The following is a 112,131-nucleotide window of genomic DNA, read 5'->3' as shown; positions in this document are numbered from 1 at the left end:
CCGGACGACTCCATCGACTACGCCGTGATGGAAAAGAGCAAGAACGCCGCCGTGGTGCCGGTGAGCTGCGAGTGGAGCGACATCGGCTCGTGGTCCGCGCTGTGGCTGGCCGGCGCCAAGGACGACAACGGCAACCTGCTCGAAGGCGACACGCTGGCCATCGGCACGCGCAATTCGCTGCTGCGTTCGCACGACCGCCACCTGGTGGCGACGGTGGGCGTCGACGATCTCGTCGTCGTCACCACGCCCGACGCCACCCTCGTCGCGCACCGCAACGCGGCGCAGGACGTCAAGAAAGTGGTCGACCATCTCAAGGCCATGGGCCGCAGCGAGCACTCGCTGCACCGCGTGGTGCACCGCCCCTGGGGCAACTACGACTCGCTGGAAGCCGGCGACCGCTTCCAGGTGAAGCGCATCGTGGTGAAGCCCGGCGCGGCGCTCAGCCTGCAGAAGCACCACCACCGCGCGGAACACTGGATCGTGGTGTCCGGCACGGCCGAGGTGACCTGCGACGACAAGGTGTTCCTGCTGGCCGAGAACCAGAGCACCTATATTCCGCTGGGCAGCGTCCATCGCCTGCGCAATCCGGGCAAGGTGCCGCTGGAGATGATCGAGGTGCAGTCCGGCAGCTACCTCGGCGAAGACGACATCGTGCGCTTCGAAGACGTCTACGGCCGCTCGTAAGCGCACGGCGCAGGCTTGAACGCCGAACGGCGGTCCGCAGGCGGGCCGCCGTTTTTCGTATCCGCTTCCCGGGTTCTATCGAGCGTGTGCGTTCAAGCCGGATCGCTGGTCGCGTGGCGCCCGGTTTCGAGCCGGCCTGCCACGCGCACCGTCATGCCCGGCCGGTCCACCAGGAAGTCGTACCAGGGGCCGCTGTCCGCCAGTCCCCAGGCATACCGTAGCGTCTCGCCCGGGAGCAGCGCGTCTTCGGCCGACAGCTCGCGATAGGCAAGCGACTTCACGGTCAACCGGGCCTGCGTGCGCGATGCGTTGTGAGCCTCCATCACCGCCTCTTCGCGCACCAGGTCGAAACGCACCTGAAGATCGATATCGTGCGAAGCCGCCTCCGCCACCGTGCCCTTGAACGCGCGGAAGAAACCGTTCGGCCCGAACACTTCCAGGTCGAAACGGCCCTGGTCGTCGCGCTGCGGATGCCAGGCGGTGTCGGCCAGCTCCTTGCCGGCTTCGATGGTGTAGCGGCGCGGCAGCCGGTCCAGGTGCAGCTTGTCGTACACCTGCAGCACCACGCCTTGCTTGCCGTGGTTGGCGAACTTCAGCGTGACGGCTCCATCCGGCGCATGCGCGAACGCCACCGAGGGTTGATATGGCAGCGCACGGGAAGGACGCGTGCCGGGCTCCTGCCGGCGCTGCGCGGCGGGGCTGGGCGGCGCCACTTCCGGCAGCGTGCGGCCGCGGCGTTCGACGTCCTCGTAGGCCGCGGTAGGCGGCAGGCGCGGGAGCTCGAATTCGTCGGGCTGGGCGAAGTCGAAGGCCGAGGTCAGGTCGCCACAAACCGCGCGGTGCCACGGGCTGATCGCGTCCACGCGGATGCCGAAGCGCCGCTCCAGGAACATCGCCACCGAGGTGTGATCGAACACCTGCGAATTGACCCAGCCGCCGCGGCTCCACGGCGACACCACGTAGGTGGGCACACGCGGACCGAGGCCGATCACGCGCAGATCGCTGCGGTGGCGATCCTCGGCGTGCAGGTAGCGGCCCATGTCATCCTTGAAGTACATGCCGTCGACCGGAGCGGTCGAAGCGCCGGCCATCTTGCCGTCGGTGTCGATCGACGGAATCGCCGGCGGCGGCATATGGTCGAACAGGCCGTCGTTCTCGTCGAAGGTGACGAACAGCGCGGTGCGGCTCCAGCTCGCCGCATTCGCCGTCAGCGCCTGCAAAACGCGTTCGACGAAGTGGCCGCCGCGCATGGCGCTGGACGGTGCGCCGGGATGTTCGGACTCCATGCGCGACGGCAGGATCCAGCTCACCGAAGGCAGCGCACCGCGCATGACGTCGTCAGCCAGCGTATCGAGCGAGTGATGCGACATGCCCTTGCCGTACAGCGGCGAGGCGGGCGGTGCCGAGCGGAACCCCTGGAAGGCCAGGCCGCCGTGCATCAGGCCGTCCCAGTTGTCGTTCGGGTTCTGATAGATCTTCCAGGAAATACCGGCGGCCTCCAGCAGTTCCGGCAAGGTCACCCACGGCAGCGCGCTGCCCGGATAGATATAACCCGGCGAAGGCAGCGTGCCCGACACGCGGCTGCGCAGATTGGTGATCGCGGTATTGCTGTCGTCGGCAAAGCCGTTCTGCGCGCGCAGTGCCGGATCGCTGTTGGAGCCGGACCAGAACATGATGCGGTTCGGCGCCGTGCCGCCCATGACCGAGCAGTGATATGCATCGCACAGCGTGAACGCATCGGCCAGCGCGTACTGGAACGGCGCTTCGTCGCGCGTGTAGTAACCCATCGATGCCGGCGTCTTGAAATAGGGCCAGCGATCGAGCCTGCCCTGCCCCCATGCCGCCTGCGCATCCATGTATTCGTGCGGCATCGAGGGAATCAAGGCGGCATTCATCGCGTCGCCGTCCATATGGAACGGTTCGACGATGCCTTGCGGACCCTGCTGGCTCCACACCCGGTGTCCGCCCGCCACGGGAATCGGGAACCGATCGCGGAACCCGCGCACGCCGCGCAGCGTGCCGAAGTAATGATCGAAGGAGCGGTTCTCCTGCATCAGGATCACCACGTGCCCGACATCGGCAATGGTGCCGTTTCCACGATGGGCTTCGATGCCCAGCGCCCTGCGGATGACCAAGGGCATGCCGAGCATGGCCGATGCGCCGAGCGAGGCACCGGCCAGCTTCATAAAGTCGCGGCGTTTCATTAGTTCTGTCCGACGAGGTCCAACGGCTGGACATGTTCTGCTTAAGTCATGGAGCGACTAAGTCAGGAATATCTCAGCCAAATTTCAGACCAGGACGAACGGAAGCTGGATTTTGGAAATGCTTTTCGGCAATTCGCCGAGCATGTCAGCCCAGTGCAAGCTTCAATGCGAAAACGAATGCTTGCCGTAAGCCTCGGCATCATGCGGGACGATTTTTCAATTCCGTTTGAATTAAAAAAATCACCCGTAAAGAAATCATCGCCACGCCGACGAACCGCGCGACCACCGCGCTCAGAGCCGGTATTGCAGGCCCAGCGACCACAAGCGGCGAGGTTCCAGCTGCAGGCCATTGACGTGCTGGTACACGGGCAATTGCACAAAGGCGAACGCATCCAGGCGCCGCGTGATCCTGACCCCGATGCCGGGACTCAGATAAGCAAGCACCGCACCGCTGTTCGGACGATCCGCCTGCGCACCGCTTTCACGCTGCTCGCCATGCAGGTTCAGCTGGATCTGCGGCGTGAAGCGGCCGGCGTCGAGATAGCGCAGGCCAAGATTGAGATTGAGCGAATTGCCGGGACGAAAATGCTCGCGCGCATCGAGCGCGATCTGCGCCATCGCCTGGCCGAAATAACCGATCGAATCGGTGAGGTAGCCGAACTTGTACACGCCCAGCAGCGCGTCGGTGGTTCCGGTACCCAGCTGCAGACCACGATCCAGCAGTTCGCCGGCCTGAGGACCGGAAACGAAGTCCTGCTTGAAGCGCCCCGTCGGCAACTTCAAGCCGAACTGCAGGCCGATGCCGGCGTCGTCGCTGAAGCCCTGGTAGCGCGCCAGCACGCGCAGGTCGCCGATGCCGCGCGCGTCGGAGGTGGAGACGCCGGTGTCGCCCTCGGCAATGGTCTGGTGGTGGCGGTCCATATAGGGCAGCTGCAGCGACAGGCCCCAGTAGCGCGAGAAGCTGTAGTCCGCGCCCAGCAGCGTGTTCCGGTTGATCGTCTTGCGCTGCACTTCCTCGTCGGCGGGATAGGCGAACGAGCTCCGGCTCACGCTGTCCGCGCCGCTGCGCAGCTGGGATTGATTGAAGTAATCCTCGCGCAAGCTCAGATGCCAGCCGAGGCTGGTGGCATAACCCTGGCTGGACCAGTCGGAATTGAGCGAGCAGCCGCAGGTGGAACAGGCGGCGGCCAGGCCGGGCGCGGCCAGTGCGGCGGCGAGCGCGAAGGAGGAGCAGCAGCGGATGGATGGCATGGAAAGGTGCCTCGCAGGCAGGGAAACATGATAGGCCGCGGCGGCCTCGAACGCCGCCGCGGAACGGTCAGATGTCGAAATCGAGCTTCAGCCAGCCGGTGCGCCCCGGCTCGTTCACGCGCACGGTGTTCACGTAGCCGGCCAGGCCGGCATTCGCCGCATTGACGTGCTCGGCGTAGGTCTTGCCGAACAGGTTGTCGATGCCGGCGCTGAGGGTGAGTCCATGGCCCAGGCGGTAACCCGCGTTGAGCGAGAACACGCCGAAGCCGCCGCTGGCGCCGAGATCCTGGCCGACCAGGTTGCCCTCGCCCACGGCGATGCGCCGCTGTGCGGTGGCGAGCCGCCAGAGCGCGCCGGCGGACCAGCTGCCGTTGTCGTAGGTCAGGCCCAGGCGCGCTTCCAGCGGAGGCATCTGCGGCAACGGACGGTGCTCGGTGCGGTTGGCTCCCCACGCGTAGGCCAGCGTGGCGTCGGCTTTCCATTGCTTGCTCAGCGCATACACCATGCCGGCTTCCCCACCGGCGATGCGCGCCTGCACGTTCATCGCACTGCCGCCGGCCATGCCCTGGCCGTAGCGGAACAGGATGAAGTCATTCACCACGCCGGCGTAGGCGGAGACCCAGGCTTGCAGGCGCGCAGTGCGGTACTGCAGCCCCACATCGAGCTGGGTGGTTTTCTCCGGGCGCAGGCCTGAGAACGAAGCGAGCGTCTTGTCCGCATGCTGGCCGAACAGTTCCCAGTAATCGGGAAAGCGTTGCACATGGCCGACGCCCACGTAGACCGTGGCCGGCATGGCGGCAAGATCCTGTTCGTAGCGCACGAAGCCGGAGGGCAAGGTGGAAGTGCGGCGTGCATCTACCGTGGCGGCTGAATCCATGCCGCCCCCCATATCCATCGACATGCCCATGTCCTCGTGCGCCAGCGCGAGTACGTAGCCATGCGCGGACGCGCGATCCACCCGCACGCCGCCGATCACGCGCCGGTCTTTCGCCACGCTCCAGCGTGCCTCGGCGAAGGCGCCGACGCTGCGCAGACGCGCATCGCGCTCGCGCGGCAGATCGCGGTAGTCGCCCATGGGACTGCCCGGCGGTCCGCCGTTGCGCATGCTGTGGGTGTTGACGGAGCCGTCGACACCCGCGGTCAGTTGCCACGCATCCGGCCAGATCCAGGTGCCGGCGACGCGACCGCCCAGCGTGCGCCGGTCCACATCGCTGGCCATCGCCATCGGCATCATGCTGGCGGGGTCGGGCCGGCGCAGCGTGTAGTTGTCCATCACGTGGTCGGCGTAGTTGTAATAGACCTGGGCTTCGAGCTTGTCGAAGCTGTTGCTCAGGTGGCGGCGTTCCAGTTTCAACGCCGCGCTCTCGCGCAGGAATTGCGCGCCGTCCATGCCGCTGAAAGCGTAGGCGGCGTGGCCGTTGCCTTTGCCGGCGGTCAATTCCAGGCGCGTATCGTCGTCCGGTGTCCAGCCGATCGCCGTGTCCGCGTTCCAGCGATCGTAGGCCGAGTGCACGCGGCGGCCGTCGCCATCGCGGTAGTCCTGCGCATGGGTGTGATTGGCGCGCAGTTCCACGTAGCCCTCGGGCGTGCCCGCGCGCGCGTCGGCGAGCTGATCGTTGCGGCCCGCGGAACCGCCGAGCAGGCTGCCCTGGAAGCTGGCCTTCGGCGCGGCGTAGCGGGTGAATTCGCGTTCGAACAGCACGGTGCCGGCCGAATTGCCCGGCCCGTAAAGCACGGTCTGCGGGCCCTTGATCACCGTGACCTTGTCGAACAACTGCGGCGAGATATACGCCGTGGGCGGATCCATCCGCGACGGACAACCGCCGCCGATCTGACCGCCGTCGATCTGGATATTGAGGCGCGACCCCGCCATGCCGCGCAGCAGCGGATCGCCGTTGCTGCCGCCTTTGCGGATGCTGGAAAAGCCCGGGATGCTCTTGAGGACATCCGCGCCGTCGCTGGCGGGTACGGGTTGGCGTGGCGCCTTGGGGTCGGTGACGACGGTGAGCGGGTCGGTTTGCATCGGCGCGGTGACTACCACCGGCGGAAGCGTTTGCGGTGTGTCGGTGGCATGGGCCGCGCTGCAGGCGGCGAAAACCATCCAGGCATGGACGCGATAGTTGCGCGGATTCGATGCAGGCAGGACTGGACGCACGCGAGCGCGTCCGTGAGGAAGAACGGAATGCATGGCGGTTCCTTGGAAGACGGCAACGCAGCCGGCACGCTCCGCGTGCCGGCACGATCGAAAGCAATCAGGCGTTGAGGTCCGCCGGTGGTCCGCGGGGCGCGGCCGAGAGGAGCAGCGTTCGCGAGGTGCGTGGCGCCGATACGGACCACGACAAGCGGTACGGCGATGGCAGCGTGGCCGGCGGCAGCCAGGCGACGCTGCTCACGACCGGGCTATGGCCCAGCAGGTCGCAGTAGCCGCATTTGTCCAGCGACGACCGGTGCGGCGAAGCATCCCCGCCGTGGCCGGCGTGCTCGTCGCAGTGCATGGCGCCATCGGCCATCGCCATGACCGGCGCCGCCGCCCATACCTGGGAGATCGGCGGCGCGGCGACAAGCAGCCACATGGCGGCGAAAGCCAGCCATGCGATGGGCTTGTGGAGGCGCGGTCGGGTCACGTCGGGTGCCGGGTGATGATGGAGGCCGAGGGGGATCATCCCAGGTAGGGTGCGCAGGTGCACTGAGACAAAACGTCACCGTGTGTCCTGCAACTCTTCTCCCCGCCGGGGAGAAGATGCCGGCAGGCAGATGAGGGGTGGGTGCTCGCGATATAGCTTCTATGAAGCGAAGAAGAGCTTTTGGGCTTTCTCAACTCTGCACTCACCGCTCCGCCCGCCCCCTCACCCCAACCCTCTCCCCGGAGGGGAGAGGGGGTATGTCGAGGCGATCGGGTGTGGCATAGCGGCTCCTATCGAACTCTTCTCCCCGCCGGGGAGAAGATGCCGGCAGGCAGATGAGGGGCGGGTGCTCGCGATATAGCTTCTATGAAGCGAAGAAAAGCTTTTGGGCTTTCTCAACCCTCCACTCACCGCTCCGCCCGGCCCGTTACCCCAACCTTCTCCCCGGAGGGGAGAGGGGGATGTGAGGCCGTCGCATGCCCACATCAAAGACCAGGGACGATATGCCCCGAGGCCGCCCTGTCCAGCACGGCAATGAATTCCCTGTTCGAACTCGAACCGGTACTGATCAAGCTGGCCAGGTCACCAGCCAGCAGCCTGGCGTGATACCGCTGCTCGTCGCTCAGCCCACGCTCCAGGCTGGCCATGGCCGGCGTGGTGTTGAACTGGACCGGCCCCTTTCTCGAAGCCGCCACCCTCATCAAGGCATCCGCAATCACCGGGTTCTTCGCCACGGTCACACCCCGCTCGAACATCGAGGCAAGGCGCTCCAGCGCGGCAGCATGCCCCTGCCCCGCCGCATTGCGATACCAGCGAAACGCCAGGGTGTCATCCCGCGCCACACCCAAGCCCTGCTCATAGAGCGAACCCAGGGCGTTCTGCGCATCCGCGTTGCCCGACAACGCGGTCGTCGCCCACCAGCGCGCAGCGGTCTCGTAACTCTGCTCCACGCCTTCGCCCTTGGCATACAGCAGGCCAAGCTGATATTGCGCGGGCAGATGATGCTGCGCCGCCGCCTTCTCCCACCATCGGCGCGCCTGCTTCGCATCGGCCTCTACGATGCGACCGTCCTTGTACATGCCGCCCAGATGGAACTGCGCCTCGGCATGGCCATTCACCGCTGCCTGACGGATCAGCTCCAGCGCCTTCACCGGATTCTGCTCAACGCCCTGCCCTTCCTCGTACATCAGGCCCAGGTTGTACTGCGCCGGCGGATGTCCGCGCTCGGCCGCCTTCTGGAACCACTCGAAGGCTTCGCGATAGTCCTGCGCATCGGTCGCCTTGAGCCTGATCTTTTCGCCGAGTCGGTTCTGGACCGCGGGGTCGCCTTGTTCGGCCATCTGGCGCATGAAGGCGTCGTCGTACGCGATGCGCGCAAGCTGCGAGGGCTCCTGCGGTATCTGCACTTGAGGTGCCGTATAGGCAGGCTGCTGCTGATCGCGCGACGACGAAGAACCGCCGCTGAAAATATGCATGAGCGCGAAAAACACCGGCAGCAGGAACAGCCAGTTGAACGGCGAGCCGCTACCGGTACTGCGCTGCCGCGGCTTGTACTGCGCGGGCGAGGCCGGTGCCTGCTGCTTCTCCTCATAGGCCCGCAGCAGGGTCGCGTTCTCGCGCAGTCGCTCTTGCCACCACTGCAAAGCGGCCCCGCCGAAGCGCTCGGCAAGCTCTGGCCGGAACGCCGCATAGCGATCCAGCAAGCGGTTGGCATCGGCCACCTGCCAGGGCATGGCCTTCTCGCGGGGATCGCGCTGGCACAGGGCGTAAAGCTGCACCGCCTCGACGAACTGCTTGCGATCGGCACCGTCGCCGTTGTCCAGGAAACGCCGCAGCATCTGCTGGCGCTGCAGGCGATGCACCAGGTCGGGCCGCATCGCCGCGAGATGCCGGTTCGAGGTTTCCCAGGCAAACAGCTCGGAAGCCTCGTCCAGCATGTCCATATCGGACGGCGCGGCGAAGGCGCGCAACAGTACGGCCTGCTCGAACATCATCTTGGCGTCGAGCGAGGTCAGGCGCGCGTCCTGGGAGTAATTCGCCAGCAGCGTACCCATCGCTGCCGGGCCAGACGCGCGGGTGGCTTCCACGAACTCGGCGAAGACCTGCGAGGCCAGCTCGTGCGCGTCATCCGCCAGCGCGACGCGCACCGGCACCGGCACCGGACGCGCCGCCTGCGGCGACTCCTGCGGCTCCTCTTCCGGCGCGCCCAAGGCCTGCGGCACAACCGCCACCCGCTCCGCATGCCCGGCATGGCGCAGCGCCCACTCCTAAGCCTGGCGGATGCGCTGGAAGCGTTCGGCCTCCGTCTTCTGGTCGCATTGCTTCAGCGCCCGCGCATAAGCCTTGCGGATCGTCTTGGCGTCAGCCTGCGGGTCGATCCCCAGCGTTTCGAACACCCACTCCATGCGAGCTCCCGGATGAAACGGTGAAAATCAGGCATCCAGCAAAGGATGGTTTTCGAAGCGGTCGAGCCAGGCCTGGAACTGCTCGCGCGTGGTGGCGATCTCGCGCGGGTCCTGCCGTTCCAGCACCGCTTCGAACTGCGCCATGGCCTTGGAGATCACCAGGCGCGCCTCGCCCAGCGTCTCTTCGAACAGCCGGTTGGCGCGCGCCATGATGGCCGCGTTGCGCGCATCCTCGCGCGGATGCAGCTTCAGGCTGGACAGCGCGGCGAGGCGCTGCTGGATCTCCTCGCCCGACAGCACGCCTGCGTGCTCCTGGATCACGATGCTCTTCTTCGCCTCGGTGCCATGCGCGGTCGCTTCCACTTCGAGCAGTCCGTTCACGTCGTAGGTGAAACGCACCGACACACCGGCCGCGCCGGCGGGCATGCCGGGCTGCACGGCGATCTCGAATTTGCCCAGCGGGATATTGTCCTTGACCAGCCGCGCCTCGCCCTGGAACACCTCGATGGCGACCTTGGTCTGGCCGTCCCTTACCGTAAACACATCGCGGCTGCGGCTGGCCGGCACTACCGTGTTGCGCTCGATGATCGGCAGGTAGAAGCCGCTGACCATGCCGTTGTGGCCGGAGCCTTCCACGATATTGATGCCCAGCGTGTACGGGCACACGTCGGTCATCACCATCTCGTCCAGCGCGGCATCGTCCATTTCCAGGCCGGCCTGGACGGCCACGCCCAGCGCCACGACTTCGTCAGGATTCAAGGCGGTGGCCGGGAACCGGCCGAACATGCGCGTCACCAGCTTGCGCACCACCGGCATGCGCGTGGCGCCGCCGGCCAGCACGATCTCGTACAGGTCCGCGGCGCGGATGCGCGCGTCGCGCAGCGCGCGCTCCACCGGCAGGCGCAGCCGCTGCAGCAGCGGCTCGCACAGCGCCATGAAGCGGTCTTCGTCGATGCGGTAGGCGATCTCGGTGTCGCGCAGGCGGAAGGACAGCGCCGCCGAGTCGGCGGTCGACAGCGTGCGCTTGAGTTTTTCCGCGGCGTCGCGCAAGCGCTGCCGGTCGCCGGGTGAGAAGTCGTCCGGCTTGAACGAGGTATGGGCTGCGATCGAGGCCATGATGTCCTCGACCAGCACCTCCAGGAAATCCTCGCCGCCCAGGAAGTTGTCGCCCGCGCTGGCGCGGACTTCCATCACGCCGTCGAAGATCTCCAGGATCGACACGTCGAAGGTGCCGCCGCCCAGGTCGAACACCAGAAACTTGCGCTCGCTGCCGGCGTCGCGCACGCCATAGGCCAGGGCGGCCGCGGTGGGCTCGTTGACCAGCCGCTCCACGCGCAGGCCGGCCAGCTGGCCGGCGGCGCGCGTGGCCTTGCGCTGGGCGTCGCTGAAATACGCCGGCACGCTGATGATGGCCTCTTCCACCGGATGGCCCAGGAAGGCCTCCGCGTCGGCCTTGAGCGAACGCAGCACGAAGGAGGAGATCTCCTCCGGCCGGAACTTGCGCTTGCCCAGGCTGATCTCGCGCGCCGCGCCCATGTAGCGCTTGAAGTTGGCGACGGTAAGCTGCGGGTGCGTCTGCAGGCGGTCCTTGGCCGCCTGGCCCACCAGCAGTTCCCCGGTTTCCGACAGGCCGACGCATGACGGCGTCAGCATCGCCCCGAGCGCATTCGGGATCAGCACGGGCGCGCCGTCCTTCCATACCGCGACGAGACTGTTGGTCGTCCCTAAATCGATACCGACGATCAAGATACTTCTCCCTTGTCCTGAGCCGGCGGCACGGCGCGGTCCGACGGCTGTAACCATCGGATCGGCGGCGGCCAGGCTTTCCTGAGTCGTCTTCGAGGCTTACCGGAAAACGACATCCCCCGGCGGCATGATAGCCAAGGCCGGTGGCGGTTGGGCAGAAGGGTGACGCCAATCACGCCGGAGCGGCGCGGCCGCTTCCCGCCGCAGAACGCGCGCTTTACACCCAGGCCGCACCCCCGGGCGCCTGGCCCTAAATGACGGCGGCCGGCCCGGCATGACCATGACGACCCTCGGCCGCTCGTCGCAACGTGTCGCCTCTCCGTTCCCTGGACCATCGATATGCAACTGAAAGCATCCCTGTCCGTTCGAACCTTCGCTCCGCTGCTGCTGGCGCTGGCCGCCTGCGCCGGTATCCGGCCGAGCGCGGCGGCGACCGCCACCTTCGTGCATCCCGGCGTTATGCACACCGCCGACGATCTCGCCCGCATCAAGGCGCATCTGACGCAGGAACCGTGGGCGAGTGGTTACCTCAAATTGAAGAACGATGGCCTTTCGTCGCCGACCTACCATATCCGCGGCGGCCATTGCGCCAAGGTCGTGCGCGACACGCCGGCCCAATGCATGGGCGAGTTCAATGACGACGCCAATGCGGCCTATCAGCAGGCGCTGATGTGGACCTTGAGCGACGACCCGCGCTATGCGGCGAATGCGATCGGGATTCTCAATGCCTGGTCGGGCACGCTGAAGTCGATCGAAGGCCATGACGCACCGCTCGCCGCCGGCTTGAACGGCTTCAAGTTCGTGGCCGCGGCGGAATTGATCCGCTACAGCAAGGCCGGCTGGTCGGCGCAGGACATCGCGGCATCCGAGGCGATGTTCCGCAATGTGTTCTATCCGGTGATCAAGGATTTCGCCCCGTATGCGAACGGCAACTGGGACTCCAGCTGCATGAAGGCGATGATCGCGATGGGCGTGTATACCAACGACTGGGGCATGTTCAATCGCGCGCTGGATTACTACTACAACGGGCCTTCGGACGGCGCGCTGACGCATTACGTCATCAATACCTTCGGCGAGACGCAGGAGAGCGGGCGCGATCAGGCGCATACGCAGCTGGGCATCGGTAATCTCGCCGAGGTGGCGGAAGTGGCGTGGTCGCAGGGCTTCGATCTTTACTCGGCGTACGGCAATCGCCTGCTGGCCGGTTTCGAATATGTCGCGCAGTACAACCTGGGCCATGACGTGCCGTTCGATCCGATGGTCGATACCACCGGCAAGTATCCGCACAAGACCATTTCCAGCCAGAGCCGCGGGGATTTCCGTCCGGTGTACGAGATGGCCTACAACCACTACGCGCGCCGGAAGGATATTTCGGCGCCGTATACGCAGCAGGCGGCGGAGCATATTCGTCCGGAAGGGCGGACGCCGTATGCGGATAACAATGGTTTTGGCACCTTGTTGTTTACCGAGGATGCGATCCGCGTGCTTGCGCCGCGTGGGACGGGTAACGCGCCGAGTGGGTTTGCGGTGTGCGCGAAGGAAGGGGCGAGCTGCAAGGTGACGCAGGGGACGGGGCTGGTGGCTTATGGTGCGCGTGGGGTCTGGCATTATCGGGAAGTGGGGGTCGGGCAGTCCGTGGATTGCACGAATACGGCTTTTACGGATCCGCTGGTAGGTGTGTCCAAGACCTGTTCGGTGCAGCAGTAAGAGATCACGCATTACGACGTGGGGGATAAGCGGCACCCTTCCCCCTCCGTCATTCCGGCGCAGGCCGGAATCCAGTAACGGGACGCGCCATGGAGCGGCGTAGGTTGGGGTGAGCCATCGGCGAACCCCAACACTGCGTGGCGCTTCGATGTGCCGGTGTTGGGGTTCGCCTTTGGCTCACCCCAACCTACGCCTGCTCTTCTCCCTTCCGAGGAGAAGATGCCGCTCCTATGGGACTCCCTTCGGTCGCAACAGATGAGGGGTCGGGGCTCGCGGTGGAGTTCCACGAAGCGGCGTAGGTTGGGGTGAGCCACCGGCGAACCCCAACGCTGCGTGGCGCTTCGACGTGCCGGTGTTGGGGTTCGCCTTTGGCTCACCCCAACCTACGCAGGCGGCTGTGCCACCTCACTCTTTATCTGCAACCACTGCATCCGCAAATGCGCCTGTGTCGCGCAGCGCGTGCCCATTTCGATAAACGTTGCGATGCTTTCCAGCATCACCGGCAAGCGCTGCGCATTCACGCTGCCGTGTTCGTCAGCCAGTTCCGCCAGCCACCGGATTGCGTTATGCGCGAAATGCAGCCACTCCGTTGCATCGTTCAACAACGCATCCGGCCCCGCCTCCGGATCGGAAAAATATTCCACGTGGCGTGTGAGCCACGCTTCGCCATAGATATCCATAAGCAACTCCTTGCCATGCGCCGCCCTCGTTCCGAGAACGGCACGCCGCCGGACAGCACGGCGTGCCGCGACCATACGGACTCGAGGCTGACCGGCCACCTGGGACACAGGCGCCGGGCGGCTTGATTGAGGAAGTGGAATGCGGCTTCAGGTGCTTTCGCCGTTGCACGAGGCAACGCGCCGGGTTGCACGGCTAGGAATCATTACCTGCGAAAACTCTTAGGCCGCGGCTCTTCAACCGTGTCCGCGAAGACGGCGGACAGCCCGATTAGTCGGCGGATGTGTCGCCCGGGGGATCGGTGAGCGTACGAGTGACGTATGATCTGGCACAGCCATGATCAACTCCTTAGCCAGTTGGTGATGGTTAGCGGGTCAGGGGTGGTCGCACACCCTTGGCCCGCGCTCTCACGACATTGCTGCCATGGTTGCCCGCGACGCGACGAAAACACAGCGCGGGCAACATCGATCACGCTAGCAGACACGCATTCGGGTTGTCTTTAGGGCAAATCCGAATTTGCATCGCACCCACTATGCAAACGACGCGCATCACTCCTCAGATGAGTGACGCGTGACGAAAACATTAGCGCCTTCGCGCCCCGCTCATACTCATGAACGGCACTCGATCGGAACGCCGCCGATTCACACACGAATCATCCGCCGGCTCCTATTCCTAAGAACCACCGCAACCGCCGCAGTCCGCTTGGACGCGGCATCCATCGTGGAGTATCAGGATATGAACGAAGACCGGATCAAGGGCCAATGGAAACAGCTCCAGGGGAAGCTCAAGGCGCGCTGGGGCAAATTGACCGACGACGATCTGAAAGTGGCCGAGGGAAGCTCCGAATACCTCGCCGGCAAGCTGCAGGAGCGTTATGGCATCGCCAGGGACGAAGCGATGAAGCAGCTGAAAGAATTCGACGAGAGCGGAAGGTAATCCGCAACGCTCCGCATCCGGATCGGCCGTCGCCAACGGCAAGTACCATCATCCATAGGAGGGTACGCCATGCTGTACTACGCCATCGTCTTTCTAGTCATCGCACTGATCGCCGGCTTCCTGGGCTTCTTCGGCATCGCCGGCCTGGCCGCAACCATTGCGAAAGTCCTGTTCATCGTCTTCATCGTGCTGTTCATCATCTCGCTGATCGCGGGTCGCCGACGTCCACCGGTGTAACAGCCAGCCGCAGCATTGACGATAACGACGCCGGGGCCATTGGGCCCCGGCGTTTTAGTGCAAGTTGCCCTAGTCGGCGAGCCGTGAAGAACACCACTGATGGTTATATAAATCGGGCCGTTACCAGCGAGGGCCGCCGACCGGCTTCTGGTCTGGATGAATTCGACCGTATTGACCATGGCCTACGGGTGCAGAATGCGAGCCCGAACCACATCGCAAAGCAGGTACGCTTCGAAATCTCCCAAGCTGGTGATCTCAACTCCGAGACGATTTCCCATGACCACGAATTCGATGCCGAGTAGAGGGTTGCTCGCCGCATCAAGAGGCTCGCCGGTGATCCACAGGGGTTCGACGTTGACGAAGTCATACTCGACGTTAGCGACTTGCACGCAGAGACCCTCTCGAGTTCGAGAGAATGCTGTCAAAGGTTCGTAGATCAACGAAGGAACGCCACCGAATTCTTCGATGAGGCGCTTTGCTCCTTGCATGCTGGCATGTGGAGAAAACCGCAGGGCAACGCCAACCTTGCCAATTACCTCATCTCGATATTCGACGCCAATACGTAACTCGGCGGTCGATTTCGACCATGAGTGCACAAGCGCACGGAACACGCGGCCCTTGGTGTCTGAAATCCAAATATCGTCACCGGGCAAAAAAGGATCGAAGGTGGCGGAGTGTGTTAAAGAGCAATCGCCTCCTTTCTGTACCTGACAATTCCCAAAGGTAATGGGTGTCAATGCCGGCACCGTCCAGAACTGTTTGCGGAACTGTCTTACATCCAATGGTCAATCACCTTCTCAGGAAATTGCAGAATTCAGACTTTCTATGCCGCGCAACCGCCAGGCCGCTTCCGCCGTATCCTCGCCATCCCTTCGTGTTCCGGCGCTTCCATGAGTATTTCACAGTCACTGCGATTCTCGTGATTCAGGCCACCCCAGGGACCGAAGCGCCAGCCATCGCAGACATGACCTCACAAAAAAAGGCGCTTGCCAAGAAACAGCAAGCGCCTTCTGAACAGATCACATCTTTATTTCAATTCCACAACTGCAGCGCACCATGGCGCCGCACTTATTCCACCGTCACCGACTTCGCCAGATTCCGCGGCTGATCCACATCCGTACCCCGCAACACCGCCACGTGATACGCCAGCAACTGCATCGGCACCGTAAACACCGCCGGCGCAATAAAGTCACCGCCGCCGTCGATGCGCAGAATGCTGCCGCGCGCCGCGTTGCCATCCATGCTCGCCGCGCCATCCGCGAACACCAGCAGCTCGCCGCCGCGCGCGCGTACTTCCTGCAGGTTGGACTTGAGCTTGTCCAGCAGCGGGCCGTTCGGGGCTACCGCGATCACCGGCATGTCTTCGTCCACCAGCGCCAGCGGGCCGTGCTTGAGTTCACCGGCGGCGTAGGCTTCGGCGTGGATGTATGAGATTTCCTTGAGCTTCAAGGCGCCTTCCATCGCCACCGGATACTGAGCGCCGCGGCCGAGGAACAGGGCGTGCTGGCGGTGGATCAGGTGTTCGGCGAGGTCCACGATCTGCGGTTCCAGCTCCAGCGCCTTTTCGATGCGCTTGGGCAGGCTTTGCAGCTGGGCGGTGAGATCCGCATAGCGCCCGTCGTCCAGGCCGCGCTGGCGCGCCAGCTGCAGGGTGAGCAGGCCCAGCGCGGCGAGCTGCGTGGTGAAAGCCTTGGTGGAAGCCACGCCGATTTCCGGGCCGGCGCGCGTCATCAGCTTGAGGTCCGCTTCGCGCACCACCGAGGATTCCGGCACGTTGCAGATCGCCAGCGTGCCGAGATAGCCGCGGCGGCGCGATTCGCGCATGGCGGCCAGGGTGTCGGCGGTTTCGCCGGACTGCGAAATGGCCACGAACAGCGTGCCTTCCGGCACCACCGCTTCGCGGTAGCGGTATTCGCTGGCGACTTCCACGTTGACCGGCAGGCGCGCGTAGTCCTCGATCCAGTACTTGGCGACGAGGCCGGCGTGGTAGCTGGTGCCGCAGGCGATGATGTGCAGGCCCTTGGCCTTGCTCAGCAGCTCGTCGCCGTTGACGCCGAAGATGTTGGGCAGCACGCCGTGCGGGCCGATGCGCGCTTCGAGCGTGTCGGCCACGGCGCGCGGCTGCTCGAAGATTTCCTTCTGCATGTAGTGGCGGTATTCGCCGCGCTCGACGGCATCGGTGGACAGCTCGCTCTCGTGCACGGCGCGTTCCACCGGCTGGCCGTGCTGGCCGTAGATGCGTACCTGGTCGCGGGTGATTTCCACCACGTCGTGTTCTTCCAGGTAGATCATCCGGTTGGTGACCTGGATCAGCGCCTGCGCGTCGGAACCGAGGAAGTTCTCGCCGATGCCCACGCCGACCAGCAGCGGCGCGCCGCGGCGGGCGCCGATCACGCGGCCGGGTTCCTTGTCGCTGATCACGGCGATGGCGTAGGCGCCTTCCAGTTCGTGCACCACCGACGAGACCGCGTCGAGCAGCGACTTGCCGGACGCGAGGCGCTCGCTGATCAGCGCGGCCATCACTTCGGTGTCGGTCTCGGAGGTGAACGCGTGGCCGCGCGACTCGAGTTCGCTGCGCAGCGTGGCGTAGTTCTCGATGATGCCGTTATGCACCAGCGCCACGTGGCCGGCGACGTGCGGATGCGCGTTGACCTTGTTCGGCACGCCGTGGGTGGCCCAGCGCGTATGCGCGATGCCGGTGCCGCCGGGGAACGGGTCGGCCAGGTACTGCGCTTCCATCTCGCGCACCTTGCCCTTTTCGCGGACGCGACGGATTTCATCCTGCTGCAGCACGGCGAGGCCGGCCGAGTCGTAGCCGCGGTATTCCAGCGCCTTCAGGCCGGCGATCAGCAGGGGGGCGACGTCGCGCTGGGCAGTGGCGGCAACGATTCCACACATGGGCAGAGTCCTCTTGAGGAGAAAGGGGGACCGGAAGCGGACTTCCGCAGGGCCGGGACTTTGTCGGCCACCCATTTCAGCAAACTTTCGCGGCGCATCCGACCATGCACGCGCCATTTCGTGCACTCGCGCGGCCGGCTGTTCATCGAACAGCCGGCTTTGTGGCGAGCAGCATCCGCCAAGCCTGTGTTGGCGCCTAGTGCACCTTACGGCGTAGGTAATTCAGCAGGTCGATGCGGGTGATCAGGCCCATGAACTGCTCGCCATCCAGCACGATGGCCACGTGGCCGCGCTCGAACACCGGCAGCAGCGCGGTGATCGGCTCGTGGATGTCGAGGATCTGCAGGTTGCTGATCATCGCGGTGGAGACCGGATCGCGGAAGCGGCTTTCGTCGGCGTGCACGTGCATCAGCACGTCCGATTCGTCGAGGATGCCGACCAGCTTGTTGCCGTCCATCACCGGCAGCTGCGACACGTCGTACAGCTTCATGCGCGTGTAGGCCGTCATCAGCAGCTCGCCGGGGCCGACCACCACGGTGTCGCGCTGGGTGAACGGGCGCAGCAGCAGGTCGCGCAGGTCGCCGTGCTGTTCGCGGTCGATGAAGCCGTTGTCCAGCATCCAGTAGTCGTTGTACATCTTCGACAGGTACTTGTTGCCGGTGTCGCAGACCAGGGTCACCACGCGCTTCGGCGTCGTCTGCTCACGGCAGTATTTCAATGCCGCGGACAGCAGCGTGCCGGTGGACGAACCGCCGAGCACGCCTTCCTTCGCCAGCAGTTCGCGCGCGGCGAGGAAGCTTTCCTTGTCGCTGATCGCGTAGGCCTTCTTCACCCGGCTGAAGTCGCTGATGCTGGGCAGGAAATCCTCGCCGATGCCTTCGACCATCCAGCTGCCGGACTTGGTCGAGAGAATGCCTTCGTTGATGTACTGCGCGAGGATGGAACCGACCGGATCGGCCAGCACGATTTCCGTATCCGGCGACACTTCGGCGAAATAGCGCGACAGGCCGCTCATGGTGCCGGAAGAACCGCAGCCGACCACGATGGCGTCCACGCGGCCGTCCATCTGCTCGTAGATTTCCGGGCCGGTGGTGGCGATGTGCGCGGCGGGGTTGTCGGGATTGCCGAACTGGTTGATGAAGTAGGCGCCGGGCGTTTCGCGCGCGATGCGCTCGGCCATGTCCTGGTAGTACTCGGGGTGGCCCTTGGCCACGTCCGAACGGGTGAGCACCACTTCGGCGCCCATCGCCTTGAGGTTGAAGATCTTCTCGCGGCTCATCTTGTCGGGCACCACCAGCACCAGGCGATAACCCTTCTGCTGCGCCACCAGCGCAAGGCCAAGGCCGGTGTTGCCGGCGGTGCCTTCGACCAGGGTGGCGCCCGGCTTGATCTTGCCGGCGCGCTCGGCGCCTTCGATCATCGACAGGCCGATGCGGTCCTTGATGGAGCCACCGGGATTGGCGCTTTCGAGCTTGAGGAAGAGCTCACAGGGGCCGGCATCCAGTCGCTGCGCGCGCACCATCGGGGTGCGGCCGATCAGTTCGAGGACACTCTGGTGGACCGTCATGGAAGCTCCTGCGTTCGGTTCGCGGGCGGCCCGGTTCGGACTGCCTCAGGCCGGCGATGATAACCGAGCCGCCCTGCGTTCCCCTGACCGCGCGCGCAAACGAAGCGGCCCCGGCAGCCGTTCCCTCGCAAGGGTGGCTCCGGGGCCGCGTGTCTTGAGTTTGAAACCGCAGGCTAGTTGACGATGCGGTGCTTGTGCGCTCGTTCATCCCACATGCGCTGCAACCGTTCCTTGGCGTGGAGCTTTTCTTTCTTCATGCCCGTAAGGGTCATGTCGTCGATGGGAAGAACGCCGATCTCGGCGTCGTGCACCTTGCTGTCGAGCTCCTTGTGGTGCTGGTACAGCCGACGGAATTCGGCGTCGGCTTTCATCAAGGCTTCGACATCGTCACGCTGCTGGTTTTCGAACATGATCCGACCTCCTCGCGAAGAACCGCGGGCACGGGATCGGTGCGCCCGCTAACGGTGGCAAACCATGCGCATGCCGATGGCCCGCGCCGGCTTGCCGGTACGCAGGTGATCGGGTGATCGAGGGATAGGCGCATGATTCAGGTCAGTGACCCATGGTGCATGAGTGCCCCATGGGTATTCGACCCTACTCCCGCATCCGGGGGCATGCAAGCGCGTTTCGGCGAAGCGCATCACAGTGCGATTCGCACGGAGAAAGGCCGCCGCGGCAGGCTTTTTTTCGCGTTAAACGATGCTTTCAACGATGCTTTCGATGGAAACGAAAACGCCCGACGGAATGATCCGCCGGGCGCTTCGTTCGTGCATGACAACAGCGATATTTACTTGCCCGAATCGCCCTGCATCTGCGAGCGCATCGCCTTCGCCGCCTGGGTGGCCAGGTCGGCCTGGCGCTTGGCGGCGTTGGCCACCTTGGCCTGGGCCGCGGCGAGCTTCTTGGCCTGGTCGGCCTGGGCCTGGGCCTGCACGGCCTGGGCCTGGGCGGCGGCGCCTTCCTGCTGCAGGCGGGCGGCTTCTTCCTGGGCCATCTGGTACTGCATGCGCTGGCGGTCGAGTTCGCGGCGGGCGGCCTCGACCTCGCGGCGGGTGCCGTCGAGCTGGATCTGGTCGTGCTCGCGGTCGAGCTGGTTGACCTTGATCTGGGCTTCCTGCAGCTGGGCGGTGGCCTTGGCCAGGTCGACGCGGCGCTCGGCCACGTACAGCGCATGGGCGCGGTCGCGCGAGCGGGCCTGGGCCAGCCGGCCGATGGCGTCGCGGGCACGGGCCTGCTCGGCCTGGGCGTAGCCGCTCAAGGCGGGGTCGCGGGCGAGCTGGTCGAGGCTGCCGTTGAGGCGGGCCACGTCCATGTCGTCCTTGGCGTGGGCCGAACCCACGGCCGCGGCGGCGAGGACGAGCGCCGACAAGGTGATGCGCAGGGGCTTCATGGGTGGCCTCCCTGGTCGTTGGTCTGCGGTTGCGGCTGCGGCAGGGTCTGGAAGCCGCCGTCCTGCGGCAGCGGCTGCAGCACGGACGAGGACGGGGCCGGCATGTCCTGCGTCTGTTCCTGCGCCGGCAGGCCCTGCTGCTGTTCCTGGAACTGGCGCTGTTGCTGCTGGGCCGCCTGCTGGGCGGCTTCCTCCTGCGCGTTCAGGTTCTGCTCGATCTGCTCGCGCAGCTCGCGGTTGCCCTGGGTCTTGCGCTGGATCTGGGCGCGGGCGGCGCCCAGCCGTGCCTTGGCGCGGGCGAGTTCGGCGTCGGCCTGGGCTTCTTCGGCCAGGGCCGCGGCGTCCTCGTACTTGCGGCTGGCCATGGCGGCCTGGGCCTGCTGGAACTTGTTTTGCGCGAAATCCAGGTCGACCGGGGCGTAATCGGCCGCACCGGCGTCGCGGGCGTACTGCAATTGCATCTGCGCCTGGTTCATGGAGCCGTCGGGCGGCGGCACGCTGGCGCAGCCGCCGAGCGAGCCCAGCACCACGGCCAGGATCAGGCTGGAAAACACCGTGCGGACGCCATTCTGGCGGCTATCCGGCGCGGAAAAGATGTGGACCATCACTCATTCCTCTAAGAGTGTCGCAGCGTATTGTGGGCGGGCATAATCGTTGTTTGCAACGCGTGAGCGTCATTTCAGGGGACACGAGTGGACATTGGTTACTTCCTCAAGCTCATGGTGGACAAGGGCGCGTCGGACATGTTCCTGACGACCGGCGCCCCCGTGAACATCAAGGTGGAGGGCAAGCTGTACCCGCTGGGCAATACCGGACTCCCCGGCGGCATGGTGAAGAAAATCGCCTATTCGCTCATGGACGAGGGCCAGGTGCCCCAGTTCGAGCGCGACCTCGAGCTCAACATGGCGCTGGCGGTGAAGGAAGCCGGCCGTTTCCGCATCAACGTGTTCAAGCAGCGCGGCGAAGTGGGCATGGTGATCCGCGCGATCAAGAGCGAGATCCCGAGCATCGACCAGCTGCAGCTCCCGGGTATTTTCCGCGACCTGATCCTGGAACCGCGCGGCCTGATCCTGGTGGTCGGCGCCACGGGCTCGGGCAAGTCCACCACCCTGGCGGCGATGCTCGACCACCGCAACCAGAACACCTCCGGGCACATCCTCACCATCGAGGACCCGATCGAATACCTGCACCGCCACAAGAAGTCGATCGTGAACCAGCGCGAAGTCGGCCTGGACACGCACAGCTATCACGAGGCGCTGAAGAACGCGATGCGCGAGGCGCCGGACGTGATCATGATCGGCGAGATCCGCGACACCGACACCATGGAAGCGGCCATCTCGTTCTCCGAAACCGGCCACCTCTGCCTGGCCACCCTGCACTCCAACAACGCCGACCAGACGCTGGAGCGCATCCTCAACTTCTTCCCGGAATCGGCGCACAAGAACGTGCTGATGAACCTCGCCCTGAACCTGCGCGCGGTGATCAGCCAGCGCCTGGTGATCGGCAAGGACGGCCGCCGCCTGCCGGCCACCGAAGTGCTGCTCAACACCCCGTTCATCCGCGACATGATCCGCCGCGGCCAGATCCACGAGGTGAAGGAAGCGATGGACCGCAGCCTGCAGGAAGGCATGCAGACCTTCGACCAGTCGCTGTACCGCCTGTACAAGGAAGGCCGCATCGAGCTGGACGAGGCGCTGGCCAAGGCCGACTCGCGCGACGGCCTGGCGCTGAAGATCCGCCTGTCCGAAGGCGGCGGCTCCGAGAGCGCGGAGCTGGTGGGCAACGACCCCTACGGGCTCGGCTTCTAAGCCCTTCCGCGGAACACCGCCATCACCCCGGCACACGCCGGGGTGATGCGTTTCAGGGTTCGGATCAATCGACCGCCGGCGCGTCCGGCTGAGCTTCCGGCGCGGCACGCTGGAACGCCTCCAGCGCCTGGCAGGCCTCCACGATGCGCCGGATGGTCGGGAACGCCTCCATCGGCAGCTTCCAGCGCACCGCGTTGTAGTGCTGCGGCACCAGGCAAGCGTCGGCCAGGCCGGGCTGGTCGCCGTGGCAGAAGCGCCCGGTCGCAGGGCTGTCCGCCAGCATCGCTTCCAGCGCGCGGAAACCCTCGCCGATCCAATGCCGCGACCAGCTGCCGCGCATCGATTCCTCCACATGCATCTCGCTGCCCAGGTACTGCAGCACGCGCAGGTTGCCCAGCGGGTGCACGTCGCAGGCCAGCAATTGCGCCAGCGAGCGCACGCGGGCGCGGCCGGCGGCATCGGCGGGCAGCAGCGGCGGCGCGGGATGCGTTTCGTCGAGGTATTCCATGATCGCCATGGATTGGGTCAGCACCTGCGCGCCGTCCACCAGGCAGGGCACCAGTTCCTGCGGGTTGAGCGCGCGGTAGGCCTGCTGGTGCTGCTCGCCGCCGTCGCGCACCAGGTGCACGGGGCGGTTGTCGTAGGCCAGCCCCTTCAGGTTCAGCGCGATGCGCACGCGGTAGGCGGCGCTGGAGCGCCAATAGCCGTACAGCACCCGGTCCGAGCTCATGGATTGGCGTCCTTCCGCTGTCTCAAGGCGGGCCAGGATAACCGCACCGCGGTTTGCATCGTCACCGGACGGGCGGGACAATACGGGGTTCGCGCTCGCCAGGGCGCCCTCTTTCCCACCTTCCAACCAGGAGTTGCGCCGTGTCGTCCTTCCTCCGCATGAGCGATCTTGATCTGCGCAGCAAGCGCGTGCTGATCCGCGAAGACCTGAACGTGCCGATCGAGGACGGGCGGATCACCTCCACCCAGCGCCTGGACGCCTCCCTGCCCACCATCAAGGCCGCCCGCGACGCCGGCGCCCGCGTCATGGTGATGTCGCACCTGGGCCGCCCGAAGGAAGGCCAGTTCGACGCCGAGTCCTCGCTGGCGCCGGTGGCCAAGTGGCTGGGCGACAAGCTGGGCACGCCGGTGCGGCTGGTGTCCGACTACCTCGGCGGCGTCGACGTCGCCGACGGCGAGGTAGTGGTGCTGGAGAACTGCCGCATGAACGTCGGCGAAGGCAAGGACGACGAAGCCCTGTCGAAGAAGTACGCAGCGCTGTGCGACATCTTCGTGATGGACGCGTTCGGCACCGCGCACCGCGCACAGGCTTCCACCCATGGCGTGATCAAGTACGCCCCCGTCGCCGCCGCCGGCCCGCTGCTGTCGGCCGAGCTGGACGCGCTGGGCAAGGCGCTGGAGCACCCGGCGCAGCCGCTGCTGGCGATCGTGGCCGGCTCCAAGGTCTCCACCAAGCTCACCCTGCTGGAGAACCTGATCGGCAAGGTCGACCAGCTGATCGTCGGCGGCGGCATCGCCAACACCTTTATCGCCGCCGCCGGCTACGGCGTCGGCAACTCGCTGTACGAAGCGGACCTGCTCGACGCCGCCAAGAAGGTGATCGCCGACGCCAAGCGCCGCGGTGCCGAGGTGCCGATGCCGGTGGACGTGGTGGTGGCGCCGGAGTTCTCCGCGCATGCGCCGGCCACCGTCAAGCCGGTGGACCAGGTGAAGGACGGCGAGATGATCCTCGACATCGGCCCGCAGACCGCCAAGAACTACGCCGCGCTGATCGCCAAGGCCGGCACGGTGGTGTGGAACGGCCCGGTCGGCGTGTTCGAGTTCGACGCCTTCGGCAAGGGCACCGAAACGCTGGCGCGCGCGGTTGCCGCGTCCGACGCGTTCTCCATCGCCGGCGGCGGCGACACACTGGCCGCGGTCGAAAAGTACGACATCGAAAAAGATGTCTCGTACATCTCGACCGGCGGCGGCGCGTTCCTGGAGTTCCTGGAAGGCAAGGAACTGCCGGCCGTGGCCGCGCTCAAGGCGCGCGCAGCCAAGTGAGTTCGCCGCGCATGCTTTGCCTGTTCGACCTGGACGGCACCCTGATCGATTCGGAACTGGGCATCGTCAGCTGCGTGCGGCACGCCTTCGAGCAACTGGGCGTGCCGGCGCCGGCGGAACTGCGCCACTGGATCGGCCCGCCGCTGCGGCACAGCTTCGCGCCGCTGCTGGACCACGACCCGGCCCTGGTGGAAGCGGCGGTGGAGCATTACCACCAGCGCTTCCATGCCATCGGCTGGCGCGAGCACACGGTGTATCCGGGCATCGAGGCGATGATCCAGCGGCTGCGCGATGCCGGCCACGAGCTGGCCATCGTCACCAGCAAGCCGGAGCGGCATGCGGCGCCGATCGTGCAGGCGTTTCCGTTTGCCGACGCGTTCGTCCGCCTGTACGGCCCCGATCCGAACAGTGCGCACAGCGAGAAGGCCTCGATGATTGCCGCGGCGCTGGCGGATTTCGGTGCGGACCCCGAGCAGACCGTGATGATCGGCGACCGCCATTTCGATATCGACGGCGCGGTGGCCAACCGTGTGCGCGGCATCGGCGTGCTGTGGGGCTTCGGCAGCCAGGAAGAACTGGAACAGGCCGGCGCGCACGTACTGGTGAATGAGCCGTCGCAACTGGGCGACCTGCTGGCGGCGTGACGCTGCCGCGGCGGACATAAAAAAACGCCGCGGCATGCGGCGTTTTTTAATCGCTCACCGGGAAGGCCGCGGCCTTCCCGGTGCATCGATGGCTCAGCGGATCGTGCGCTTCACCGCGTCCACCACGTGCGACACGGTGAACCCGAAGTGCTCGAACAGCTGGCCCGCCGGCGCCGACGCGCCGAAGGTGGTCATGCCCACCACTTCGCCGTCCAGGCCCACGTACTTGCGCCAGAAGTCGGCGGTCGCCGCTTCCACCGCCACGCGCGCACGGCACCAGCCCGGCAGCACGCCTTCGCGGTATTCCAGCGGCTGCCCGTCGAACAGCTCGGTGCAGGGCATCGACACCACGCGCACCGCGATGTCCTGCTGCGCCAGCGTGCGCGCCGCTTCCATCGCCAGCTCCACTTCCGAGCCGGTGGCGATCAGGATCGCCTTGAACTTCGTGTCCTGCGGGTCGGACAGCACGTAGCCGCCGCGCGCGATCTCGGCCACCTGCTGCGCGCTGCGCTGCTGGTGCTTGAGGTTCTGGCGCGAGAACACCAGGCACGACGGCGCGCCCTTGCGCTCGATCGCCAGCTTCCACGACACCGCCGATTCCACCGCGTCGCAGGGACGCCACAGCTGGTTGTTCGGGATGTAGCGCAGGCTGGCCAGGTGCTCCACCGGCTGGTGGGTCGGGCCGTCTTCGCCCAGGCCGATCGAGTCGTGGGTGTAGACGTGGATGGCGTGCGCCGGGATCAGCGCGCTCATGCGCACGGCGTTGCGCGCGTAGTCGGAGAACACCAGGAAGGTGGCGTCGTAGGGAATGAAGCCGCCATGCAGGGCCAGGCCGTTGGCGATGGCGGTCATGCCGAACTCGCGCACGCCGTAGTACACGTAGTTGCCCTTGCCGTCGGCGCTGTTGCCGTTGCCGGCATCCAGGCTGCCCTTCCACTTGGTGAGGTTGGAGCCGGCCAGGTCCGCGGAGCCGCCGATCAGTTCCGGCAGCAGCGGGCCGAACGCATCGAGCGCCATCTGCGACGCCTTGCGGCTGGCCACTTCCGGACCTTCCGCCTGCAGCTTGGCGACATAGGCGGCGGACTTCTCCGCCCAGTCGGCCGGCAGCTCGCCGTCGAGGCGGCGCTTGAACTCGGCGGCCAGTTCCGGATGCGCGGCGGCGTAGGCGTCGAACGCGGCGTTCCACACCTTCTCGCGCTCAGCGCCGGCGGCCTTGTGGTCCCAGCCGGCGTAGATGTCGGCGGGGATCTCGAACGGCGCGTAGTGCCAGCCGAGCTGCTCGCGCGCGGCGGCGATTTCGTCCTTGCCCAGCGGCGCGCCGTGGCTTTCTTCCTTGCCCTGCTTGTGCGGGGCGCCGAAGCCGATGATGGTCTTGGCGCAGATCAGGGTGGGCTTGTCGGACTGCGCCACGGCCTGCTCGATCGCGCGCTTGATGTCGTCGGCGTTGTGGCCGTCGATGTGGCGGATCACGTTCCAGCCGTAGGCCTCGAAGCGCTTGGGCGTGTCGTCGGTGAACCAGCCGTGCACTTCGCCGTCGATGGAAATGCCGTTGTCGTCGTACACCGCCACCAGCTTGCCCAGGCCCCAGGTGCCGGCGAGCGAGGCCACTTCATGCGAGATGCCTTCCATCAGGCAGCCGTCGCCGAGGAAGACGAAGGTGCGGTGATCGACGATCTCGTGGCCCGGACGGTTGAAGTGCGCAGCCAGCACCTTCTCGGCCAGCGCGAAGCCCACCGCATTGGCCAGGCCCTGGCCCAGCGGGCCGGTGGTGGTTTCCACGCCCGGGGTTTCGCTGGCTTCCGGATGGCCGGCGGTCTTCGAATGCAGCTGGCGGAAGCGCTTGAGCTCGGCCATCGGCAGGTCGTAGCCGGTGAGGTGCAGCAGGGCGTACTGCAGCATCGAACCGTGGCCGTTGGACAGCACGAAGCGGTCGCGGTTGAACCACTTCGGGTTGGCCGGGTTATGGCGCAGGAAGTCGTTCCACAAGACCTCGGCCAGGTCGGCCATGCCCATGGGCATGCCCGGGTGGCCGGACTTGGCGGCCTCCACGGCGTCCATGGCGAGGGCGCGGACGGCGTTGGCGAGTTCGCGGCGGGTGGTCATCGGGGGGTCTCCGGAGGGAAGGCGGCGGCGAAAAACGGTGATTGTCGCCGATCCATGCAGGGCTGTCGCCCGCTTCACCCCGTTCCAACGGTCTTAACTCGGCCTTAATTTATGCGGTCGCAATACGGAAACCCTTCAGTCCCGGCCCGCTCTAATCCGGGGCATGGCTGGCAAGGCCATGTGCGGTCGCAGGCGTCCCCCTTCCCCCTGTCGGCGATCGCTCCCTAAGAAAGGAAGAAGAGGAGTATTCCCATGAAAAAGTCCCTACTTGCCCTCGCTTTCACCAGCGCCAGCATCATCGGCGTCCCTGTCCTGGCTCAGGACAGCACCAGCACCACCTCGGCCGCCCCGGCGGGCGGCAACTACCTGCCCAGCCAGCCGGTCGGCAGCGGCAACTGGTTCATCGGCGCCAACGTCGGCCGCACCAATGGCGGCGATAACGGCGGCTTCGGCAGCGGCAACGGCAGCGGCTTCAATTTCTTCAAGGGCGAAAAAGGCCGCCGCACCGGTTACGGCGTGCTCGGCGGCTACCGCTGGAAGGCCGGCCAGGACTTAGGCCTGGGCCTCGAGGCCGGCTACGCGGACCTCGGCAACTACCGGGTGAAGAACGTCTTCAATTCGCAGGACGTCAACCAGCGCAGCACCACCAACGCCCTGCGCGGCTGGCTGCTGGGCGTGAACGGCCGCATCAACCTGCTGCCGCAGTGGTACATCAGCGCCCACGGCGGCTATTTCCGCGCCAATGACAACGGCAACAACTACAACAACAGCATCGGCCAGGACCTGGGCCTGACCAGCGGCGGCCGTCCGGGCCGCGGCAGCTGGTACGGCGGCGTCGGCACCGGCTGGGACATCACCGAGCAGGTCAGCCTGGGCGTGAACTACGACTACTTCCACGCTAACGCCGGCAAGATCAAGAATACGGCCACCGGCGAGGTCACCCAGGGCCTGAAACGCTCCACCGGCATCGTGTCGCTGAGCGGCGAATACCGCTTCTGATATCTGGGATCACCGCAAGCCGGGTTGAAAACGGGCGCCTCTGGCGCCCGTTTTCTTTTGTCATCAATAAGTTAAATGTGCCCGAACTCAGCCATAAATCTTAACTTTGCCTTAATACTGAACTCATCGGTATTGAATCTTTTTGGGGCGATTCCCATCTAAGCCTTGTGAAGCCGAGACCCCTCGGCCACGCGGTGCCCGGCCCTTCCCCCAACGGCCGCCACCGTTCTTCCATAACAGGAGACTCTCCATGAAGAAGACGCTGCTCGCCCTCGCTTTCGCCACCGCCGGCCTGATGGCCGTTCCCGCCTTCGCGCAGAACGCGCCGTCCGACAACGGCGGCTGGTTCATCAACGGCAATGTGGGCCGCACTTCGATCAACAAGGGCCCGTACGACGACCACGACACCGGCTACGCCCTCAACGGCGGCTACCGCTGGTCGCTGGCCCCTAACTTCGCGCTGGGCGCCGAGGTCGGCTACAACGACCTGGGCAACATCCACCCGAAGAACCTGTTCAACAGCAACCCGGTAGTGGACAAGGGCAAGACCCAGCTGCATGGCTGGACCGCCGGTGTGAACGGCCGCTTTAACATCGACCAGAACTGGTATGTCGGCGCGCGCGCCGGCGTGTACAGCTGGAAGGGCCACGGCCTGAGCAATGACGTGAACCCGGTCCGCAAGAGCCTGGACGACACCAGCTGGTACGCCGGCGCGGGCTTTGGCTACAACTTCAGCAACAACATGAGCGTCGGCCTGAACTACGACTACTTCGACGCCAAGAAGAACAAGGTGGACCTGAGCACCGACATGGTGTCGGTGAGCGCGGAATACCGCTTCTGAGTAAGGCAAGTCGCACGTCTTCGGACTGGCGAGCGTAACAGCGGGAGGGCGCCGGAAGGCGCCCTCTTCGCTTGTCGGAACCATGAAAAAAGGCGCCCTCGGGCGCCTTTTTTCTTTATCGCATTGGACCGGAAACTCAGCCGTTCCACTGGCCCAGCGCGGCCAGGCCGTTGTCCCTGGCGCGGGCAAGCACGGTCTTCTGCGCTTCGCCGTAGTTGGCCTTCATGTCCTTGGCCCACAGCTTGAGCGCGGCCTGCTGCATGGCGCGGCCGTAGGAGAACGACAGCGGCCACGGATGCGGCCCCATGCGGTTCATGGCGTTGAGGTGCGCGGTGGACTGCTCGTCGGTCTGGCCGCCGGACAGGAACACGATGCCCGGCAGCGTCGCCGGCACGGTGGTCTTCAGCACGCGCACGGTGGCGTCGGCGACTTCCTCGACCTCGGCCTGCTCTTCGGCGTCCTTGCCCGGAATGACCATGCTGACCTTCAGGATGGTGCCTTCCAGCAGCACGTTCTGCTCGTACAGCGCGTTGAACAGGCTGCGCAGCACGGCTTCGTGCACTTCGTAGCTGACTTCGATGCTGTGGTCGCCGTCCATGATCACTTCCGGCTCGACCATCGGCACCAGGCCCGCCTCCTGGCACAGCGCGGCGTAGCGCGCCAGCGCGTGGCAGTTGGCTTCGATCGCGGTGGAACTGGGGTTGTCCTCGGTGATGTTGATCACCGCGCGCCACTTGCAGAACTGCGCGCCGAGCCTGGCGTATTCCTGCAGGCGCTCGCGCAGGCCGTCCAGGCCCTCGGTCACCACGTCGCCCGGGAAGCCGGCCAGCGGCACCGGACCCTTGTCCACCTTGATGCCGGGGATGATGCCGTTCTTCTTCATCACCTCGGTGAAGGGCACGCCGTCCTTGGTGGACTGGCGCAGGGTTTCGTCATAGAGGATGGCGCCGGAGATGTGCTCGCTCAGGCCCGGAGTGGTGAGCAGCAGCTCGCGGTAGGCGCGGCGGTTCTCTTCGTTGTTCTCGATGCCGACCGCTTCGAAACGCTTCTTGATGGTGTTGGTCGACTCGTCGATGGCGATGATGCCCTTGCCGGGCGCGACCATCGCCAGGGCGATGCTTTCAAGATCTTCGATGCTCATGACGACTCCGTGGAACGCGGGGACGGCCCTTGGCCGCGTTGGTAATGGAGACCATCCCGTCGCCGGGCGGCCAAGCCTAAAGGGCGCGAGTATAGCCGGATCGGCGCACGGGAACGCCCCGCCTCCGGTGGAGACGGGGCGTTTGGGGGCTTCGCAGCGCGGCGAAAACCGCTTTTAGGCCTGGTCGTAGCCGGGCAGTCGGCAGGCGTCGGTGACTTTCTTGGCCGCGGCCTTGTCCTCGGGCAGGTTGAAGCCCACCACGTAGTAGGTCGACACAGGTTCCTTCTTGCTGCCGTTGTTGAGCGAGGGGCCGTATTCGAAACGCTTGACCACGCTGAGCGCGGCCGAACCGAGATCGCTCTTGGGTTCCACCTTCTTGATCGCCGCTTCCTGCGGCTTGCCGTCGGTGCCGATCTCGTAGGTCACGGCCACGCAGCCGGGCTTGTCCAGGTTCTGTCCGCTGTTGGGCACGTCGGCCTGCACCGAACCGAAATTCAGCAGGATCCAATACGTGGAAAGCTGCTCGGGGCCGACCCTGCGCGCCTGCGACTGGGCCAGCGCCGGCATGGCGGCGGCCAGTGCCAGCGCCGTCGCGGCAGCCAGCGACAGGGAACGAAGCATCGTGTTCATGGAGCCGACTCCTTGGGGACGTGGGTGTGGCTGGCAGTGTAGCCCTGGCGCCGCGCGGCGGTGCAGCCGCGCCCTGCGTCAGAGATCCTGCAGGCTCTCCACCACGCCGTCGGCGCCGACCGACAGCAGCTTCAGCGTATTGGTGCCGCCGCCACGGCCGATATGGTCGCCATGGGTCATCACCACGCGGTCGCCTTCGGCCAGCTTGCCCTGGCTGAAGAGCAGGCGCACCGCTTCGCGCGCCGAGGCCGCGGTGGTCTGCGAGCTGGCGTGGGTGAATTCCACCGGCTGCACGTCGCGCAGCATCAGCATGCGGCGGCGCGCGTCGGCGAACGGCGACAGCGCATAGATCGGCACCGCGCTGCGATAGCGCGACAGCCACTGCGCGGTGGCGCCGGATTCGGTCAGCGCCACCAGCGCGCGCACGCCGACCTGGCTGGCCAGCAGCATCGCGGCCAGCGCGATGGCCTGGTCGGTGCGGTCCAGGCGATGGCCGGCGGTGGCGAGATCTTCCTTCGGCTCGAACTGGCGCTCGGCGCCCAGGCAGATGCGGCGCAGCGCGGCCACGGCTTTATCCGGATGCGCACCGGCGGCAGATTCTTCCGACAGCATCACCGCGTCGGTGCCGTCGATCACCGCATTGGCCACGTCCAGCACTTCGGCGCGGGTCGGAATGGGCGAGCGCACCATCGACTGCAGCATCTGCGTGGCGGTGATCACCGCGCGATTGCGCTGCACGGATTCGCGGATGATCTTCTTCTGCAGGCCCGGCAGCTCGGCATCGCCGATCTCCACGCCCAGGTCGCCGCGCGCCACCATCACCACGTCGGACGCGTCGATGATTTCGCCCAGCACGGGAATGGCATCCGCGCGCTCGATCTTGGCCACCAGCGAGGCCTTGCCACCGGCTTCTTCCAGCAGGCGGCGCGCCAGTTCCATGTCGGCGGCGGAACGCACGAAGGACACGGCGAGAAAGTCCGCGCCGATTTCGGCAGCGAGCTTGATGTCCGCCTTGTCCTTGTCCGACAGCGCGGACACCGACAGGCCGCCGCCCTGGCGATTCAGACCCTTGCGGTCGGACAGGCGCCCGGCCACCAGCACGCGGCAGCGCACTTCGGCGCCGACCACGCTTTCCACCGTCAAAGCCACCAGGCCGTCGTCGAGCAGCAGCACGTCGCCGGCGCTCACGTCCCTGGGCAGGTCGTGGTAGCTGACGCCCACGCGGCTGTTGTCGCCGGCCGGCGCGCCGGGGCTGCAATCGAGCACGAACTCGTCGCCCACCTTCAGCTCGATCGGGCCATTGGCGAATTTCTCGATGCGGATCTTCGGGCCCTGCAGGTCGGCCAGCACGCCGACTTCGCGGCCCAGCTTCTCGGCCGCCACGCGGACCGCATTGGCGCGGGCGCGATGGTCGTCGGGCTGTCCGTGGGACAGGTTGAGGCGGACGACGTTGACGCCCTCCGCGAGGATTTTCTCGAGCATCCCGGGCACGTCGGTGGCGGGGCCGAGGGTGGCGACGATCTTGGTGCGGCGCAGCGGAGTTTCGTTGGTCATCGTTCGAGGCTAGCAGAACTGCCTCGTTGCGCCAGAGGGTCGACGGGCCAGTTTCGGAGGGCTGCAGGGCGCCCTGCCCGGAGCACCCTTGGCGTGGTCTACCACTGTCTAAAGTGGTATCACGAGCCGGAGACCACATGAGTCCTCAGCCATACAACTGGTATGCCATATGGACGTCCAGATGGCCTCCGGGTGGAATGCGCCGAAGCGTACCGCGAACCTGTTCGCGAGGACGTCCGAACGCCCCATCCGGGCACCCTTTGCAAGCCCTCAAACCGCCGCAACGCGATGCGGAAATCGATTCTGCATCGCAACAAAAAAGACCGGTCAGCGCGCCAGCGCGCGGTTCAACACCTCGGCCAGCCGCACGCCGGCCACACGCAACTGGCGCTCCGCCAGCGGCAGCTCGGCGGCCACGTAGGCGTCGTCGATCTTGTGCCCGTCGGGATAGATGTCGCGGCTGGCCGCGCAGGATTGCTCGGCCCACTGCGCATAGACGTTGTCCTGCGGCGCGATCGCCGCCGGCATGGCCTCCGCCGGGCGCGCGTCCAGTTCCTGCGCATACGCCCGCCAGTCCTTGCCGTGGGTGCCGAGCAGGCCGGAATCCCACACGCTGTGCAGGTTGGTGCCCTTGCCCTGGAACTGCACCTGGTAGGCATTGCCGCCCTTGTCGTCGCGGTTGCCGGCATGCAGCGGCTGGTGCACGTCGCCGACGAAATGCACCACGAACTTCAGTGCTTCCAGGCGCGCGGCATCCGGCTGCGTGCGGTCGGCCAGCACCGCCACGTAGCGATCGAGGCCGCCGACCACGCACTGCCCGTTCGCGCAATCGCGCGGCGGCACGTAGACACAGTCGTCCGCGCGGAAGTTGATGTAGTGCAGCTTGCTGGTGGCCTTGGCCAGGTCGGCGCGCGTGTCGTCGCCGCGCAGTTCGTCGGCCCAGCTGGCGATATCGGCCAGCGACCTGGTGTTTTCCGGCGCCAGCAGGCGCTCGACTTCGGCCTCGGCGGCCGGGCTCAGGCGCCGCTGCGCCAGCTCGGCCACGATGGCGTGGCCCTGGCGCCCCCAGGCGTGGACGGCGGGTGCAACGGCGAGCGCGGCCAGGAGGCCGGCGAGGAAGCGTCGGGAAGTCTGCATGTCGTTCAATTTGAGTTGATGGGAATCGATGGGCGCGCAGGCCGGAGCGGACCGCGCAAATAATTCAATTTGAGTTGAAGAAATCGCCCGGACCGTGCGCGATGGCGCGGCGAGCGGCAAGGAACCCGCCGCGCAACGCGCCTCAGCCCGTCGCGGCCTTGTGCAGCAAGGTGCCCGCGGCATCGCGCACGCTCACGTCGACGGCGATGCCCTGCCGCACGCTCTCGGTCACCGTGCAGAAGTCCTCGAACTGCGCGAGCGCGCGGTCGACGTGGGCCAGGTCCGCCTCGGCCTGGCCCAGGTCCAGGTCCACCGCGATGCGCGCCACGCGCCAGCGCCCATGCTCGTTGCGCGCCAGCGTGGCGCGGGCCTTGGCGGCGAGCTGGCCCGGCTCGTTCTTGTACTTGCGCAGGGCGAACAGCAGGCTGGCGGCCAGGCAGTTGGCCACCGACACGGCCAGCATGCGGGTGGGATTGGGGCCGGCGCCCTGGCCCAGCGGCGGCAGCTCGTCGGTGAGCAGGTCCGGTGCGGAGGTGTCGTCGAAACGCACGCGGAATTCGTAGCCGGACATCTGTTCCAGGCTGATCTCGATGGTCTGCTGTTCGTCGCTCATGGCCTGGCCCCCGGGTGCTTCGACATCTTGGATAAGGCTCGCGAGCCTACCCCACATGCACGCCCTATGAACCGTGCCGGATGAGATGGCCCCGCTTTCCAGCTAACATTAGGGTTCTTTGGCGGCCGGGTCCGGCCGCCGCTGCCCCGCCATCATCTCCGGAGGACGCTGTCCCATGGCCATCAAGGTCGCCATCAACGGTTACGGTCGCATCGGCCGCAATGTACTGCGCGCGCTGTACGAGTCCGGTCGCACCGAGGAGTTCCAGATCGTCGCGATCAACGACCTCGGCGACGCCGAGACCAACGCCCACCTGACCCAGTACGACACGGCGCACGGCCGTTTCCCGGGCACCGTGTCGGTGGACGGCGGCGACCTGATCGTCAACGGCGACCGCATCAAGGTCTGCGCCGAGCGCGACCCGTCCAAGCTGCCGTGGGGCGACCTGGGTGTCGACGTGGTGCTGGAATGCACCGGCCTGTTCACCTCCAAGGCCAAGGCTGGCGCGCACATCGCCGCCGGCGCCAAGAAGGTGATCATCTCCGCCCCGGGCGAGAAGGACGTGGACGGCACCTTCGTGTTCGGCGTCAACGACGACACGCTCACCGCCGCGCACCAGGTCATCTCCAACGCCTCGTGCACCACCAACTGCCTGGCGCCGCTGGCCAAGGTGCTGCACGAGAAGATCGGTATCGTGCACGGCCTGATGACCACCATCCACGCCTACACCAACGACCAGGTCCTGACCGACGTCTATCACAAGGACCTGCGCCGCGCCCGCTCGGCCACCATGAGCCAGATCCCGACCAAGACCGGCGCCGCCGCCGCGGTGGGCCTGGTGCTGCCGGAACTCAACGGCAAGCTGGACGGCTTCGCCATGCGCGTGCCGACCATCAACGTGTCGGTGGTCGACCTGACCTTCGTGGCCAAGCGCGCGACCAGCCACGAAGAGATCGACGCCATCGTCAACGAAGCCGCCAACGGCAAGCTCAAGGGCATCCTGGCGGTGAACAACAAGCCGCTGGTGTCGGTGGACTTCAACCACAACCCGGCCTCGTCCACCTACGACTCCACCCAGACCCGCGTGATGGAAGGCACCCTGGTCAAGGTGCTGAGCTGGTACGACAACGAGTGGGGTTTCTCCAACCGCATGCTCGACATGACCAAGGCGCTGATGGCCGCGAAGTAAGCGCCAGTGCCCTGTTGAACGGAAAAAGCCGGGCCTTGCCCGGCTTTTTCTTTGCGTCGACTTGCCGCACGGCTGCCGCCAGGGCGGCGATTTATCATGCCAGGCATGGAACGCCACGCCTCCATCGACGAACGCAGCCTCGCCACCCTGATCGACTGCTTCTACGACAAGGTGCGCGCCGACCCGGCGCTGGGCCCGGTCTTCAACGCCGCCGTGCACGACTGGGACGATCACAAGCGCATCCTGGTGTCGTTCTGGTCGTCGGTCACCTTAGGCACGCAGACCTATCGCGGCTCGCCGATGTCGGTGCATCGCCAGCAAGCCGGCATCCGCGGCGAGCATTTCGACCGCTGGCTGGGGCTGTGGCGGGAGACGGTGCGCGAGCTGTTCGAGGAAGCACCGGCCGCGCGGATCATCGGCAATGCCGAACGCATCGGCGGCAGCCTGCGCATGGGGCTGGGACTGCAGGAACGCCGAGGGGCCAAGCCGCTCGGCATTCCCATCGTCAATCAATAAACGATCGGCGTAGGTTGGGGTTCGCCTGCGGCTCACCCCAACCTACGGGCTGCGTACGTCAGAGTACCTTCAACGCCGCATCGTAATCCGGCTCGTGCGCAATCTCGCTCACCAGTTCCGCATGCAGCACCTTGTCGTTCTGGTCCAGCACCACCACCGCGCGCGCGGCCAGGCCGGCCAGCGGGCCCGAGGCCAGCGCCACGCCGTAGTCGCGCAGGAATTCCGCGCCGCGCAGGGTGGACAGCGTCACCACGTTCTCCAGGCCTTCCGCGCCGCAGAAGCGCGCCTGCGCGAACGGCAGGTCGGCCGAGATGCACAGCACCACCGCGTCCTGCAGCGTGGCGGCCTGCTCGTTGAAGCGGCGCACCGAGGTGGCGCAAGTCGGCGTGTCGATGCTGGGAAAAATATTCAGTACCTTGCGCTTGCCGGCGAACGAGGACAGCGCCACGTTCGACAGATCCTTGGCAACCAGCGTAAATGCCGGCGCCTTGTCGCCAGTCTTAAGAAAGCGGCCATCGACCTGGACCGGATTGCCTTTGAGCGTAACCGTGGACATATGAATCTCCTGGATGAAAGGGCCGCCCAGTAAACCACGCGGCGGCGCCTTCCATCCATGCCCGGCCGTCCGGCCCGTCAGTCCAGCGACTTCTCCAGGTTCTTCTCGAACAGATCCGGGTCGCGGTCGCTGGTCATGTCGTAAAGGTTATAGCGCCGGTACAAGCGCGCGCCGCCGTCGCGCAGCAGCGGCTCCCACATGAAGCTGGCGCGCGAGCGGCTGGAGTGCGGCAGCAGCAGGTCGAACGGGATCGAGAAATAAATGCCCTTGTCGAAACTGCCCTCGCCCGTCTGCGTGCCGGACTTGTTGGTGATGGTGGCGTAGGCGCCCATGCGCACGCCGTTGTCGAACTCGCGCGACACGTCGACGGTGACGCCATAGTCCTTGGCCAGATAGCGGCCCACGCTGGCGGCGATGGTGACGTCGTGGAAGCCGGTATTGAAGTACAGCGTGGCGTTGCCCGTCACCGTCTTGTAGCCGCGCAGCGCGAAGTCCTGGCGGAAGCCGCGCTGGCGCACCCAGTTCATATCGACGCCGAACGCCCAGCGCTCGCCATACGGCCGGTACAGCACTTCGCCGCCCACGCCCGCGTACATGGATTCCAGCATGCCGCCATACGCCATGCCGAACAGATCCGGCCCCAGCACCTTGGTGCCGGTGAGCTGGAAGTTCGGCATGGTCACGTCGGAGGTGGTGAGGTACTGGCGGATATTGGTGCGCACGCGCGGCAGCAGGCTGGGCGCGGTGTAGGTGAACTTGTCGTAGTTGTTGAGCAGGTTCGCGCTCACCACGCCGTCCCACCACAGATTGCGCGAGAAGCGATACGTCGCGTTGCCGTTGGCGGTGAACTGGTACAGCACGAACGCGTTCGGCCCGCCCAGGCTCTGCTGGTAGCCCAGCGACACGCCGCCGTCGAAACGCTTCGGCGGCTTGGTGTAGAGCGTCACCTCGTCCTGCTGCCCCGGCGGATTCTGCTCCGCGCTGCGGCGCAGCTCCTGCATGTCGATGCGGTGATCCAGCGCGTCGATAAAGCGCGGGCGATGGATGCTCTGCTCCGCCAGCGGCATGCCGTAGTTCTCTTCGCCCACGGTGAACCAGTCGATGCTCTGGTCCACGCGGTTGTCGAGAATGCGCGCGGTGCGGCCCAGCGTGCGGCTGGGATAGAAATACGCGCGCGGCTCGCCATGCACCACCAGTTCGGAACCGCGCCGGCCGATGCTGGAGACGTCGATGCCCGCGTTCTGGCCCAGCGCCTTGGCCAGCTCGTCCCAGTCCAGCTGCTCCGGCGCCTTGCGCTCCATGGCCGCCGCGCCCTGCGGTGGATCGGGCGTGGTGGCCAGTCCGCGCACCGGCTCGGGCGCGGGATCGTCGGTCTTGCGCGGCTCGAAATGTTTAGCCAGGTTGGTGTGCAGCGTAAGCGTGGCCATGACCTTGTCGCCGCGCTCGAAACCGAGCGACAGATCGACGTTGTCGTTGACCCGGTACATCGCCGCGACATTGATCGGCGAGCGCTGCTTGAACTTGTTGCCCAGCCCTTCGTGCTTGTAGTTGTTGCCGTCCAGCTCGACCTTCAGGCGCAGCTTGTCCAGCGGCGTCTGGTATTCGATGCCGCCGATAAATGCCGCCGGTCCGCGGAAGTAACGCAGCGTATTGAATTCGCCGCCCTGCTGATTGGTATTGCCGGCGCGGTTGTCGAAACCGCTCCAGGCCCAGCCGAGCGGGCTCTTGATATCGCCGCGCGCACCCATGTTGCCCCAGGCCAGGCCGGCGGTGACGTCGACCGGCCCGAAGCGCTTGCTCGCCACCACGTATTCGCTGCCGAACAGGCCGGTGCCGCCGATATCGCGTCCGCCCACCGCCACCGCGGGGCGCCAGCGCGTCTCGTCCCACAGGCGCAGCTTCAGGTCGATCGATTTGTCTTTGTAGCTCTGGTGCCCGCTCAGGCCCACCGGTCCGTACAGGCGGTTGCTCACCGACGAGTAGCGGAACGTGCCTTCGATCCACGGCAGCGGCTGCAGCGAGAGGTTGTAGTGCGTGTACGGATACGTGCGCGATGCGGTGAAAGCCAGGTCGCCTTCGTCCGCCATGCGCGCCGTCGGCGTCTGGATCAGGCCGACTTCGCCGTAATCGTTGCGCGTATAGCCCGGTGCCGACTGCGCATGCAAGGCGCCGACGATGCATTGCGACAGCAGCAGGCTGGCCGGCAACATCACGCATCCGCTGCGCCAGCTGAGGCGAGCGGTCATGGCAGCACCCCGCCATCCAGCGGCTGGGTGGCGATGAAGTCCGCCATCTCGCGGCCGAACACGGCATCGGCCGCGCCGGCCGTGAGGCGGCTGTCGAGCGGCACGTAGACGATGGCGCCGGGCGCCAGCACCATCGGCGCGCTTTCGTTCCACAGCGCGATGCCCAGCTCGAACACCTTGCCGTCCGGCTGGATCACATAGAGGAAATCGCGATCGGCCATCTGCGTGGCGCAGGCCTTGACGTACTTCCGCGCATCCTGCAGCGCCACGTGCGGCAGCTCGCAGGATTTCCGCACCGCGCCGACCACGCGTACCGTCGAAGGACGTTGCGGATAGTCCAGCGTGTCGCCGTCTTCCAGCGGCAGGTCGTCCGCATCGTCCGCATAGAGCGCGCCGGGATCGAGCGTGCGCACCACGCGGCGTCCGGTCACCGGCATCGCCTGCAGCCATTGCCGCAGCTTCGCGCTCAATTCAGCGAGCGGCGCATTGCCTTCGCGCCTGGCCTGGTCCGCCACTGCGCCCAGCTCATACAGCAAGCCAGCCTGCAAACGCATCTGCTCCAACTGCCTGGACTTCTGCGTCCAGCTCGCGCCGAGCACATAGGCCTCGGGCCGCACCTGCGCCGCCGTCGCCGCATCGCCCAGGCGCGCATTGCCGTTCAAGGACTGCACACCCGGCCGATCGACCTGTCCGGAAACGCTGACGGATACCGCCATCGCATGGATCGGCCAGGCAACGCCCACGAACAGGCACAGCAGCCATCCGGGCAGGCAGGAGACCCTCACGTTCGCGCCTCGCGGTACGGGCGCAGCTGGATCAGCTCCAGCGCCTGGCCGGGCGCGACATGCTGCCGGCTCTTCCAGATAAAACCGTCGGCGGGATCGACCCAGTAGCGGTTCGTCACGTCGAAGCCGCCGCCGTCGGCGCGCACGTGCTCGTCGTAGCGGCGCAGCTGGCGCACCTGGCCGAGGATGTCCACGCTCTCGACACCCTTCGGTTCGAGCTGCGCAACCGCGGTGATGCCGTAGCGATAACCCGGCGACCAGTCCAGCACGCGGCGGTACTCGATCGGCGCCTGCACGTGCTGCAGGCCCGACGCGAACGGATTGCCGCCGTCGAAGGCGACGTGATCGAGATTCGCCTCCAGTCCCACCGTCCGCACCAGCACGCCGTTGCGCAGGAATACCGCCTGCCCATCGTGCCCGTACCAGCTTTCCAAGCCGCCCTGCACGCTGGCCAGCAGCAGGATCGCCTCGCCGCCCGGTGCATTCACCTGCAGCTGGTAATACGGCTCGGCCGCCACCGACGCCGCGGTGGGATGCACCTCGGTGCCGCCGCCGACGGCTTGGCGGATCGTATCCACGCTTCCCAGCGATACGTCAGTGCAGCCGGCGACGATCCAACTCGCAGCCGCCAGGGCCGCGAGGCGGAGCGAAGCTCGCCACGGGAAGCTCGTCATGTGCGCATACCTCAATTGGTGAGGTCGTTCTTAGCCGAAGCCGCGTTGGTCACGATGCCGGACAGCGGCAGCAGCTGCGAGAGGAAGCGGTTCCAGCGCGTCACGCCGGCAGGGCCCACGAACACCACGTCGCCGGGATGCACGGAGAACTGCGAAGCCATCGCGAATGCCGCGGGCGATTTCGCGTCGAGCTGGTAGATCGTGGCGGGCGACTTCTCCATGTCCTCCACGCCGCGGATCACGTAGACCGCATTGCCCTTGGAGGTGGTCTCGTTCAATCCACCGGCTTTGCCCAGCGCCTGCGACAGGCTCATGTCGCTGGTCTTGAACGGCAAAGCCGCCGGACGCGTCACCTCGCCCACCACGTAGACCTCCTTGCGATCCGCATAGGGAAGGAAGATCTGATCGCCGGGCTTGAGCCACACATCGCCCAGCTGGTGATTGCGCGCGAGCGCGTCGAGATCCAGGTGGTAATCGCGTCCGTCGCGCGACAGCACCAGGCCGGAGAGATCGGCCTGGTCGGTATTGATCTGCGCCGTGCCCACCGCCTGCGCAAGGCTCAGCGGCGTCACCGTCACCGGCAGCGGATCGGTCTTGACGAAGGCGCCGCGCATGGTGATGCGCTGCGCGCCGTAGCTGATCACGCTCATGTCGACCTGCGGATCCTGCACGTACTTGGCCAGGCGCTGCGAGATCTCCACGCGCAGTTCTTCCACCGTCTTGCCGGAAGCCTTGACCACGCCGACGTAGGGATAGAACAGCGTGCCGTCGGCGCGCACCACGCGGCCGTTCGCGCTGGGCAGCTGCTGCGAACCCGCGGGCGATGTGAGCTCAGGGTGGTCCCACACGGTGATGTAGAGCGAGTCGCCCACGCCGATGCGGTAAGCCTCCGGCTGGTAGTTGCGCAACTCGTCGGGAAGGGTGGCCAGCGGATTGGAGGCTTTGTCCATCGCCAGCAATTTCGGCGTGATCGGCACCAGCTGATAGCGAGCCGCGTCGATCGAGCCTTGGCGCGAGAAGTCGGTCGCGCTCATGTGCTGGCCTGGAGCCCAGAAACAGCCGTGCAGGGTCAGGGCGGCACATGCCAACAACAATGCCCGTCGCTTGTTCATCCGTAGAGCCCTTCGATTATCGCGAACGCCGGCGGTGCGGCGAACTTGGATCCTCGGCCCCCTACCGATGACGTGAGACGTGCCGGCCTGCGTGCCGCGCGGGCTGCAGGCCGAGCGACGCGTTCGTTTATGCGAACGCGTCGTTAAGAACTAATCAATGCGTACCCGTGGTGCCCGTGGTGCCGGTGCCGCCGGTACCCGTGCCGCCCGTACCGGTGCCGCCGGTGCCTGCAACGGCCGCTGCGGCTGCCGCACCCGGACCCGCATGGCTGGCCTTCATGCTGCCGTGCGCGGCGCCCTTGGCGCTCTTGGGCGAGATCAGCTGCGCCGGCGTCGCGGGCTTGGCCTGCTGCTGATCGATGAGCTGGTTCACGGTGGTCGGCTGCTGCTGTGCGTTCTGCGCGTTCTGCGCGAAAGCGGTGCTGGCCAGAAGCAGGGCGGAGGTCGCTGCGATGGAAGCGGCAAGAAGTTTCATGAGCATCCTCTTCGGTGCGTCGCGTGATGGCGGAGATGCGGAGAGTGAAGCGACTGGACTGTAGCTTCGTTCGTGCGTGAATGACTGAACCAACACCAACCCACATTGAGAAAAATCTACTGGACGTTCACTTACATCGCTTAGAGTTGCCCTTCGCCGCGAAGAGCTTCGATACATCTGGCTCATCTCCGTCGCGGGTTCGTGATGTCGCGCAAGCTTTTCGCTGTTGCGACTCGCTCGATCAGCTTCTTGTCATCACCGCTTCGCAGAAGCGAGCGATGATAGGCGACGCGTGACGCTCCATTCGACGCGAGCCATCCCCACTGGATTGCCCCGAGGAAGCCACGATATGCAAGACACAAGAACGATGCTCGCCTGCGCTGCGGCTTTGTTCACCTCTGCCGTGGCGATTGTCGTTCTGCGCCGCCTGGCGGAGCCGCTCGGCCTGCTGGACCGCCCCAGCGACCGTAAGCAGCACCAGGGCAGCGTGCCGCTGGTAGGCGGCCTGGCGATGTTCTGCGGCGTCTTCGTCGGCGCCTGGTGGTACGGCGACGCCACGCAGATGAGCCGCATGCTGCTGACCACGGCCGCGGGCCTCACCATCATGGGCTCGCTGGACGACCGCCACGAGCTCAGCGTGCGCACGCGCCTGATCGTGCAGACCCTGGCCGTGTTCGTGATGATTGGCAGTACAGACGTCTATATCCGTTCGCTGGGTACGCTCAACGGCGTTCAGCTTCAGCTGGGCCCGCTCGGCATCCCGGTCACCCTCATCGCGGTGATCGGACTGCTCAACGCGTTCAACATGATGGACGGCATCGACGGCTTGTCCGGCAGCATGGGCCTGGTCGGCATCGGTTCGATCTTTGCGTTCCATCACGGTGGCGTCACGCTGGGTGTCACGGTTCTGATCGCCATGCTCGGCGCGGCGATGATTCCCTACCTCGCCGCCAACCTCGGCCTGTTCGGCCGGAAGATCTTCATGGGCGATGCCGGCAGCACGGTGCTGGGCTATCTGCTCGGCTGGGCGCTGATCGACCTTAGCCAGAGCCCGGGTTCTGACCTGCTGCCCACCGACGTGCTGTGGTGCGTGGCCCTGCCCGCGCTCGACACGCTCGCGGTGATGTGCCGCCGCATGCGCAACCACCAGTCGCCGTTCAAGCCGGACCGCGGCCATATCCACCACATCCTGCTGCGCACCGGCCTGAGTCCGCGCATGACCTTGCTGGTGCTGGTGATCGCCTCGATCCTGCTGGCCTTTATCGGCCACCTGATCCACGACTACGGCCAGCTCGCCAGCCTGGGCCTGTTCGGCTTCCTGCTGCTGACCTACATCGTGTGCACCACGCGCCGCTCCACCATCGCCGCCAGCCAGGCGGTGCAGCAGCGCGGGCAGTGACGGGGGCGCAGGCCAGCGCCTCCGCCGCGCCATGTACGTGTTCGACCTGGCCAACCTGAGCATCAGCCACCCGATCACCCAGGCGTGGCTGCTCGGCGCCATCGCCCTGCTGTGCATCGTGCTGCGGCGCTATCGGCTGGGCCTGGGCATCGCCGCGCTCGCGCCGCTATGGCTGCTGCTGTGCGCGACGCCCGCGTTCGCGCACGGACTGCAGCGCTGCCTGCAAGGCCAGTACGCCACGCAGCCCGCGGTGGACTACCCCAGGGCGGATGCCATCGTGGTGCTGGGCGGCGAAGCGCTGGCTGACGAGAAGGACAGCTGGCGCGATGAAAGCGGCGACGCCATCGCCAACAGCCGCGTCGGCTTCGGCTACCTGCTGTTTCGCGCGAGCCGGGCGCCGCTGGTGGTGCTTTCCGGCGAGAACGACGCCAAGCGCATGGCCGCGATGCTGGAGCGCCAGGGCGTGCCCTCCTCCGCGGTGCGCCTGGAGACTTCAAGCCATACCACCTACGAGAACGCGCGCAATTCCGCGGCGATCCTGCGCGGCGACGGCGCGCATACCGTATTGCTGGTCACCTCGCCCGAGCATATGCCACGTGCCGCGGCGAGCTTCGAGAAGCAAGGGCTGCATGTGATTCCCGCGCCCGCACTGCTGCCACCCGTGCGTGCGCCAGGCAGCGAATGGGAACCGCGGCGTGCGGTGCTGTGGGATGCCTCGCACACCTTGCACGAATACATCGGCTTGTGGGTCTATCGACTGCGCGGCTGGGCGTAGGTTGGGGTGACAACCCCAACGTTGCGGGGCGCATGAAGTGGGCGGTGTTGGGGTTGTCACCCCAACCTACGTCAACGCTTGCCGCCGAACTCCACCGCCGCCCCATTCGCCACCCGCGGTACGCCGGCATCCACCTTGTTGTCGTACTCGAACGATTGCGCATCCAGCCGCACGTCGCCCTTGCTCAGCTGCAGCTTCTTGCCGGTGCTCAGGAAGGCCATCGGCACCGGCCTGCCCGTGGCAAGCGTGCGCGTGCGCCGCACCGTATTGCCCGAGATCACCACCGAACCGATATGCCGCGCGCTGTCGGCCGATTCGTCTTCGGAAAAATTGATGCAGGTGCCGTAGATATCGCTGAAGGTATTGCCGGCCACCACCAGTCCGCTCACCCCAAGTACGCCGATCGCACCCATCTGCGGACGGACCCCGATAAACGTATTGCCGGTGATCACCGCATTCACCGCATTGCGGCTGCGCGCCGACGCCATGTCGCCCAGCCGGATCGCGTCGCCGCCCGGCCCGTTGCCCGGGGGCGAGCGCTCGAAGATGCAGCCCATCACGCGCGCGCCGCTCAGGCCCTTGATCGCCAGGTCGGTGCGCACCGAATTGAGGAAATGGCAGTTGCGCACGGTGAGGTTGTCCGGCGTGTCGGCCGCGGTCTTGGGCCGGGTCGAGCTGTCGATGCCCCAGTAGCAATTGCGGAACTGGCAATCCAGCACCTGCCAGTTACCGATGTTGCCGCCCTTCTGGTGGCCGTTGAAGAAGGTGATGCCGGCGGTGTTCACCGTGTCGATGTCGATGAAGTTGCAGCGCCGTATGGTCACGTTGCGGTACACGCTGAAGTCGTGATCCGGCTCGAAATCGATACCGCCCACCGAGCGCGACAGCTTGGCATTGCCGATATTGCGGAAGGTGCAGTTCTCCACCAGCAGGCCGTCGCAGTCGATGATCGAAAGGCCGTTGCGGTTGTCCTTCACCGCGCCGTCGAAGATGCAGTCGCGCACGGTGACCCGCTCGTTGTGCCGCTCGGTGTTGGACTTGGTGCCCGAGCCCACGTACATGCCGTCGCCGCGGAAGCCGAAGAAGGTCATCCGCTCCACGGTCAGGTCCGAGGTGGCGTTCACCGCCAGCAGGTAGTAGTACTGCGCGTAGCCGAACTCGCCCACGCGGCCGTTGAGCTTCAGGTCGTGCAGGTGGATGTCGCGCATATTGTCGGCCGCGCGCGGCGTACCGCCGTCCTTGATGTAGGTGGCCAGCATGAATTCGGAGGCCAGCGTATCGTCGAAGGAGCGCAGCTCGCTCGAGGCGCCCTCGCCGTACAGCTCCAGCCCCGAGCGCAGGTTGATCTGCTTCACCGGATAGACGCCCGCGGGAATCAGCACGCGGCGCGAACCGTCGATGGCCTTCTGGATGCCAGCAGTGCAGTCGTAGCTGCTGCGCCCCGCGCGGATCGCCGCGTGCTCTTCCTTGGGCAGGAAGTCCAGTACGTTCGCCGGCGTGTCGGGCATGTCGATGTTCCTCGAAGCTGATCGCTGCTGGCCGCACGTCGAGACATGCGCATTCATCGGCTTCCCCCGGAACGCCGAGTTTAGGGATACGCGCAGGCGCGAGGTTTACTCGCGCATGAACCCATTCCTTGCGATACGGACGCAGGAAGATGCAGGAACTTCTTCTGCATTCTGGCGACAACCTTCCATCTCCCTCTCCCCTCCGGGGAGAGGGTCGGGGTGAGGGGCCGGGCGGAGCGGTGAGCGGAAGGTCGATAGAAGCTCAAAGCTCTTCTTCTCTTCGTAGAAGCGTTACCGCAAGCACCCGCCCCTCATCTGCCTGCCGGCATCTTCTCCCCGGGGGGGAGAAGAGCTCGATAGCCGGCTACGCAACACGCCTTTGCGCCACGGGTTCCTCCACCGGCATCGCCAACGGCCCGCACAATTCTCGATACACATCGACCGTACGCCGGATCACAATCCGCTCATCGAATTCCGCATGCGCCTTCGCCCACGCCGCCTCGCCCAGACGCCGCGCCAGCGCCGGATCGTCGTGCAAGCGGCGGATCGCATGCGCCAGCGCCTTCGCATCGCGCACCGGTACCAGCAGGCCATCGACGCCGTCGCTGACCACTTCGCGGCAACCGGGCACATCGGTAGTGATCAAAGGCTGCGCGCAAGCCGCAGCTTCAATCAGCGTCTTCGGCAAACCTTCGCGATAGCTGGGCAACGCAACCACATCCACCGCACCGAGCAGGTTGGGCATGTCTTCCACATGGCCCAGCCAATTGATCACGCCCTCGTTGACCCAGCCGCGCACCGTTTCTTCCGGCACCGCCGCGGGATTGCCGGGATCGGGCGTGCCGGCGAGCATGAATTCGATACGCCGCCCTTCGGCCAGCAGCTCGCGCGCCGCGGCGACGTATTCCTCCAGGCCCTTGTCCCACAGCAGTCGTGCCGCGACGAGCACACGCAACGGCCCGCCCGAACGCTCGCCGCCGCGCTTGACGAAGCGCCAGCAGTCCACGCCCGAGCCGCGCACCAGGCGGATGCGCGAGGGATCGACCAGCCCCGCGCGCTCGAACAGCGCCACGTCGTCGCTGTTCTGCAGGATCAGCCGCGCGCCCTCGCCATCCAGCGCCAGCCTCAGCAGCGCGCGCACCACTGGCCGCAGCGCACGCGCCTTCAGGTCGTTGCTGGTGAACACATAACCCATGCCGGCCACCGCGTTGACGCGCGCACGCACGCCGGCCAGCCGCGCCGCCAATGAGCCATACACCGCGCACTTGATGGTGAAGCCATGCACCAGCGACGGCCGCTCGCGCTTGAGCAGCTTCGCCAGATAGCGCAGCAGGGCCAGCTCGCGCAGCGGATTGAGGCTGAGCCGCTCCATCGGCACCGGCTCCCAGCGCAGGCCGAGCACGCGCAGCTTCTCGCCATAGGGGCCCGGCGGCGACAGCAGCAGCAGCTCGTGGCCGGCCTTATGCAGCGACAGCGCCAGCGAGCGCCGGAAGTTGTAGAGATACCAGTCGGTATTGGCGAACAGGACGATCTTCATGGGATGGCTTGCCGCTCCGGGGATAAGGGTCGCTCGCGCGGCTGCGCCACAGGCGGCGCATGCGCCTTCCTGCCGTGGCCGCGTTCATGCCGTTTCCCCCTGTTCGGCGCCCAGCCAGGCCTGGAACATCAATACGTTCCACAGCTGGTGCTGCCAGTTGCGCTTGCCGCTCAGATGCTCCTGCCAGACGCGCCGGATCGGCGCGTGGCGCAGATAGCCTTCGCGGCGCAGGCGTCCTTCGTCGAGCAGGCTTTCCGCCCAGTCGCGCAAAGGTCCGCGCAGCCAGCTGTCGAGCGGCACGCCGAAGCCCTGCTTCGGGCGTTCGATCAATTCCTTCGGCACATGCCGGTACAGCACCTGGCGCAGCAGCCACTTGCCCTGGCCGTCGCGGATCTTCAGATGCAGCGGCATGCGCCAGGCCAGCGAGACCACGCGCGGATCGAGCAGGGGCACGCGCGTCTCCAGGCTGTTGGCCATGGCCGCGCGGTCCACCTTCACCAGGATGTCGTCGGCCATATAGGCCTGCGCATCCATCGCCATCATCCAGTGCTCGAAGCTGTCGGTCTGCGGCCAGGCCTGCGGATCGGTCAGCAAGGTCGCCGGTTCCGCCGCGCCGTGCACGAGGTGTTCCGGCTCGCTCCACTGGCTGGTGAGCTGGTGGAAGAACTGCTGCCCGCTGGAAAGCGCGAGCACGCCGGCCAGCTTCTGCGCCTTGTCGCCCGGCGTGGCCACGTGCATGCGCTTAGGTAAAAGCACGCGGGCGCGTTCGTACCACCTGTCCCAGGTGGCCGGCGGCACCGCGCGCAGGGCGCCAGCGGCGGCGTGGCGCACAAACGACGGCAGGCGTTGCATGCGTTCCCACACCCGCCGCGCGGCGAGGTAACGGTTGTAGCCGCCGAACAGCTCGTCGCCGGCATCGCCGCTGAGCGCGACGGTGACATGGCGGCGCGCCAGCTGGCTGACCAGGTAAGTGGGAATCTGCGAACTGTCGGCGAACGGCTCGCAGAACATGCCGGGCAGCTTGGGGATCACCGCCAGCGCATCGTCGGGCCGCACGTACAGCTCGGTGTGCTCGGTACCCAGGTGCGCGGCCACTGCCTTGGCATGCGTGGCTTCGTCGTAGCCGTCCTCGCCGAAACCGATGGTGAAGGTCTTTACCGGGCGGCTGCTCTGCTTCTGCATCAGCGCGACGATGGTGCTGCTGTCGATGCCGCCACTCAAGAAGGCGCCCAGCGGCACGTCCGCCAGCATCTGCGCGCGCACGCTCTGCGCGATCTGCGACTCCAGCGCGTCCACGGCCTCCTGCTCGCTGCCGAAGAACGGCTCGGCCATGCCTTCGGCGACCACGTCGTTGTAGCGCCAGTACGGCTGCGGCTCCGCTTCGCGCGGACCGCCCGCCTGCAGCCGCAGCACATGGCCCGGCCGCAGCTTGGCCACGCCGCGGTAGATGCTGTACGGCGCCGGCACGCAGTTGTGGCGCAGCAGCAGGGTGAGCGCGTCGCGGTCGACGTCGGGGCGGAAACCCTCGTACGCCTTCAGCGCCTTCAGCTCGGAACCGAACACCAGCGCCTCGCCCTGCCAGCCGTAGTACAGCGGCTTCTCGCCCAGGCGGTCGCGCGCCAGCGCGAGGCTGCGGTCGCGGCGGTCCCACAGTGCCAGAGCGAACATGCCGATGCAGGCCTTGAGCGCGGCTTCCAGTCCCCACGCGGCGATGCAGGCCACCAGGGTTTCGGTGTCCGAGTGGCCACGCCATGCCGGCGCGTTGCCTTCGGCGGCCAGGCGTGCGCGCAGGTCGAGATGGTTGTAGATCTCGCCGTTGAACACCGCCGTATAGCGGCCGCAGGCCGAATACATCGGCTGATGCCCGGCCGGCGAGAGATCGATGATCGCCAGGCGCCGCTGCGCCAATGCGATGCCGGAAGCCTCATCGGCCCACACGCCGCCGTCGTCCGGGCCACGATGCAGCAGGCGCGCGGTCATCGCCAGCGCCTGGCGCTCCAGCCGCCCGCGCGGCGCGCCGGCAGGTATCCACAATCCGGCGATGCCGCACATCAGCGTGCCTCCGCGTTGCGCAGCACGTCGGCCAGGCGCGGGGCCTGCGAGGCGAGGCTGTAATGGTCTTCCACCCGGTGGCGGCCGGCGCGCCCCTGGCGCGCGCGCAGCTCGGGGCTGCCGATCAGCTGGCGCAGGCCCTGGCGCCAGTCCTCATCGTTGGAGGCGAGAAAGCCGTTGTCGCCGTGCCGCACGATGTCCGCGTTGACGCCTACGGGCGAGGCGACCACCGGCAACCCGCAGGCCATGTACTGGATGATCTTGTAGCCGCACTTGCCGCGTTCCCACGGTCCGTCGCGCAGCGGCATGATGCCGACGTCCATCTGGGCGATCAGCTCGGCTTCGGTTTCCTCGGACCAGGGCAGCACGTCCACCGCCACGCCCTCGAACTGCGCCGCCACTTCGGGCCGCGCGCCGACCAGCAGCACGCGTGCCGCGCCGCCGGCGCACACGTCCATCAGCACGTCGCGCAGGTCCAGGGCGTAATGCTCGGTGGCCGGCGAGCCGATCCAGCCGATCACCGGCTGCGCGCGGCCGCCATGCTCCACCGTGTCGTAGCGCAATTCGTCCACCACCGTGGGGATGATCTCCACCCGGCCCGCCTTGGCCTGCTCGGCGCGCGCGGCGAGGTACGGATTGCCGGCGATCACGCAGGCGGAGCGCGCCATCACGCGGTCGATCTTGCGGCCGAGCACGCGGCGCACCACGGGGCTGGGCGAGAGATCGTACTTGTGGAACAGCGCGTCGTCGTAGTCCACCACGTAGGGCCGCGCATGGCGCGACAGCAGCGCTTCCAGGCCGTAGGGCAGGTACGGAAACAGCTCGCCCTCGATCCAGGCCAGGTCGTGGTCGCTGTTGCGCATCAGTTCGGCGATGCGCCGGCCGTAATAGCGCCACGCGGTGTACCTGGTCGCCTGCGGGCGCCCGCCGTAGAGACCTTCCAGATACGAATCCGGAAACAGCTCGTGCACGTCCACGTCGATGCCTCGACGTTCCAGCTCTTCCAGGTACTGCAGGCTGCGCAGGCGCGTGCTGGGCCCCAGCCTGGAGTAACGGGCGAACAGGATCACCTTCAGACGCTTCATGCAGGCACGCGCTCCACCCCGGCGGGGTATTCCACGAACAGCGCCACCAGCGGGATGGTGTACATCCACTGGAACGCGAACGCTTCGATATAAGGATTGGTATTGGAGGCGATGAACGCGGCCACGAAGGCGCTGAACAGGAACTTGTGGTGCGGCGGCAGCTGCCTGGCCCTGGCCAGGCGCAGCACGCGCACGATGTAGACGAAGAACGGGAACGCATACACCGCCGCGCCCAGCAGGCCCACGCGGTAGATGGTGGCCAGCCACACCAGCTCGTAGCGCCACGGGTATTCGGCGCTGCTGACGAAGCTCACGCCCTTGCCGTGGCCCGCCCCGATGCCGCCATTGTCGAGAATGCCCTGGAACAGCGAACCGGCCATGCCCACGCGCGAGGTGCCGCCGCCGGAGCTGATCTTGTCGGCGAAGCTGTCGTAGATCACGTCCAGGCGCACGCTGGTATAGGTCTGCAGCAGCACCACCACCGCGACCATGCCCACCAGCATCGGCAGGCCCACCTTGATCATGCGCGACAGCGGCGAGGTCAGGCTGCGATGGAAGCCGAGCGTGCGCGGCGCCAGCAGGCGCCCCAGCACCCAGCCCACCGGAATGGCCAGGATCAGCGCCGAACGGCCCGAGGTCACCGCGCAGACGAAGATCATCGCCAGCACCGCCATGCGCAGCAGGCGGCTGCGGATCAGTTCGGGCGAGCTGTAGAAACCGCCCGCCAGGAAGATCAGCGAGCCGTACACGTGCATGATCGCGCCGGCGAAGCCGCCCTGCAGGTTGATGTTGGCCTGCCCCTTGAAGAAGAACGACACGGCGTCCGCGCCGTAGTGGAAGTACAGATAGAAGTACAAGGCCACGCTGGCGCAGGCGAACACGGTGAGGATCGCGAACCAGTCCACCAGCCGCTCCGGCCCCGGCGCGCGCATCAGCCCCGCGGCCACCAGCATCCACAGCAGCGGCGAGAGGATGTAGATCACCAGCATCTGCGCCGCGGCTTCCGGCGGCGCGTCGTTGAGATAGCCGACCGCGGTGTAGATCACGGTCACCATGGCCGTGCACACGTACAGCGCCAGCAGCTTCTTGAAGCCCAGGCCGAAGCGGAAGCCGGGCAGCGCCAGCACCGCGGTCAGGCCCAGCATCGCCGCGGTGGGCACCGGCAGCGAGTTGGGGATCACCACCGCCAGGAACAGCAGGCCGATCGCCGCCAGCAGGAACAGATGCCGGCGCGTGATGCTGCGCTCGCTCATCGGCACCGGGCTGCGCATGCCGCGCATCGAAGGAGAGAGGGACGGATTCATAGGGCCACCATGTCGGCGATCCAGCGATCCAGCACGCCGGCTTGCGCCACCTTGCTGTAGGCGCCGATGTCGCGGCGTCCTTCCGCCGGCGCGGCAATGATCCGGCGCAGGGCTTCGGCGCTTTCGCCGCCGCCTTGCGTCACCAGGGTCTGGCCGGCGCCGGTCTCGGCCAGGATCGACGAGGCCGCGTTCTCCACGCCCGACACGCACACCACCGGCACGCCCGAGGCCAGGTACTCGAACACCTTGCCGGTGGCGCAGCACACGCGGTTGCCGGTAAGCAGCAGCAGGCGGTCGCAGCGCTTCATCAGCTGCAGGGCCAGCCCGCGCCGCACCGGCTTGATGGTGGTGACGCCGAAGCGCGCGCGCTGCAGCGACTGCTGTTCGCGCTCGGTCAGCTCGCCCACGAACAGCACGTGGCGGCGCGCCTGGCCGTCCTCGATCGCGTTCATCAGCGACACGAAGCGGTCCAGGCTTTGCGACGCCGACGCATCGCTGGCGCCGACGCGGCCGAAATGGCCGATCAGCATGGCGCCTGGCGGAATCTGGCGCGCCAGCAGGGCGGCGGCTTCCTGCGCGTCCTCGTCCATATGCGCGGCGAAGTCGTCCGGATCGAAGCCGTTCGGCAGCAGGCCGACGCGCTTGCCCGGATAGCGGCGCGCGAAATCTTCCACCAGCGCGGGGCTCACCGAGGTGACCAGGCTGGCCGCTTCGATCACGCGCGCCTCGATCATGCGGCGCGCGGCGTCGGCGACGCGGCCGGCGCGGCCCAGCGGCTCGAACACCAGGCCGTCGCGGAAATCCTGGATGCACGGCAGGCCGTGGCGCGAAGCCAGGCTGGATGCGGCGATCAATGCGTCGATCGGCGAGTAGGTGCCCACGGCCACGCAGCGTTCGCCGGCGGCGATGCGTTCGCCGCAGCGGCGGTCCGCCTCGGCCAGCGCATTGACCAGCCACGGGCGGCGCGCGGCGGAGCCGCGCGCCAGCGGCGAGAACGGCAGGGCCGGCACGAAGGCCGAGGCCATGCTCAGCAGCGACGACGCCAGCGAGGACTCGCTGCCCACGCAATGCCCCGGCAGCGGAATCACTTCCACCGCGGGCGAGCCGGCCACGACAGGCGCGGCGCCATGCGCGCGCGCCAGCACGTGGACGCGGTAGCGATCCGCGTCCAGGTATTTCACCAGGCCCTTGAAACGCTGCGCCGCCACGTTGCCGGTCGCATGATGGGCCGCGAACAGGAAAAGATTGACCTTGCTCATTGCACTCCATTCCTGCGCAGCTGCGGCGATACGTTCGCCGCGCGCAGCCGCGCACCCTGCATCAGCTTTACGCTGGCCTGCAGCGCCAGCGCCAGCGAAGGACGGAACCAGGCCAGCGACAGCAGGCCCAGGCCCGCCCACAGCCACAGGAACAGCCCGCGGTGGCGCTCGCCGGACAGCACGAAGGCCACCGCCAGGCCGGTCGCCGCCGAGGTCGCCAGATACAGCCGCGCGCGCGGCACGGGGCGCCACACACGGCACGAGAATTCGGTGCGCACGATCAGGAACAGCAGGAACGACACCGCGGTGGAAATCGCCGCGCCGCCCGCGCCCAGCCGCGGCACCAGCAGATAGTTGCCCGCCACGTTCAGCGCCGCCGCCAGGAACGAAGCCAGCATCGAATACAGGCTGCGCCGCGCGAGGCTGATGCCCACCGCGGCGCATTCCGACAGCGCATACAGCAGCGGCGGCGCCAGGCTGGCGGCGACGATGTACTGCACGCGGTCGTAAGTCGAAGGCAGCACCAGGGCCAGCACCCAGGACAGCAGGCCGGTGGCGACGAAGATCAGCACCACCGCGGCCAGCAGATGGCCGGTGACCGCGTCGATCTTTGCCTGCGCATCGCCTTCGGCGGCCCAGCGGTAGACGGTCGGCGCCCACACGGTGGAGAAGATGCTGGACACGATGCCGGCCGCGGCCGCGATGCTGGCCGCCACCGAGAACACGCCAAGCTCGGTCAGCGTCGACAACTGGCGCAGGAACACCCTATCCATCGCCATCAGCGCCCAGGATGCGACGCCGCCGAAGATCAGCGGAAAACCGAACGCCATCAGCGGGCGCAGCCGCCGCCGGTCCAGCCGCGCCGCCAGCGCCGGCACCCAGGCATGCCGCGTGTTCCACGCATAGGCGAACATCACCGCGACGATCGACAGCGTGTACGCGGCCAGCAGCATGAAGAAGGTGCGCCCCGGCACCGCCAGCGCATACGCCACCACCAGGGCCAGGAACAGCAGCTTCGGCAGCACCTGGCTCATGGAGAAGGCGAAGCCCTTCTCTTCCATGCGCAGGATCACCGACAGGAAGCGCGAGACGAAGGTGGCAAAGATCGAAGCCGCGGCGATCGCGCTGAGCGCGCCGTCGTCCACCGCGAACAAGGCCTGCGACAACAAGCCCGGCGCCATGCCCAGCAGCGCCGCCAGCAGCACGCCCAGCACGACCAGGCCCGGCAGCGCCGCCGCCTTCAGCAACGCGGGCTTGTCGGCGGACTCGTGGTACTCGCGCGCATAGCTCTGATCCAGCCCGAAGGTGAACAGGATCACCGCGAAGTTGGTCGCCACCTGCAGCATGGAGATGCGGCCGATGTCCTCGGCGCTGAAGAACCAGGCCAGCATCGGCAGGGTGACAAAGCCGACCGCCGCCGAACCGAGCGGACCGAGCGCGAAGCCGAGCAGCTTGTTCTTGTTCACTGGCCGACCGCCTTGCGCAGCGGCACGACCACGCGATCGTGCGCGGCGGGCAGTTTCCGTCCCGCCGCCGCTTCGTAGGTTTCGCGCAGGCGAGCCACCACGGCGGCTTCGCCGAAGCGCGCCAGGCAGGCCTGGCGGATGGCCGCCGCATCGTAATGGCCGATATTCGCGCGCAATTCGTGCATGGCCCGCGCCAGTGCGTCGATGTCGTCCACCGGCACCAGCAGGCCGTCGCGCGCGGTGACGATGCCTTCCGGGCCGCCGCAGCGCGTGGCCACCACCGGGCGGCCCATCGCCAGCGCTTCCACGATGGCGACGCCGAAGGTTTCGTAGCGGCTGGGATGCACCAGGGCCTGCACGCGCGCCAGTTCCTCCGCCACCTGCTGGCGCGTCAGCGCGCCGAGGAAGGCGACGCGGTCGGCGATGCCCAGCTGCGCGGCGAGTTTCTCCAGCCGCGCGCGTTCCGGCCCATGCCCGCCGATGCGCAGGCGCACGCCCGGCTCGCTGGCGAAGCCGCGCGCGAAGGCCTCGAACAGCAGGTGGATGCCTTTGTTCTCGTTGAGGCCACCCACGGTAAGAAAAGTGAAGTCGCCGCCGACCGCCGGCTCGCCCAGCGGGCGCTCGCCGAACGAGGCGTCGACGATGTTCGGCATCACCTCCCACGATCCCGCGTCGGCGCCGAAATAGCCTTCCAGGAAACCACCGAAGGATGCGCTCACCGCAAAGCGCCGCCGCGCCTCGCGCGCCGCCTCGCGGGCGATGCGCGCCTGCGTGCGGCTGACCCGGCCGCGCGGATACATCGAGCTGTGCTCGGTCAGCACGTACGGCACGCCTTCGCGCAGCCAGATCTGCCGCGCCAGCGCGCCGCCGTACAGCGCGGCATGCGCGTGCACCACGTCCGGGCGCCCGAACTCGGCCACGTAGCGCCGATAAAGCTTCAGCCCATGGCGCACCCACCATGCGGCGGCGGCGCCGTGCAGCAGCGGGAACGGATTGACGCCCGGCGAGCGCAGCACCGGCATGCCCTGGTCGAACTCGCGGCGCAGTCCGCGTTCGCCGCCGGCCGGGCCGCGCCAGTGGCGCAGCGAGCGCAGCTGCGGATAGATCACGCCCACTTTGCAGCCATGCCAGTGCAGGGCCAGCGCCTGTTCGCGGAAGAAGCTGCCGCTGATGTCGCCGGGCCGGGCCGGATACCAGGACGGTATGACCAGCACGTGGATGTCGTCGCGAGTGGCAGGCGTGCGCATGGCCTCAGCGCTCCCGGATGACCCGGGCGGGAATGCCGGCGATGATCTGGTTGCCGGCGAAGGACCGGGTCACCACCGAATTGGCGCCGACGATGATGCGGTCGCCCAGCACCACGCCTTCGCGGATAAACACGTTGTCGCCGATCCAGCAGTCGTCGCCGATCACGATGTCGCGCTCGACGTGGCGCAGCGGACCTTCGGCATTGGTGGTCGGCTTGGCCGGGTCGTGCGTGAGCGCCTTGATCGACACATTGTAGCCGATGGCGCAGCCGCGCCCGATCACCACGCGCGAACCCGGCCCGCAGGACAGGTGCGCCTGGTTGAGATAGCTGTGCTCGCCGATGCGGAAGTTCTCCTTCGGCCCGATCAGCTTGCTGCCCAGCCCCACCGTGGCGGAGGCCGCCACGCCCGGGTAGCCGCGCAGGCGCCGCGCATGGCTGCGGCGCTCCGCCCAGTTCACGGAGCCGCTGATGCAGCGGGCGAGCAGGTCAATCACGGCGCCTACCTCGCCGGTACCGCGGCGAGACCCTCGACGATCGTCGCGATCTGCGCCTCGGACAGGTACGGATGCATCGGCAGGCTGAGCACTTCGCGTGCGGCCTGGTCGCCGACCGGCAGTTGCGCGTCCGCGTCGGCCACTGCCGGCTGCCGGTTCAGCGGCACGGGGTAATGCACCACGGTCGGCACGCCGGCTTCCTTCAGCCGCGCCTGCAGCGCTTCGCGCTCCTCCACGCGGATGGTGTACTGCGCATACACGCTGAGGTTGTGCGACTCGACGAACGGCGGTGCTACGCCGGCCTCGCCCAGGTGCCGCGCATACGCCGCCGCCACCTGCTGGCGCTGGCGGATCTCCTCATCCAGGATCGCCAGCTTCGGCAGCAGGATCGCCGCCTGCAGCGTATCCAGGCGGCTGTTCATGCCGACCCGCGCGTGGTGGTAGCGGCGATCCTGGCCGTGCCGCGCGATCTGGCGCATGGCGGTGGCCAGTGCGTCGTCGTTGGTGAACATCGCGCCGCCATCGCCATAGCAGCCCAGCGGCTTGCTCGGGAAGAAGCTGGTGCAGGCGATGGTGCTGAGATTGCAGGAACGGCGGCCCTTGTAGTTGGCGCCGAAGCTCTGCGCGGCGTCCTCGATCACCGGCAGGCCGTGGCGCGCGGCGATCGCATTGATCGCGTCGGCGTCCATGCACTGGCCGTAGATGGATACCGGCATGATGGCGCGGGTGCGCGGCGTGATGGCCGCCTCCAGCAGGGCCGGATCCATCAGATAGGTATGCGGATCGATATCCACGTACACCGGCTTCGCATGCAGGATCGCCGCCGTTTCGGCGGTGGCGATAAAGGTGAAGCCCGGCATGATCACTTCGTCGCCCGGCCCCACGCCCAGCGCCATCAGCGCGATCTGCAGCGCGTCGGTGCCGTTGGCGCAGCTGATGCAGTGCTTCGCGCCCACGTAGGCGGCGAGCTTTTCTTCCAGCTCCGCCACCTCGGGCCCGAGGATGAACTGCCCGTGCGCGAGCACGCGCTGGATGCCCTCGTCGATCTGCGCCTTGATGCGCGCCTGCTGCGCCTTGAGGTCGATGAAGTCGATCACGCGGTGACCTCCTCGCGCCCGACCCGGCCCTCGCGCAGCACATAGCGCTTGCCGGTATGCGGGCACAGCGCTTCGCCGGAGCCGCTGAGCGGCAGGTCGAGCTGCTCGCCGTATTCGCTCATCCAGCCGATCTGGCGCGCCGGCACGCCGACCATCAGCGCATAGGCCGGCACGTCCTGGGTCACCACCGCGCCGGCGCCGACAAAGGCGTACTCGCCCACGGTGACGCCGCAGACGATGGTGCAGTTGGCGCCCAGGGTGGCGCCGCGCCTGACCAGGGTGTCGCGGTATTCGTCCTTGCGCTCGATCAGCGAGCGCGGGTTGTAGACATTGGTGAACACCATGCTGGGGCCGCAGAACACACCCTCTTCCAGCGTCACGTTGTCGTACACCGACACGTTGTTCTGCACCTTGCAGTGGTCGCCGATCACCACGCGGTTGCCGACGAACACGTTCTGCCCCAGCGACACGCCCTTGCCGATGCGCGCGCCGCCGCAGACGTGGACGAAATGCCATACGCGCGAGTCGTCGCCGATCTGGGCGCCGTCGTCGACGATCGCGCTGGGATGTTGGTAATAGGCCATAAGCGCCTCAGCCGGCATTGCGTGTGAGGAAGGGGTGGTATTCGCCGCGCAGGCCGACCGGCGCCGCGTGGCGGATATCCGACACCGTGGTGATGGCGCAGCGGTTTTCCTCCAGCCCGAAGCCGCGGCCGGCCAGGATCTCCTGGTAGCTGCGCGTGTGCAGGTCGGTGAAGCCGCCGGAGAACTCGATCTCCTCGCCGTCCACCGTGATGGAGCGGTAGGTGCGCTGGCCGGCCAGGCGCTGCGCGGCGGGCACGTCTTCCACGTCCACCGAGAGGAACCAGCGCACGCGGCCATGCTCGTATTCCAGATAGCCGCCGGCCTTGGTGTCGGACAGCTGGTGCACCACGTTCTGCTGCAGTTCGCCGAAGATGAAATGCAGCATGTCGAAGAAATGCACGCCGATATTGGTGGCGATCCCGCCGGACTTCTTGGCGTCGCCCTTCCACGACTGCAGGTACCAGTGGCCGCGCGACGTCACATAGGCCAGATCCACCTCGTGCTTGGCGGCGCGCTTGGAGGAACGCACTTTCTCGCGCAGCGCCACGATGGCCGGGTGCAGGCGCAGCTGCAGGATGGTGTTGATCTTGCGTCCGGTGTCCTGCTCGATCTCGCGCAGGCCGTCGATATTCCACGGATTGAGCACCAGCGGCTTCTCGCATATGGCGTCGGCGCCGGAGCGCATGGCGAAGCGCATATGCGAGTCGTGCAGGTAGTTGGGCGAGCAGATCGCCACATAGTCGGCGCGCTGCGGATGGCTGGCGCGGCGCATCTTGTCGATATGGCGGTCGAAGCGCTCGAATTCGGTGAAGAAGTCGGCCTCGGGGAAGTAGCTGTCGATCACGCCGACCGAATCGTTCGGGTCATAGGCGGCCACCAGCTTGTTGCCGGTGTCGCGGATGGCCTGCATGTGGCGCGGGGCGATATAGCCGGCGGCGCCGATCAAAGCAAAGTTCTTCATGAAGCGACTCCTGCGACGGCCGCGCGGGGAGCCGCGGCGGGGTAATAGGTTCGATACCAGTCCACGAAGGCCGCGATGCCCTGCTCCACCGACACCTTCGGCCGGTAGCCCACGGCCTCGACCAGGCTCGATACGTCCGCCTCGGTCTCGGGCACGTCGCCGGCCTGCAGCGGCAGCATTTCCATGGTGGCTTTGCGCCCGAGGCACTGCTCCAGCACCTCGATGTAGCGCAGCAGTTCCACCGGCTGCTCGTTGCCGATGTTGTAGAGGCGGTAGGGCGCGACGCCGCTGGTGGCGGGGTCCGGGCGCATGGCGTCCCATGCCTGGTCCTTGCCGGCCACGGTGTCGAGGGCGCGCACCACGCCTTCGACGATGTCGTCGATATACGTGAAGCTGCGCTTGTGCCGGCCTTCGTTGAACACACGGATCGGTTCGCCCGCAAGGATGGCCTTGGTGAACAGGAACAGCGCCATGTCCGGCCGGCCCCAGGGACCGTACACGGTAAAGAAGCGCAGGCCCGTGGCCGGCAGCCCATACAGATGGGCGTAGCTGTGCGCCATCTGCTCGTTGGCTTTCTTGGTGGCGGCGTAGAGCGTCAGCGGATGCTCGGCCGGGCGGTGCTCGGAGAACGGCAGGTCGCGGTTGGCGCCGTAGACCGAGCTGGTCGAGGCGAATACCAGATGTTCCACGCCGTGGTGGCGGCAGCCTTCCAGCACGTGCAGGAAGCCGGTGACGTTGCTGCTCACGTACACATGCGGATTGGTGGCGGCGTAGCGCACGCCGGCCTGCGCGGCGAGATTCACCACGCGCTGCGGGCGATGGTCGGCGAACAGCTTTTCCATGGCGTTGCGGTCGGCCAGATCGGCCTTGACATGCGTATAGCCCGGGAAAGCCTGCACGCGTGCCAGACGCGCCTTCTTCAAGCCCACGTCGTAGTAGTCGTTGAGGTTGTCCACACCGATCACTTCGTCGCCGCGCGCCAGCAGCTTGCGTGCGACGTGCGAACCGATAAAGCCTGCCGTGCCGGTCACCAGGATTTTCATCACAACCTCCCGTCTACCGCCTCGCGCGGCAGTACGTACTTCACGTCGTAGACCACCGATTCGGGCTTGCCGTAGCTGCGGATGCCCGCGGCGCCCTGCGAGGCGAACTCGCGATGGCCCACGGCCACGATCACGGCGTCGTACGAGCCGCGCGAGGGATCGCCGATCGTCGCCAGGCCGTATTCGTGCCGGCACTCGTCCGCGTCCACCCAGGGATCGTGGACATCCACCTCGGCGTTGTAGTCGCGCAAGGCCTGCACGATGTCGATCACGCGGGTGTTGCGCAGGTCCGGGCAGTTCTCCTTGAAGGCCAGGCCCAGCACCAGCACTTTCGCGCGCACCGGGTTGATGCCCTTGCGCACCATCAGGCGCACCACTTCACCGGCCACGTAGGGACCCATGCCATCGTTGGTGCGCCGGCCCGCCAGGATCACATCCGGGTGGTGCCCTACTTCCTGCGCCTTGTGCGTCAGGTAATACGGATCGACGCTGATGCAATGGCCGCCGACCAGGCCCGGACGGAATGGCAGGAAGTTCCACTTCGTGCCCGCCGCTTCCAGCACTTCGAGCGTGTCGATGCCCAGCTTGTTGAACAGCATCGCCAGGTCGTTCACCAGCGCGATATTGAGGTCGCGCTGGGTGTTCTCGATCACCTTCGCCGCCTCGGCCACCTTGATGCTGCTGGCCTTGTGCGTGCCGGCGGTGATGATGCTGGAGTACAGCGCGTCGACGTAGCTCGCCGCTTCCGGCGTGGAGCCGGAGGTGACCTTGAGGATCGTCGTCACGCGATGCTGCTTATCGCCCGGGTTGATTCGCTCCGGGCTGTAGCCGGCGAAGAAATCCTGGTTGAACTTCAGGCCCGAGCCGGCTTCCAGCAGCGGCACGCACACCTCTTCGGTGCAGCCTGGATAGACCGTGGACTCGTACACCACCACGTCGCCGCGCTTGAGCACCGTCGCCAGCATCTGGCTGGCCTTGACCAGCGGCCCCAGGTCCGGCCGCTTGGCCGCGTCGATCGGCGTGGGCACCGTCACGATATAGACGTTGCGGTCGCGCAGGTCTTCCAGCGCGTCGCTGTAGCGCAGCCGCGTGGCGGACTGCAGTTCCTCGGCTTCCACTTCCAGCGTCGAATCTTTTCCGGCACGCAGTTCTTCCACCCGCGCGGTGCGGATATCGAAGCCCACCGTGTCGTACTTCTTGCCGAATTCCACGGCCAGGGGGAGGCCGACGTAGCCCAGGCCGATGACGGCAATCTTGGCATTGATCACTTGCTGCATCCGATCTTCCAGATAGTGGCGGTCCGGCGTCTTAGCCTGTGTCGATGGACCGTGAAGGGGAGAGCCTCTCGGCTCGGCTGCGAACACGAGAGCCACGTACTGTGGCAAGCGCTTCTTTACTCACACCTGAAGCACGACGACGCGTGCGCGACGCATTTCAGATACAGCGAAACGCATCAACGTTTAGCCGTCCAAACGTCCAGATGTTCGCCTGCACTCTTGACAGGTTCATGAAGCGTGACGGCCAAATTCACGACGCGCATCGCAAATCCGCTCGCGCGCAACACCGCCATTCATGCGCGGGCGGAGCCATCGCGGCTCCGCTCGCGCGCCCGCTGCTTACGTGCCGTTCTTGTATTCGTAGTAGCCGTACGAGTAGTAGCCGCTGCTGCGGCGCTCGACCGCGTTGAAGATGGCGCCCTTGATCTCCACGCCGTTCTGCGCAAAGCGCTGGCGGGCCAGGGCGATTTCGCGCGCCTGATTGAGGCCGAAGCGCACCACCAGCAGGCAGGTGCCGGCCATGTGGCCGATGATCGAGGCATCCGTCACCGCCAGGATCGGCGGCGTATCGATCAGCACCAGGTCGTAGCGCGGCATCAGCTGCTCCATGACCTCGGCGAAACGCTGGTTCATCAGCAGCTCCGACGGGTTCGGCGGCACCTTGCCGCGCGCGATGTAGTGCAGGTTTTCCAGCGAGGCCAGCGGGCGGATCGCCGTGTCCACGTCGATCTGGCCGGAAATCAGTTCGGACAGGCCATTGTTCGGCCGTCCGCCCATCACCTTGTGCAGCGTGCCCTTGCGCATGTCGCCGTCGATCACCAGCACGCGCTGCCCGGCCTGCGCCATCACCGCGGCGAGGTTGGCGGAAACGAAGGTCTTGCCGGCCTCCGGACTGGAGCCGGAGATCATCAGTACATTGTTCTTCGCCTCCATCCGGGCGAAATGCAGGCTGGTGCGCAGGCTGCGCAGGGCCTCGGTGGCCAGATCCGCCGGCGAACTGATCGCCAGCAGATGATGCCTGCCGTCGCCGCGCGCGTGGTCGGACAGGCCGATCTCGTGCTCGGTCGGGCTGACCGGCACCGAGGCATAGACCGGCAGGCCCAGCTGCTCGATCACCGAGGGCTCTTCCACGCCGCGGTTCAGCATCTGGCGCACGAACACCAGGCCGAAGGCGAGGAAGGCGCCGACAAACGTGCCGCCGAACACCACCAGCACCTTCTTCGGCTTCACCGGGCTGGTGACGTCCACCTGGGCGTTGTCGACGATATGCACGTTGCCGACCTTGCCGGCGCGCGCGATGTCCAGCTGCTGCGCCTGGTTGAGCAGGCCGGTGTAGGTCTGGTTGCTGACTTCGACGTCGCGGGTGAGCTTGAGCAGTTCCTGCTGGGTGTCGGGCAACACGCCGACCTGCTTGTCCATGTCGCTCTTCTGCGCCTCCAGCTGGCCGATCTGCTGCATCAGCGCTTTGTAGGCCGGATGCGCCGGCGTGAAGCGGCGCTGGATGTCGGCCTGCTGCATGCGCAGCTGCTGGATATTGGCCTCGACCGCCACGCTCTGGTCCAGCAGCGCCTTGGTCTGCATGGTGATGTCGACCGACTTGGCCTGGATCTGGAACGCATTGAGCGCGGCCTGCGCGCGGTCCAGGTCCTGCCGCACCTTGGGCAGCTGTTCCTGCACGAACTTCAGGCTGTTGGCCGCTTCGGCCGCGTTCCATTCCACGTTCTGGCGCACGTACCACTCGCTGACGCGGTCGAGCAGCGACACCGCGAGCCTGGCGTTGGCGTTCTGGTACGAGAGGCCGATGATGCCGGAGTCCTTGCCCTTCTCGGTGGCCTGGATGGCGGTCTGCAGCTGGTTGATGGTGGTGAGCGCGCGTTCGCGCCGCACGTCGAAGCGCGTGCCGGGATTGGCCTTGAGCACGCCGACCTGGAAAGTCACGCCGTGGCCGGTGGCGATCTGGCCGGGCGCGCCCTGCAGCAGTTCGTCGCCGTCGGGACTGAACAGCGTGTACGCGCCGTTCTCGCCGGCGATCAGCGTCATGGTCTTGCCGAGCAGGTCGTCCGGCACTTCGATGCGCTGCAGCTCCAGCTTCGAGCCGCCCCAGTCGTAACGGTTGAAACCGAGCAGCGGGCTGGCCAGTTCGCCAGGGTTGGCCGAAGCGAAGCGCCGCGCGATGCCGGTGCCGATCAGCGGGAAATGGCGCGCCGACACATTGATGTCGAGCTTCAGATCGTCCACCGCCTTGCCGATCACCGCGCGCGAGGTGATCAGCGCGATCTCGGTGTTGGCCTGCGAGTTGGACGCACCCAGCGTCTGGCTCAGTGCGCTGATGCCGGGCAGTTCGGGCACTTTCTGTTCCACCTGCACCATCGCGTCGGCCTGGTAGATCGGCGTGGCGAGCAAGGCGTAGGCGAGGCTGCAGGCGAGGAACAGGCCGGTGATGGCGAAGATCAGCCACTTGTTGTCGACCAGCGTGCCGAGAATCGCACCGAGGTCGAGTTCTTCGTCATTGCGCTGCTGGGTAACGGGGCGGGGATCGGTCATGAGGAGGCCGCTCTGGAGAAGGAGGGGGTCAGATACGGCTGCCAGCGCGCGATGGCCTGGTCGATCAGTCCGTAGACATGCTCGAAGGCCGGGCGCGATTGCCCGTACGGGTCTGGAATCTCCTTTTCACCTAGCCACTTGCCGAGCAGGAGCACTTTCCCGCTGGCCTCGGGCGCGAGGCGCGCAATGCGGGCGGCATGGCTTTTCTCCATCACCAGCACGAGGTCCACCTCGTGCAGCATCGACGGCTGCAGCTGGCGTCCGCGATGCGCGCTCGCATCGATGCCGTGCTCCGCAAGAAGCGCAGCCGCCGTGGCGTCCATGGGATGGTCTTCGAGCGCGCCCAGGCCGGCGCTCGATATCTCGAGCGAGGCATCGCACAGGCGATCCCTCAACAGGTATTCGGCGGTGGGGCTACGGCAAATGTTGCCCACACACACAAGCAGGATACGTTGGAACACAGCGTTGCCTGACTCTGCAAAAAGATGTGGAGGCCGCGCAATACGCGAACCCGAAACCGACATCCCCCTGTTTCGTCAAACCACTTCTGCCGGACGAAAACCGGGTCGATAGTAGAGGAATGTTCCGATGCGATGGCGAGAATCGCGTCGCGATCGTGCGCACTCGTACAGCCCACGTTAGGGGACGGGTTATATGCCTCTACATTTCCTGAACATGCAGCGCACATGAAAAGAGCCTGCAATGCAGGCTCTTCTGTGAAGGTTCCGTGTCCAGCTCGTGTCGAACGAGCGACGCCGTATCAGTGCGCTGGCGACGCAATAAGTTGCTCGATCGCACCGAAGATCGACACGTTGTCGCGATCCGTCACGTCGATGCGGATCACGTCGCCGTACTTCAGGAACGGTGTGCTCGGCTTGCCGTCGCGCAGGGTTTCGACCGTGCGCTGCTCGGCCAGACACGAAGCACCCTTGCCGGTGTCTTCGTTGGCGATGGTGCCGGAGCCGACGATGGTGCCCGCGGTGAGCGGACGCGTCTTCGCCGCATGCGCCACCAGCTGCGCGAAATCGAACTGCATGTCGACGCCGCATTCGGCTTCGCCGAACCAGGCGCCGTTGATCCAGGTGCGCATCGGCAGATGCAGCTTGTCGCCATGCCATGCGTCGCCGAGTTCGTCCGGCGTGACGAACACCGGCGACAGCGCCGAGCGCGGCTTGGACTGCAGGAAGCCGAAACCCTTGGCCAGTTCGTTCGGAATCAGGCCGCGCAGCGAGACGTCGTTGACCAGGCCGACCAGCTGGATGTGCTGCGCGGCCTGCGCGGGCGTCGCGGCCATCGGCACGTCGTCGGTGATCACCACGACTTCGGCTTCGAGGTCGATGCCGTAGTCCTCGCTGGGCACCAGCACCGGATCGCGCGGCGCCAGGAAGCCCGCGCTGGTGGCCTGGTACATCAGCGGGTCGACGTAGAACGACTCCGGCACTTCGGCGCCGCGCGCGCGGCGCACGCGCTCGACGTGCGGCAGGTAGGCGCTGCCGTCGACGAATTCATAGGCGCGCGGCAACGGCGCGGCCAGCGCGGCGACGTCGAGCGCGAACGCGCCCGCCGCGGTGCCGGCCTGCAGCTCGGCGTACAGCGCGTTCAGGCGCGGCGCGAGGTTCGACCAGTCGTCCAGCGCCGCCTGCAGCGTCGCGGCGATGCCGCTGGCCTTGACCGCGCGCGACAGGTCGCGGCTCACCACGACCAGGGTGCCGTCGCGCCCGCCTTCCTTGAGACTGCCCAGTTTCATAGCTTCACTCCGATCGCCGCGCCTTCAGCGGCAGCGTTCAACATTAATCGATGTGGGGATGGCTGCCCATGCGCGCCTGCGCGCGCGTGGGGTCAATGCACGCGGATCAGCCGGGCTTGAAGTGCTTGCGGATGCCCTGCCAGCACTCGTAGTAGTTGCCTTGCAGCTGCGGCGCTTCCAGCGCCTGCCGGGTCGGCCGGATCACCTTGCGCGTCTCGAACATGAAAGCCATGGTGCCGGTGAGGTGATCGGGCTTGCTCACGTCCGCGGCCGAGGCCTTCTCGAAGCTCGCCGCATCCGGGCCATGGCCGCTCATGCAGTTGTGCAGGCTGGCGCCGCCCGGCACGAAGCCGCCCGCCTTGGCGTCGTAGGCGCCCTGGATCAGGCCCATGAATTCGCTCGCCACGTTGCGGTGGAAATACGGCGGGCGGAAGGTGTGCTCGGCCACCAGCCAGCGCGGCGGGAAGATCACGAAGTCGACATTGGCCGTGCCGGGCGTGTCGCTGGGCGCGGTCAGCACGGTGAAGATCGACGGGTCCGGATGGTCGACGCTGATCGAGCCCACCGTGTTGTAGGTGGTGAGGTCGTACTTGTAGGGCGCGTAGTTGCCGTGCCAGGCCACCACGTCGAGCGGCGAGTGGTCGATCTTCGCGGACCACAGCGAACCCTGGAATTTCGCGATCAGCTCGAAGTCGCCTTCGACGTCCTCGTACGAAGCATGCGGCGTGAGGAAGTCGCGCGGCAGGGCCATCGAGTTGGCGCCGATGGGGCCGAGGTCCGGCAGGCGCAGCAGCGCGCCGAAGTTCTCGCATACGTAGCCGCGCGCCTCGCCGTCCGGCAGCTCCACGCGGAAGCGCACGCCGCGCGGGATCACCGCGATCTCCAGCGGCGCCACTTCCAGCACGCCCAGCTCGGTGCACAGGCGCAGGCGCCCCTGCTGGGGCACCAGCAGCAGCTCGCCGTCGGCGTCGTAGAAGAAGCGCCCCTGCATGGAGCGGTTCGCCGCATATATATGTATGCCGCAACCGGCCTGCTCGCCCGCGCCGCCGTTGCCGGCCAGGGTGACCAGGCCGTCGACGAAGTCGGCAGGCTGCGCCGGCATCGGCCATGGGTCCCAGCGCAGCTGGTTGGGCGTGGCCGGGGCTTCGTCGAAACGGTTATGGAAACGCTCGTGCGCCAGCGGCTCGAACGGCCGGTGCATCGACGCCGGCCGGATCCGGTACAGCCAGCTGCGCCGGTTGCTGTGCCGCGGCGCGGTAAACGCGCTGCCGGACAGCTGCTCGGCATACAGCCCATGCGCCACGCGCTGCGGCGAGTTCTGCCCATGCGGCAGCACGCCGGCGACGGCTTCGGTGGCGAACTCGTTGCCGAAGCCGGATTGGTAGCCCTTCGTTTCCATCGATCGCACCCGTTGCTTGTCCGAGTATGCCCCTCCCCCGCCGGGGGAGGGATTGGCTACTTTTTACAGCACGCCGCGGCGCATCTGATCGCGCTCGATCGATTCGAACAGGGCCTGGAAGTTGCCTTCGCCGAAGCCCTCGTTGCCCTTGCGCTGGATGATCTCGAAGAAGATCGGGCCGATGTTGTTCTGGGTGAAGATCTGCAGCAGCTTGCGCTGCTTGGTCTCCGGGTCGGCGTCGATCAGGATCTTGTTCCTGGCCAGGCGCGGCACGTCTTCGCCGTGGTTGGGAATGCGCAGGTCGATCACGTCGAAGTAGGTATCCGGCGTGTCGAGGAAGGCCACGCCCTTGGCGCGCATCGCTTCGACGGTGTCGTAGATGTTGTCGGTGAAGCAGGCGATGTGCTGGATGCCTTCGCCATGGTACGCATCGAGATATTCGTTGATCTGCGACTTCGGATCGCTCGACTCATTCAGCGGAATGCGCACGATGCCGTCCGGCGCGGTCATCGCCTTGGACACCAGGCCGGTCTTGGCGCCCTTGATGTCGAAGTAGCGGATCTCGCGGAAGTTGAACAGGCGCTCGTAGTAGTCGGACCACTTCTGCATGTTGCCGAAGTAGAGGTTGTGCGTGAGGTGGTCGATGAAGGTGAGGCCGAAGCCGGCGGGGTTCTGCTCCACGCCCGGGATCGGCGCGTAGTCGCCGTCGTAGATGCCGCCCTTGTCGCCGTAGCGGTCGACCAGATACAGCATGCAGTCGCCGATGCCCTTCACCACCGGGGCGTTCACCGCCTTGCTCGCTTCCTTCTCGCCCACCGCCTCGCCGCCATTGGCCAGCACCTTGGCGTAGACCTCGGCGGCCGGCTGCTTGAAGCGGATGGCGAAGCCGGCGGCGCAGGGGCCGTGCTGGGCGGCGAAGGCGGCGGCGAAGGAATCGGGGTCTTCGTTGACCAGGAAGTTCACCCCGCCCTGGCGGTACACCGTGATCGGGCGGCGCTTGTGCTTGAGCACCGCGGTGAAGCCCATGCGGGTGAACAGGTCGTGCAGCTCGGCGCCGCGGCCGGCCGGGGCGGCGAATTCGACGAATTCGAAGCCGTCGATGCCCATCGGGTTCTCGAAAGTGGTCACCTGCATGCCAAGATTGGGCTGCGCGCTCATGGGGTATCTCCTGGTCGGAATGCCTGGGGGCGAGGTGGTTCGCTCCGCCGGTCGCGGCACCTGAAAAGGATGCGACCGCCGGTATGACCCGAGCGTTATAGTTACATGTGAAACCATTTGCAAGGAGTGGTGCAGCAGTGCCCGCCGATCAACAACACGTCCATCCGTCGGACCACGCCCCGCTGGAGCTCGAACGCTTCCTGCCCTACCGCCTGTCGATCCTGTCCAACACGGTCAGCCAGGGCATCGCCGACGACTACCAGGCGCGCTTCGACCTCAGCGTCACCGAGTGGCGGGTGATGGCCGTGCTGGCTCGCTTCGAAGGGCTTTCCGCCCGCGAGGTGGCCGAGCGCACGGCCATGGACAAGGTGGCGGTCAGCCGCGCCCTGGCCCGGCTGGTCGAGGCCGGCCGGGTCAACCGCGGCACCCACGAGGGCGACAAGCGCCGCTCCGTACTCGCCCTGAGCGAAGCCGGCTGGGAGGTGCACGACGTGGTGGCGCCGATGGCGCGGGCGCGCGAGCGCGAGCTGCTGGCCAAGCTGGACGCGGACGAGCAGGCCTGGCTGTCGCGCATCCTGGACAAGCTGCTGGGCCCGCCGGTGCCGCCTCGAAGCGGGGAACAGGGAACGGGGAACAGGGAACGGGAAAGCGCGGCATCGGCTTGAAGGCTTGGAAAAAAAGAGGCGGCATGCGCCGCCTCTTTTTTTGTTCCCCGTTCCCCGTTCCCGGCCTTACTTCACCCCATGCATCAGCCGGTTGATCAGCGGCGCCACCGCCAGCAGGATCGCCGCCGCGATGCCCAGCAGCCAGAAGCTGAAGGTGAAGCCGCTCAGCGCCGAGGCCACCGTCATGCCGGTGGTGCCGCTGACGTGGCCGGCGAAGATGCCCGACAGGTTGTTGCCGATGCCGGTGGACAGGAACCAGCCGCCCATGGCCAGGCCGACCAGGCGGCTGGGCGCCAGCTTGGTCACCATCGACAGGCCGATCGGCGACAGGCACAGCTCGCCCACGGTCTGCAGCACGTAGACCACCACCAGCGGCCAGAACGGGATCAGGCCCTTGTCGTCCACCAGGCTGGACAGCGCGTACATCAGCGCCACGAAGGCCACCGCATTGCCGAGCAGGCCGAAGCCGAACTTGCGCGGGATGGAGGGTTCCAGCTTGCGCTTGTCCAGCCAGCCCCACAGCATCGACATCGGCGGCGCCAGCAGCACCAGGGCCAGCGGCGCGACGGACTGGAACCAGCCCACCGGGAACTCCCAGCCGCCGAACATCTTGCGGTCGACGATGTTCTCGGCCAGGAAGTTGAACGAGCTGCCGGCCTGTTCGTAGAACATCCAGAACAGCACGTTGAACACGAAGATCACCAGCATGGCGATCACGCGGTCGCGCTGCACCTTGCCCTCGCGCACGCCGTCGATCATCAGCAGCACGCACAGGCCCACGAACAGCGCGCTGAGCAGCCACTGCAGCACCACGGCGCCGGCCTTGGCCATCACCAGGTAGACCAGCGGCACCGCCACCAGGCAGCCGATCAGCACGTAGACCACGCGCATGCGGCTGGCCTGGTCCGGCAGCGGGCGGCCCACGCCCTTGAGCTGGCGGCGGCCGAACCAGAACCAGAACAGGCTGAACAGCATGCCGATGCCCGAGGCCAGGAACACCAGCTTGTAGTTCTGCTGCATCGGGGTGTCGGTGAAGTAGCTGGCCAGCCAGCCGGTGAGCAGCGGCGAGGCCAGCGCGCCGGCGTTGATGCCCATGTAGAACAGGGTGAAGCCGCGGTCGCGGCGCGGGTCGCCCACGCCGTAGAGCTGGCCCACCATCGAGGAGATGTTCGGCTTGAACAGGCCGTTGCCGACGATGACCGTGGACAGGCCCAGCAGGAAGATGTCCTGGTTGGGCAGCATGATCATGAACAGGCCGGCCGACATCACCACCGCGCCGACCAGGATCGAGCGCTGGTAGCCGATGACCTTGTCCGCCACGTAGCCGCCGAACACCGCCGCCGCATACACCAGCGCCAGGTAGGCGCCGTAGGTGCGGCTGGCGAAGGCCTGGCCGGTGGGGCTGCCGCCGAAGAACTCCGCCACGATGTACAGCGTGAGCGCCCAGCGCATGCCGTAGAAGGCGAAGCGCTCCCAGAACTCGGTCATGAACAGCATCCACAGCGGACGCGGGTGACCCATGGTCTGGGGGTAGTCGGGCACCGTCGGCGCCGCCGACGTATGAGAAGCCGTGGTGGTATCGGTCATGCGATCCCCTGTTGTGCAGGCATGTCGAGCTGGAAAAAATGTACTGATCCGCACATCGCGTACAGACCGGAAATTCAAAACCCGCGACATGTAACCGGCCCGGCGCCGCGCCGTCAAATGCGGCGCAACATCTTGCGGAAAGCCCGGCAAGCCATGATCCGAAAGTGCGGATCGCAAAAAAAGCGGCTTTGCCGCTTTTTCAGACCACGCCGCCTCGGCTCAGGTGCCCAGTACCGTCCGCACGTCCAGCAATTCGGGGAAAAACTCCAGTTCCAGCGCTTTCTTGAGGAAGGCCACGCCCGACGAACCGCCGGTGCCGCGCCGGTGGCCGATGATCCGCTCCACCGTCTTCATATGGCGGAAGCGCCACTGCTGGAACTGCCCTTCCACGTCCACCAGCTGCTCGCACATGTGGTACTCGGGCCAGAATTCTGCGCGGTTTTCGTAGATGCGCTTGAACACCGGCAGCAGGCCGTCGTTGCGCTGGTGCGGCTGGGTAAGGTCGCGCGCCAGCAGCTCGGCCGGCACGGCATGGCCGCGGCGCGCGAGATAGGCCAGGAATTCGTCGTACAGGCTGGGCGCTTCCAGCACCTCGCGCAGCGCGGCCTGCGCCGCCGGGTCGTAGGCGAACACCGCCAGCATCTGCGCGTTCTTGTTGCCGAGCAGGAATTCGATCTGCCGGTACTGCAGCGACTGGAACCCCGAGGAAGAACCCAGGATGTCGCGGAATTCCAGGTATTCCGACGGGGTGAGCGTCTCCAGCACGCCCCACTGTTCGTACAGCTGGCGCTGCACCTGCTTGACCCGCGCCAGGATCTTCAGGCACGGATCGATGTCGTCCTTGTGCAGATGATCGATGGCCGACTTCAACTCGTGAATGATCAGCTTCATCCACAGCTCCGCCACCTGGTGCTGCACGATGAAGAGCATCTCGTCGTGATGCGGCGGCTGGCTCAGGGGCTGCTGGGCGGACAGCAGCGCGTCCAGCCGCAGGTAGCCGCCGTAGGTGAGCCGGCCCTGCAGGTCGGTCTCGATCCCGGCTTCCAGGTCGCGCCGATTGTCGGTCATGACGTTCCGATCACAGGTAAAGCACGCATGTTACCTGGGTTTAACGCAAGCCCCCCAACCCTCGCTACATGCTGCACCGTGCCTTGCGGCGCAACATGCCCGCCTGCTTCAATTGCCGTCTTGTCAGGGCCCTACAGGCGCGCTTGACCCCACTGGATGGGTCGCCGCCGGCTCGCAACTCCCTCACCCGTTTTCGTCTTTACTCACTCCCGGAGCGAGTCGTGTCCATCGCCGCCAAGTTCGAAATCGAATACCTGCAGTATCTCGATGCCGAGGGCAACCAGGTCCGTGACGACCTGCCCGCCTTCGCCAAGGACCTCGACCACATGGTCGAGCTGTACAAGCTGATGCTGTCCACCCGCGTGTTCGACGCCAAGTCGGTGGCGCTGCAGCGCACCGGCAAGCTCGGCACCTATGCCAGCTGCCTGGGCCACGAGGCCGCGCACGTGGGCATCGGCAGCGCGATGAAGCCCGAGGACGTGTTCGCCCCCAGCTACCGCGAATACGGCGCGCAGCTGTACCGCGGCGTGCAGCCGCGCGAGGTGTACATGTACTGGGGCGGCGACGAGCGCGGCAACGACTACCAGAAGGAACCGGCGCGCCACGACTTCGCCTGGTCGGTGCCGATCGCCACGCAGTGCCTGCATGCGGCCGGTTCCGCGCTGGCCTTCAAGATCCGCAACGAGAAGCGCGTGGCCGTGTGCACCATCGGCGACGGCGGCTCGTCCAAGGGCGACTTCTACGGCGCCATCAACATCGCCGGCGCGCAGAACCTGCCGATGGTGGCGGTGATCGTGAACAACCAGTGGGCCATCTCGGTGCCGCGCAAGATCCAGTCCGGCGCGCCCACGCTGGCGCAGAAGGGCATCGCCGCGGGCCTGTTCTCGATCCAGGTGGACGGCAACGACATCATCGCCGTGCGCAAGGCCATGGAAGACGCGCTCGACCGCGCCCGCAACGGCGAGGGCGGCAGCGTGCTGGAACTGGTCACCTACCGCCTGTCGGACCACACCACCGCCGACGACGCCCGCCGCTACCGCGGCGAGCAGGAAGTGAAGGACGCCTGGGCCAAGGAGCCGATGAAGCGCCTGCGCGCGTGGCTGGTGGCCAGGAAGGTATGGGACGACGCCAAGGAAGAAGCCTGGAAGGCCGAGTGCGACGAGTGGATGGACAACGAGGTCAACGCCTACCTCGAGACCAAGACCCAGCCCGTTACCGCGATGTTCGACTACACCTTCGCCGAAGTACCGGCGGACCTCGCCAAGCAGCGCGACCTCGCCCTTTCGCTCGACAAGAAGGCCCACTAAGCCATGGCACAGATCACTCTTATCGAAGCCGTCACCCAGGCGCTCGCCTACGAAATGGCCCACGACCCGAGCGTCGTAGTGCTGGGCGAGGACGTCGGCGTCAACGGCGGCGTGTTCCGCGCCACCCAGGGCCTGCAGGAGAAGTTCGGCGAGCTGCGCGTGCTGGACACCCCGCTGGACGAAACCACCATCGCCGGCGTCACCGTCGGCATGGCCGCGCAGGGCATGAAGCCGGTGGCCGAGGCGCAGTTCGAAGGCTTCATCTATCCGATGATGGAGCAGATCGCCTGCCACGCCGCGCGCCTGCGCAACCGCACCCGCGGCCGCATCACCGTGCCGGCCGTGTGGCGCGCCCCGTGGGGCGGCGGCATCCGCGCGCCGGAGCATCACTCCGAGGCGAACGAGCACCTGTTCACCAATATCCCCGGCCTGCGCGTGGTGATGCCCTCCTCGCCGGCGCGCGCCTACGGCCTGCTGCTGGCGGCGATCCGCGATCCGGATCCGGTGATGTTCTTCGAGCCCAAGCGCATCTACCGCCAGTACAAGGAAGAAGTGCCGGACGACGGCGAGGCGCTGCCGCTGGACGTGTGCTTCGTGCTGCGCGACGGCACCGACGTTACCATCGTCACGTGGGGCGCGCAGGTGAAGGAGGCTCTCGAAGCCGCCGACGAACTGGCCGCCGAAGGCATCAGCGCCGAAGTGATCGACGTGGCCACGCTCACCCCGCTGGATTTCGACACCATCGCCGAATCGGTGCAGAAGACCGGCCGCTGCGTGATCGTGCACGAAGCCCCCAAGACCGCCGGCTTCGGCGCCGAGATCGCCGCGCGCGTGGCCGAGGAATGCCTGTACGAGCTGCTGGCGCCGGTCGAGCGCGTCACCGGCTACGACACGCACATTCCGCTGTTCCGCCTGGAAATGAAGTACATGCCCAGCACCGAGCGCGTGGTCGAGGCGGCCAAGCGCACGCTGGCCGCGAGCTGAAGAATCACCTACGGAACGTCATTCCGGCGAAGGCCGGAATCCAGTGAAATACGTGGTGCGAAGCACGCAAAGCCTTTCGCGACAACCACGCATCATCGCTACTGGATCCCGGCCTGCGCCGGGATGACGAGCAGAAAACAAGCCTGATTACCGGAACCGACTCATGGCCGACATCAAGACATTCCACCTGCCCGACCTCGGCGAAGGCCTGCCCGACGCCACCATCGTCGAGTGGCACGTGAAGGAAGGCGACTACATCAAGCTCGACGCACCGCTGTGCTCGATGGAAACCGCCAAGGCGGTGGTCGACGTGCCCTCGCCCTACACCGGCACGGTGAAGAAGCTGTATGGCGCGCCGGGCGACATCATCGAGACCGGCGCCGCGCTGGCCGACTTCGAACCCGATCCGAACGCCAAGCAGCGCGCCGAGGCCGAAGCCACCGGCCACCACCACGGCCCGAAGAAGAGCGTGGGCAGCCCCGCGCCGGACAACGCTGCCAAGGTGGTCGCCTCCGACGAAGGCGGCGAAGTGGAAGCCAAGGGCGAGCGCGAGGACGAAGGCACCGTGGTCGGCGCCATGGTCAGCGGCAACACCGTGCACGTGGAGCAGGTCAGCAGCGCCGGCGGCGTGAAGGCCGTGCCGGCGGTGCGCGCACTGGCCAAGAAGCTCAAGGTCGACCTCACCCGCGTGCGCGCCACCGGCGCCGACGGCGTGGTCACCCTGCAGGACGTGAAGACCGCCGCGGCCAATGGCTCCGCCCCGCTGGGCGCCGCGCCGGCGCGCGCCGTGCCGGCTTCGGCCGGCCGCCACCTGGCGCCGGAACTGCCGGAGCCCGGTCCCGCGCCGTCGCGCACGGCCGTGTCGCTCGCCGGCAAGCCGGTGCGCACCGCGCCGCCGAGCGTGCAGGCCAGCGGCCAGCCGGAACAGCTCAAGGGCGTGCGCCGCAATATGGCGCGCGTGATGGCCGAGGCCCACGCCAACGTGGTGCCGACCACCCTGGTGGACGACGCCGACCTGCACGCCTGGATCGGCAAGCAGGACATCACCGCCCGCCTGATCCGCTCCATCGTCGCCGCATGCAAGGCGGTGCCGGCGCTCAATGCCTGGTTCGACGGCAAGAACCTCACCCGCACCCTGCATCCGCACGTGGACATCGGCATCGCCGTGGACACCGACGACGGCCTGTTCGTGCCGGCCCTGCGCAATGCCGACGTGCTGGACGGCGCCGGCGTGCGCGCGGCGATCAAGCGCCTGCGCTCGCAGGTGGAAGACCGCTCGATTCCCGCCTCGGAACTGAGCGGCTACACCATCAGCCTGTCCAACTTCGGCATGTTCGCCGGCCGCTATGCCACCCCCGTGGTCGTGCCGCCGACCGTCGCCATCATCGGCGCCGGCAAGCTGTGCCACGACGTGGTGGCCGTGATGGGCGGCATCGAAGTGCACCGCCGCATGCCGATCAGCCTCACCTTCGACCACCGCGCCGCCACCGGCGGCGAAGCCGCACGCTTCCTCAAGGCGCTGCTGGACGATCTGTCGCTGCCGAACTGAGGCTTTGCGATGGATGGAAAGAAAGGCGCCGCGAGGCGCCTTTCTTTTTGCTTGAGGGAAGCTCCACATCGCCGCGCCTATAGTGCGGCGAGCCTCATGCGGAGACCACGCCATGCACCACAGCCGCCTCAGCACCCTCGTCATCGACTGCCAGTCCGTCGACCTCAAGCAAGCCACCGATTTCTGGAGCAAGGCCCTGGGCAAGTCCATCGTCACCTACGATTCGGAAGGCGACGGCCAATACGCCGAACTGGCCACCCTGGCCGACGAACCGATCATCCTGCTGCAGCGCGTGGAACATGAGAGCCGCGTGCACCTGGATATCGAAACGGACGACCTGGAAGCGGAAGCCACGCGCCTGGAACAACTCGGCGCCAAACGCCTGGAATGCGTGCGCGGAAAATGGTGGGTCATGCAGGCCCCAAGCGGCCACCGCTTCTGCGTGGTGAAAAGGCAACGGGAGCAGTTCGGGCCGCATTTGAACAAGTGGGAGTGAGCTGGACCGCTGTCCTCAGCTTCAACTTCTCGCTCCGCCCGGCCCCTCACCCTGCCCTCTCCCCGGAGGGGAGAGGGGTGATGGCGTGAGGTAAGCAGGAACGAAGAACAAAAGCTGGCCCCGGTTCTTGAACGTCCTCTCGGCAACGGCACGTTGAAGCACGCGTTACGTAAACGCACTGCCGTTTCGTGTAGACCCAGGTTAATCAGGTTACCGCGGCCGCCCACCGCTCCTTCTAGTCGCGTCGCGAGCCTTTGCTCTTAGGCCATTCTCTCTTTGGTTACTTTCTCTTTGGGCCAGCAAAGAGAAAGTGACTCGGGCGCCGGCAGGCGTCCGAAATGCCCGCTGCATAAGCGGCCCATTCGCGATAACGCGAAAACCAAGCGATACAGTTACTGGATCCCGGCCTACGCCGGGATGACGAGCAGAAAAATCAGCCTGCGCGCTTAGGTCGCCAAATCAGCGCACGCAGCAACAGCGCCACGACCAGCACAGCGACACAGGCACCATACCCATACAACGCCGGCAACACCTGCTGCCAAATCGCCCCGCTAGGCGGCCCAAACTGCCCAACCGAGGGCACCACCGCCGCCTCAAACCCGGCAACCGCCGACCACCCAGCCGCCACCGCGGCAGCGATCACCGCCAGAAGATCGAACGCCCGCCGCGCCTTAGTGCGCGGCAGACTCTTCGGGTAGGCCCAATAAGCCCACCCCAAAATCAACAACCAAGGCGCCAGCAACAAAATCGCGAGATAACGCATCAGTCAGATCACCCCAGGAATCGTTTCATCGCCCCGCGTGACCCACCACGCGCTCACTCCTGCACGGACAGCTGATCCAGCGCCTCGCGCAACCGCTCCAGCGCCCCATCGCGGGCCGCCTCATCGCCATACTCCGGCGTGCTGCCGACAAACTCGCCATCCAGTTCCAGATGCAGCGCACGCGGCTGCACCTGCAGCACGGCCGCGGTAGCGCCAGGACCCTTCAGCTTCTTCTGGCAGGCACCCGCCGCCTTCGGATCGGCGAACGACTTCGACAGCAGCAGCTCCTCGCCCTCGGCGGAGAACAGGCGGAAACGGAAGCTACCATCGGCCTCGCGGAAACTGGCGAAGCGCGGCAATTTGCCCGCCCGGCCTTCGGCCTTGCCGGCCGCCGGCGCGGGAGCCGCCGCCACCGCGATGCCCGAACGCAGGCCGATCGCATCGCGCAGTTCCGCGATCTTCGGCCCCGCAATGGCGCGTGCCTTCAGCGCACCCTCGCGCAGAATCGCTTCGATGCGCTCGGGCTTCGACATCAGCTCGTCGTAGCGCTCGCGCATCGGCGCCACGTCCGCCTCGATGCGTTCGAACAGCACCTGCTTGGCCTCGCCCCAGCCGATGCCGTCGAGCAGCGCCTGATGGAAGGCGCCGGCTTCGGCCTCGGTGGCGAAGGCGCGGAAGATGGTGAACAGCGAGGAGCTGTCCGGGTCCTTCGGCTCGCGCGGCAGGCGCGAGTCGGTGACGATGCGCATGATGCTGTCGCGCAGATGCTTCCGGCCGCCGGCGAACAGCGGAATGGTGTTGTCGTAGCTCTTGGACATCTTGCGGCCGTCGAGCCCGGGCAGCGTGGCCACCTGTTCCTCGATCACCACTTCCGGCAGCACGAAATAATCGCCGCCGTAGATATGGTTGAAGCGCTGCGCGATATCGCGCGCCATCTCGATGTGCTGGATCTGGTCGCGCCCCACCGGCACCTTGTGCGCGTTGAAGGCGAGGATGTCCGCCGCCATCAGCACCGGATACATGTACAGGCCGGCGGTGACGCCCGCATCGGCGTCCTCGCCCGCGTCGGTGTTCTTGTCCACCGCCGCCTTGTACGCATGCGCGCGGTTGAGCAGGCCCTTGGCGGTGACGCAGGTGAGGAACCAGGTGAGTTCCGGAATCTCCGGGATGTCCGACTGGCGATAGAAGGTGACGCGATCCGGATCGAGCCCCGCGGCCAGCCACGTGGCGGCGATCTCCAGGCGCGAGCGCTCGATGCGCGCCGGGTCGTCGCTCTTGATCAGCGCGTGGTAGTCGGCCATGAAATAGAACGCATCCACTTCCGGACGGAGGCTGGCGGCCACGGCGGGGCGGATCGCGCCGACGTAGTTGCCCAGGTGCGGCGTGCCGGTGGTGGTGATGCCGGTCAGTACACGGGTTCGCATGTATATCTTCTTCTTGTCGTTATCGGGCTCGGCGGAATCGGGCTCAGCGGATCAGCGTGGATTTGCCGAACAGCGATTCGACCAAGTCCACCGCCAGCTTGGCGGTCTGGTTGCGCTTGTCGAAGGCCGGGTTCAATTCCACGATGTCCAGCGAGGCGAGGCGGCCGGTGTCGGCGATCATCTCCATGCACAGCTGCGCTTCGCGGTAGTTCGGGCCGCCGCGCACGGTGGTGCCCACGCCCGGCGCGATGGCCGGGTCGAGGAAGTCCACGTCGAAGCTCACGTGCAGATGGGTGTCGGCGTCGACGCCTTCCAGCGCTTCTTCCATCACGCGCTTCATGCCGGATTCGTCGATCTGGCGCATGTCGAAGATGCTCACGTGCGCCTCGCGCACCAGGCGCTTCTCGCCCTCGTCGACCGAGCGGATGCCGATCTGGCGGAACACGTCCGGCGTGGTCGCCGGCTTGCTGCCGCCGAGGCCGGTGAGCTCGTCCGGACCCATGCCGCACAGGCAGGCCACCGGCATGCCGTGGATATTGCCGGAAGGCGTGATCTGGGCGGTATTGAAATCGGCGTGCGCATCCAGCCACAGCACGCGCAGCTTCTTGTTCTGCTCGCGGCAGTGGCGGGCCACGGCGGTGATCGAGCCGATCGCCAGGCAGTGGTCGCCGCCGAGCATCACGGGCAGGCGGCCCAGGCCCAGTTCCGCATAGATCGACTCGTACACCGCGCGGTTCCACTCCACCACGGCGGACAGATGGCGATAGCCATCGCGCGGCGGTTCCCACGGATTCAGCGGCCCCTGCAGATTGCCGCGGTCGACCACGTCGATGCCGCGCGCTCTCAGCCGCGCCTGCAGATTGGCCACGCGCAGGGCCTCGGGGCCCATCGAGGCACCGCGATGCCCCGCTCCGATATCGGTGGGCGCACCGATCAGCGATACAGCCTGATTACCCATGCTTCCTCGGTCGTTCAAAGTCTTAAGGGATGCACGCCCGCGCGCTGGCGGCGGCATCGCCCAAGTCTACAAGAACGCCTGTGCGGGCACCCCGGGGCAAAAACCGCTTCAGGCGCCGGCGCCGAGGTCCAGGCTGAAACTGCCGCGCCGCCCCAGGTCCACCGCATGGCGCGCCAGCCAGCGCCCGGCGGTGTCGCGGCCCAGGTCGTGCAGGGCGCGCAGCTGGGCGGTGCGCGTGTCGGCCGCGGAATGGCCGAGCGCGGCCAGGCCTTCGTCCGGCGCGATCACGTGCAGGCGCAGCTCGCGCAGCTTGCGCTCCGCGGCATTCGGCCACAGGTGGCGGGCAGCCTGCGCGCGCGCCACCGCCAGATCGCGCAGCTCGCGCGCGAACGCGGCGCCGAAGGAAAGCTCCGCCGACAGCATCAGCGCCTCGCGCGGATTGCGCGGCATGGCCTGGCGCAGCTGCGGCTGCAGCAGCACGCACAGCAGGTCGTCGCCGCCGATGCCGAGCAGCGGCTCCAGCGCGGGATTGCCGGCGAAACCGCCGTCCCAGTACGCCTCGCCGTCGATCTCGGTGGGCGGAAACCACGGCGGCAGGCTGGCCGAGGCGAGCAGCGCATCGTGGCTGAGGCGCGCGCCGGAAAACACTTCGAGCGCGCCATCGCGCATGCGCGTGGCGGCGATATACAGCGCCACCGGACCGTGGCGCAGCACGTCCTGGTCGAAGAATTCCTCCACCATCGAGCGCAGCGGATTGATGCCGCCGCCAGCCGCGGACACCGGTGGCTGCGGCCACGGCATGGCGTCGCCGAACAGGCGCGACTGCGCCTGCCACCAGTCCGCCACCGCGTTGCGCCCGGCCAGGCCCAGCCAGAAAGCATCGAGCGAAGCGCGCGCACCCGCGGCGCCGCCGCGCGCCCAGCCCTGGGCGAAGGCGGCGGCATTCATCGCGCCGCTGCTGGTGCCGCTGATCGCTTGCACCGCCAGGCCGGGCAGTTCCAGCAGGCGGGTCAGCGCGCCCCAGGTGAACGCACCGTGCGCGCCGCCGCCTTGCAGGGCGAGTTTCAGCGTGAGCATGGCGCGGGAGCATTGCTGCGTTGCATCATGCGATCTTCCCGGCGACTTGCGCCGGGGTCAAGTGAAGTCTTGCTTACAGGCCGCTGCTACAGCCGCTCGACCACCAGGCGATAACACGCGCGTCCCGCTTCCTTCGCCTCGTACAGCGCCTCGTCGGCCCGCTGCACCAGTTCGTCCAGCGAGGCAATGTCGCGGCACAGCGCCGCGCCCACGCTGAGCGTCACCTTCAGCCGCGCGGCATCGAGCGATATCGGCGCGGCCATCGAGGCGATCACCTTGCCGGCCAGGCTCTCCGCCGCGTAAGTGGCGTCCACGTCGTCGCACAGGATGACGAACTCGTCGCCACCCAGCCGGGCCACCAGGTCCGACTTGCGCACGGAGGCCTTCAGGCGCCGCGCCACCTCGCGCAGCACCGCGTCGCCGGAGGCGTGGCCGTGGCCGTCGTTGATCTGCTTGAAGTAGTCCACGTCGATCAGCATCAGCAGCATCGGTGCGCGCGTCACCGCCGCGCGTTCCAGCGCCGCATGCGCGCACTCGGTGAAGTAGCGGCGGTTGGCCAGGTTGGTCAGCGTGTCGTAATGGGCGAGGAAGGAGAGCTTCTGCTCGGCCAGCTTGATGCGCGTGACGTCGGTGGTCAGCGCATAGAAGCCGATGTTCTCGCCGGTGACCGAGGTGGCCGGCAGGTAGGTGGCCTGCAGGTAGAAATAGCGGCCGTCGCGCTCGAATTCGTATTCGAAGGTGGTTTCGCGGCCCTGCAGCACCGCCGCGATATGCGGCTTCATCAGGCTGTACAGCGCCGCGCCACGCGTTTCGCGCACGCTGCGCCCGACCATCGCCTCCGGCTCCAGCCCGGTGATCTCGCGCGCATAGCCGCTGACGAAGATGTAGCGCTCGTCGATGCCGATGTGGGTGATCAGCGCGGGCACCTTGTCGGTGATGCGGCGCAGGCGGGTCTCGCTGTCGGCCAGCGCCTGTTCGGCGACAATGCTTTCGGTGATGTCGCGGCCGGTATAGATCAGCTCCATCTCGCCGGCGTGTTCCGGGCTGGGCATCACGCGCACCAGCGCCTCGATCCACACGTAATAACCCTTCTTGTGGCGCAAGCGGTAACGGGTGAGCGACATGCGCTCGGTGGCCCAGAGCTGCTCCATCGCTTCGTCCACGCGTTCGCGGTCGTCGGGGTGGATCAGGTCCGGGCGCGGCAGCATGAACTCGCCGACCTCCCAGCCGAGCAGGTCCTTGATCGAAGGCGATACGTAGCGCCGCGAGCCGTCGCGCGCGATGCGCATCACCAGGTCGCTGGCGTAGTCGGCCAGCAGGCGGTAGCGCACCTCGCTGTCGCGCACGCGCCGCGCCAGGCGGCGGCGATCGGCCTGGGCCAGCGCGATCGGCACCGCCACCAGGCACACCATGCCGAGAAAGAACTGCCCCAGCAGCGAACGCTCCACTGCGCTGGCGTTGGGAATCAGGCCAAGCGGGCCGCCGCCCATGGCGATGGCGATATTGGCGGTAAGCGTCACCACCGCCACGCCGATCACCAGCCCCGGAAAGCGGTGGCGGATCACCACGTAGAGCAGCGGCGCGAACACCACGAACAGCAGCGGATAGCGCGACTGCGCGAACACGAAGACCGTCGTCGCGCCCAGCAACAGCAGGTCGCGCAGCAGCACCAGGCGATGCCCGCGCCGGCCGAGCATGCGCCAGCCCTGCACGAGCACCACCAGGGTGAGCGTGGCCACGATCACCATGCCCAGCAGATGGGAACGGAACCACCAGTCGAAGGTGGTCCAGAAATCGGTGTCGGCGGTGGCGTAGAGCACGAACGCGGCGAGCAGCGCCGACACCAGCGAAGCAGCCAGGGTCGACAGCATCGCCGTCTGGCCCAGGCGCAGGAATGGCGTGTCGTCCTGGATGCGCGGGAAGCCGCGGCGCACGCCGCGCGCCACGATCATCACTTCGACGCCATTGACCAGGCCCAGCAGGGTGCTGGAGATCAGCGGGTCGCCCAGCAGCATCTTGCCGGTGAAGTAACCCGCGAACGCGGCGCCCAGATAACGCGGCCAGCGCTCGTCGGACACGCGCAGCAGTGCGCCGACCACGACGCCGTCCGCAATCCACATGGTGACGTTGCTGCCGGTATGGCGCGTCAGCAGCAGCGAATACGCCGTGGCCGCGAGCACCGCGACGAACAGCGCCGAGGCTTCGGCCCAGCGCGTCCAGCGCAGGTTCGGGTCTGTCCGCAACTGCATCGCAATTCCTTGAGGGGAGGCGTGCCGGGTCCGTGCGGTTGTTTATATAGCGAGCGGGCGCTGAAAAAAATGTGGACTGCGCTTTGAATCGCGGCAGGGAGTCAAACTCCGAAATGCCGCGACATAAAGCCCCTCTCCCGTCGGGAGAGGGGTTGGGGTGAGGGTACGGCCGGAGCGCAAGCGTGAGGTGCGCCGCTGCGCCCGAACCCTCATCCGGCTGCCGCCACCTTCTCTCCCACGGGGACTACCTTCGGGTCGCCAGCGGGAGAAGGATTCACAGTCAGAATCCGAGGGGAAAATCACGCGGAGTGGTGCCGACAGTCTGACTCGAACAGACGACCTACCGCTTACAAGGCGGTTGCTCTACCAACTGAGCTATGCCGGCGAGGGAGGCGCAGTCTAGCAGGTCGCTCCCGGCGGACGCGCTCAGAAACATCCAGTGCTGTGCGAACCGACGCCCGCGGCGTTGCGCAGGTGGCTGCGCCAGTCGAAGTGCGCGGCTTCGGCGACGGCCAGGTCCAGCCAGTATTCGGGCACGGTCTCGGTGCGCTCGGTCATCTGCGCGGGGAAGCCGGCGGCGGCCACTTCGTCGCGGCGCTTGCGTGCGTTGGCCGGGTCCTTGAACAGGCCCAGCGAGATGGTGTTGGGCTGGCCGCCGGAGCCGACCACGAAGTAGTCGCCGATATTCGCCGCGCTCAGCCGGCGCGCCTGCGCCAGCGCCTGGTCGCGGCTGGCGCTGGCCGGCAGGTAGACCCACCAGCCGCGCGTCTGCGTGGTCTGCTCCTGGCGCGAGCGCATGCGCGCGGCCTGCGCGGTGAGCGCGTTGCGGGCGTTGTGCAGGTCCACCGGCGTGGCGAACGGGCCGATCGAGATGCAGGTGTAGGTGTTGGAGCGCGACGACGTCGGCGCCAGCGCGGCCTGCGCCTGGGCCGGTGCCTTGGCGGCGCTGCTGGCCGGTGCGGCGGGCGGCGCGGCGGGAGTGGCGGGCGCCTGCACGGTGGCGGCGGCCTCGGGCGCGCTGGCCGGCGGCGCGGGGCGCTCGGCCAGCAGGTGCAGGGTGGGCACGTCCGGGTCGGCGGCGCTGCGGCCGTGCGTGTCGTCCTGGCCCAGCCACAGCCACGCGCCCACGGCGATATTCAGCGCGATCAGCAGAACGAACAGCAGACGCAGAACCATGCAACGACCCAGGTGAGGAAACGGCAACGCGCCATTCTAGAGAGCGCGCAAGGCAGCCGGATGCGCATTCGCCCACACGGCCAGACCGTGGAGCACGCCGTCCTCCGCCAGCGCGGCAGGACATTCCAGCAGGGGCAGCAGGGCCGCGGCATCGCCGCCGCCCAGGTGCAGCGAAGGCTTGCCACCCAGGGAGTGGCTCATGCGCCGCGCAAAGCGTTCGATCAGCGCCGCCGCGGCCTGCCAGCAGCCGGAAGCCACGGCGTCGGCGGTATTGGCGGCGGCGTCCAGCACCTCGCCGGGGCGTTCCGGGCGCACCCGCGCGGTGGCACCGACCAGCGACTGCTGCATCAGCTGCGGGCCGGGGGCGATCAGGCCGCCGAGATGGCGGCCGTCCGCCGCCAGCGCATCCAGCGTGAGCGCGGTGCCGACGCCGGCCAGGATGCACGGCGCATGGCCGGCGTCGTAGGCGGCGACCATGGCAAGGAAGCGGTCCACGCCCAGGCGCTGCGGTTCGTCGTAGGCATTGCGCACGCCGCAGGCTTCGGCCGGGGTGCGCAGCCAGAACGGAGCGAGCGAACCGGCCGCGCGCACGGCATCGGCCACGGCGGCTTCGCGCGCGGCGTCGACCACCGAGGCGCCCACCACGTCGTCCAGCGCGGGCAGCTCGCGCCAGGCTTCGCTCAAAACGGCGGCGATGTCGCTGTCCCAGCTCACCGCGCCACGCGAATGCCATGCGGCGCCATCGCGTACGGCCCATTTCAGGCGGGTATTGCCCAGATCCAGCAACAGCTTCATGCGCGGCGCACCGACACGTCGGCGCTGTCGACGCGGTGCAGGCCGTCCGCCGCGTTCACCAGCAGCGCGCCGCGCTCGTCCACGCCCGCGCCGATGCCTTCGAGCACGCCCTGCGCGCCTTGTACGCGCAGGGGGGCGTCGCGCAGCAGGTCGCGTGCGGCGTAGTCGGCGACGAAACCGGCGAAGCCTTCGCGCTCGAACCGGGTCAGGCCTTCGGCCAGCGCGGTGATCAGCGCGGCGGCCACGTCATTGCGTTCCGGCGGCTCGCCGCCGGCCAGGGTGGCCAGGTCGCAGGCCGGCTGGCCGGCCTGTTCGCGCAGCGCGTCGGTGAGGCGCAGGTTGAGGCCGATGCCGATCACCGCCGCGCACGGCCCCTGATATTCCCCGCTGAGCTCGACCAGGATGCCGGCCAGCTTGCCGCCGCGGGCCAGCGCGTCGTTCGGCCACTTCAGGCCGGCCTCGGCGATGCCCAGCGATTCCAGTGCGCGCAGCAGGATCACCCCCACTGCCAGCGACAAGCCGGACAGCGCGGCGAAGCCGCCGTCGAAGCGCTTCAGGCAGGACAGATACAGATTCAATCCCGGCGGCGACAGCCAGGCGCGCCCGCGCCGGCCGCGGCCGGCGCTCTGGGTCTCGGCGATCATCACGCTCAGGTCCGGCAGCTCGGCGCCGCGGCGCTGCAGTTCGCTGGAGGTGGAATCCAGCTCCCAGTGCACCTCCAGCTCGCCCAGCCGCTTGCGCCACGGCGCCGGCACGGCCGCGCGGATGCGTGCGGCGTCCAGCATCTGCAGCGGCCAGGGCAGCCGGTAGCCGGCGGCGCCGCGCGCCTCGATCGGCACGCCGCGCGAGCGCAGGGCCTGGATCTGCTTCCAGATGGCGGCGCGGGTCACCCCGCCCTGCTCGGCCAGGCGCTCGCCCGACAAGGCCTCGCCCGGTGCGAGCAGCGCCAGCAGTTCGCGCGCCTGCATCAGGGGCGCCCGCCGTCGTGGTGAGCCCGGCGCGGGGCAGGCCCGGCCAGGGAAGGGTCAATCGCGTGCATGGGGCGGCATCTTAGAGCGTGGGCCGGACGCCGAGTAGCCGCCGGCCATCCGCCGCGCCTAGTACTTGTGGGACTGGCGCGCCCCGGCACGGCGCAGGCCCGGCACTGGCATCCTAGTGACGATTCTGCGACGATCCGTTCCTTGGCTTGCGGATCAAGGGGTTGAGCCGCCATGGGCATCAGACAGTTCCTGTTCGCGTGTGTTTTGGGCGCCAGCGGCATCGGTGCCGCTTCGGCCATGGACGCCGATACCCAGGAATTGGGCGGCCTGCAGCGTTCCGGCGTGGACAGCGCCGTCCCCCACGAAGTCAGCGGCAACGGCGGCGACGCCCTCGGCGTGCCGCGCGACAGCAATACGCAGAACACCCCGGCTTCCGGCTCTTCCAGCGAGAACTGCCCCGTTGGCGGCAGCGGCTCGTCCGGCTCGCAGCGCAGCCGCCGCATCAGCCTGGGCTGGCAGTCGCTGCTGCCGGGCTCCATCCAGTAAGCCGTTCCTGTGGCGGGGGCCTGGTGGCGACAGTGGCTGTCGCGCTTCGACCCGCCGGCCATTCCCGACGTTCTATGGCGCCGCACGCTGTCCGCGTGCCCTCTCGCGCGCCGGCTCGATGACGACCGCCAGAACGAACTACGCCGCATCGCCGCCCATTTTCTTGCCCGCAAGCGCTTCCACCCGCTGGCCGGCGCCGAGCTGGACGACCGCCTGCGCCTGCTGATCGCCCTGCAGGCCTGCCTGCCGGCCCTGCGCCAGGGCAGCACCGGCCTGCGCGGCTGGCGCGAGATCCTGGTCTACCCCGGCGAGTTCAAGGTGCGCCGCAGCCATCACGACGAGCACAGCGGCGTGGTGAGCGAGGCGGACGACGTGCTGATCGGCGAAGCCTGGGAACGCGGCCCGCTGATTCTTTCCCTGGCCGACGTGCAGCTGGACCTGGAGCAACCCTGGGACGGCTACAACGTGGTCGTGCACGAGATGGCGCACAAGTTCGACATGCTCGACGGCGCCCCGGACGGCGTGCCGCCGCTGCCGGAAGAGATCAGCCGGCGCGACTGGATCGTGGCCTTCCAGCGCGCCTACGACCACCTCTCCAACGACGTGGCGCGCGGCCGCGATACGCTGATCGACCCGTATGCCGCCGAAGGCCCGGACGAATTCTTCGCCGTGGTGAGCGAGCTGCACTGGTCGCAGCCGGGCGTGCTCAAGCGCGCCGACCCGATGGTCGCTGCGTTGCTCGACGCTTACTACGGCCCGTCGCCGGCACCGTATTGAGCCTCAGCTCGGCGGCAATCTCACGCTGAAGCGCGCGCCGCCGAATTCCGGCGAGCGGTCCACGGTCAGCTCGCCGCGGTAGGCCTTGATGATGTCCTGCACGATCGACAGGCCAATGCCGTGGCCCTGCACGCGCTCGTCGCCGCGCACCCCGCGCTGGAGCACCTTCTCGATCTTGTCGTCGTCGATGCCGGGGCCGTCGTCCTCCACGCTCAGCCACAGGCCCGGGCGCTGGCGGCCGGCGGCCGGCTCCACTTTCACCACCAGCAGTACGCGGTGGCCGGCCCACTTGAAGGCGTTTTCCAGCAGGTTGCCCATCAGTTCGAGCAGGTCGCCCTGCTCGCCGTAGAAGGCGGCGCCTTCGTCGATGTCGAATTCGCACAGCACGTTCTTCGCGGCGTAGACCTTTTCCAGGCTCTGCACCAGGTCTTCCGCGTGGCCCGCGATAGGGATGGCCGAAGCGAAGGTCTGCCGGCCGGTGGTGGCGGCGCGGGCGAGCTGGTAGGCGACCAGTTCGTCCATGCGGCGCACCTGGTCGACCACGTCGGTGCGCACTCGCGACATGTTGCCGTCGCTGGCTTCGAGCCGCGAGCGGATCACCGCCAGCGGCGTCTTCAGGCTGTGCGCCAGGTCGGCCAGCGTGTTGCGGTAGCGCGTGCGCTGTTCGCGCTCGCTATCGATAAAGGCGTTGATGCGTTCGGTGAGGCCGGTGAGTTCCAGCGGATAGCGGCTGTCGAGCTGCTCCGCCTCGCCGCGTTCGACCCGGCTCATGTCGCTGGCCACCTTGCGCAATGGCGTGAGGCTCCAGCGCAGCAGCAACAGCTGCAGCAGGATCAGCATCACGCCCAGCGTGGCGAGCCAGAAGATCAGACTGCGCCGAATTACAGCGTTCTGCCCTTCAAGCTGGTCCTCCGCCTGCGCCACCATGAAGGTCAGCTTCACCGACTTCTTCTCGGAGGTGTCCAGCGCCACACCGTAGGCGTAGTAGTACAGCCGCCCCATGCGCGTATCGATCGGGCCGACGAACTGGCTCTGCCCCGGCTCCAGCCGCTTCAGAAACGCGAAGTCGCGCCCGATCGCCGAGGGCGATTCCAGCTTGGCCCCGTTCTCGCCCAAGGCCAGCGCATACAAGCCGGAACCCGGCTGGGAAAAACGCGGATCGGGCGGCGTATCGGGCAGCAGCACCTTGCCGGAGCGGCCCACTTCGGTGCCGGCCAGGTAGGCAACCACGTAGTTCTGCAGGCGGTCCTGCAATTCCTTCAGCGAGGTCTCGGCGCTGGAACGCGAGAGGGTAAGGCCGACGACGCCAAGAAAGGCCGCCAGCACGAAGCCGGTGGCCAACGCAGCGCGCGCCGCCAGTGAGAACGGGCGGCGCGGCTGGTCGGGATCATTCGCCTTCGTTTTCGCTGCGGGGGATGGCAAAGCGGTATCCGCGTCCACGTACCGTCTCGATGGGCTTGAGGGTGCCTTCCGGGTCGAGCTTCCTGCGCAGACGGCCGATGAAGACCTCCAGCACATTGGAGTCGCGGTCGAAGTCCTGCTGGTAGATGTGCTCGGTGAGGTCGGCCTTGGAGACCAGCTCGCCCGCGTGCAGCATCAGGTATTCCAGCACCTTGTACTCATAGCTGGTGAGGTCCACCAGCTTGCCTTCCACCGACACCGTCTGCGCGGTGGTGTCCAGCTTGATCGGGCCGCAGGCCAGCACCGGCTTGGACCAGCCGCTGGCGCGGCGCACCAGCGCGTTGATGCGCGCCAGCAGTTCTTCCACGTGGAACGGCTTGACCAGGTAGTCGTCGGCGCCGTGCTTGAGGCCCTCGACCTTGTCCTGCCAGCTGCCGCGGGCGGTGAGGATCAGGATCGGATAGCGCTGGCCGACTTCGCGCAGCGCCTTGACCAGGTCCATGCCCGACATCTTCGGCAGGCCCAGGTCGATGATGGCCAGGTCGAACGGTACTTCGCGGCCGAGATAGAGGCCCTCTTCGCCGTCCTGTGCCGCGTCGACGGCAAAACCGTCGCGCTTCAGGCGTGCGGCGAGCGTTTCGCGCAGCGGCGCCTCGTCCTCTACCAGAAGGATGCGCATCAGTGTTTCTCCTTATTGCCCTCGCCGTCGCCGGCCGGGTTCTTGGTGGATTCCGGGGAAGCCGGGGCCTTGCCCGCTTCCGTGTTCACGGTGACCACGCGCACGTGGCCGGAGGGCGTGAGCACCTTGATCCGGTGCTCGAACGCATTGCGGCCGCGCCGCACGGTGCTGGCCGACAGCACCTTGCCGCCGGTCTCCTGCTGCACCTGGTTCACGGCCTGCTCGAGCGTCATGGACGGCTCCTGCGCCTGCGCGGCCGCCGTAGCGGTCACCAGGAGCAACAAAAGAGCCGAAATGCGCAGGATTGTCTTCATATCGCCAACAAAAGCCCGGGGAACGGAGGCTATCCTCGTTCAGACTATGGAACCGGGCCTGAATACTGACCCGATCGCCCCCCGCTGTCACGCCGCTACAGCCCGCTTGGGCAGCATGGCCCGCTCCAGCAGCTCCCAGCCCGCATCGGGCAGATGGGCCTGCTCGCTGAGCAGCCGGCGGAACCCGCGCGCACCCGGCTCGCCCTGGTACAGCCCGAGCAGATGGCGGGTGATGTGCTTGAGGGCGGTGCCCCGTGCCAGCTCGGCTTCGATATAGGGGCGCATGTGGCGCAGGATGTCGTCCCGGTCCGGCAGCGGCTGGCCGTAGAGGGCGGCTTCGACCCGGGCCAGGACGTAGGGGTCGTGGTAGGCCGCGCGGCCGAGCATCACCCCATCCACCTGCCCCAGATGCGCCTGCACCTGCTCGGCCGTGGTGATGCCGCCATTGATGACGATGACCAGCTGCGGGAATTCGCGCTTGAGGCGATAGACGCGCTCGTAATCCAGCGGCGGGATCTCGCGATTCTCCTTCGGGCTAAGACCCTGCAGCCAGGCCTTGCGCGCATGCACCACCAGGATTTCCACGCCGGCCGCGATCATGGTTTCGGTGAAATGCTGCAGGTCGGCGTATTCGTCCTGATCGTCGACGCCGATACGGCATTTCACAGTAACCGGGATATCGACCGCATCGCGCATGGCTTTCACGCAGTCGCCCACCAGCGCGGGCTCGCGCATCAGGCAGGCGCCGAATTTGCCGGACTGCACGCGATCGGAGGGGCAGCCGACGTTGAGATTGATTTCGTCATAGCCCGCCGCAGCGCCATGCCGCGCCGCCTCCGCCAGCTCCGCCGGATCGCTGCCGCCAAGCTGCAACGCCACCGGGTGCTCCTGCTGGCTATGTTCGAGCAGGCGCAACTGCTTGCCGCGCACCAGGGCGGCGCTGGTCACCATTTCGGTGTAGAGGCGGGCGTGAGGGGAGATCAGGCGGTGGAAATAGCGGCAGTGGCGGTCGGTCCAATCCATCATGGGGGCGACCGAGAGGCGGAAGGCGCTGGGAGCGGGGGTTTGCATGGGGAATATTCTAGCTGCCCCTTGCACTGGCCATTTCATCGCTGGCCGTCCAGTGGACCGCCATCAGCGGCCACTTAACGGGCCGCACACGTCACACAGGCTTGTCGCCGCAGTGGCTGGTATAGAAAGTGATGCCGTTGCCATCGGGGTCTTGCATCGAAAAATAATGGTGGCCGTATAGCGTTTCGTCGGCGATCTCGGCGGGCGAATATCCTTTGCCAACCAGATCGGCTCTATAGCGCTCCAGATCTTCTTTTGCGTGGCCCGCAATCATCAGATCGATTCTTTCGCTAAGGAATTCGGGCCTCTGGCCATTACGGCCGTCCAGCAGCGCATCGCTCTGCTCCTCGTCCTTTTGAAACAGCAGCAGATGCGTGCCGCCCCGCAGCTCGATGATCGCCATTCCAGGGAACGTGCCGGCCTCACGCAGACCCAGGCCCGCATAGAACGGGTAGCTGACCTCGACTTTCCGGACTTTCATGACAAAGTGCCCAAGCGCCGCGGCCGGCAAGGGACTTTCCGCTTCAAATTCTTTCATAGGTTTTCCTTCAGGTGAGTTCGCGGCGCTGCCTTGTGGCGCCCGCCCCATCGCATTAATCTGACTGCTCAGTCGGAAATAATATGCGACCAGCCAGTCGGAAAAGCAAGAGGTCAGCGTGGCTCGAAAAAAAGAAATCGACAAAGACAGCGTTCTGGATGCCGCCGAGGCGGTCATCGTGGAATCCGGCGGGCGGAATTTCACGCTCGATGCCGTCGCCGAACGTGCAGGCATCAGCAAAGGCGGCCTGGTCTACACCTTCGCAACCAAGGACGGCCTGATGCATGCGGTACTGGAGCGAGAACTGGCTCGCTTCCAGGACGCCGTCCGTCGGCGGCTCGGCAATGGCCCCACCGGGCCCGCCGAACTGGCCCTCGCCCATATCGAAGAAGCATTGAGCGAGGACGACACCTCGACGCAAAAGGCGGCTTTTCTCGTCACGGCACTGGTGCACGCCCCCGACATGCTCGAGTCGATACGGAGCTTTTATCACGCACTGCTCGATCCACTTCGACCACGTGGCAAAAACGCGGAAATCCGTCACGCGTTATTGGCAGTTGAAGGCATTTTTTTGCTCAAGGGGCTCGGGTTCGTAGAAGTCTCCCCGAGCGATCTCAAATCCGACTTGCTCCATGCACGCAAAGTGATCCTTGCTGCGCTGGGAAGATCGGCATGAGAGAACAGTGCGTATCGCGGAGCGCTATTTCGTCCGTATCTCGCTATGGACCCTTACGCAAAAACATATGCGTAGCGCGCTCACCGGGGACCACTTTGTCGCAGCGATAGCCAAGTGCATGCATATCGAGTCCATGAAACAGAGGCTCTCCCCTGCCCAGCAGCACCGGCCCCACCGCGAGATGCATTTCATCGATCAGCGACGCACTCAGCAGCTGCCGGATGGTCGATGCGCCGCCGCCTATACGCACATCCTTGCCTTCAGCCGCCGCAATGGCCTGCTTCACGGCGGACTCGATGCCGTCGGTGACGAAATGAAATACGGTGCCGCCCTCCATCACTAAAGGCTCCCGTGCGTAATGCGTCAGCACGAACACCGGCACGTGATACGGCGGCTCGTCGCCCCACCAGCCTTTCCAGCTGTCGTCCGGCCACGGGCCGCGCACCGGGCCGAACATGTTTCGGCCGAGGATCCATGCGCCGACTTCCGCAAAACCTTGCTGTGCGATCTCGTCATCGACACCGGTCTCGCCACCCTCGCCACCTTGCATTGCCCGCCACGTGCGCGTCGGGAAAAACCATTGCATCAGTTCCGGGCCGCGCACGCCCAGCGGATTCTCAAGGCTCTGGTCGGGGCCGGCGGCATAGCCGTCGAGGGAAACAGCGAGGCTTCTTACCACCAGCTTGGTCATAAACCCTCCGTCGAGCGGACCAGGATGCGGCCATGCACTCATGGCCAGCGACGAACCTTGAATGCGTTCCGGCTACCTGTCAATCGACGACTGAGCGCTCCAACGGCAAAGGTGCTTCGAATTATTCCGCCGGCAGCTTGGCCACCACCTTGATCTCGAACTGGAACCCATAAAGCCACGTCACGCCCACGGCAGTCAGCGTCGGATGGGGAGCCTCGCCCCAATACTTCGGCACCAAGCTCCAGACCTTCTCGAATACGGACTCGGGATCGACCATGAAGACAGTCACATCGACCACGTCCTCAAAGGCACATCCGGCCGCGGCCAATACCTCGTTCAAATGTTCGAACGCGAGCGACACCTGCCGCTCCAGATCCGGCTCGGGCGAGCCGTCGTCGCGGCTGCCGACCTGTCCGGAAACGAACAGGAAGCCATTCGAGCGGATGGCCGGCGAATAACGATTGCGCTCGTAAAGCGCGCGGCGGCCAGCGGGAAAAACGACATCGCGCGTTGCCATAAATCCACCTCCATCAGCATCAGGAACGAGAGAGGCACACTCTAGGCAGCAGCACTGCGCCGATAAACAGCCATTCCCGGCTCACACTGTTTGTAGAATCCAAACAATCCCAGCTCCCACGGAAGCAACAATGGACCGGTTCGATGCGATGCAGGCCTTCGTCCGGGTCGTGGAGACCGGCAGCTTTACCAAGGCCGCGGAAACACTGGGCATAAGCAAGACCGCCGTGACCCAGCTCATACAGCAGCTGGAAGCGAGACTGCGCGTCCAGCTGCTCCATCGCACCACGCGCAAAGTCAACGCGACCGCGGACGGGATGGCGTATTACGAGAGCGCCATCAGGCTGCTCGCCGATCTGGACGATGCCGAGAACGGTCTCTCCGCCGCCAACGCATCACCCAAAGGCAAATTGCGGGTGGATGTGCCAAGTCCGCTGGCCCGCATCATCCTGATACCGGCCCTGCCCGCATTCCACGCGCGTTATCCGGATATCCAGCTGGATATGGGCGTCAGCGATCGCATCGTCGACGTCATTGGCGAAAATGTCGATTGCGTGGTGCGCGGTGGCGAGCTCACTTCGCTTTCATTAAAGGCTCGGCATATCGGCGATCTTCGACTTGGCGTGTATGCGGCACCGAGCTATCTGGAGCGAAACGGAACGCCTTCGCACCCGCGCGAACTGGAAGGCCCGCACCACCGTATCGTCGGCTACGTATGGTCGCGCACTGGCAAGCCCATGCCCTACGCCATGCGCAGCGGCAGTGAAATCGTGCGGATACAGGGGCGCTATGTGCTTTCGGTGGACGATGGCAATGCCTATCTGGAGGCCGGACTCGCCGGCCTCGGCGCACTCTGGCTGCCGGAGTACATGGCCAGGAAGCACGTAGCCCAAGGCCAGCTGGTGCCGCTGTTCGAAGCCTGGCGAATGGATGCCATGCCGCTCTACCTGGCTTTCCCGCCCAATAAGCGCGTAAGCGCGAAGCTGCGCGTCTTTATCGATTGGATGGTTGAGCTCATGGCGCAACATGCGCCCGTAGCGCGCCGAGGCTAAGGCCGGGGTCTGCCTATAATGGCCCCCATTACCCACAGGCAAATCCGATGACCGAACCCGTACGCCTCGCCAAACGTGTCGCCGCCCTGGCCCAATGCTCGCGGCGCGAGGCGGAAATGTATATCGAGGGCGGCTGGGTGCGCGTGGATGGCGTGACGGTGGAGGAGCCGCAGTTCAAGGTGCTGGAACAGCACATCGAGATCGATCCCAACGCTCAGCTCGAACCCGCCGAACCCATAACCGTGGCTCTCCATAAACCCGCTGGCGCAACGATAGAGGAAGCCCGTGCGCTGATTCGCGAGGAAAGCCACTCGCCCGACGACGCTTCCGGCGTCCGCATGCTGAAGCGCCATTTCGCGCGCCTGGAATGCCCGCTCTCCTTGCCGGACCAGGCCTGCGGCCTGCTGGTATTCACGCAGGACTGGCGGGTGAAGCGTCGCCTGGAGGAAGACTTCGACCGCATCGAACAGGAAATCGTGGTCGAAGTGTCAGGCAAGCTGGCGCCGAACGGCCTTGCCCTGCTCAACCACGGACTCAGCTTCGACCATTACGCGCTGCCGCCCATCAAGGTGAGCTGGCAGAACGAAACCCATCTGCGCTTTGCCTTGAAGCGGATCGGACCCGACAGGATCGAGCGCATGTGCCAGGCCGTCGGTTTGAAAGTATTGGCGATGAAGCGCTTCCGCATCGGCCGTATACCCATGTCCCGGCTGCAACCGGGACAGTGGCGTTATCTGGCCAGCACCGATCGGTTTTGATGTCTTGAAGACATGCCAGCCTGCTGGTTCGGTTAGAAAATCTCCCAGCACCCGCTTTCTCGCTGGAACTTGAGCGCCGACAACCGGCGCCGGCTTTCAGGAGCCGCGGGCAAGCTCCAGCGGCGAACGCCCCCGGTCGATCACGACCGAAGCTGGATGGGCAGGGTCATAAAGCAGGTGAATGACCTTGAGCGGCTCCTGGAATACCGCCAGAAGGGTTTCTTCGATATAGGTGCGGATGGCCGCGGTCCGCCGGGCACCGGAGGCATCCGTGTAATCAACCTCAAGAACCACGGCGCACATGGACTGCCCGTGCGATCCGCCACGACTGAGGTTATCGGAGTGAAGGCGGAGGCTGCGGATCACGCCATCCGCCGGCTGGCCCGTATGGACGAGCGAAAGCCAGAGTTTCTGCTCGGCCAGGTAGGAACTGTTTTCGCGACGGATATAGGCGATGACGCCTACACCAAAGACAGTGACGCCCGCCATTACGATGGCGAAGATGACCCACAGAAGCAGTTCCCAAGAAGCCATGGCATCCTCGCGTGGCAAAGCAGGTTATCGATGGGGCTTCCGCGGCCCAGGCCCACCGCTATTCCTGGGCTTCTCCGCGCCGGAACCGCGCCCGAATTTCCTCCAGCGACATCGACTGAGCACGAAGCGCGCTGAGTTTGACCGACTCCCTCTCCGCCCACATGATCTCCGCGCCGTCCTGAAGCCGCTCGTAAACAGGCAGGAGTTCGGTAATGCCTTCGAAGACCCATCGCACGGGAACGCCGTCATGGCCACCTTTATAGGGTTCGGTATGTTGCAGCCCGATGGCCTCTATCTTTCGGAAAGCCTCATCGAGATCTCCGGCTTCAACGATGACCGTATTTTCCCAGACCAGAAAATCGGCATCGGGATCGTCGTTGCCTGCCGCTTCGAGTTCGATAAAACGCAGGAGATACGATCCCACGTACCACCCCACGGGTGAGGTCGCGGCCGACAGCCGTGCGCCACGGTCATTCATTCCAAGGCACTCCAGCATCGAGTTGGTCGCTGAGCAAAAGGGTCGCAGGAAAGCTGCGCGAGCGGTCGTACTGCTCGACCACTTTCAATCCCACCAGATATGCGCCCGGCTTTCCAAGAAACTGGAAGGACGCCGATTGCGCCAGCAGGGGCATGGCGCAAAGCATTCCGGCCAGCGAAAGGCACCACCGACTCCATGTCTTCATAGCGGATCCGCGGAACGGCAAGCTTCGTAGGCTAGGCTCGATCCGGCCGCTCCACACATGCTGGAAGTCACCAGCGGGCGTGGCTTGCTCCTTTAAAGGCCGGGCGACTCGTTCGACCTGATCGAACGAGTCCGCCGTGCCCGTAGCACGTCTCAGGACCTGGCCCGGCGCAAGCTGTTCCCAAGGGCAGTCGCGGACACTACCTGCCACACTACCGAAGCCACGACATAGCGATCTGCGGCCGGGAGCGGGACGGTGGCGCCAGCGATCATATGTACGTGTCGGCCCACCCTGAACTAGCTGCTGGACGAGGCAGGCAAGCCGCAGCGTCCAGTGCCGGGAAACCATCCATCAGTCATTCACTGCCTTGGGAGTCCAGCCATGATTCGCCGCTTCCTGATCGCGTGCCTGCTGGCCGCATCGAGTGTTCCAGCCGCCGCCAGCGTTCAACCATTTCCCTCGTCGTTTCGTGTGCAGGATATCGAGACCAACGGCGCCACCATCCATGTGCGCGTCGGCGGCAAAGGCCCTGCTGTCGTGTTGCTGCACGGTTTTGGCGACACCGGCGATATGTGGGTGCCGCTGGCGACGGACCTGATGCGCAACCACACCGTCGTTGTGCCGGATCTGCGCGGCATGGGTCTGTCGTCGCACCCGGAAGAGGGTTATGACAAACGATCGCAGGCCGCCGACGTCCGCGGCGTGCTGGCCAAGCTGGGTATCGACCATGCCGCCGTGGTAGGCCATGACATCGGCACCATGGTGGCGTATGCCTACGCCGCCCGTTATCCGGACAAGACGGACCGGCTGGTGGTGATGGATGCCCCCGTTCCCGGCATCCCGCCGTGGGACCAGATCGTGCGCTGGCCGGCCCTGTGGCATTTCGATTTTGGCGGACCGGATATGGAGCGCCTGGTGGCCGGCCGTGAACGCATTTACCTGGACCGATTCTGGAATGAGTTTGCCGGCACGCCGTCGAAGATCGACGAGGCGACGCGGCAGCATTACGCGGAGCTCTATGCCAGACCTGGCGCCATGCACGACGCCTTTCTGCAGTTCCGCGCCATTCGCAAGGATGCCGAGGACAACAAGGCCGCGATGGCAACCAAGCTCACCATGCCGGTGCTGGCGGTGGGCGGCGAGAAGTCGTTTGGGTCGAATGAGGCGGTGGTGATGCGTAATGCCGCGACTAATGTCACTGAGCTGGTGGTTCCCGGTGCGGGGCATTGGTTAATGGAAGAAGCTACGCAGACCACGGTTTCGGCGGTTCATAACTTTATCGACGGCAAGCCGGTGAAGTAAGAAGCTGCGGCGGGCGTCCGCGCCGGATCGAATGCGGACGCCCGTCCCGATGTTTGACTAGTGCGGTGCCGACACCCAATGCGCAAGTAGCGCCGATGCGGTCAGCAAAATCAGTCCGACGATCAAGATCACGGATTGCCTAGCGACTGCCTTGGCCACCGAGCGCGGACATTCGCTCGGCACCCACTTCTTGTCACCGGCCACCTGCATCTCCCACATCCCATATGTGCGGCGATACAGGATGACCTGATATGGACTCAGTCGCTCACCGAGACTTGCCATCAGCTCGTCGAATCCGAGCAGGCCTCCATCGATCTTCGCGATGATGGTGTCGTCCTTGTCCAGCAGCCATGAATCCGTTCCGCTTCTTGGAGCCTTTATGGTGACCACATGAACGATCGTGCTGAATGGTATGGATCGAGTACGGGACAGGCCGGTAATGGATATGCCGTCCGGGGCGAGTTTGATGCGATAGCGGCTGACGTATAGATAGCCGCAGATCAGCAGTACGAGCAGGGACGCCCCAACTACACCCAATGAGATTTGCGCACTGGCGCTTGAACATAGAGACGGCTCGAACGCTGCGATAAGGAAACCGGCAGGCAGCGCGGCGAAACCCAGAATTTCCCGGGAGAGCCATTTTGAATGACGGTACTCCATAGATTCCCTATCGCCAGAGCCTTTCCTTGAAAGGGCTACGCCGTCAGCGAAAGCCCTTGAGCCGATAGCCTTCTACCATGAGAACCCAGCAAATGGGACTGCACTCATCGCCCCTCCCAGAGCACGCGAGGCAGGGCACAGCGATGCACCCCCTGCTCGTCATCCCGGCGCAGGCCGGGATCCAGTAGCGAGGCGCCGCAGTCGGGCGAATGCATCCAAAGACTTTGCTCTTGGAGTCCTTCGCGACCATCGAACCGTGACGTTACTGGATCCCGGCCTGCGCCGGGATGACGGTAAGGGTGTAGGTGGGGTTGATCAGGATGCCGGGCTTGGACGCTCCGACACCACCTCCTTCACTTGCAGCCACTGCATCCGCAAATGCGCCTGCGTCGCGCAGCGCGTGCCCATTTCGATAAACGTTGCGATGCTTTCCAGCATCACCGGCAAGCGCTGCGCATTCACGCTGCCGTGTTCGTCAGCCAGTTCCGCCAGCAATCGAATCGCGTTATGCGCGAAATGCAGCCACTCCGTCGCATCGTTCAACAACGCATCCGGCCCCGCCTCCGGATCCGAAAAATAGTCCACGTGGCGGCTCAGCCACGCCTCGCCATAAACGTCCATAAGCAACTCCTTGCTCTACGCCGCCCTCGTCCCGAGAACGGCACGCCGCCAGACAGCACGACGTGCCGCGACCACACGGACTCGAGGTTTACCGACCACCTGGAACACAGGCGCCGGGCGGCTTGATTGATGAAGTGGGTTGCGGCTTCAGTCGCTTTCGCCGTTGCACGAGGCAACGCGCCGGGTTTCACGGCTAGGAATTATTACCTGCGAAAACTCTTAGACCGCGGTTCTTCAACCGTGTCCGCAAAGACGGCGGACAGCCCGGTTAGCCGGCGGATGTGTCGCCCTGGGGATCGGCGAGCGGACAAGTGACGTATGATCTGGCACAGCCATGATCAACTCCTGTTTAGTTGGTGATGGTCAGCGGGTCAGGGGTGTTGCTGCACCCTTGGCCCGCGCTTCTCACAGCATTGCTGCCATGGTTGCTCGCGACGCGCCCTAAAACACACCGCGAGCAACGCCTGCCACGCTATCAAATGGATTTTGGGTTGTCTGTAGGCGCACGCTCGTGTTGTGCGCACAAGGAGCAATTTACAGACATATCCGATGGCATTGAGGTCAGTGATCCTTCGGCGAGCCGCTGATCGCTTCGCTCAGAGCATTCGTGGTCAATTTGTCCACTTCCGGATTGCCGCTGGTCCAGCGATACGTTTCCCGGTACTTCGCGATCGCTGATAGCGCCTTGGATGTATCGCCCTTCGGATCGTGGCCTGTCCTCTTCATCAAGGCCAGCTCATAAATATGGCTGTTCAGCCGCGACTCCAGGCCTTTTTCAGCACCGTCCACATCTTCGGCGCGAAGACTTTTGAGCGAACCCAAAGTCATCATGGCATCGGCAACTTTCGATTCGTCACGCTCCGAAGCTGCCCATTGATTCCAATCCACGCCTATTTGCTTCATGTATTCAAATACCGCGAAGCCCGTCAGCAGGCCGCCGACAATCGCTCCTGCAACCAGCAGGCCGATGATTTTTGCCCAGCGCATAAGCCACCTCCCTTCCTTGTGATCAGGTTGTGCCCGCCCGGACTGAAGGCGAACGAATGGCTACGGATTCGCAAACCGCACCACCACATCATTCAACGGCATCTGCAACTTGCGCTGCCCCACCGCCGACTCCTTCCACGCCTCGCCCTGCCCGAACAACTGCGCCTCCGATTCCGGCCCGAGATAATCGAAGCTCTCGAATACGTAAGGCAGCCCTTCCGATCCTTCGAAGGCCACCGCCGTCGACAACTGGAAATGCAGATGCGGCGCGGCCGAATTGCCGGACTGGCCAAGCTGCCCGAGCGACTGTCCGCGATGGACGCGGTCGCCCGGCTTGACCTTGACGCTGCCCTTCTTCAAATGGGCATAAGTGGCGAATACGCCAGGCTGAAGTTCCAGCACCACGTAATTGCCGAACAGGCCATCCGCGGTCAGCGACGACGGCTCGGGCTGCGGGCTCAGCGGTTTGTGTTCCTGCTCGCCGTCGCGGGTATCGCGCACCACGCCATCGGCCACGGCGATCACCTCCGCGCCATAACCGATCCAATCCGCATACGTGGTCTTCTGCATGTCCTTGACGCCCGGCCGCATCGCGTGGCCCGCGTCGTCGACGCCAACCAGGTCCAGTGCATAGCGCTGCGGAATCGTCAGGTCGCCATTCACCGCCACCAGGCTGCCCCAGTGATGCGAATGCGCATTGCCGGGCCCTTCGTGCGCCAGCCACCGTCCGCCACGCAGAGGCGGCCCCAGCGTCATCGGCTTCTGGCTGTCGACCTTCACCGTCGCGCCATCGAGCGTGGTGACGGTCTTTTTCTCGGTATCGAATTCGATATGGTGGCGCAGCGTGTGCGGTAAAGCCGCGCCGGCGGGCAGCGTGATCCATACGAAGACGACGGCACGCTTTCCGGGCGCGATCGACACCGGCGCATGCTCGGCGGGCGAAGGCCGGACAAACTGGGATAGCTGGTTTTTGTCGAGCACCAGCAACGGCGTCTTCGCGTCATCGCCGAAGACCTGCAAGCCTTTCGGTTTCAGCGCACCGGTATCGCCATAGAAATTGGTGATATGCAGTTCGTAAGCCAGATGGACCGCGCCATCCGTCCCGGTAAACCCTTCTGGCGCAAACGGCACCCGCGCCTCCACCGGAGCAAGCGCCTTTTCCGCATGAATCCCCGGCACGCCACAAGACAAGGCGACCAGCATCGCCACCGCAGACCTGCGAATCATTCGAACTCCCCCCAAAGGCGCATCGATATGTTGAACGCGACGTCAAGTCCAAATGCCCCCGGGCCCCTTGGCTTGGTGTCCACGCGCGTACCTTAGCGCACTGTCCGCTGCGGCGGGCCTGCCACCCCGGCCTTGCACCGGGGCGGCCTTAAGCGGCGGGATAATCCCCCGCCATTACCAGATCCTGACCCGGTCCGCCGGGGCCAGGTACATCGCGTCCCCGGGCTTGATGTCGAAGGCCCGGTAGAACGCGTCCTGGTTCCTTACCGGCACGATGCCGCGCACCGTGCGCGGCGCATGCTCGTTGCTTTTCAGCAGGCGCAGCGTTTCGCTGTCGCGCACCTTGGCCCGCCATTTCCTGGTCCATGCCATAAAGAACCGCTGGTCGCCGGTCAGGCCATCGATCACGGGAGCCGGCTTGCCATCCAGTGAAAGTCGATAAGCCTGGTAGGCCATGGCGATCCCGGTGTTATCCGCAACGTTTTCGCTCAGCGTAAGGGCGCCGTTGACCCGATGGCCCGGCACAGCCTCGACACCGTCGTATTGCGCGACGAATGCCTGTGCACGCCGGTCGAATGCCTCGCGGTCCTTCTCGGTAAACCAGCCCGGCTTGCCGAGCAGCCGGCCATCGGCATCGTATTGGCTGCCGCCGTCATCGAAGCCATGGCTGATTTCATGCCCGAGGGTGCCGCCGATGGCGCCGTAGTTGGCGGCATCGTCTGCTTCGGGATCGAAGAACGGCGGCTGCATCAGGCCGGCCGGGAACACCACTTCGTTCTGCGGCGGAAATTCATACGCATCTACCGTCTGCGGCGTAATAAACCACTCGCCCTTGTCTACCGGATGGCCGAGCTTGTGCATATTGCGCGCATATTCGAAGGCCCTGGCCCGGCGTACATTGCCGACCAGGTCGCCAGGCTCGATGGCGAGCTTGCCGTAGTCGCGCCAGCGGTCGGGATAACCTATTTTGACATGCAGCCTGGCGAGCTTTTCCTTCGCCTTCAGCTTGGTGGATGGCGCCATCCAATCCTGCGTATCGATCTCCTGGCGGAAGGCTTCCACCAGGTGTTTCACCATGTCCTGCAACTTCTGCTTGGACGACGGCGGAAAGTACCGTTCGACGTAGAGCCGGCCCAGGCCTTCGCCCATCGATGTTTCAACCAGGTCCAGGCCCCGTTCCCAGCGCGACGTGTTCTGCGGAATACCCCGCAGCATGGTGCTTTCGAAAGCAAAGCCTTCATCGACCCAGGCGCGGCTGAGGAAAGGCGCATAGGCGCTCAGCAGGCGGTAGCGCAGATAGGCCTGCCATACCGGCGCCGGAGTGTCTTGCAGCATCCGGCCTAATGCGGCGAAGAAATCCGGCTGCGCGAGGATGAGCGAATCGATGCCGCCGGTGGCTTGCGATGCTTTGAGATAGGCCGGCCAGTCAATGCCAGGGGCCGTGCGCGGGAGATCCTTCAGCCGCACCTTGTTGTGGGTCTTGCTCGGATCGCCAAGCTCCGAAGCAGGCCATTGGGCTTTGGCAAGCTGCGTTTCCAGGGCAACGACCTGCGTGGCTTCCGCTTCGGCGTCGACGTCGCCCGCCATACGCAGCAGGGTGGCGACGTGCTTGCGGTAGGCCGCGCGCACTTCGCGGAAATGATCGGTATCGTCCAGGTAATAGTCGCGGTTCGGCATGCCCAAGCCGCTCTGGTAAAGCGTCAAGGCATATTGGCCGGGATCGTCCGCGTCGTTGAGTACGGAATTGCTGAATGGACTATCGACGCCGATGCTTCCGAGCTGCCCCATCAGTGCGCAGATATCGCCGACGGTGCGCGCGTGCCGGATGCGCTCCAGATCCTGAGCCAAGGGGCGCACGCCCAGCTTTTCCAGCGCGGCCTCGTCCAGGAAACTCCGATAAAGCCAGGCTATTTTCTGCCGATCGCCTTTCGCGTCAGCCGGTACGGCCTCGACCAGCTGGCGCAGCCTCTGCCGGATGACTTTATCGAGTTCGGAAGAAGGCGTAATGCGCTCCGCATCCGCCGGGATTTGCGCCGCATCGAGCCAGCCGCCGTTGACGTAACGGTAGAAGTCGTCCTGCGGACGGACCTTAAGATCCATATCGGCGACATCGAAGCCCGATGCGTTCGACGGGGACGCCACCGCAGAGGGCGCAGAAACGCCAGCCCTTGGCAGTTCACCCGCAACGCCAACACTTCCCGCAGCCGCCAACATGGCAGCGACAAACCAAGTCCGCATGCTTCCCCCTGTGACACAAGCGCCAGCCAACCGCCCAACGATCCCACGATCCCACGATCCCACGATTACCGGAGCTTGATCAAACCCGCCTCGGTCGGCCTGAATCCGCAGCTTCGGTAGAACGAAGAAAGATGCGGTTCGAAATCGACGTGCAGCCAATGGGCGCCCCGATCCCTGGCAAGCACGGTGGCTTCGTTTACCAGCCGCGTGGCGACGCCTTGCCTGCGCAATCGCGGATGCACGCAAGTATCCAGGATGAAGGCATGAATGCCGCCATCCCATGCCACATTGACGAAGCCGATCAGCTCCCCGCTTTCATAAGCCCCGATATGCGCGAGGCTGCGCGAGAGAATGCGTGGAAATTCTCCGGACGCGTGGCTGCCCCAGGCTTGCAGCCAGAGCGCGTCGAGTTCATCGGCGGACGGAAACGGGTCGACGCGAAATTCCACCATCCCGTTTTCTGATATCACTTGGCAAGCCGATCGAGCGCCGCATGTGCGGCCACTCGGATCAGAACACTGACCTCGCTCGCCGAACGGCCCTCCGCCAGCTGCCGGAACATCGCAAAGCCGGTAAGGGCGAAGATCAGATCGACGGCATCGCGGCGCGGCTGCACACGCGTGCCTTTGCCGGCCACTTTTTCGACCAGGCTTGCGATCAGCTGCCGGCGCCGTTCGTTGCGCGCGGTCAAGGCCTGGGCGAATTCCTGGTCCGGCGCCATGGCGTCGTAGATATGCCGCAGCGCGGGGTCGCTGCTCCAGAACTCGCAGCAGATCTGCACCAGCTGGTCGAGCCCTTCGCGCGGATCGGCCTGTTCCCGCACATGCCGCAGCCGGCCCATCTGCCCGCGCAGCGCGATTTCGTCGAAGACCGCTTCCATCAGCCCGCGGCGCGAGCCGAACTGGTTGTAGACGGTCAGGCGCGTCACGCCCGCGAGCTTGGCCACCATCTCCAGCGAAAAGTTGGCGGCACTGTCCGACTCACGCAGAAATTGCATGGCGGCCTGCAGCACGCGCTCGCGCTTTTCGGCGGCGGCGGCGGCACGGACGGGGCTGGAGTAGGAACGCGTGGTCATGGGGGGTCGCTTGTAAATTACATATACACGTGTATATTCAATATCACCAACCGCAGGAACGGCGCGATATCGGCACCCATGGTAGCCATGCCCGATTCGCCTGCGCATCGATAAATCAAATCAAATTGAATGACCAAGGCCAGGAGCAAGCCTCATGCTAGTCCATGTTTTCCGCGGCCCCGGCCGCGTGTTCGGCGTAACGGCGGATGCGACGGGCGCCAACCTGCCCGCGAAATTCGCCCCATGGAATGCCCTGAAATCCGCGGAACTGGAGCGCGAGCGCGCGATGCCGGGCATCGATTCGGGCGAATGCCTGGACGATATCGCCAGGTACGGATTCCACATCACGGATGCGCACGTGCGCATCACCGATCAAGTCATTTGAATTGACTGATCGCGATGCAGGGGAACGGACTCCCTGCGATCCGGCATCAGGCAAGCGCATGGCGCGCGAGCGAAGCGCCCACGCACCAGATCACCACGGCCCACGCGGGCCACCGCACCGCTACCAGGCCCACGAAACCTACGGCGGCGATCGCAAAATCTCCCGCATCAGCCACCGCACTGACCCACACGGGATCGTAGAACGCCGCCGCCAGCAGGCCGACGACCGCCGCATTGACGCCGGCCAGCATGCGCGCCGCCCGGTCGCGCGCGGCCAGTGCCCGCCAGAACGGCAGCGTCCCGGACACCGCCAGCAAACCCGGCAGAAAGATCGACAGCACGCCGACCAGCGCGCCGGCCGCCCCACCCTGCCCGCCATACATCTGCTTACCGAGGAAGGACGACAGCGTGAACATCGGCCCCGGCACCGCCTGCGCGGCGCCATAGCCGGTAAGGAAGGTGTCCGGGCTGACCCAGCCGGGATCGACGATGGCGTGCTTGAGCAGCGGCAGCACCACGTGGCCGCCGCCGAACACCAGTGCACCGGTCCGATAGAAAGCGCCGGCCATCTGTCCCAACGGCGGCAGCAACGGCGGCAACACCAAGGCCGCCACCAGCAGCACTCCGTACGCGAGCAGAAGCACCGCGCCGCTGCGCGATCCGTACGTCAACGCAAACGTTTCGCCCTGCCGGGCAACCACCTGCCGGCAGATCAACGGCCCAAGCGCTGCTCCGCCCGCCACCACCAGCCATTGCATCGCCGGCAACGCGCTGAAGAGCATCAGTGCCGCGGCAAGCACCGCCAGCAAGGCGCGCGGCGGATCGGGACACAGGCTGCGCGCCATACCGAGCACGCCCTGCGCAACGACCGCCACCGCCACCAGCTTCAAGCCATGCACCACGGCCTGTCCCCACGGCCCCGCCAGTTGCCCGCTGAACTCGGCGAACGCAAACAGCAGCAACGCCGAGGGCAAGGTGAACCCGACGAACGCCGCCAGCGCTCCCGCCCAGCCGGCGCGCAGCAGGCCGATGGAAAATCCAAGCTGGCTGCTCGCCGGCCCCGGCAGGAACTGGCACAGCGCCAGCAGCTGCGCGAAATGCTCCTCATCGAGCCAGCGGCGACGCTGCACGAACTCGCGACGGAAATACCCCAGATGGGCGATCGGCCCGCCGAACGAAGTCAGCCCCAGGCGAAGAAAGATCGCGCCGACCTCCCAGGCATTGCCGGTGGGCGAGATTTTCGCAGCCTTGTTCATGCGCAAGCCGACCAGCCCATCGAGCCGCCATCCTTATTCCACTGCGCGACTTCGTAGCACAAGCCTATTGCGCGTGGGTTTCCCTGGCCGCGCCGGAATCGGGGATTCGCGTGTAGTAACTGACGGTTTCCACATGCATCGGGCCGCCGTCATAGGCATTGGCCACTTCCTCTTCGATGCGGTTGCGGTCCGCGCTCATGGTGGCGCGGATGGTGGTGTGCACTTTCTTGCCGTTGGACTCGCCATCGAGTTCCACCGTCCACGAGTTGCCTTTGACGACGGTGACGAAGTCGACGCAACCCTGCATGTTGTCGCACCACACGCTCTTGTAGGCCTTGGCCTTGGCATCCCACCACGCATAGCTCTGGCCCACGACGTCGCCGCTGGTGCCATGCGAGGTGAACTCCTGCACGATGGAGAAACCGCTTGGCCCCTTCTTCATCACCATCACGCCGTTGTCGACGCCGCCCTTGGGCAGGCTTTCGCTCGGCCCGGTGCGCATGAGCACTTTCCAGGTGCCGACGCGGGGATAAAGCGCCGCCATCTCGGGCGGCGGTTGCGGGCCGGCCTCCGCGGCCAAGGCACCGGCGATCGACAGCATGCCGGCAAACGCAAACGACCATGGCAGATGCTTGAACATGACACGACTCCTCATCGAATCTAAGGTGTCGGCGCAACCGCTTCCGCCATGCGCGGCGTCGGCTGCGCCGGTCCGTCGCCGCCATCGAAGTCATCCAGCCGCAGCGCTTTCAGGCCACGACGAAACCCGAAGGCGCCCCTCATATCGAAGGCTGACGTGGAGCCCCTCTTACACCGGGAGAGGGGTGAGGGTTGGGGTACGGGCGGAACGGTGCGTTGCGCTTCGCCCGTACCCTCATCCGGCTGCCGCCACCTTCTCTCCCACGGGACTACCTTCGGGTCGCCGGAGGGAGAAGGAATTCATCCCAAACGTTGACGACATTCCGGCGAGCGTAACGAAGCCGTCGAACGACAGCCTGCCCCGTTCGTCACCCCTGCCCCGTCAGCTTTCCCACCGGAACACCTCATCCAACGGCTTGCCAAACACCTCGGCAATCCGAAACGCCGTCTCCAGCGTCGGCGAATACTTCCCCGCCTCCACCGCGGCAATGGTCTGCCGGGTCAAACCGACGCGCTGCCCCAGATCCGCCTGGGTCATCTCGCCAGCCATGAAGCGCAGCGTGCGGATGTTGTTGGTCAGGCGCTTCTCAGACACGCCAGCCTCGGCGGTAGGCCAGGGCCAGCGAACCGTGGTGGACGACCTCGGCGGCGATCACGGCCAGCAGGGCGCCGTGCACGATGTCCCAGCCGCTGTGCTTGAACGGCATGACGAAACCGACCACCAGCATCCCGGCCATCAGCACGTAGTAGGCGAAGGTGGACGAGCGGGCATCCATGAAGCGCTCGCGCTCGTCCGGCGCCTCGTAGCGGTGGCCGCCGCCGCCCAGGCGGGCGTACAGCCGTTCGCCGCCGGCGATCACGCCGAGCGAACCCAGGGCGGCCGCCAGGGTGGCGATGCGGGTCAGGAAGCTCAGTTCGGCGTGCGCCTGCTGCTGCACTCCCACCGCGATGAAATAGGCGGCGCCGACCACGATGAGCGCGGCGGTCCAGATCCAGGCAAAGCGTTCTCTCGGCAGCATGGGCGTGTCCCCTCTTGGTGTGGCCGCAATGTCCGCCAAAGATAACTTGATGTCAAATATTTTTTACTTAAAGAAATTTCTTATCGCCGAACCCGAGGTATCTCAAGCGCTGAGATGATGCTGGTGCTATCTTGATTACCGACCCGCTATTCAAGCTGCCGCAGCCATGTCTCCTCCCTCCCACGGTGGCTCCCGCCCCGGCGCCGGCCGCCCCTCCAGCGAACCGACCCAGCGCCTGCGCGTTCCCGAAAGCCAGGTGCCGACCGTGCTGGCCTACCTGGATGCCTACCGCCAGGGCAACTCGCTGGATACGCCGCGGCCGCTGTCGCTGCTGCCTTCCACGGTGGCGATCACCGCCTTCAGCAGCCGCGTGCCGGCGGGCCTGCCCAGCGCGGCGGACGACGACGTCGCGGATGTCGTCGATCTCAACCAGCACCTGATCATCGCGGGACACGAACCGAGCACCTTCATCGTGCGCGTGTCCGGCTGGTCGATGATCGGCGCAGGCATCTTCGACGGCGACGAAGTGCTGGTGGACCGCGCGCTCAAGCCGCGCCAGGGCGACATCGTGGTGGCCATCGTCAACGGCGAGCTGTCGATCAAGCGGCTGGGCCAGGTCGACGGCAAGATCGCCCTGCTGCCGGAAAACGCGCACTTCAAGCCCATCGTGTTCAAGGAAGGCGAAACGCTGGAACTGTGGGGCGTGGTCACCCGCTGCCTGCGCCAGTTGCGTTGAGCGGGCGATGGGCCAGGTCGTCGCCCTCGATGCGCTGTTCGCCGGCCGCCAGGTCTGGCACGGCCGCGCCGCGCCCGCCGCGGAACCCGGCAGCCAGCCCACCGGCTGGGCGCAGCTGGACGCCGCGCTGCCCGCCGGCGGCTGGCCGGAGCATTCGCTGAGCGAAATCCTGCTGCCCGCCGATGGCGTGGGCGAGCTGCAACTGGTGTTGCCTACCTTGGCGCGGCTGACGCAGGCCGATGGCGTGATCGCGGTGATCGCTCCGCCTTACACGCCTTGCGTCGCCGGCTGGGAAAACCGCGGCGTGGCGATGTCGCGCGTGGACATCGTGCGCACCGATACGCCGCGCGACGCGCTGTGGGCCGCCGAGCAATGCCTGCGCTCCGGCAGCTGCGCCGCCGTGCTGGCCTGGCCGCAGCAGGCTGACGACCGCGCGCTGCGCCGCCTGCAGGTCGCCGCCGATCACGGCCGCGCGCTCGGCTTCCTGTTCCGCGACCGCCGCCACGCACCGCAGGCTTCGCCCGCGGCACTGCGGCTGGAAGTGGAAACCGCGCCGGTAAGGCAGCTGCGCATCCGCAAATGCCGCGGCGGGCAACCGCCGGCCATGGCGATTCCCTTCCCCGCCGAAAGCGGGCGCTGACGCCATGCTCTGGGCCTGCATCCTGCTGCCGCACCTCGCATTGGACGGCGTGCTGCGCCGCCGCCCGCCGTCGGACGAACCGCTGGTGCTGGTCACCGGCCCGGCGCAGGCGCGCAGCGTCTATGCCGCCAATGCATCGGCACGCGCGGCGGGCTTGCGCCCCGGACAGAAGCTCGCCGCGGCACAGGCGCTGCTGGCGCATTTCGACGCGGTGGAATACGACCCCGCGGCCACCGAACGCTGGCACCGCCTGCTCGCCGCCTGGGCCTACCGCTACAGCGCCGAGGTGGCGCTGTGGCCGCGCGCGATCGTGCTGGAAGTCAGCAAGAGCCTGGGCCTGTTCGGCCCCTGGCCGAAGTTCGAACGCCAGCTGCGCAACGACCTGACCGAGCTGGGCTTCCGCCACCACATCGCCCTCGCGCCCACCGCGCGCGGCGCCCACGTGCTGGCCGGCATGCACGACGGCCTGGCGGTGACCACGCCGGATGCGCTGCACAGCGCGCTGCTGTCCGTGCCGGTGGGCAAGGCGCGCCTGCCCGGGCAGGCGGCCGACAGTCTGGCCGGCATGGGCCTGCGCACGCTGGGCCAGCTGCTGCGCGCGCCGCGCGACGGCCTGCGCCGGCGCTTCGGCGACGAGCTGACCGCACACCTGGATTACCTCACCGGCGCCACACAGGAAGTGCTGCCGTTCTATCGCCCGCCGGACCGGCTGGACTTGGGCATGGAATGGACGCACGAGATCGAGCACGTGGAAGCGCTGGTGTTTCCGCTGCGCCGGCTGACCGGCGATCTCGGCGCGTATCTGGCCGGACGCGACGGCGGCGTGCAGCGCTTCATGCTGCGGCTGATCCATCGCGACGGCAGTTCCACCGATGTCTCGATCGGCCTGCTCGCGCCCGAACGCGAACCGGCCATGCTGTTCGAACACGCACGCGGCCGCCTGGACCGCACCACGCTGCCGCAACCGGTGGTGGCGATGCGGCTGGTGGCGCACGAGCTGCCGCCGTTCGTGCCGGCCGGGCGCGATCTGTTCGACACCCGCCCGCTGCATGCGCTGCCGGCGGAGCAATTGCGCGAACGCCTGCGCGCGCGGCTCGGCGACCAGGCCGTGGGCAAGCTGCGCGCCAGCACCGACCCGCGCCCGGAACGCGCGCAGACCGCCGACATGCAGGCGCAATTCATCGGCACGCCCACGCCGCTGCCGCGCCCGACCTGGCTGCTGGACACGCCGATCCCGCTGCGCGGCCCGCCGCCGCGCATCCTGGCCGGCCCCGAGCGGCTGGAGACCGGCTGGTGGGACGGCGGTGGCCTGCGCCGCGATTACTACGTGGTGGAAACCGCGCAAGGGCAGCGCGCATGGGTGTTCTGTCCGATCGGCGAACACGGGCCGTGGATGCTGCACGGGTGGTTCGCATGACGGACTACGCGGAACTGCACTGCCTGTCGAACTTCACGTTCCAGCACGGCGCGTCCAGTGCCGACGAATTGTTCGAACGCGCCAAAGCCTGCGGCTACCGCGCCCTGGCGATCACCGACGAATGTTCGCTGGCCGGCATCGTGCGTGCGTACGAGGCATCGCTGGAATTCGAACTGCCATTGATTGTCGGTTCTCAATTCAAATTGAATGACGAATTGCGTTTCGTGCTGCTGTGCGAAACGCGCGAAGGCTATACCTCGCTGTGCCGCCTGATCACGCGCGGCCGCCGCGCCTCGGCCAAGGGCACCTACCACCTGACCCGCGCCGACCTCGCCGACGGCCTGCCCGGCACGCTGGCGCTATGGCTGCCGGGCGCCGAACCGGATGCCGCCGATGGCCGCTGGCTGGCCGAACGCTTCGCCGGCCGCTTGTGGCTGGCGGTGGAACTGCATCGCGGCCCGGATGACGCGGCCCGCTTGCGCCAGCTCGAAGCGCTGGCCGGTGAACTCGGCATTCCAGCGGTCGCCGCGGGCGACGTGCATATGCATGTGCGCGGGCGGCGGGCGCTGCAGGACACGCTTACCGCGATCCGCCACGGGCTTACCGTGGCGCAGGCCGGGGCGGTGCTGTTCAAGAACGGAGAGCGGCATCTGCGCACCCGCGATGCGCTGGCCGATATCTATCCGGCGCATCTGCTGGCCGAGACGGTGCGCATCGCGGAGCGCTGCAGCTTCAACATGGACCAGCTGCAGTACCGCTATCCGGCGGAGCTGGTGCCGGAGGGGCATACGGCGGCATCGTGGCTGCGCAAGCTCACCGAGGAAGGGATCCAGCGGCGCTGGCCCGATGGAGTCAGCGAGAAGAACCGCAAGCAGATCGAAATCGAACTGGCGCTGATCCGCGAGCTGGACTACGAGCATTACTTCCTTACGGTGGAAGATATCGTCCGCTACGCGCGCAGCATCGGCATCCTGTGCCAGGGCCGCGGCTCGGCCGCCAATTCGGTGGTGTGCTACGCGCTGGGCGTGACCAGCGTCAGTCCGGACGAGGCGCAGCTGCTGACCGAACGCTTCATGTCGGCCAGCCGCAAGGACCACAAATACAACCGCCCCGAGCCACCCGATATCGATATCGATTTCGAGCACGAGCGGCGCGAGGAGGTGATCCAGTACATCTATCGCAAGTACGGCCGCGAACGCACCGCGCTGGCCGCCACGGTGATCAGCTATCGCGGCCGCAGCGCGGCGCGCGACGTGGGCAAGGCGCTGGGCTTGTCGACCGACCAGGTGGCATCGCTGAGCGATGTGTTTGCGTGGCGCAACGGCGGCTCGCTGGACGAGCATCTGCGGGAAGCGGGGCTGGATCCGGATAGTCCGCTGCTGCAACGGGTGCTCTTGTTGACCGAAGAACTGCGCGGCTTTCCGCGGCATCTCTCGCAGCACGTGGGCGGCTTCGTGATCTCCGATGCGCCGCTGTCGGAGCTGGTGCCGGTGGAAAACGCGGCGATGCAGGATCGCACGATCATCCAGTGGGACAAGGACGACCTGGACCGGATGAACCTGCTCAAGGTGGATTGCCTGGCGCTGGGCATGCTCACCTGCGTGCGCAAGTGCTTCGATCTGATGAAGCAGCATGAGGGGGTGTCGCACACGCTGGCGTCGATCCCGATCGATGACGAGCCGACCTACGCCATGGTGCAGAAGGCCGACACCATCGGCGTGTTCCAGATCGAGAGCCGCGCGCAGATGTCGATGCTGCCGCGGCTGAAACCGGCGAATTACTACGACCTGGTGATCCAGGTGGCGATCGTCCGGCCCGGCCCGATCCAGGGCGACATGGTGCATCCGTATCTGCGCCGGCGGCGTGGCGAAGAAAAGGTCTCCTATCCTTCGGACGCGCTGCAGGAAGTGCTCGAGCGCACGCTGGGCGTGCCGCTGTTCCAGGAACAGGTGATGCGCATCGCCATGGTGGCCGCCGGCTATAGCGGCCTCCAGGCGGACGAACTGCGCCGCGCCATGGCCGCATGGAAACGCCACGGCGGCATGGAGAAGCATCGCGACCAGTTGTTCAGCGGCATGAAGGAGCGCGGCTACAGCGAAGCGTTCGCCGCGCAGATCTTCGAACAGATCAAAGGCTTCGGCAGCTACGGCTTCCCCGAAAGCCACGCCGCCGGCTTCGCCAAGCTGGCCTACGCCAGCGCCTGGCTGAAATGCCACTACCCCGCCGCGTTCGCCTGCGCCCTGCTCAACGCACAACCGATGGGCTTCTACAGCGCCAGCCAGATCGTGCAGGACGTAAAACACCACAAAGTCGCCGTGCTGCCGGTGGACGTGCGCTACAGCGACTGGGACTGCACGCTGGAACGCGACCCGCACAGCAAGGGCGGCTTCGCCCTGCGCCTGGGCCTGCGCCAGGTGCGCGGCTGTTCCGAAGCCATGGCGCGACGCGTCGAGCAATCGCGCACGCAGTCACCGTTCGCCGACATCGTCGACCTGTGCACGCGCGCCGGCCTGGACCGCCGCCACCAGGACCTGTTCGCCGATGCCGGCGCCCTGCGCGGACTGGCCGGCCATCGCCATCGCGCGAAGTGGGCCGTCAGCGGCGTGGAAGCGCAGCTGCCGCTGTTCGGGCGCAGCAGCCCCGCGGAGGAAGCGGTTGCCTTGCCGCCACCGACGGCGGCGGAGAACCTGCTGGCGGATTACGCCCACACCGGGCTCAGCCTCGGCCCGCATCCGCTGCGCCTTCTGCGTACGCGGTTGCGCGCGCAGCGCTTTCTGGATTCGAAGCAGCTCACCGGGCTGCAGCACAAGATGCCAGCCCGTATCGCCGGGCTGGTTACTCAGCGGCAGCAGCCGCAGACGGCTAGCGGGGTCACTTTCATCACGCTGGAGGATGAGCATGGTCCGGTGAATGTGGTGGTGTGGCGGCAGGTTGCCGAGCGGCAGCACCGGGCGTATCTGGAGGCGCGGCTGCTTGGCGTGGAGGGGCACTGGGAGACGGTGGATGGCGTTTGCCACTTGATCGCCAGGAGGCTGGTGGACTTGAGTCCGTTGCTCGGGGAGCTGGATGCCCGCTCCAGGGATTTTCATTAGTTGTCGCGGTATCGCGATTGGGCCGCTTATGCGGAGGGCGCTGCCGACGCCCGCTCTTTGCTCGTCATCCCGGTGTAGGCCGGGGTCCGGTTTCTGTGTCGCCTGGTTTTTGCGTTACCGCGGACTGGCCGCTTATGCAGCGGGCATTCCGGACGCCTGCCGGCGCCCGGGTCACTTTCTCTTT

The 112,131-nt window shown here is 66.4% G+C and carries 106 protein-coding genes and 1 tRNA gene (1 of these 107 only partly in view); 29 read left to right on the top strand and 78 right to left on the bottom strand.

The window, feature by feature from the left end:
- Nucleotides 1–684 carry the 3' portion of a mannose-1-phosphate guanylyltransferase/mannose-6-phosphate isomerase gene (locus FHW85_RS06815; RefSeq protein WP_167257074.1) on the top strand. The gene continues 729 nt to the left of window position 1, outside the view, so 684 of the gene's 1,413 nt are visible here — the last part of the coding sequence; its start codon lies beyond the left edge, outside the window; the stop codon is at nt 682–684.
- 92 nt (nt 685–776) lie between these two features.
- Here FHW85_RS06815 and FHW85_RS06810 read toward each other — a convergent pair whose 3' ends face one another.
- From FHW85_RS06810 to FHW85_RS06780, 7 genes are all read right to left on the bottom strand, one after another.
- Entirely contained in the window at nt 777–2,888 is a 2,112-nt protein-coding gene (locus FHW85_RS06810) for a phospholipase C, phosphocholine-specific (protein ID WP_168647781.1), read from the bottom strand.
- A 291-nt stretch (nt 2,889–3,179) separates the two neighbouring features.
- Entirely contained in the window at nt 3,180–4,139 is a 960-nt protein-coding gene (locus FHW85_RS06805; protein WP_168647780.1) for a transporter, read from the bottom strand.
- 67 nt (nt 4,140–4,206) lie between these two features.
- The gene (locus tag FHW85_RS06800; protein ID WP_343203679.1) at nt 4,207–6,294 is read right to left on the bottom strand and encodes a TonB-dependent copper receptor; all 2,088 of its coding nucleotides are present in this window, start codon (nt 6,292–6,294) and stop codon (nt 4,207–4,209) included.
- 97 nt (nt 6,295–6,391) lie between these two features.
- Complete coding sequence (locus FHW85_RS06795; RefSeq protein WP_167257077.1) at nt 6,392–6,763, bottom strand: DUF2946 domain-containing protein; 372 nt, start codon at nt 6,761–6,763, stop codon at nt 6,392–6,394.
- Nucleotides 6,764–7,248: 485 nt separating this feature from the next.
- Nucleotides 7,249–8,985: a tetratricopeptide repeat protein gene (locus FHW85_RS22545; protein ID WP_168647779.1), complete on the bottom strand. Its 1,737-nt coding sequence runs from the start codon at nt 8,983–8,985 to the stop codon at nt 7,249–7,251.
- A 45-nt stretch (nt 8,986–9,030) separates the two neighbouring features.
- Complete coding sequence (locus tag FHW85_RS06785) at nt 9,031–9,168, bottom strand: J domain-containing protein (RefSeq protein ID WP_168647778.1); 138 nt, start codon at nt 9,166–9,168, stop codon at nt 9,031–9,033.
- Between the two features lie 27 nt (nt 9,169–9,195).
- A complete protein-coding gene (locus tag FHW85_RS06780; RefSeq protein ID WP_210427724.1) occupies nt 9,196–10,914 on the bottom strand; it encodes a molecular chaperone HscC in 1,719 nt (572 codons plus the stop codon).
- 339 nt (nt 10,915–11,253) lie between these two features.
- Here FHW85_RS06780 and FHW85_RS06775 point away from each other — a divergent pair, with 339 nt between their 5' ends.
- Nucleotides 11,254–12,621, top strand: coding sequence for an alginate lyase family protein (locus tag FHW85_RS06775; RefSeq protein WP_168647776.1), 1,368 nt, complete (start codon nt 11,254–11,256; stop codon nt 12,619–12,621).
- Nucleotides 12,622–13,004: 383 nt separating this feature from the next.
- On the opposite strand, the gene FHW85_RS06770 is transcribed toward FHW85_RS06775, so the two are convergent.
- Complete coding sequence (locus tag FHW85_RS06770) at nt 13,005–13,301, bottom strand: hypothetical protein (protein WP_168647775.1); 297 nt, start codon at nt 13,299–13,301, stop codon at nt 13,005–13,007.
- Between the two features lie 733 nt (nt 13,302–14,034).
- Here FHW85_RS06770 and FHW85_RS06765 point away from each other — a divergent pair.
- Nucleotides 14,035–14,235: a CsbD family protein gene (locus FHW85_RS06765; protein WP_168647970.1), complete on the top strand. Its 201-nt coding sequence runs from the start codon at nt 14,035–14,037 to the stop codon at nt 14,233–14,235.
- A gap of 69 nt (nt 14,236–14,304) precedes the next feature.
- Nucleotides 14,305–14,472 carry a DUF1328 domain-containing protein gene (locus FHW85_RS06760; RefSeq protein ID WP_168647774.1) on the top strand — a complete coding sequence of 56 codons (168 nt, stop codon included), beginning with the start codon at nt 14,305–14,307 and terminating at the stop codon, nt 14,470–14,472.
- A 182-nt stretch (nt 14,473–14,654) separates the two neighbouring features.
- Here the strand turns inward: FHW85_RS06760 and FHW85_RS06755 are convergent, their stop codons facing one another.
- The 6 genes from FHW85_RS06755 to FHW85_RS06730 form a co-directional block, all read right to left on the bottom strand.
- A complete protein-coding gene (locus tag FHW85_RS06755; RefSeq protein ID WP_168647773.1) occupies nt 14,655–15,254 on the bottom strand; it encodes a hypothetical protein in 600 nt (199 codons plus the stop codon).
- 286 nt (nt 15,255–15,540) lie between these two features.
- Nucleotides 15,541–17,370: a glutamine--fructose-6-phosphate transaminase (isomerizing) gene (glmS, locus tag FHW85_RS06750; RefSeq protein ID WP_167257085.1), complete on the bottom strand. Its 1,830-nt coding sequence runs from the start codon at nt 17,368–17,370 to the stop codon at nt 15,541–15,543.
- Nucleotides 17,371–17,566: 196 nt separating this feature from the next.
- On the bottom strand, nt 17,567–18,937 hold the full coding sequence (locus tag FHW85_RS06745) for a pyridoxal-phosphate dependent enzyme (protein ID WP_167257086.1): 1,371 nt from the start codon (nt 18,935–18,937) through the stop codon (nt 17,567–17,569).
- Between the two features lie 173 nt (nt 18,938–19,110).
- On the bottom strand, nt 19,111–19,347 hold the full coding sequence (locus FHW85_RS06740) for a YdcH family protein (RefSeq protein ID WP_167257087.1): 237 nt from the start codon (nt 19,345–19,347) through the stop codon (nt 19,111–19,113).
- A 377-nt stretch (nt 19,348–19,724) separates the two neighbouring features.
- Nucleotides 19,725–20,327 carry a hypothetical protein gene (locus FHW85_RS06735; RefSeq protein WP_168647772.1) on the bottom strand — a complete coding sequence of 201 codons (603 nt, stop codon included), beginning with the start codon at nt 20,325–20,327 and terminating at the stop codon, nt 19,725–19,727.
- Nucleotides 20,324–20,932: a DUF4398 domain-containing protein gene (locus FHW85_RS06730; protein WP_168647771.1), complete on the bottom strand. Its 609-nt coding sequence runs from the start codon at nt 20,930–20,932 to the stop codon at nt 20,324–20,326. The genes FHW85_RS06735 and FHW85_RS06730 overlap by 4 nt, the downstream gene beginning before the upstream one ends.
- A gap of 87 nt (nt 20,933–21,019) precedes the next feature.
- On the opposite strand from FHW85_RS06730, the gene FHW85_RS06725 reads away from it, so the two are divergent.
- On the top strand, nt 21,020–22,135 hold the full coding sequence (locus FHW85_RS06725) for a PilT/PilU family type 4a pilus ATPase (protein ID WP_167257090.1): 1,116 nt from the start codon (nt 21,020–21,022) through the stop codon (nt 22,133–22,135).
- A gap of 64 nt (nt 22,136–22,199) precedes the next feature.
- Here FHW85_RS06725 and maiA read toward each other — a convergent pair whose 3' ends face one another.
- Nucleotides 22,200–22,865 carry a maleylacetoacetate isomerase gene (gene maiA / locus FHW85_RS06720; protein WP_168647770.1) on the bottom strand — a complete coding sequence of 222 codons (666 nt, stop codon included), beginning with the start codon at nt 22,863–22,865 and terminating at the stop codon, nt 22,200–22,202.
- A gap of 158 nt (nt 22,866–23,023) precedes the next feature.
- Here maiA and FHW85_RS06715 point away from each other — a divergent pair, with 158 nt between their 5' ends.
- Nucleotides 23,024–24,187 carry a phosphoglycerate kinase gene (locus tag FHW85_RS06715; RefSeq protein ID WP_168647969.1) on the top strand — a complete coding sequence of 388 codons (1,164 nt, stop codon included), beginning with the start codon at nt 23,024–23,026 and terminating at the stop codon, nt 24,185–24,187.
- A gap of 11 nt (nt 24,188–24,198) precedes the next feature.
- The gene (locus FHW85_RS06710) at nt 24,199–24,831 is read left to right on the top strand and encodes an HAD hydrolase-like protein (RefSeq protein WP_168647769.1); all 633 of its coding nucleotides are present in this window, start codon (nt 24,199–24,201) and stop codon (nt 24,829–24,831) included.
- Between the two features lie 93 nt (nt 24,832–24,924).
- Here the strand turns inward: FHW85_RS06710 and tkt are convergent, their stop codons facing one another.
- Nucleotides 24,925–26,934, bottom strand: coding sequence for a transketolase (gene tkt / locus FHW85_RS06705; protein ID WP_168647768.1), 2,010 nt, complete (start codon nt 26,932–26,934; stop codon nt 24,925–24,927).
- Between the two features lie 252 nt (nt 26,935–27,186).
- Between tkt and FHW85_RS06700 the strand changes: the two genes are divergently transcribed.
- On the top strand, nt 27,187–27,933 hold the full coding sequence (locus FHW85_RS06700; protein WP_168647767.1) for a porin family protein: 747 nt from the start codon (nt 27,187–27,189) through the stop codon (nt 27,931–27,933).
- A 250-nt stretch (nt 27,934–28,183) separates the two neighbouring features.
- Nucleotides 28,184–28,774, top strand: a complete 591-nt coding sequence (locus tag FHW85_RS06695) for a porin family protein (protein ID WP_167257094.1) — start codon at nt 28,184–28,186, stop codon at nt 28,772–28,774.
- 136 nt (nt 28,775–28,910) lie between these two features.
- On the opposite strand, the gene FHW85_RS06690 is transcribed toward FHW85_RS06695, so the two are convergent.
- The 5 genes from FHW85_RS06690 to FHW85_RS06670 all read right to left on the bottom strand — a co-directional run bounded on the left by FHW85_RS06690 (nt 28,911) and on the right by FHW85_RS06670 (nt 33,849).
- The gene (locus FHW85_RS06690; RefSeq protein ID WP_167257095.1) at nt 28,911–29,915 is read right to left on the bottom strand and encodes a class I fructose-bisphosphate aldolase; all 1,005 of its coding nucleotides are present in this window, start codon (nt 29,913–29,915) and stop codon (nt 28,911–28,913) included.
- Between the two features lie 174 nt (nt 29,916–30,089).
- The gene (locus tag FHW85_RS06685) at nt 30,090–30,545 is read right to left on the bottom strand and encodes an energy transducer TonB (RefSeq protein WP_168647766.1); all 456 of its coding nucleotides are present in this window, start codon (nt 30,543–30,545) and stop codon (nt 30,090–30,092) included.
- A 78-nt stretch (nt 30,546–30,623) separates the two neighbouring features.
- Nucleotides 30,624–32,099, bottom strand: a complete 1,476-nt coding sequence (gene pyk / locus FHW85_RS06680; RefSeq protein ID WP_167257097.1) for a pyruvate kinase — start codon at nt 32,097–32,099, stop codon at nt 30,624–30,626.
- Between the two features lie 327 nt (nt 32,100–32,426).
- Entirely contained in the window at nt 32,427–33,236 is an 810-nt protein-coding gene (locus FHW85_RS06675; RefSeq protein ID WP_167257098.1) for a S1/P1 nuclease, read from the bottom strand.
- A 142-nt stretch (nt 33,237–33,378) separates the two neighbouring features.
- The gene (locus FHW85_RS06670; RefSeq protein WP_168647765.1) at nt 33,379–33,849 is read right to left on the bottom strand and encodes an OsmC family protein; all 471 of its coding nucleotides are present in this window, start codon (nt 33,847–33,849) and stop codon (nt 33,379–33,381) included.
- 175 nt (nt 33,850–34,024) lie between these two features.
- Here FHW85_RS06670 and gap point away from each other — a divergent pair, with 175 nt between their 5' ends.
- A complete protein-coding gene (gene gap, locus FHW85_RS06665) occupies nt 34,025–35,038 on the top strand; it encodes a type I glyceraldehyde-3-phosphate dehydrogenase (RefSeq protein ID WP_168647764.1) in 1,014 nt (337 codons plus the stop codon).
- A gap of 96 nt (nt 35,039–35,134) precedes the next feature.
- Nucleotides 35,135–35,554, top strand: coding sequence for a group III truncated hemoglobin (locus FHW85_RS06660; protein ID WP_343203678.1), 420 nt, complete (start codon nt 35,135–35,137; stop codon nt 35,552–35,554).
- A 58-nt stretch (nt 35,555–35,612) separates the two neighbouring features.
- Here FHW85_RS06660 and tpx read toward each other — a convergent pair whose 3' ends face one another.
- From tpx to FHW85_RS06630, 6 genes are all read right to left on the bottom strand, one after another.
- Nucleotides 35,613–36,110, bottom strand: coding sequence for a thiol peroxidase (gene tpx, locus FHW85_RS06655; protein ID WP_167257101.1), 498 nt, complete (start codon nt 36,108–36,110; stop codon nt 35,613–35,615).
- A gap of 77 nt (nt 36,111–36,187) precedes the next feature.
- Nucleotides 36,188–38,356, bottom strand: a complete 2,169-nt coding sequence (locus tag FHW85_RS06650) for a YjbH domain-containing protein (RefSeq protein ID WP_246866686.1) — start codon at nt 38,354–38,356, stop codon at nt 36,188–36,190.
- Nucleotides 38,353–39,141: a capsule biosynthesis GfcC family protein gene (locus FHW85_RS06645; protein ID WP_343203677.1), complete on the bottom strand. Its 789-nt coding sequence runs from the start codon at nt 39,139–39,141 to the stop codon at nt 38,353–38,355. The genes FHW85_RS06650 and FHW85_RS06645 overlap by 4 nt, the downstream gene beginning before the upstream one ends.
- On the bottom strand, nt 39,138–39,719 hold the full coding sequence (locus FHW85_RS06640) for a YjbF family lipoprotein (RefSeq protein ID WP_168647763.1): 582 nt from the start codon (nt 39,717–39,719) through the stop codon (nt 39,138–39,140). The genes FHW85_RS06645 and FHW85_RS06640 overlap by 4 nt, the downstream gene beginning before the upstream one ends.
- 107 nt (nt 39,720–39,826) lie before the next feature.
- Nucleotides 39,827–40,849, bottom strand: a complete 1,023-nt coding sequence (locus FHW85_RS06635) for a polysaccharide biosynthesis/export family protein (protein WP_167257103.1) — start codon at nt 40,847–40,849, stop codon at nt 39,827–39,829.
- Between the two features lie 232 nt (nt 40,850–41,081).
- A complete protein-coding gene (locus FHW85_RS06630; RefSeq protein WP_167257005.1) occupies nt 41,082–41,402 on the bottom strand; it encodes a hypothetical protein in 321 nt (106 codons plus the stop codon).
- A gap of 349 nt (nt 41,403–41,751) precedes the next feature.
- On the opposite strand from FHW85_RS06630, the gene FHW85_RS06625 reads away from it, so the two are divergent.
- Complete coding sequence (locus tag FHW85_RS06625; protein WP_243868155.1) at nt 41,752–42,801, top strand: undecaprenyl/decaprenyl-phosphate alpha-N-acetylglucosaminyl 1-phosphate transferase; 1,050 nt, start codon at nt 41,752–41,754, stop codon at nt 42,799–42,801.
- A gap of 31 nt (nt 42,802–42,832) precedes the next feature.
- On the top strand, nt 42,833–43,576 hold the full coding sequence (locus tag FHW85_RS06620) for a YdcF family protein (RefSeq protein ID WP_168647762.1): 744 nt from the start codon (nt 42,833–42,835) through the stop codon (nt 43,574–43,576).
- Nucleotides 43,577–43,647: 71 nt separating this feature from the next.
- Here the strand turns inward: FHW85_RS06620 and FHW85_RS06615 are convergent, their stop codons facing one another.
- The 19 genes from FHW85_RS06615 to hppD form a co-directional block, all read right to left on the bottom strand.
- Nucleotides 43,648–45,084: a right-handed parallel beta-helix repeat-containing protein gene (locus FHW85_RS06615; RefSeq protein ID WP_168647761.1), complete on the bottom strand. Its 1,437-nt coding sequence runs from the start codon at nt 45,082–45,084 to the stop codon at nt 43,648–43,650.
- Nucleotides 45,085–45,448: 364 nt separating this feature from the next.
- On the bottom strand, nt 45,449–46,621 hold the full coding sequence (locus FHW85_RS06610) for a glycosyltransferase family 4 protein (RefSeq protein WP_168647760.1): 1,173 nt from the start codon (nt 46,619–46,621) through the stop codon (nt 45,449–45,451).
- An 84-nt stretch (nt 46,622–46,705) separates the two neighbouring features.
- Complete coding sequence (asnB, locus tag FHW85_RS06605) at nt 46,706–48,673, bottom strand: asparagine synthase (glutamine-hydrolyzing) (protein WP_168647759.1); 1,968 nt, start codon at nt 48,671–48,673, stop codon at nt 46,706–46,708.
- The gene (locus FHW85_RS06600) at nt 48,673–49,758 is read right to left on the bottom strand and encodes a glycosyltransferase family 4 protein (protein WP_210427723.1); all 1,086 of its coding nucleotides are present in this window, start codon (nt 49,756–49,758) and stop codon (nt 48,673–48,675) included. The genes asnB and FHW85_RS06600 overlap by 1 nt, the downstream gene beginning before the upstream one ends.
- On the bottom strand, nt 49,755–51,062 hold the full coding sequence (locus FHW85_RS06595) for a hypothetical protein (RefSeq protein WP_167257108.1): 1,308 nt from the start codon (nt 51,060–51,062) through the stop codon (nt 49,755–49,757). The genes FHW85_RS06600 and FHW85_RS06595 overlap by 4 nt, the downstream gene beginning before the upstream one ends.
- Nucleotides 51,059–52,321, bottom strand: coding sequence for a glycosyltransferase (locus tag FHW85_RS06590; protein WP_168647758.1), 1,263 nt, complete (start codon nt 52,319–52,321; stop codon nt 51,059–51,061). Before FHW85_RS06590 ends, FHW85_RS06595 begins: the two co-directional genes overlap by 4 nt.
- A complete protein-coding gene (locus tag FHW85_RS06585) occupies nt 52,318–53,787 on the bottom strand; it encodes a lipopolysaccharide biosynthesis protein (protein ID WP_168647757.1) in 1,470 nt (489 codons plus the stop codon). The genes FHW85_RS06590 and FHW85_RS06585 overlap by 4 nt, the downstream gene beginning before the upstream one ends.
- Nucleotides 53,784–55,034 (bottom strand): glycosyltransferase, encoded by a 1,251-nt coding sequence (locus FHW85_RS06580; RefSeq protein ID WP_168647756.1) that lies wholly within the window; start codon nt 55,032–55,034, stop codon nt 53,784–53,786. Before FHW85_RS06580 ends, FHW85_RS06585 begins: the two co-directional genes overlap by 4 nt.
- 4 nt (nt 55,035–55,038) lie before the next feature.
- Entirely contained in the window at nt 55,039–55,530 is a 492-nt protein-coding gene (locus tag FHW85_RS06575; protein WP_167257112.1) for an acyltransferase, read from the bottom strand.
- Between the two features lie 5 nt (nt 55,531–55,535).
- Nucleotides 55,536–56,627 (bottom strand): DegT/DnrJ/EryC1/StrS family aminotransferase, encoded by a 1,092-nt coding sequence (locus tag FHW85_RS06570; protein ID WP_168647755.1) that lies wholly within the window; start codon nt 56,625–56,627, stop codon nt 55,536–55,538.
- Entirely contained in the window at nt 56,624–57,211 is a 588-nt protein-coding gene (gene wbpD / locus FHW85_RS06565; RefSeq protein ID WP_168647754.1) for a UDP-2-acetamido-3-amino-2,3-dideoxy-D-glucuronate N-acetyltransferase, read from the bottom strand. The genes FHW85_RS06570 and wbpD overlap by 4 nt, the downstream gene beginning before the upstream one ends.
- A 7-nt stretch (nt 57,212–57,218) precedes the next feature.
- Nucleotides 57,219–58,172, bottom strand: a complete 954-nt coding sequence (locus FHW85_RS06560; RefSeq protein WP_168647753.1) for a Gfo/Idh/MocA family oxidoreductase — start codon at nt 58,170–58,172, stop codon at nt 57,219–57,221.
- Complete coding sequence (locus FHW85_RS06555) at nt 58,169–59,215, bottom strand: NAD-dependent epimerase (protein ID WP_168647752.1); 1,047 nt, start codon at nt 59,213–59,215, stop codon at nt 58,169–58,171. The genes FHW85_RS06560 and FHW85_RS06555 overlap by 4 nt, the downstream gene beginning before the upstream one ends.
- A complete protein-coding gene (gene tviB, locus FHW85_RS06550; RefSeq protein WP_167257117.1) occupies nt 59,215–60,492 on the bottom strand; it encodes a Vi polysaccharide biosynthesis UDP-N-acetylglucosamine C-6 dehydrogenase TviB in 1,278 nt (425 codons plus the stop codon). Before tviB ends, FHW85_RS06555 begins: the two co-directional genes overlap by 1 nt.
- A gap of 339 nt (nt 60,493–60,831) precedes the next feature.
- Complete coding sequence (locus FHW85_RS06545; protein ID WP_167257118.1) at nt 60,832–63,036, bottom strand: polysaccharide biosynthesis tyrosine autokinase; 2,205 nt, start codon at nt 63,034–63,036, stop codon at nt 60,832–60,834.
- Nucleotides 63,033–63,497, bottom strand: coding sequence for a low molecular weight protein-tyrosine-phosphatase (locus FHW85_RS06540; RefSeq protein ID WP_343203616.1), 465 nt, complete (start codon nt 63,495–63,497; stop codon nt 63,033–63,035). Before FHW85_RS06540 ends, FHW85_RS06545 begins: the two co-directional genes overlap by 4 nt.
- 299 nt (nt 63,498–63,796) lie before the next feature.
- Nucleotides 63,797–64,783 (bottom strand): fumarylacetoacetate hydrolase family protein, encoded by a 987-nt coding sequence (locus FHW85_RS06535; protein WP_168647751.1) that lies wholly within the window; start codon nt 64,781–64,783, stop codon nt 63,797–63,799.
- A 106-nt stretch (nt 64,784–64,889) separates the two neighbouring features.
- Entirely contained in the window at nt 64,890–66,182 is a 1,293-nt protein-coding gene (gene hmgA, locus FHW85_RS06530) for a homogentisate 1,2-dioxygenase (RefSeq protein WP_167257121.1), read from the bottom strand.
- Nucleotides 66,183–66,245: 63 nt separating this feature from the next.
- Nucleotides 66,246–67,340, bottom strand: coding sequence for a 4-hydroxyphenylpyruvate dioxygenase (hppD, locus tag FHW85_RS06525; protein ID WP_168647750.1), 1,095 nt, complete (start codon nt 67,338–67,340; stop codon nt 66,246–66,248).
- Nucleotides 67,341–67,477: 137 nt separating this feature from the next.
- Here hppD and FHW85_RS06520 point away from each other — a divergent pair, with 137 nt between their 5' ends.
- Entirely contained in the window at nt 67,478–68,005 is a 528-nt protein-coding gene (locus FHW85_RS06520) for a MarR family winged helix-turn-helix transcriptional regulator (RefSeq protein WP_167257123.1), read from the top strand.
- A gap of 66 nt (nt 68,006–68,071) precedes the next feature.
- On the opposite strand, the gene FHW85_RS06515 is transcribed toward FHW85_RS06520, so the two are convergent.
- Both FHW85_RS06515 and FHW85_RS06510 read right to left on the bottom strand, forming a co-directional pair.
- Nucleotides 68,072–69,592, bottom strand: coding sequence for an oligopeptide:H+ symporter (locus FHW85_RS06515; RefSeq protein ID WP_167257124.1), 1,521 nt, complete (start codon nt 69,590–69,592; stop codon nt 68,072–68,074).
- Nucleotides 69,593–69,811: 219 nt separating this feature from the next.
- The gene (locus FHW85_RS06510; protein ID WP_168647749.1) at nt 69,812–70,660 is read right to left on the bottom strand and encodes a tryptophan 2,3-dioxygenase family protein; all 849 of its coding nucleotides are present in this window, start codon (nt 70,658–70,660) and stop codon (nt 69,812–69,814) included.
- Nucleotides 70,661–70,881: 221 nt separating this feature from the next.
- On the opposite strand from FHW85_RS06510, the gene pdhA reads away from it, so the two are divergent.
- The 4 genes from pdhA (at nt 70,882) to FHW85_RS06490 (ending at nt 74,996) form a co-directional block, all read left to right on the top strand.
- Nucleotides 70,882–71,967, top strand: a complete 1,086-nt coding sequence (pdhA, locus tag FHW85_RS06505; protein WP_167257126.1) for a pyruvate dehydrogenase (acetyl-transferring) E1 component subunit alpha — start codon at nt 70,882–70,884, stop codon at nt 71,965–71,967.
- A 3-nt stretch (nt 71,968–71,970) separates the two neighbouring features.
- Nucleotides 71,971–72,951 carry an alpha-ketoacid dehydrogenase subunit beta gene (locus tag FHW85_RS06500; protein WP_167257127.1) on the top strand — a complete coding sequence of 327 codons (981 nt, stop codon included), beginning with the start codon at nt 71,971–71,973 and terminating at the stop codon, nt 72,949–72,951.
- 163 nt (nt 72,952–73,114) lie between these two features.
- The gene (locus FHW85_RS06495; protein ID WP_167257128.1) at nt 73,115–74,500 is read left to right on the top strand and encodes a dihydrolipoamide acetyltransferase family protein; all 1,386 of its coding nucleotides are present in this window, start codon (nt 73,115–73,117) and stop codon (nt 74,498–74,500) included.
- Between the two features lie 112 nt (nt 74,501–74,612).
- On the top strand, nt 74,613–74,996 hold the full coding sequence (locus FHW85_RS06490) for a VOC family protein (protein WP_168647748.1): 384 nt from the start codon (nt 74,613–74,615) through the stop codon (nt 74,994–74,996).
- A gap of 433 nt (nt 74,997–75,429) precedes the next feature.
- Here the strand turns inward: FHW85_RS06490 and FHW85_RS06485 are convergent, their stop codons facing one another.
- The 9 genes from FHW85_RS06485 to FHW85_RS06445 all read right to left on the bottom strand — a co-directional run bounded on the left by FHW85_RS06485 (nt 75,430) and on the right by FHW85_RS06445 (nt 84,406).
- Entirely contained in the window at nt 75,430–75,759 is a 330-nt protein-coding gene (locus tag FHW85_RS06485; protein WP_168647747.1) for a hypothetical protein, read from the bottom strand.
- A gap of 53 nt (nt 75,760–75,812) precedes the next feature.
- The gene (locus FHW85_RS06480; protein ID WP_168647746.1) at nt 75,813–77,183 is read right to left on the bottom strand and encodes a tryptophan--tRNA ligase; all 1,371 of its coding nucleotides are present in this window, start codon (nt 77,181–77,183) and stop codon (nt 75,813–75,815) included.
- Between the two features lie 43 nt (nt 77,184–77,226).
- Complete coding sequence (gene rocF, locus FHW85_RS06475; protein ID WP_167257132.1) at nt 77,227–78,141, bottom strand: arginase; 915 nt, start codon at nt 78,139–78,141, stop codon at nt 77,227–77,229.
- Between the two features lie 108 nt (nt 78,142–78,249).
- Complete coding sequence (locus tag FHW85_RS06470; RefSeq protein ID WP_168647745.1) at nt 78,250–79,218, bottom strand: patatin-like phospholipase family protein; 969 nt, start codon at nt 79,216–79,218, stop codon at nt 78,250–78,252.
- 86 nt (nt 79,219–79,304) lie between these two features.
- The gene (locus FHW85_RS06465) at nt 79,305–81,467 is read right to left on the bottom strand and encodes a sensor domain-containing diguanylate cyclase (RefSeq protein ID WP_168647744.1); all 2,163 of its coding nucleotides are present in this window, start codon (nt 81,465–81,467) and stop codon (nt 79,305–79,307) included.
- Between the two features lie 309 nt (nt 81,468–81,776).
- Nucleotides 81,777–81,852 (bottom strand) — tRNA-Thr (locus tag FHW85_RS06460).
- 41 nt (nt 81,853–81,893) lie between these two features.
- A complete protein-coding gene (locus FHW85_RS06455) occupies nt 81,894–82,643 on the bottom strand; it encodes an SPOR domain-containing protein (protein WP_168647743.1) in 750 nt (249 codons plus the stop codon).
- Between the two features lie 36 nt (nt 82,644–82,679).
- Nucleotides 82,680–83,438, bottom strand: a complete 759-nt coding sequence (locus tag FHW85_RS06450) for a type III pantothenate kinase (RefSeq protein WP_168647742.1) — start codon at nt 83,436–83,438, stop codon at nt 82,680–82,682.
- Complete coding sequence (locus FHW85_RS06445) at nt 83,435–84,406, bottom strand: biotin--[acetyl-CoA-carboxylase] ligase (protein WP_168647741.1); 972 nt, start codon at nt 84,404–84,406, stop codon at nt 83,435–83,437. The genes FHW85_RS06450 and FHW85_RS06445 overlap by 4 nt, the downstream gene beginning before the upstream one ends.
- A gap of 243 nt (nt 84,407–84,649) precedes the next feature.
- Between FHW85_RS06445 and FHW85_RS06440 the strand changes: the two genes are divergently transcribed.
- Nucleotides 84,650–84,964, top strand: a complete 315-nt coding sequence (locus FHW85_RS06440; RefSeq protein ID WP_243868156.1) for a hypothetical protein — start codon at nt 84,650–84,652, stop codon at nt 84,962–84,964.
- 9 nt (nt 84,965–84,973) lie between these two features.
- Nucleotides 84,974–85,741, top strand: coding sequence for a M90 family metallopeptidase (locus tag FHW85_RS06435; RefSeq protein ID WP_168647740.1), 768 nt, complete (start codon nt 84,974–84,976; stop codon nt 85,739–85,741).
- Nucleotides 85,742–85,744: 3 nt separating this feature from the next.
- Here the strand turns inward: FHW85_RS06435 and FHW85_RS06430 are convergent, their stop codons facing one another.
- The 5 genes from FHW85_RS06430 to FHW85_RS06410 form a co-directional block, all read right to left on the bottom strand.
- Nucleotides 85,745–87,082 carry an ATP-binding protein gene (locus FHW85_RS06430; RefSeq protein ID WP_208399833.1) on the bottom strand — a complete coding sequence of 446 codons (1,338 nt, stop codon included), beginning with the start codon at nt 87,080–87,082 and terminating at the stop codon, nt 85,745–85,747.
- Between the two features lie 46 nt (nt 87,083–87,128).
- A complete protein-coding gene (locus FHW85_RS06425; protein WP_026635803.1) occupies nt 87,129–87,821 on the bottom strand; it encodes a response regulator transcription factor in 693 nt (230 codons plus the stop codon).
- Nucleotides 87,821–88,054 carry a hypothetical protein gene (locus FHW85_RS06420; RefSeq protein WP_243868157.1) on the bottom strand — a complete coding sequence of 78 codons (234 nt, stop codon included), beginning with the start codon at nt 88,052–88,054 and terminating at the stop codon, nt 87,821–87,823. The genes FHW85_RS06425 and FHW85_RS06420 overlap by 1 nt, the downstream gene beginning before the upstream one ends.
- 168 nt (nt 88,055–88,222) lie before the next feature.
- Complete coding sequence (gene dusA / locus FHW85_RS06415) at nt 88,223–89,206, bottom strand: tRNA dihydrouridine(20/20a) synthase DusA (RefSeq protein ID WP_168647739.1); 984 nt, start codon at nt 89,204–89,206, stop codon at nt 88,223–88,225.
- A 91-nt stretch (nt 89,207–89,297) separates the two neighbouring features.
- A complete protein-coding gene (locus FHW85_RS06410; protein ID WP_168647738.1) occupies nt 89,298–89,744 on the bottom strand; it encodes a VOC family protein in 447 nt (148 codons plus the stop codon).
- 118 nt (nt 89,745–89,862) lie between these two features.
- On the opposite strand from FHW85_RS06410, the gene FHW85_RS06405 reads away from it, so the two are divergent.
- Nucleotides 89,863–90,420 carry a TetR/AcrR family transcriptional regulator gene (locus FHW85_RS06405; protein ID WP_167257184.1) on the top strand — a complete coding sequence of 186 codons (558 nt, stop codon included), beginning with the start codon at nt 89,863–89,865 and terminating at the stop codon, nt 90,418–90,420.
- Nucleotides 90,421–90,463: 43 nt separating this feature from the next.
- Here the strand turns inward: FHW85_RS06405 and FHW85_RS06400 are convergent, their stop codons facing one another.
- Nucleotides 90,464–91,111, bottom strand: a complete 648-nt coding sequence (locus FHW85_RS06400; protein ID WP_168647737.1) for a dihydrofolate reductase family protein — start codon at nt 91,109–91,111, stop codon at nt 90,464–90,466.
- A 121-nt stretch (nt 91,112–91,232) separates the two neighbouring features.
- Nucleotides 91,233–91,628 (bottom strand): RidA family protein, encoded by a 396-nt coding sequence (locus FHW85_RS06395; RefSeq protein ID WP_168647736.1) that lies wholly within the window; start codon nt 91,626–91,628, stop codon nt 91,233–91,235.
- A gap of 130 nt (nt 91,629–91,758) precedes the next feature.
- Here FHW85_RS06395 and FHW85_RS06390 point away from each other — a divergent pair, with 130 nt between their 5' ends.
- Entirely contained in the window at nt 91,759–92,679 is a 921-nt protein-coding gene (locus tag FHW85_RS06390) for a LysR family transcriptional regulator (protein ID WP_168647735.1), read from the top strand.
- 47 nt (nt 92,680–92,726) lie between these two features.
- Nucleotides 92,727–93,437 carry an rRNA pseudouridine synthase gene (locus FHW85_RS06385; protein ID WP_168647734.1) on the top strand — a complete coding sequence of 237 codons (711 nt, stop codon included), beginning with the start codon at nt 92,727–92,729 and terminating at the stop codon, nt 93,435–93,437.
- 96 nt (nt 93,438–93,533) lie between these two features.
- On the opposite strand, the gene FHW85_RS06380 is transcribed toward FHW85_RS06385, so the two are convergent.
- Genes FHW85_RS06380 through FHW85_RS06370 form a run of 3 tightly spaced genes read right to left on the bottom strand, consistent with a single transcriptional unit; the run spans nt 93,534 to nt 94,603 of the window.
- A complete protein-coding gene (locus FHW85_RS06380; RefSeq protein WP_168647733.1) occupies nt 93,534–93,971 on the bottom strand; it encodes a hypothetical protein in 438 nt (145 codons plus the stop codon).
- Nucleotides 93,972–94,029: 58 nt separating this feature from the next.
- The gene (locus FHW85_RS06375; RefSeq protein ID WP_168647732.1) at nt 94,030–94,449 is read right to left on the bottom strand and encodes a DUF4288 domain-containing protein; all 420 of its coding nucleotides are present in this window, start codon (nt 94,447–94,449) and stop codon (nt 94,030–94,032) included.
- Complete coding sequence (locus FHW85_RS06370) at nt 94,442–94,603, bottom strand: hypothetical protein (protein ID WP_168647731.1); 162 nt, start codon at nt 94,601–94,603, stop codon at nt 94,442–94,444. Before FHW85_RS06370 ends, FHW85_RS06375 begins: the two co-directional genes overlap by 8 nt.
- Before the next feature lie 432 nt (nt 94,604–95,035).
- On the opposite strand from FHW85_RS06370, the gene FHW85_RS06365 reads away from it, so the two are divergent.
- Nucleotides 95,036–95,956: an alpha/beta hydrolase gene (locus tag FHW85_RS06365; RefSeq protein ID WP_167257192.1), complete on the top strand. Its 921-nt coding sequence runs from the start codon at nt 95,036–95,038 to the stop codon at nt 95,954–95,956.
- A 57-nt stretch (nt 95,957–96,013) separates the two neighbouring features.
- Here the strand turns inward: FHW85_RS06365 and FHW85_RS06360 are convergent, their stop codons facing one another.
- The 7 genes from FHW85_RS06360 to FHW85_RS06330 all read right to left on the bottom strand — a co-directional run bounded on the left by FHW85_RS06360 (nt 96,014) and on the right by FHW85_RS06330 (nt 102,701).
- Entirely contained in the window at nt 96,014–96,616 is a 603-nt protein-coding gene (locus FHW85_RS06360; RefSeq protein ID WP_168647730.1) for a hypothetical protein, read from the bottom strand.
- Nucleotides 96,617–96,931: 315 nt separating this feature from the next.
- Nucleotides 96,932–97,237, bottom strand: a complete 306-nt coding sequence (locus tag FHW85_RS06355) for a hypothetical protein (RefSeq protein ID WP_167257194.1) — start codon at nt 97,235–97,237, stop codon at nt 96,932–96,934.
- A 561-nt stretch (nt 97,238–97,798) separates the two neighbouring features.
- Entirely contained in the window at nt 97,799–98,224 is a 426-nt protein-coding gene (locus FHW85_RS06350; RefSeq protein ID WP_168647729.1) for a hypothetical protein, read from the bottom strand.
- A 60-nt stretch (nt 98,225–98,284) separates the two neighbouring features.
- A complete protein-coding gene (locus tag FHW85_RS22475) occupies nt 98,285–99,427 on the bottom strand; it encodes a M23 family metallopeptidase (RefSeq protein WP_282597527.1) in 1,143 nt (380 codons plus the stop codon).
- A gap of 198 nt (nt 99,428–99,625) precedes the next feature.
- Nucleotides 99,626–101,551: a M13 family metallopeptidase gene (locus FHW85_RS06340; protein WP_168647727.1), complete on the bottom strand. Its 1,926-nt coding sequence runs from the start codon at nt 101,549–101,551 to the stop codon at nt 99,626–99,628.
- 203 nt (nt 101,552–101,754) lie between these two features.
- A complete protein-coding gene (locus FHW85_RS06335) occupies nt 101,755–102,141 on the bottom strand; it encodes a GNAT family N-acetyltransferase (RefSeq protein ID WP_168647726.1) in 387 nt (128 codons plus the stop codon).
- 14 nt (nt 102,142–102,155) lie between these two features.
- Nucleotides 102,156–102,701: a TetR/AcrR family transcriptional regulator gene (locus FHW85_RS06330; protein ID WP_208399837.1), complete on the bottom strand. Its 546-nt coding sequence runs from the start codon at nt 102,699–102,701 to the stop codon at nt 102,156–102,158.
- A gap of 217 nt (nt 102,702–102,918) precedes the next feature.
- Here FHW85_RS06330 and FHW85_RS06325 point away from each other — a divergent pair, with 217 nt between their 5' ends.
- Entirely contained in the window at nt 102,919–103,149 is a 231-nt protein-coding gene (locus FHW85_RS06325; protein ID WP_167257199.1) for a hypothetical protein, read from the top strand.
- 46 nt (nt 103,150–103,195) lie between these two features.
- On the opposite strand, the gene chrA is transcribed toward FHW85_RS06325, so the two are convergent.
- The 4 genes from chrA to FHW85_RS06305 all read right to left on the bottom strand — a co-directional run bounded on the left by chrA (nt 103,196) and on the right by FHW85_RS06305 (nt 106,062).
- Nucleotides 103,196–104,404 carry a chromate efflux transporter gene (gene chrA, locus FHW85_RS06320; protein ID WP_168647725.1) on the bottom strand — a complete coding sequence of 403 codons (1,209 nt, stop codon included), beginning with the start codon at nt 104,402–104,404 and terminating at the stop codon, nt 103,196–103,198.
- Nucleotides 104,405–104,468: 64 nt separating this feature from the next.
- Nucleotides 104,469–105,044: a hypothetical protein gene (locus tag FHW85_RS06315; RefSeq protein ID WP_168647724.1), complete on the bottom strand. Its 576-nt coding sequence runs from the start codon at nt 105,042–105,044 to the stop codon at nt 104,469–104,471.
- Nucleotides 105,045–105,425: 381 nt separating this feature from the next.
- Nucleotides 105,426–105,638: a helix-turn-helix transcriptional regulator gene (locus tag FHW85_RS06310; RefSeq protein WP_167257202.1), complete on the bottom strand. Its 213-nt coding sequence runs from the start codon at nt 105,636–105,638 to the stop codon at nt 105,426–105,428.
- Complete coding sequence (locus FHW85_RS06305) at nt 105,631–106,062, bottom strand: hypothetical protein (RefSeq protein ID WP_168647723.1); 432 nt, start codon at nt 106,060–106,062, stop codon at nt 105,631–105,633. Before FHW85_RS06305 ends, FHW85_RS06310 begins: the two co-directional genes overlap by 8 nt.
- Before the next feature lie 166 nt (nt 106,063–106,228).
- On the opposite strand from FHW85_RS06305, the gene umuD reads away from it, so the two are divergent.
- Genes umuD through FHW85_RS06285 form a run of 4 tightly spaced genes read left to right on the top strand, consistent with a single transcriptional unit; the run spans nt 106,229 to nt 111,947 of the window.
- Nucleotides 106,229–106,798: a translesion error-prone DNA polymerase V autoproteolytic subunit gene (gene umuD, locus FHW85_RS06300; RefSeq protein WP_168647722.1), complete on the top strand. Its 570-nt coding sequence runs from the start codon at nt 106,229–106,231 to the stop codon at nt 106,796–106,798.
- Between the two features lie 7 nt (nt 106,799–106,805).
- The gene (imuA, locus tag FHW85_RS06295) at nt 106,806–107,438 is read left to right on the top strand and encodes a translesion DNA synthesis-associated protein ImuA (RefSeq protein WP_168647721.1); all 633 of its coding nucleotides are present in this window, start codon (nt 106,806–106,808) and stop codon (nt 107,436–107,438) included.
- Nucleotides 107,439–107,442: 4 nt separating this feature from the next.
- Nucleotides 107,443–108,855 carry a DNA polymerase Y family protein gene (locus FHW85_RS06290; RefSeq protein WP_167257206.1) on the top strand — a complete coding sequence of 471 codons (1,413 nt, stop codon included), beginning with the start codon at nt 107,443–107,445 and terminating at the stop codon, nt 108,853–108,855.
- Complete coding sequence (locus FHW85_RS06285; RefSeq protein ID WP_168647720.1) at nt 108,852–111,947, top strand: error-prone DNA polymerase; 3,096 nt, start codon at nt 108,852–108,854, stop codon at nt 111,945–111,947. Before FHW85_RS06290 ends, FHW85_RS06285 begins: the two co-directional genes overlap by 4 nt.
- The last annotated feature ends 184 nt before the right edge of the window (nt 111,948–112,131 follow it).

Origin of the sequence: Dyella sp. SG609 (assembly GCF_012275375.1) — a bacterium.
GTDB classification, from domain to species: domain Bacteria; phylum Pseudomonadota; class Gammaproteobacteria; order Xanthomonadales; family Rhodanobacteraceae; genus Dyella_D; species Dyella_D marensis.
This window is presented reverse-complemented; position numbering and strand designations above follow the sequence as displayed.

Excerpts from the sequence above, each read along its gene's own strand:
- FHW85_RS06810 (WP_168647781.1), bottom strand. The coding sequence starts at position 2,888 with ATGAAACGCCGCGACTTTATGAAGCTGGCCGGTGCCTCGCTCGGCGCA.
- FHW85_RS06805 (WP_168647780.1), bottom strand. The coding sequence starts at position 4,139 with ATGCCATCCATCCGCTGCTGCTCCTCCTTCGCGCTCGCCGCCGCACTG.
- FHW85_RS06785 (WP_168647778.1), bottom strand. The coding sequence starts at position 9,168 with ATGGAGTGGGTGTTCGAAACGCTGGGGATCGACCCGCAGGCTGACGCC.
- FHW85_RS06775 (WP_168647776.1), top strand. The coding sequence starts at position 11,254 with ATGCAACTGAAAGCATCCCTGTCCGTTCGAACCTTCGCTCCGCTGCTG.
- FHW85_RS06770 (WP_168647775.1), bottom strand. The coding sequence starts at position 13,301 with ATGGATATCTATGGCGAAGCGTGGCTCACACGCCACGTGGAATATTTT.
- FHW85_RS06765 (WP_168647970.1), top strand. The coding sequence starts at position 14,035 with ATGAACGAAGACCGGATCAAGGGCCAATGGAAACAGCTCCAGGGGAAG.
- FHW85_RS06760 (WP_168647774.1), top strand. The coding sequence starts at position 14,305 with ATGCTGTACTACGCCATCGTCTTTCTAGTCATCGCACTGATCGCCGGC.
- glmS (WP_167257085.1), bottom strand. The coding sequence starts at position 17,370 with ATGTGTGGAATCGTTGCCGCCACTGCCCAGCGCGACGTCGCCCCCCTG.
- FHW85_RS06745 (WP_167257086.1), bottom strand. The coding sequence starts at position 18,937 with ATGACGGTCCACCAGAGTGTCCTCGAACTGATCGGCCGCACCCCGATG.
- FHW85_RS06740 (WP_167257087.1), bottom strand. The coding sequence starts at position 19,347 with ATGTTCGAAAACCAGCAGCGTGACGATGTCGAAGCCTTGATGAAAGCC.
- FHW85_RS06735 (WP_168647772.1), bottom strand. The coding sequence starts at position 20,327 with ATGAAGCCCCTGCGCATCACCTTGTCGGCGCTCGTCCTCGCCGCCGCG.
- FHW85_RS06730 (WP_168647771.1), bottom strand. The coding sequence starts at position 20,932 with ATGGTCCACATCTTTTCCGCGCCGGATAGCCGCCAGAATGGCGTCCGC.
- maiA (WP_168647770.1), bottom strand. The coding sequence starts at position 22,865 with ATGAGCTCGGACCGGGTGCTGTACGGCTATTGGCGCTCCAGCGCCGCC.
- FHW85_RS06715 (WP_168647969.1), top strand. The coding sequence starts at position 23,024 with ATGAGCGATCTTGATCTGCGCAGCAAGCGCGTGCTGATCCGCGAAGAC.
- FHW85_RS06710 (WP_168647769.1), top strand. The coding sequence starts at position 24,199 with ATGCTTTGCCTGTTCGACCTGGACGGCACCCTGATCGATTCGGAACTG.
- tkt (WP_168647768.1), bottom strand. The coding sequence starts at position 26,934 with ATGACCACCCGCCGCGAACTCGCCAACGCCGTCCGCGCCCTCGCCATG.
- FHW85_RS06700 (WP_168647767.1), top strand. The coding sequence starts at position 27,187 with ATGAAAAAGTCCCTACTTGCCCTCGCTTTCACCAGCGCCAGCATCATC.
- FHW85_RS06695 (WP_167257094.1), top strand. The coding sequence starts at position 28,184 with ATGAAGAAGACGCTGCTCGCCCTCGCTTTCGCCACCGCCGGCCTGATG.
- FHW85_RS06690 (WP_167257095.1), bottom strand. The coding sequence starts at position 29,915 with ATGAGCATCGAAGATCTTGAAAGCATCGCCCTGGCGATGGTCGCGCCC.
- FHW85_RS06685 (WP_168647766.1), bottom strand. The coding sequence starts at position 30,545 with ATGAACACGATGCTTCGTTCCCTGTCGCTGGCTGCCGCGACGGCGCTG.
- pyk (WP_167257097.1), bottom strand. The coding sequence starts at position 32,099 with ATGACCAACGAAACTCCGCTGCGCCGCACCAAGATCGTCGCCACCCTC.
- FHW85_RS06675 (WP_167257098.1), bottom strand. The coding sequence starts at position 33,236 with ATGCAGACTTCCCGACGCTTCCTCGCCGGCCTCCTGGCCGCGCTCGCC.
- FHW85_RS06670 (WP_168647765.1), bottom strand. The coding sequence starts at position 33,849 with ATGAGCGACGAACAGCAGACCATCGAGATCAGCCTGGAACAGATGTCC.
- gap (WP_168647764.1), top strand. The coding sequence starts at position 34,025 with ATGGCCATCAAGGTCGCCATCAACGGTTACGGTCGCATCGGCCGCAAT.
- FHW85_RS06660 (WP_343203678.1), top strand. The coding sequence starts at position 35,135 with ATGCCAGGCATGGAACGCCACGCCTCCATCGACGAACGCAGCCTCGCC.
- tpx (WP_167257101.1), bottom strand. The coding sequence starts at position 36,110 with ATGTCCACGGTTACGCTCAAAGGCAATCCGGTCCAGGTCGATGGCCGC.
- FHW85_RS06650 (WP_246866686.1), bottom strand. The coding sequence starts at position 38,356 with ATGACCGCTCGCCTCAGCTGGCGCAGCGGATGCGTGATGTTGCCGGCC.
- FHW85_RS06635 (WP_167257103.1), bottom strand. The coding sequence starts at position 40,849 with ATGAGCGCGACCGACTTCTCGCGCCAAGGCTCGATCGACGCGGCTCGC.
- FHW85_RS06630 (WP_167257005.1), bottom strand. The coding sequence starts at position 41,402 with ATGAAACTTCTTGCCGCTTCCATCGCAGCGACCTCCGCCCTGCTTCTG.
- FHW85_RS06625 (WP_243868155.1), top strand. The coding sequence starts at position 41,752 with ATGCAAGACACAAGAACGATGCTCGCCTGCGCTGCGGCTTTGTTCACC.
- FHW85_RS06620 (WP_168647762.1), top strand. The coding sequence starts at position 42,833 with ATGTACGTGTTCGACCTGGCCAACCTGAGCATCAGCCACCCGATCACC.
- FHW85_RS06615 (WP_168647761.1), bottom strand. The coding sequence starts at position 45,084 with ATGCCCGACACGCCGGCGAACGTACTGGACTTCCTGCCCAAGGAAGAG.
- FHW85_RS06610 (WP_168647760.1), bottom strand. The coding sequence starts at position 46,621 with ATGAAGATCGTCCTGTTCGCCAATACCGACTGGTATCTCTACAACTTC.
- asnB (WP_168647759.1), bottom strand. The coding sequence starts at position 48,673 with ATGTGCGGCATCGCCGGATTGTGGATACCTGCCGGCGCGCCGCGCGGG.
- FHW85_RS06600 (WP_210427723.1), bottom strand. The coding sequence starts at position 49,758 with ATGAAGCGTCTGAAGGTGATCCTGTTCGCCCGTTACTCCAGGCTGGGG.
- FHW85_RS06595 (WP_167257108.1), bottom strand. The coding sequence starts at position 51,062 with ATGAATCCGTCCCTCTCTCCTTCGATGCGCGGCATGCGCAGCCCGGTG.
- FHW85_RS06590 (WP_168647758.1), bottom strand. The coding sequence starts at position 52,321 with ATGAGCAAGGTCAATCTTTTCCTGTTCGCGGCCCATCATGCGACCGGC.
- FHW85_RS06580 (WP_168647756.1), bottom strand. The coding sequence starts at position 55,034 with ATGCGCACGCCTGCCACTCGCGACGACATCCACGTGCTGGTCATACCG.
- wbpD (WP_168647754.1), bottom strand. The coding sequence starts at position 57,211 with ATGGCCTATTACCAACATCCCAGCGCGATCGTCGACGACGGCGCCCAG.
- FHW85_RS06560 (WP_168647753.1), bottom strand. The coding sequence starts at position 58,172 with ATGAAGAACTTTGCTTTGATCGGCGCCGCCGGCTATATCGCCCCGCGC.
- FHW85_RS06555 (WP_168647752.1), bottom strand. The coding sequence starts at position 59,215 with ATGAAAATCCTGGTGACCGGCACGGCAGGCTTTATCGGTTCGCACGTC.
- tviB (WP_167257117.1), bottom strand. The coding sequence starts at position 60,492 with ATGCAGCAAGTGATCAATGCCAAGATTGCCGTCATCGGCCTGGGCTAC.
- FHW85_RS06545 (WP_167257118.1), bottom strand. The coding sequence starts at position 63,036 with ATGACCGATCCCCGCCCCGTTACCCAGCAGCGCAATGACGAAGAACTC.
- FHW85_RS06535 (WP_168647751.1), bottom strand. The coding sequence starts at position 64,783 with ATGAAACTGGGCAGTCTCAAGGAAGGCGGGCGCGACGGCACCCTGGTC.
- hmgA (WP_167257121.1), bottom strand. The coding sequence starts at position 66,182 with ATGGAAACGAAGGGCTACCAATCCGGCTTCGGCAACGAGTTCGCCACC.
- hppD (WP_168647750.1), bottom strand. The coding sequence starts at position 67,340 with ATGAGCGCGCAGCCCAATCTTGGCATGCAGGTGACCACTTTCGAGAAC.
- FHW85_RS06515 (WP_167257124.1), bottom strand. The coding sequence starts at position 69,592 with ATGACCGATACCACCACGGCTTCTCATACGTCGGCGGCGCCGACGGTG.
- FHW85_RS06510 (WP_168647749.1), bottom strand. The coding sequence starts at position 70,660 with ATGACCGACAATCGGCGCGACCTGGAAGCCGGGATCGAGACCGACCTG.
- FHW85_RS06500 (WP_167257127.1), top strand. The coding sequence starts at position 71,971 with ATGGCACAGATCACTCTTATCGAAGCCGTCACCCAGGCGCTCGCCTAC.
- FHW85_RS06495 (WP_167257128.1), top strand. The coding sequence starts at position 73,115 with ATGGCCGACATCAAGACATTCCACCTGCCCGACCTCGGCGAAGGCCTG.
- FHW85_RS06490 (WP_168647748.1), top strand. The coding sequence starts at position 74,613 with ATGCACCACAGCCGCCTCAGCACCCTCGTCATCGACTGCCAGTCCGTC.
- FHW85_RS06485 (WP_168647747.1), bottom strand. The coding sequence starts at position 75,759 with ATGCGTTATCTCGCGATTTTGTTGCTGGCGCCTTGGTTGTTGATTTTG.
- FHW85_RS06480 (WP_168647746.1), bottom strand. The coding sequence starts at position 77,183 with ATGCGAACCCGTGTACTGACCGGCATCACCACCACCGGCACGCCGCAC.
- rocF (WP_167257132.1), bottom strand. The coding sequence starts at position 78,141 with ATGGGTAATCAGGCTGTATCGCTGATCGGTGCGCCCACCGATATCGGA.
- FHW85_RS06470 (WP_168647745.1), bottom strand. The coding sequence starts at position 79,218 with ATGCTCACGCTGAAACTCGCCCTGCAAGGCGGCGGCGCGCACGGTGCG.
- FHW85_RS06465 (WP_168647744.1), bottom strand. The coding sequence starts at position 81,467 with ATGCAGTTGCGGACAGACCCGAACCTGCGCTGGACGCGCTGGGCCGAA.
- FHW85_RS06455 (WP_168647743.1), bottom strand. The coding sequence starts at position 82,643 with ATGGTTCTGCGTCTGCTGTTCGTTCTGCTGATCGCGCTGAATATCGCC.
- FHW85_RS06450 (WP_168647742.1), bottom strand. The coding sequence starts at position 83,438 with ATGAAGCTGTTGCTGGATCTGGGCAATACCCGCCTGAAATGGGCCGTA.
- FHW85_RS06445 (WP_168647741.1), bottom strand. The coding sequence starts at position 84,406 with ATGCAGGCGCGCGAACTGCTGGCGCTGCTCGCACCGGGCGAGGCCTTG.
- FHW85_RS06440 (WP_243868156.1), top strand. The coding sequence starts at position 84,650 with ATGGGCATCAGACAGTTCCTGTTCGCGTGTGTTTTGGGCGCCAGCGGC.
- FHW85_RS06425 (WP_026635803.1), bottom strand. The coding sequence starts at position 87,821 with ATGCGCATCCTTCTGGTAGAGGACGAGGCGCCGCTGCGCGAAACGCTC.
- FHW85_RS06420 (WP_243868157.1), bottom strand. The coding sequence starts at position 88,054 with ATGACGCTCGAGCAGGCCGTGAACCAGGTGCAGCAGGAGACCGGCGGC.
- dusA (WP_168647739.1), bottom strand. The coding sequence starts at position 89,206 with ATGCAAACCCCCGCTCCCAGCGCCTTCCGCCTCTCGGTCGCCCCCATG.
- FHW85_RS06410 (WP_168647738.1), bottom strand. The coding sequence starts at position 89,744 with ATGAAAGAATTTGAAGCGGAAAGTCCCTTGCCGGCCGCGGCGCTTGGG.
- FHW85_RS06400 (WP_168647737.1), bottom strand. The coding sequence starts at position 91,111 with ATGACCAAGCTGGTGGTAAGAAGCCTCGCTGTTTCCCTCGACGGCTAT.
- FHW85_RS06395 (WP_168647736.1), bottom strand. The coding sequence starts at position 91,628 with ATGGCAACGCGCGATGTCGTTTTTCCCGCTGGCCGCCGCGCGCTTTAC.
- FHW85_RS06390 (WP_168647735.1), top strand. The coding sequence starts at position 91,759 with ATGGACCGGTTCGATGCGATGCAGGCCTTCGTCCGGGTCGTGGAGACC.
- FHW85_RS06385 (WP_168647734.1), top strand. The coding sequence starts at position 92,727 with ATGACCGAACCCGTACGCCTCGCCAAACGTGTCGCCGCCCTGGCCCAA.
- FHW85_RS06380 (WP_168647733.1), bottom strand. The coding sequence starts at position 93,971 with ATGGCTTCTTGGGAACTGCTTCTGTGGGTCATCTTCGCCATCGTAATG.
- FHW85_RS06375 (WP_168647732.1), bottom strand. The coding sequence starts at position 94,449 with ATGAATGACCGTGGCGCACGGCTGTCGGCCGCGACCTCACCCGTGGGG.
- FHW85_RS06370 (WP_168647731.1), bottom strand. The coding sequence starts at position 94,603 with ATGCCCCTGCTGGCGCAATCGGCGTCCTTCCAGTTTCTTGGAAAGCCG.
- FHW85_RS06365 (WP_167257192.1), top strand. The coding sequence starts at position 95,036 with ATGATTCGCCGCTTCCTGATCGCGTGCCTGCTGGCCGCATCGAGTGTT.
- FHW85_RS06360 (WP_168647730.1), bottom strand. The coding sequence starts at position 96,616 with ATGGAGTACCGTCATTCAAAATGGCTCTCCCGGGAAATTCTGGGTTTC.
- FHW85_RS06355 (WP_167257194.1), bottom strand. The coding sequence starts at position 97,237 with ATGGACGTTTATGGCGAGGCGTGGCTGAGCCGCCACGTGGACTATTTT.
- FHW85_RS06350 (WP_168647729.1), bottom strand. The coding sequence starts at position 98,224 with ATGCGCTGGGCAAAAATCATCGGCCTGCTGGTTGCAGGAGCGATTGTC.
- FHW85_RS22475 (WP_282597527.1), bottom strand. The coding sequence starts at position 99,427 with ATGCTGGTCGCCTTGTCTTGTGGCGTGCCGGGGATTCATGCGGAAAAG.
- FHW85_RS06340 (WP_168647727.1), bottom strand. The coding sequence starts at position 101,551 with ATGGATCTTAAGGTCCGTCCGCAGGACGACTTCTACCGTTACGTCAAC.
- FHW85_RS06335 (WP_168647726.1), bottom strand. The coding sequence starts at position 102,141 with ATGGTGGAATTTCGCGTCGACCCGTTTCCGTCCGCCGATGAACTCGAC.
- FHW85_RS06325 (WP_167257199.1), top strand. The coding sequence starts at position 102,919 with ATGCTAGTCCATGTTTTCCGCGGCCCCGGCCGCGTGTTCGGCGTAACG.
- chrA (WP_168647725.1), bottom strand. The coding sequence starts at position 104,404 with ATGAACAAGGCTGCGAAAATCTCGCCCACCGGCAATGCCTGGGAGGTC.
- FHW85_RS06315 (WP_168647724.1), bottom strand. The coding sequence starts at position 105,044 with ATGTTCAAGCATCTGCCATGGTCGTTTGCGTTTGCCGGCATGCTGTCG.
- FHW85_RS06305 (WP_168647723.1), bottom strand. The coding sequence starts at position 106,062 with ATGCTGCCGAGAGAACGCTTTGCCTGGATCTGGACCGCCGCGCTCATC.
- umuD (WP_168647722.1), top strand. The coding sequence starts at position 106,229 with ATGTCTCCTCCCTCCCACGGTGGCTCCCGCCCCGGCGCCGGCCGCCCC.
- imuA (WP_168647721.1), top strand. The coding sequence starts at position 106,806 with ATGGGCCAGGTCGTCGCCCTCGATGCGCTGTTCGCCGGCCGCCAGGTC.
- FHW85_RS06290 (WP_167257206.1), top strand. The coding sequence starts at position 107,443 with ATGCTCTGGGCCTGCATCCTGCTGCCGCACCTCGCATTGGACGGCGTG.
- FHW85_RS06285 (WP_168647720.1), top strand. The coding sequence starts at position 108,852 with ATGACGGACTACGCGGAACTGCACTGCCTGTCGAACTTCACGTTCCAG.